The 115,343-nt window shown below is 34.0% G+C and carries 96 protein-coding genes and 5 pseudogenes (1 of these 101 running past the window's edge); 44 read left to right on the top strand and 57 right to left on the bottom strand.

Going from position 1 to position 115,343, the window contains the following annotated elements; translation table 11 throughout:
- From GMC_RS0114330 to GMC_RS20030, 4 genes and pseudogenes are all read right to left on the bottom strand, one after another.
- Window positions 1-221, bottom strand: partial view of a DUF4837 family protein gene (locus tag GMC_RS0114330; protein ID WP_138940647.1) — the 5' portion only. The gene continues 772 nt to the left of window position 1, outside the view; the window shows 221 of its 993 coding nt (coding positions 1-221); it begins with the start codon at window positions 219-221; its stop codon lies beyond the left edge, outside the window.
- The gene (locus GMC_RS0114325; RefSeq protein WP_010522799.1) at window positions 218-1,657 is read right to left on the bottom strand and encodes a lytic transglycosylase domain-containing protein; all 1,440 of its coding nucleotides are present in this window, start codon (window positions 1,655-1,657) and stop codon (window positions 218-220) included. The genes GMC_RS0114330 and GMC_RS0114325 overlap by 4 nt, the downstream gene beginning before the upstream one ends.
- A gap of 524 nt (window positions 1,658-2,181) precedes the next feature.
- On the bottom strand, window positions 2,182-3,063 hold the full coding sequence (locus GMC_RS0114315) for an SDR family oxidoreductase (RefSeq protein ID WP_010522797.1): 882 nt from the start codon (window positions 3,061-3,063) through the stop codon (window positions 2,182-2,184).
- Window positions 3,064-3,297: 234 nt separating this feature from the next.
- Window positions 3,298-4,480 (bottom strand): annotated as a pseudogene (locus GMC_RS20030) (phosphoglycerate kinase).
- A 244-nt stretch (window positions 4,481-4,724) separates the two neighbouring features.
- On the opposite strand from GMC_RS20030, the gene GMC_RS0114305 reads away from it, so the two are divergent.
- Together GMC_RS0114305 and GMC_RS22380 are read left to right on the top strand one after the other, a co-directional pair.
- The gene (locus tag GMC_RS0114305) at window positions 4,725-5,861 is read left to right on the top strand and encodes a DNA polymerase III subunit (RefSeq protein ID WP_010522796.1); all 1,137 of its coding nucleotides are present in this window, start codon (window positions 4,725-4,727) and stop codon (window positions 5,859-5,861) included.
- Between the two features lie 73 nt (window positions 5,862-5,934).
- Window positions 5,935-6,060: pseudogene (locus GMC_RS22380) on the top strand (transposase); the annotation flags it as partial.
- A gap of 167 nt (window positions 6,061-6,227) precedes the next feature.
- On the opposite strand, the gene GMC_RS0114300 reads toward GMC_RS22380, so the two are convergent.
- From GMC_RS0114300 to GMC_RS0114285, 5 genes and pseudogenes are all read right to left on the bottom strand, one after another.
- On the bottom strand, window positions 6,228-6,962 hold the full coding sequence (locus tag GMC_RS0114300) for an ion transporter (RefSeq protein ID WP_010522795.1): 735 nt from the start codon (window positions 6,960-6,962) through the stop codon (window positions 6,228-6,230).
- Window positions 6,963-7,122: 160 nt separating this feature from the next.
- A pseudogene (locus GMC_RS22580) lies at window positions 7,123-7,296 on the bottom strand (ATP-binding protein); the annotation flags it as partial.
- A gap of 66 nt (window positions 7,297-7,362) precedes the next feature.
- Window positions 7,363-8,326, bottom strand: a pseudogene (locus tag GMC_RS20025) (Fic family protein).
- Between the two features lie 320 nt (window positions 8,327-8,646).
- Window positions 8,647-9,861, bottom strand: coding sequence for a hypothetical protein (locus GMC_RS0114290; protein ID WP_010522794.1), 1,215 nt, complete (start codon window positions 9,859-9,861; stop codon window positions 8,647-8,649).
- Window positions 9,862-10,246: 385 nt separating this feature from the next.
- Window positions 10,247-11,224: an endonuclease/exonuclease/phosphatase family protein gene (locus GMC_RS0114285; RefSeq protein ID WP_010522793.1), complete on the bottom strand. Its 978-nt coding sequence runs from the start codon at window positions 11,222-11,224 to the stop codon at window positions 10,247-10,249.
- A gap of 137 nt (window positions 11,225-11,361) precedes the next feature.
- Here GMC_RS0114285 and hflX point away from each other — a divergent pair, with 137 nt between their 5' ends.
- A complete protein-coding gene (gene hflX, locus GMC_RS0114280) occupies window positions 11,362-12,591 on the top strand; it encodes a GTPase HflX (protein WP_010522792.1) in 1,230 nt (409 codons plus the stop codon).
- 141 nt (window positions 12,592-12,732) lie between these two features.
- A complete protein-coding gene (locus GMC_RS0114275; protein WP_010522791.1) occupies window positions 12,733-13,497 on the top strand; it encodes an exodeoxyribonuclease III in 765 nt (254 codons plus the stop codon).
- On the opposite strand, the gene GMC_RS0114270 is transcribed toward GMC_RS0114275, so the two are convergent.
- Together GMC_RS0114270 and GMC_RS0114265 are read right to left on the bottom strand one after the other, a co-directional pair.
- Complete coding sequence (locus tag GMC_RS0114270; protein ID WP_010522790.1) at window positions 13,486-14,028, bottom strand: DUF1697 domain-containing protein; 543 nt, start codon at window positions 14,026-14,028, stop codon at window positions 13,486-13,488. The two genes, GMC_RS0114275 and GMC_RS0114270, sit on opposite strands and share 12 nt — an antisense overlap.
- A gap of 86 nt (window positions 14,029-14,114) precedes the next feature.
- A complete protein-coding gene (locus GMC_RS0114265; RefSeq protein WP_010522789.1) occupies window positions 14,115-16,034 on the bottom strand; it encodes a mucoidy inhibitor MuiA family protein in 1,920 nt (639 codons plus the stop codon).
- A 169-nt stretch (window positions 16,035-16,203) separates the two neighbouring features.
- Between GMC_RS0114265 and GMC_RS0114260 the strand changes: the two genes are divergently transcribed.
- The 4 genes from GMC_RS0114260 (at window position 16,204) to GMC_RS0114245 (ending at window position 19,878) form a co-directional block, all read left to right on the top strand.
- Window positions 16,204-16,629, top strand: a complete 426-nt coding sequence (locus GMC_RS0114260) for a MarR family winged helix-turn-helix transcriptional regulator (RefSeq protein WP_010522788.1) — start codon at window positions 16,204-16,206, stop codon at window positions 16,627-16,629.
- A gap of 58 nt (window positions 16,630-16,687) precedes the next feature.
- Complete coding sequence (locus tag GMC_RS0114255; RefSeq protein WP_010522787.1) at window positions 16,688-17,119, top strand: nuclear transport factor 2 family protein; 432 nt, start codon at window positions 16,688-16,690, stop codon at window positions 17,117-17,119.
- Between the two features lie 914 nt (window positions 17,120-18,033).
- Window positions 18,034-18,687: a helix-hairpin-helix domain-containing protein gene (locus GMC_RS0114250; RefSeq protein ID WP_010522786.1), complete on the top strand. Its 654-nt coding sequence runs from the start codon at window positions 18,034-18,036 to the stop codon at window positions 18,685-18,687.
- A gap of 141 nt (window positions 18,688-18,828) precedes the next feature.
- Window positions 18,829-19,878, top strand: coding sequence for a succinylglutamate desuccinylase/aspartoacylase family protein (locus GMC_RS0114245; protein WP_010522785.1), 1,050 nt, complete (start codon window positions 18,829-18,831; stop codon window positions 19,876-19,878).
- 152 nt (window positions 19,879-20,030) lie between these two features.
- Here GMC_RS0114245 and pheS read toward each other — a convergent pair whose 3' ends face one another.
- Window positions 20,031-21,050, bottom strand: coding sequence for a phenylalanine--tRNA ligase subunit alpha (gene pheS / locus GMC_RS0114240; protein ID WP_010522784.1), 1,020 nt, complete (start codon window positions 21,048-21,050; stop codon window positions 20,031-20,033).
- Window positions 21,051-21,329: 279 nt separating this feature from the next.
- Between pheS and GMC_RS0114235 the strand changes: the two genes are divergently transcribed.
- The 3 genes from GMC_RS0114235 (at window position 21,330) to GMC_RS0114225 (ending at window position 23,305) form a co-directional block, all read left to right on the top strand.
- Entirely contained in the window at window positions 21,330-21,521 is a 192-nt protein-coding gene (locus GMC_RS0114235; RefSeq protein ID WP_010522783.1) for a Sec-independent protein translocase subunit TatA/TatB, read from the top strand.
- A gap of 158 nt (window positions 21,522-21,679) precedes the next feature.
- Window positions 21,680-22,657 carry a LuxE/PaaK family acyltransferase gene (locus GMC_RS0114230; RefSeq protein ID WP_010522782.1) on the top strand — a complete coding sequence of 326 codons (978 nt, stop codon included), beginning with the start codon at window positions 21,680-21,682 and terminating at the stop codon, window positions 22,655-22,657.
- 201 nt (window positions 22,658-22,858) lie between these two features.
- Complete coding sequence (locus tag GMC_RS0114225) at window positions 22,859-23,305, top strand: YHS domain-containing (seleno)protein (protein WP_010522781.1); 447 nt, start codon at window positions 22,859-22,861, stop codon at window positions 23,303-23,305.
- 144 nt (window positions 23,306-23,449) lie between these two features.
- Here GMC_RS0114225 and tyrS read toward each other — a convergent pair whose 3' ends face one another.
- The gene (tyrS, locus tag GMC_RS0114220) at window positions 23,450-24,742 is read right to left on the bottom strand and encodes a tyrosine--tRNA ligase (protein WP_010522780.1); all 1,293 of its coding nucleotides are present in this window, start codon (window positions 24,740-24,742) and stop codon (window positions 23,450-23,452) included.
- A 137-nt stretch (window positions 24,743-24,879) separates the two neighbouring features.
- On the opposite strand from tyrS, the gene GMC_RS20020 reads away from it, so the two are divergent.
- Both GMC_RS20020 and GMC_RS20850 read left to right on the top strand, forming a co-directional pair.
- Window positions 24,880-25,560, top strand: a complete 681-nt coding sequence (locus GMC_RS20020; protein ID WP_050813320.1) for an NAD-dependent epimerase/dehydratase family protein — start codon at window positions 24,880-24,882, stop codon at window positions 25,558-25,560.
- Between the two features lie 5 nt (window positions 25,561-25,565).
- Complete coding sequence (locus tag GMC_RS20850; RefSeq protein ID WP_138940645.1) at window positions 25,566-25,889, top strand: Rossmann-fold NAD(P)-binding domain-containing protein; 324 nt, start codon at window positions 25,566-25,568, stop codon at window positions 25,887-25,889.
- A gap of 25 nt (window positions 25,890-25,914) precedes the next feature.
- On the opposite strand, the gene GMC_RS20015 is transcribed toward GMC_RS20850, so the two are convergent.
- The 4 genes from GMC_RS20015 to GMC_RS0114190 all read right to left on the bottom strand — a co-directional run bounded on the left by GMC_RS20015 (window position 25,915) and on the right by GMC_RS0114190 (window position 28,979).
- Window positions 25,915-26,406 (bottom strand): hypothetical protein, encoded by a 492-nt coding sequence (locus GMC_RS20015; protein WP_010522779.1) that lies wholly within the window; start codon window positions 26,404-26,406, stop codon window positions 25,915-25,917.
- Window positions 26,407-26,488: 82 nt separating this feature from the next.
- Entirely contained in the window at window positions 26,489-26,914 is a 426-nt protein-coding gene (locus tag GMC_RS0114200; protein WP_010522778.1) for a DUF4296 domain-containing protein, read from the bottom strand.
- Window positions 26,914-28,257, bottom strand: coding sequence for a dihydroorotase (locus GMC_RS0114195; RefSeq protein WP_010522777.1), 1,344 nt, complete (start codon window positions 28,255-28,257; stop codon window positions 26,914-26,916). The genes GMC_RS0114200 and GMC_RS0114195 overlap by 1 nt, the downstream gene beginning before the upstream one ends.
- Window positions 28,254-28,979, bottom strand: coding sequence for a polyprenol monophosphomannose synthase (locus GMC_RS0114190; protein WP_010522776.1), 726 nt, complete (start codon window positions 28,977-28,979; stop codon window positions 28,254-28,256). The genes GMC_RS0114195 and GMC_RS0114190 overlap by 4 nt, the downstream gene beginning before the upstream one ends.
- 143 nt (window positions 28,980-29,122) lie before the next feature.
- On the opposite strand from GMC_RS0114190, the gene GMC_RS0114185 reads away from it, so the two are divergent.
- Both GMC_RS0114185 and GMC_RS0114180 read left to right on the top strand, forming a co-directional pair.
- A complete protein-coding gene (locus GMC_RS0114185) occupies window positions 29,123-29,779 on the top strand; it encodes a DUF4271 domain-containing protein (protein WP_040472561.1) in 657 nt (218 codons plus the stop codon).
- Between the two features lie 24 nt (window positions 29,780-29,803).
- Window positions 29,804-30,550: a uroporphyrinogen-III synthase gene (locus GMC_RS0114180; protein ID WP_010522774.1), complete on the top strand. Its 747-nt coding sequence runs from the start codon at window positions 29,804-29,806 to the stop codon at window positions 30,548-30,550.
- A gap of 81 nt (window positions 30,551-30,631) precedes the next feature.
- Here the strand turns inward: GMC_RS0114180 and GMC_RS0114175 are convergent, their stop codons facing one another.
- The 8 genes from GMC_RS0114175 to GMC_RS0114140 all read right to left on the bottom strand — a co-directional run bounded on the left by GMC_RS0114175 (window position 30,632) and on the right by GMC_RS0114140 (window position 39,034).
- On the bottom strand, window positions 30,632-31,033 hold the full coding sequence (locus tag GMC_RS0114175) for a DUF423 domain-containing protein (RefSeq protein ID WP_010522773.1): 402 nt from the start codon (window positions 31,031-31,033) through the stop codon (window positions 30,632-30,634).
- Between the two features lie 258 nt (window positions 31,034-31,291).
- Entirely contained in the window at window positions 31,292-31,990 is a 699-nt protein-coding gene (locus tag GMC_RS0114165) for a zinc metallopeptidase (RefSeq protein WP_010522771.1), read from the bottom strand.
- 64 nt (window positions 31,991-32,054) lie between these two features.
- Window positions 32,055-33,185 carry an alanine dehydrogenase gene (gene ald / locus GMC_RS0114160; protein ID WP_010522770.1) on the bottom strand — a complete coding sequence of 377 codons (1,131 nt, stop codon included), beginning with the start codon at window positions 33,183-33,185 and terminating at the stop codon, window positions 32,055-32,057.
- 390 nt (window positions 33,186-33,575) lie between these two features.
- Window positions 33,576-33,836: a SemiSWEET family sugar transporter gene (locus GMC_RS0114155; protein WP_010522769.1), complete on the bottom strand. Its 261-nt coding sequence runs from the start codon at window positions 33,834-33,836 to the stop codon at window positions 33,576-33,578.
- Between the two features lie 5 nt (window positions 33,837-33,841).
- Window positions 33,842-35,410 carry a class I tRNA ligase family protein gene (locus tag GMC_RS22370; protein ID WP_238528017.1) on the bottom strand — a complete coding sequence of 523 codons (1,569 nt, stop codon included), beginning with the start codon at window positions 35,408-35,410 and terminating at the stop codon, window positions 33,842-33,844.
- Window positions 35,302-36,795 (bottom strand): class I tRNA ligase family protein, encoded by a 1,494-nt coding sequence (locus GMC_RS22365; RefSeq protein WP_238528016.1) that lies wholly within the window; start codon window positions 36,793-36,795, stop codon window positions 35,302-35,304. Before GMC_RS22365 ends, GMC_RS22370 begins: the two co-directional genes overlap by 109 nt.
- A 379-nt stretch (window positions 36,796-37,174) precedes the next feature.
- On the bottom strand, window positions 37,175-38,623 hold the full coding sequence (locus GMC_RS0114145) for a PAS domain-containing sensor histidine kinase (RefSeq protein ID WP_010522768.1): 1,449 nt from the start codon (window positions 38,621-38,623) through the stop codon (window positions 37,175-37,177).
- A gap of 9 nt (window positions 38,624-38,632) precedes the next feature.
- Complete coding sequence (locus GMC_RS0114140) at window positions 38,633-39,034, bottom strand: DUF2721 domain-containing protein (RefSeq protein ID WP_010522767.1); 402 nt, start codon at window positions 39,032-39,034, stop codon at window positions 38,633-38,635.
- Window positions 39,035-39,338: 304 nt separating this feature from the next.
- Here GMC_RS0114140 and GMC_RS0114135 point away from each other — a divergent pair, with 304 nt between their 5' ends.
- The 5 genes from GMC_RS0114135 to GMC_RS23030 all read left to right on the top strand — a co-directional run bounded on the left by GMC_RS0114135 (window position 39,339) and on the right by GMC_RS23030 (window position 43,640).
- On the top strand, window positions 39,339-40,631 hold the full coding sequence (locus tag GMC_RS0114135; RefSeq protein WP_010522766.1) for an aminopeptidase P N-terminal domain-containing protein: 1,293 nt from the start codon (window positions 39,339-39,341) through the stop codon (window positions 40,629-40,631).
- Window positions 40,628-41,404, top strand: coding sequence for an alpha/beta fold hydrolase (locus GMC_RS0114130; protein WP_010522765.1), 777 nt, complete (start codon window positions 40,628-40,630; stop codon window positions 41,402-41,404). Before GMC_RS0114135 ends, GMC_RS0114130 begins: the two co-directional genes overlap by 4 nt.
- Before the next feature lie 39 nt (window positions 41,405-41,443).
- The gene (locus GMC_RS0114125) at window positions 41,444-42,286 is read left to right on the top strand and encodes an N-acetylmuramidase domain-containing protein (protein ID WP_010522764.1); all 843 of its coding nucleotides are present in this window, start codon (window positions 41,444-41,446) and stop codon (window positions 42,284-42,286) included.
- A gap of 529 nt (window positions 42,287-42,815) precedes the next feature.
- Complete coding sequence (locus GMC_RS0114120) at window positions 42,816-43,151, top strand: single-stranded DNA-binding protein (RefSeq protein WP_010522763.1); 336 nt, start codon at window positions 42,816-42,818, stop codon at window positions 43,149-43,151.
- A gap of 318 nt (window positions 43,152-43,469) precedes the next feature.
- The gene (locus GMC_RS23030; protein WP_010522762.1) at window positions 43,470-43,640 is read left to right on the top strand and encodes a DUF2158 domain-containing protein; all 171 of its coding nucleotides are present in this window, start codon (window positions 43,470-43,472) and stop codon (window positions 43,638-43,640) included.
- A gap of 142 nt (window positions 43,641-43,782) precedes the next feature.
- Here GMC_RS23030 and GMC_RS0114110 read toward each other — a convergent pair whose 3' ends face one another.
- A complete protein-coding gene (locus GMC_RS0114110) occupies window positions 43,783-44,742 on the bottom strand; it encodes a GSCFA domain-containing protein (protein ID WP_010522761.1) in 960 nt (319 codons plus the stop codon).
- Window positions 44,743-44,792: 50 nt separating this feature from the next.
- Window positions 44,793-47,423 (bottom strand): alanine--tRNA ligase, encoded by a 2,631-nt coding sequence (gene alaS, locus GMC_RS0114105; RefSeq protein WP_010522760.1) that lies wholly within the window; start codon window positions 47,421-47,423, stop codon window positions 44,793-44,795.
- Window positions 47,424-47,562: 139 nt separating this feature from the next.
- On the opposite strand from alaS, the gene GMC_RS0114100 reads away from it, so the two are divergent.
- The 5 genes from GMC_RS0114100 to GMC_RS0114080 are packed head-to-tail and all read left to right on the top strand — an operon-like array spanning window position 47,563 to window position 50,738.
- The gene (locus GMC_RS0114100; protein ID WP_010522759.1) at window positions 47,563-48,540 is read left to right on the top strand and encodes a M23 family metallopeptidase; all 978 of its coding nucleotides are present in this window, start codon (window positions 47,563-47,565) and stop codon (window positions 48,538-48,540) included.
- 1 nt (window position 48,541) lies between these two features.
- Complete coding sequence (locus GMC_RS0114095) at window positions 48,542-48,871, top strand: MerR family transcriptional regulator (RefSeq protein ID WP_010522758.1); 330 nt, start codon at window positions 48,542-48,544, stop codon at window positions 48,869-48,871.
- A gap of 24 nt (window positions 48,872-48,895) precedes the next feature.
- Window positions 48,896-49,483 (top strand): LemA family protein, encoded by a 588-nt coding sequence (locus GMC_RS0114090; RefSeq protein WP_010522757.1) that lies wholly within the window; start codon window positions 48,896-48,898, stop codon window positions 49,481-49,483.
- Window positions 49,483-49,923 (top strand): TPM domain-containing protein, encoded by a 441-nt coding sequence (locus tag GMC_RS0114085; protein ID WP_010522756.1) that lies wholly within the window; start codon window positions 49,483-49,485, stop codon window positions 49,921-49,923. The genes GMC_RS0114090 and GMC_RS0114085 overlap by 1 nt, the downstream gene beginning before the upstream one ends.
- On the top strand, window positions 49,923-50,738 hold the full coding sequence (locus tag GMC_RS0114080; protein ID WP_010522755.1) for a TPM domain-containing protein: 816 nt from the start codon (window positions 49,923-49,925) through the stop codon (window positions 50,736-50,738). Before GMC_RS0114085 ends, GMC_RS0114080 begins: the two co-directional genes overlap by 1 nt.
- A 502-nt stretch (window positions 50,739-51,240) precedes the next feature.
- On the opposite strand, the gene GMC_RS0114075 is transcribed toward GMC_RS0114080, so the two are convergent.
- From GMC_RS0114075 to GMC_RS0114065, 3 genes are all read right to left on the bottom strand, one after another.
- Entirely contained in the window at window positions 51,241-56,457 is a 5,217-nt protein-coding gene (locus GMC_RS0114075) for a T9SS type A sorting domain-containing protein (protein ID WP_010522754.1), read from the bottom strand.
- A gap of 234 nt (window positions 56,458-56,691) precedes the next feature.
- Entirely contained in the window at window positions 56,692-58,074 is a 1,383-nt protein-coding gene (locus GMC_RS0114070) for a DUF5689 domain-containing protein (RefSeq protein WP_010522753.1), read from the bottom strand.
- Between the two features lie 12 nt (window positions 58,075-58,086).
- A complete protein-coding gene (locus GMC_RS0114065; RefSeq protein ID WP_010522752.1) occupies window positions 58,087-60,879 on the bottom strand; it encodes a TonB-dependent receptor in 2,793 nt (930 codons plus the stop codon).
- Window positions 60,880-60,999: 120 nt separating this feature from the next.
- Here GMC_RS0114065 and GMC_RS0114060 point away from each other — a divergent pair, with 120 nt between their 5' ends.
- Entirely contained in the window at window positions 61,000-62,007 is a 1,008-nt protein-coding gene (locus GMC_RS0114060; protein ID WP_010522751.1) for an endonuclease/exonuclease/phosphatase family protein, read from the top strand.
- Between the two features lie 27 nt (window positions 62,008-62,034).
- Here the strand turns inward: GMC_RS0114060 and rsmI are convergent, their stop codons facing one another.
- Together rsmI and GMC_RS0114050 are read right to left on the bottom strand one after the other, a co-directional pair.
- Window positions 62,035-62,709, bottom strand: coding sequence for a 16S rRNA (cytidine(1402)-2'-O)-methyltransferase (gene rsmI / locus GMC_RS0114055; protein ID WP_010522750.1), 675 nt, complete (start codon window positions 62,707-62,709; stop codon window positions 62,035-62,037).
- 111 nt (window positions 62,710-62,820) lie between these two features.
- On the bottom strand, window positions 62,821-63,870 hold the full coding sequence (locus tag GMC_RS0114050; protein ID WP_010522749.1) for a DUF8457 domain-containing protein: 1,050 nt from the start codon (window positions 63,868-63,870) through the stop codon (window positions 62,821-62,823).
- A gap of 231 nt (window positions 63,871-64,101) precedes the next feature.
- Here GMC_RS0114050 and GMC_RS0114045 point away from each other — a divergent pair, with 231 nt between their 5' ends.
- The 4 genes from GMC_RS0114045 to GMC_RS0114025 all read left to right on the top strand — a co-directional run bounded on the left by GMC_RS0114045 (window position 64,102) and on the right by GMC_RS0114025 (window position 67,493).
- A complete protein-coding gene (locus tag GMC_RS0114045; protein ID WP_010522748.1) occupies window positions 64,102-64,680 on the top strand; it encodes a thymidine kinase in 579 nt (192 codons plus the stop codon).
- Between the two features lie 17 nt (window positions 64,681-64,697).
- Window positions 64,698-65,795 (top strand): alanine racemase, encoded by a 1,098-nt coding sequence (gene alr, locus GMC_RS0114040; protein ID WP_010522747.1) that lies wholly within the window; start codon window positions 64,698-64,700, stop codon window positions 65,793-65,795.
- 99 nt (window positions 65,796-65,894) lie between these two features.
- A complete protein-coding gene (mscL, locus tag GMC_RS0114030) occupies window positions 65,895-66,305 on the top strand; it encodes a large conductance mechanosensitive channel protein MscL (protein WP_010522746.1) in 411 nt (136 codons plus the stop codon).
- Between the two features lie 588 nt (window positions 66,306-66,893).
- Entirely contained in the window at window positions 66,894-67,493 is a 600-nt protein-coding gene (locus GMC_RS0114025; protein ID WP_010522745.1) for a thiamine phosphate synthase, read from the top strand.
- A gap of 1 nt (window position 67,494) precedes the next feature.
- On the opposite strand, the gene GMC_RS0114020 is transcribed toward GMC_RS0114025, so the two are convergent.
- The gene (locus GMC_RS0114020) at window positions 67,495-67,824 is read right to left on the bottom strand and encodes a hypothetical protein (protein WP_029489807.1); all 330 of its coding nucleotides are present in this window, start codon (window positions 67,822-67,824) and stop codon (window positions 67,495-67,497) included.
- Window positions 67,825-68,081: 257 nt separating this feature from the next.
- Between GMC_RS0114020 and greA the strand changes: the two genes are divergently transcribed.
- A complete protein-coding gene (gene greA, locus GMC_RS0114015; protein WP_010522743.1) occupies window positions 68,082-68,558 on the top strand; it encodes a transcription elongation factor GreA in 477 nt (158 codons plus the stop codon).
- 35 nt (window positions 68,559-68,593) lie between these two features.
- Window positions 68,594-68,983, top strand: coding sequence for an HIT family protein (locus GMC_RS0114010; RefSeq protein ID WP_010522742.1), 390 nt, complete (start codon window positions 68,594-68,596; stop codon window positions 68,981-68,983).
- Between the two features lie 36 nt (window positions 68,984-69,019).
- On the opposite strand, the gene GMC_RS0114005 is transcribed toward GMC_RS0114010, so the two are convergent.
- Window positions 69,020-70,168 carry a sensor histidine kinase gene (locus GMC_RS0114005; RefSeq protein ID WP_010522741.1) on the bottom strand — a complete coding sequence of 383 codons (1,149 nt, stop codon included), beginning with the start codon at window positions 70,166-70,168 and terminating at the stop codon, window positions 69,020-69,022.
- A gap of 142 nt (window positions 70,169-70,310) precedes the next feature.
- On the opposite strand from GMC_RS0114005, the gene GMC_RS0114000 reads away from it, so the two are divergent.
- The 3 genes from GMC_RS0114000 to GMC_RS0113990 all read left to right on the top strand — a co-directional run bounded on the left by GMC_RS0114000 (window position 70,311) and on the right by GMC_RS0113990 (window position 72,126).
- Window positions 70,311-70,694 (top strand): DUF3127 domain-containing protein, encoded by a 384-nt coding sequence (locus tag GMC_RS0114000; protein WP_010522740.1) that lies wholly within the window; start codon window positions 70,311-70,313, stop codon window positions 70,692-70,694.
- Window positions 70,695-70,766: 72 nt separating this feature from the next.
- Entirely contained in the window at window positions 70,767-71,411 is a 645-nt protein-coding gene (gene aat / locus GMC_RS0113995; RefSeq protein ID WP_010522739.1) for a leucyl/phenylalanyl-tRNA--protein transferase, read from the top strand.
- Window positions 71,412-71,511: 100 nt separating this feature from the next.
- On the top strand, window positions 71,512-72,126 hold the full coding sequence (locus tag GMC_RS0113990) for a thioredoxin family protein (RefSeq protein WP_010522738.1): 615 nt from the start codon (window positions 71,512-71,514) through the stop codon (window positions 72,124-72,126).
- A gap of 74 nt (window positions 72,127-72,200) precedes the next feature.
- Here GMC_RS0113990 and GMC_RS0113985 read toward each other — a convergent pair whose 3' ends face one another.
- From GMC_RS0113985 to GMC_RS0113900, 16 genes are all read right to left on the bottom strand, one after another.
- Window positions 72,201-73,100, bottom strand: a complete 900-nt coding sequence (locus tag GMC_RS0113985; protein ID WP_010522737.1) for a DUF3078 domain-containing protein — start codon at window positions 73,098-73,100, stop codon at window positions 72,201-72,203.
- Window positions 73,101-73,254: 154 nt separating this feature from the next.
- Window positions 73,255-74,196, bottom strand: coding sequence for a DUF3078 domain-containing protein (locus GMC_RS0113980; RefSeq protein ID WP_010522736.1), 942 nt, complete (start codon window positions 74,194-74,196; stop codon window positions 73,255-73,257).
- 222 nt (window positions 74,197-74,418) lie between these two features.
- Window positions 74,419-74,925: a DUF2480 family protein gene (locus GMC_RS0113975; protein ID WP_010522735.1), complete on the bottom strand. Its 507-nt coding sequence runs from the start codon at window positions 74,923-74,925 to the stop codon at window positions 74,419-74,421.
- A 128-nt stretch (window positions 74,926-75,053) separates the two neighbouring features.
- Window positions 75,054-75,377 (bottom strand): SUF system Fe-S cluster assembly protein, encoded by a 324-nt coding sequence (locus tag GMC_RS0113970; RefSeq protein ID WP_010177875.1) that lies wholly within the window; start codon window positions 75,375-75,377, stop codon window positions 75,054-75,056.
- Window positions 75,378-75,474: 97 nt separating this feature from the next.
- Window positions 75,475-75,897 (bottom strand): SufE family protein, encoded by a 423-nt coding sequence (locus tag GMC_RS0113965; RefSeq protein WP_010522734.1) that lies wholly within the window; start codon window positions 75,895-75,897, stop codon window positions 75,475-75,477.
- Window positions 75,898-75,987: 90 nt separating this feature from the next.
- A complete protein-coding gene (locus tag GMC_RS0113960) occupies window positions 75,988-77,202 on the bottom strand; it encodes an aminotransferase class V-fold PLP-dependent enzyme (RefSeq protein WP_010522733.1) in 1,215 nt (404 codons plus the stop codon).
- A 165-nt stretch (window positions 77,203-77,367) separates the two neighbouring features.
- Window positions 77,368-78,279, bottom strand: a complete 912-nt coding sequence (locus GMC_RS0113955) for a glutaminase (protein WP_010522732.1) — start codon at window positions 78,277-78,279, stop codon at window positions 77,368-77,370.
- A 73-nt stretch (window positions 78,280-78,352) separates the two neighbouring features.
- Complete coding sequence (gene sufD / locus GMC_RS0113950; protein ID WP_010522731.1) at window positions 78,353-79,666, bottom strand: Fe-S cluster assembly protein SufD; 1,314 nt, start codon at window positions 79,664-79,666, stop codon at window positions 78,353-78,355.
- A gap of 94 nt (window positions 79,667-79,760) precedes the next feature.
- On the bottom strand, window positions 79,761-80,513 hold the full coding sequence (gene sufC / locus GMC_RS0113945) for a Fe-S cluster assembly ATPase SufC (protein WP_010522730.1): 753 nt from the start codon (window positions 80,511-80,513) through the stop codon (window positions 79,761-79,763).
- Window positions 80,514-80,557: 44 nt separating this feature from the next.
- Window positions 80,558-80,953 carry a hypothetical protein gene (locus GMC_RS0113940; RefSeq protein ID WP_010522729.1) on the bottom strand — a complete coding sequence of 132 codons (396 nt, stop codon included), beginning with the start codon at window positions 80,951-80,953 and terminating at the stop codon, window positions 80,558-80,560.
- Between the two features lie 68 nt (window positions 80,954-81,021).
- A complete protein-coding gene (gene sufB / locus GMC_RS0113935) occupies window positions 81,022-82,470 on the bottom strand; it encodes a Fe-S cluster assembly protein SufB (RefSeq protein WP_010522728.1) in 1,449 nt (482 codons plus the stop codon).
- Between the two features lie 48 nt (window positions 82,471-82,518).
- Window positions 82,519-82,848, bottom strand: a complete 330-nt coding sequence (locus GMC_RS0113930) for a HesB/IscA family protein (protein ID WP_010522727.1) — start codon at window positions 82,846-82,848, stop codon at window positions 82,519-82,521.
- A gap of 466 nt (window positions 82,849-83,314) precedes the next feature.
- Window positions 83,315-85,291, bottom strand: coding sequence for a T9SS type A sorting domain-containing protein (locus GMC_RS0113915; RefSeq protein ID WP_238528014.1), 1,977 nt, complete (start codon window positions 85,289-85,291; stop codon window positions 83,315-83,317).
- Window positions 85,292-86,253: 962 nt separating this feature from the next.
- On the bottom strand, window positions 86,254-89,166 hold the full coding sequence (locus GMC_RS0113910; RefSeq protein ID WP_010522725.1) for a T9SS type A sorting domain-containing protein: 2,913 nt from the start codon (window positions 89,164-89,166) through the stop codon (window positions 86,254-86,256).
- A 308-nt stretch (window positions 89,167-89,474) separates the two neighbouring features.
- A complete protein-coding gene (locus GMC_RS0113905; RefSeq protein WP_010522724.1) occupies window positions 89,475-91,607 on the bottom strand; it encodes a family 16 glycosylhydrolase in 2,133 nt (710 codons plus the stop codon).
- A gap of 251 nt (window positions 91,608-91,858) precedes the next feature.
- A complete protein-coding gene (locus GMC_RS0113900; RefSeq protein ID WP_010522723.1) occupies window positions 91,859-92,638 on the bottom strand; it encodes an alpha/beta fold hydrolase in 780 nt (259 codons plus the stop codon).
- A gap of 340 nt (window positions 92,639-92,978) precedes the next feature.
- On the opposite strand from GMC_RS0113900, the gene recJ reads away from it, so the two are divergent.
- Window positions 92,979-94,676, top strand: coding sequence for a single-stranded-DNA-specific exonuclease RecJ (gene recJ, locus GMC_RS0113895; protein WP_010522722.1), 1,698 nt, complete (start codon window positions 92,979-92,981; stop codon window positions 94,674-94,676).
- A gap of 126 nt (window positions 94,677-94,802) precedes the next feature.
- A complete protein-coding gene (dcm, locus tag GMC_RS0113890; RefSeq protein WP_010522721.1) occupies window positions 94,803-96,074 on the top strand; it encodes a DNA (cytosine-5-)-methyltransferase in 1,272 nt (423 codons plus the stop codon).
- Here dcm and GMC_RS0113885 read toward each other — a convergent pair.
- Both GMC_RS0113885 and GMC_RS0113880 read right to left on the bottom strand, forming a co-directional pair.
- Window positions 96,020-96,730 carry a PmeII family type II restriction endonuclease gene (locus GMC_RS0113885; protein ID WP_010522720.1) on the bottom strand — a complete coding sequence of 237 codons (711 nt, stop codon included), beginning with the start codon at window positions 96,728-96,730 and terminating at the stop codon, window positions 96,020-96,022. The two genes, dcm and GMC_RS0113885, sit on opposite strands and share 55 nt — an antisense overlap.
- Before the next feature lie 98 nt (window positions 96,731-96,828).
- Window positions 96,829-98,694 carry a cation:proton antiporter gene (locus GMC_RS0113880; RefSeq protein WP_010522719.1) on the bottom strand — a complete coding sequence of 622 codons (1,866 nt, stop codon included), beginning with the start codon at window positions 98,692-98,694 and terminating at the stop codon, window positions 96,829-96,831.
- A 214-nt stretch (window positions 98,695-98,908) separates the two neighbouring features.
- Between GMC_RS0113880 and GMC_RS0113875 the strand changes: the two genes are divergently transcribed.
- The 5 genes and pseudogenes from GMC_RS0113875 (at window position 98,909) to GMC_RS0113855 (ending at window position 105,460) form a co-directional block, all read left to right on the top strand.
- Complete coding sequence (locus GMC_RS0113875; protein ID WP_010522718.1) at window positions 98,909-99,772, top strand: MBL fold metallo-hydrolase; 864 nt, start codon at window positions 98,909-98,911, stop codon at window positions 99,770-99,772.
- A gap of 3 nt (window positions 99,773-99,775) precedes the next feature.
- A complete protein-coding gene (locus GMC_RS0113870) occupies window positions 99,776-101,446 on the top strand; it encodes a S8 family peptidase (RefSeq protein WP_010522717.1) in 1,671 nt (556 codons plus the stop codon).
- Window positions 101,447-101,532: 86 nt separating this feature from the next.
- Window positions 101,533-103,361 (top strand): annotated as a pseudogene (locus tag GMC_RS20005) (M1 family metallopeptidase).
- An 87-nt stretch (window positions 103,362-103,448) separates the two neighbouring features.
- Window positions 103,449-103,829: a ribonuclease P protein component gene (gene rnpA, locus GMC_RS0113860; RefSeq protein WP_010522714.1), complete on the top strand. Its 381-nt coding sequence runs from the start codon at window positions 103,449-103,451 to the stop codon at window positions 103,827-103,829.
- A complete protein-coding gene (locus GMC_RS0113855; protein ID WP_010522713.1) occupies window positions 103,826-105,460 on the top strand; it encodes a S41 family peptidase in 1,635 nt (544 codons plus the stop codon). Before rnpA ends, GMC_RS0113855 begins: the two co-directional genes overlap by 4 nt.
- Window positions 105,461-105,545: 85 nt before the next feature.
- Here GMC_RS0113855 and GMC_RS21720 read toward each other — a convergent pair whose 3' ends face one another.
- Together GMC_RS21720 and GMC_RS0113845 are read right to left on the bottom strand one after the other, a co-directional pair.
- Complete coding sequence (locus tag GMC_RS21720) at window positions 105,546-105,692, bottom strand: hypothetical protein (RefSeq protein WP_157998171.1); 147 nt, start codon at window positions 105,690-105,692, stop codon at window positions 105,546-105,548.
- Between the two features lie 335 nt (window positions 105,693-106,027).
- Window positions 106,028-108,799, bottom strand: a complete 2,772-nt coding sequence (locus GMC_RS0113845; protein WP_010522712.1) for a carbohydrate-binding protein — start codon at window positions 108,797-108,799, stop codon at window positions 106,028-106,030.
- Window positions 108,800-109,237: 438 nt separating this feature from the next.
- Between GMC_RS0113845 and GMC_RS0113840 the strand changes: the two genes are divergently transcribed.
- Window positions 109,238-110,818, top strand: coding sequence for a sugar porter family MFS transporter (locus GMC_RS0113840; RefSeq protein ID WP_010522711.1), 1,581 nt, complete (start codon window positions 109,238-109,240; stop codon window positions 110,816-110,818).
- A 78-nt stretch (window positions 110,819-110,896) separates the two neighbouring features.
- Entirely contained in the window at window positions 110,897-111,616 is a 720-nt protein-coding gene (locus GMC_RS0113835) for an SDR family oxidoreductase (protein ID WP_010522710.1), read from the top strand.
- A 52-nt stretch (window positions 111,617-111,668) separates the two neighbouring features.
- On the opposite strand, the gene GMC_RS0113830 is transcribed toward GMC_RS0113835, so the two are convergent.
- The 3 genes from GMC_RS0113830 to GMC_RS0113820 all read right to left on the bottom strand — a co-directional run bounded on the left by GMC_RS0113830 (window position 111,669) and on the right by GMC_RS0113820 (window position 115,188).
- Window positions 111,669-112,097 (bottom strand): RpiB/LacA/LacB family sugar-phosphate isomerase, encoded by a 429-nt coding sequence (locus tag GMC_RS0113830; RefSeq protein WP_010522709.1) that lies wholly within the window; start codon window positions 112,095-112,097, stop codon window positions 111,669-111,671.
- A 224-nt stretch (window positions 112,098-112,321) separates the two neighbouring features.
- Window positions 112,322-113,815 carry a T9SS type A sorting domain-containing protein gene (locus GMC_RS0113825; RefSeq protein WP_238528013.1) on the bottom strand — a complete coding sequence of 498 codons (1,494 nt, stop codon included), beginning with the start codon at window positions 113,813-113,815 and terminating at the stop codon, window positions 112,322-112,324.
- A 1,130-nt stretch (window positions 113,816-114,945) separates the two neighbouring features.
- The gene (locus GMC_RS0113820) at window positions 114,946-115,188 is read right to left on the bottom strand and encodes a putative signal transducing protein (protein ID WP_010522707.1); all 243 of its coding nucleotides are present in this window, start codon (window positions 115,186-115,188) and stop codon (window positions 114,946-114,948) included.
- Between the last annotated feature and the right edge of the window lie 155 nt (window positions 115,189-115,343).

Below are 115,343 nucleotides of genomic sequence, written 5' to 3'. Positions count from 1 at the left end.
TGGGGCAATCCATGCACAGGAGCCGCTAGGTTTCTCCTTAACACCTCGCCAATGCTTCCCTCCCAAAATCTATTATCCATAACAATGGTTAAACCATTAGGGCGCCCTGCAGATTTGGCATAGGCTCCAGTATCTAGTTGGGGTTTTGGTGCTTCTTCACCTTGTTTACAAGCAACAATTGCTAATAAAGAAAAACAAATTACTAAAATTTTTTTCATCATTTTTTTAGTTTTAAACGCATCCCTGGCTTTAATCTATTGCCAGAAATATTGTTCCATCTTTTTAAATTTTCAACACTTACACCTGCAAATTTTTGCGAAATACTCCATAATGAATCCCCCGATTTTACTACGTATGTATTTGAAGAAACTTTGATTGCTTTTTTCTTTGTTGATGCATAAACAGTTGCCCGCCTTGGATAAATAGTCAAGTGCTTTCCTACTCTGATGTTATTGTTCCGCAATCCATTCCATTTTTTTATTTGCGAAACTCGTACTCCAAACTTTCTTGCAATTAAACCCAAATAATCACCACTCCGGATTCGATACCTGATTTTATTACTTACTTCAAATAATTGTGGTAAGGGCTTCTCTCTTTTATCAAAATCGGCTTTTGCTTTTGCATAAATTGCATTTTCATTAGCTACAAAGGCACCCACTTTGTCCCATGGCAGACGTAATTTGTAATCTTTTGATGCAACGTGTGGTATAATATCAAGTTTGTAGGATGGATTTAAAAACTGAAGTACTTCCATTTCAATATCCATAATTTCAGCCACTTGATCCAAACTGATTTGCTGTTTTACATGAACAGTATCTGTCTCAAAATAAGCAAATTCAGGTCTTTTAGGTTTAAAATCATGGAAATCTGCGTATTCAAAAATATACATCGTTGCTAAAAATGCTGGTAGGTATCCCGCTGTTTCCCTTGGCAAATAAGGCCTAATATTCCAATAGTTTGTATATCCACCACTTCGCCTAATTGCTTTAGTAACATTTCCAGGTCCCGAATTATACGAGGCTAAGGCTAAATCCCAATCGCCAAATATTTTATACAATTTTGCCAAATATTTAGCAGAAGCTTCGGTAGATTTTATAGGATCCATACGTTCATCCACGTATGAACTCACATTCAAATCATACTCCTTACCTGTTCCAAACATAAATTGCCATAATCCAGTGGCTCCCACTCTGGATTTTGCTCTGGGCTTTAACGCCGATTCTACAATAGCCAGATATTTAATTTCTAATGGCAGATCGTATTTGTCTAGTACTTGTTCAAATAACGGAAAATAATAATCACTTAAGGCCATTAATCGTTCAAGAGACTGATGCCTATTTTTAAGGTAGTTTTTAATGACACTTTCCAGAGAAGGATTATACTCCACGTTAAACGGTGTTTTTGCATTTAAATCCGCTAGTTGTTTTTTTAAAGTTTCGGTAGGAAGGTTAACTACGAACTCAACATTTGTATAATCCTGATTTATTATAGTTTCGTAAATTGAATCATACAAGCTTGAATTGAATAATTCCTGTTTCCAGCGGGCATCCAACGCCTCAATACTTGGATGATCTTTAAATCCTTCTTGAAAATTACTTATAACCGATACATCTGATAAATCAAGCCTTTTGTGTGCTTTTAATACCGGCTTATTCACTTGATCTAGTGTAAGCAGCGTGCTTTTTGCAATGCTATCCTGAATACCTTCTCCCTTTAAGGGGAAAGTAGTAGTAATTACTTGCTGATTTTTTGTTACAAATGCTCCTTTTATTAATTGATTCTTTGCATTAGATTTTTCATAAACCAGTGAATCAACTTGCTTTTTTGCTTTATTTTTTTTCTAAAAAACCCTTTAGATTGCTTTTTTTTTGATTTTTTTCCACTGTTGCCCAAAGGTACATCTTGTGCAATTAGAAATAATGGAGTCAGGAAAAGTATAAAAAATATACTGGAAAATTTTTTAATCATTTTAAAGGAACTTTGAGTACCATGCCACTAGCAGAAGTTGCAAATTCTTAGTGGCATGATTCAATAAAAAATCAAAATACTAAATTTATGTGATAAATTGCATCAAATGTTATACCGTTTTTTAACCCCTTTTACGGAAATTTTTGATGCGCACAATAAATAGTTAGTCATTATTTAAGGTATTTAGCCTTTGAAATTTTATTTTTCTCAAAATTAAACTTTCCAATCAATGGACTTTGCCCAATCCGATAAACTTTGATTGGTGTGCCCTAGTAATTGTTGCGTTTCTTTAAAATTCTTATTTACTATTTTGTTGCTATTTGTTTCAATATACCTATACAAGTTGGAGATTTCCTTACCTGCCAATTCGCCAAATGCAGGTGTTAATTCCTTTTGAAATGCATCAGGTGTGATGCTTACAAAACTAATTTGTTCGCCAAGTTGTTCAGAAATGGCATCTGCAATCTCTTGCCCAGATACTAAATTCCCTCCAATAGACAATGTTTTGCCTGCCAATTCAGGTTTGTTAATTGCCGATGCGGTAAAGTTTCCTAAATCCGAATGACTTATCCATGGTAATTTTTTACCTGACTCAACAGGATATGGAAAAATTTTATTTGTAACTATTACAGGTACTGACCAAGGTGCCGAAGCATTATCTAAATAAATATCAGGAACTAAATTGATTACTTTTAGTGCCGATTTTTTAAATAAATCACTAATTAATACCTTTATGTCAAGAGATATCAGGCCCGTTTCTTCCTCTGGCAAATCAAAACTTGAATTATAAACTACTAATTCAATATGATTCTCTTCAGCGGCTTTTATAAAATTTTCAACATACTTTTTAGCAAGCGCAAGATCAAACACTAATGGACATGTAAATACTGCCTTATTCGCATTTTTCATGGCTTTTGAAACATCTGCCTCATTTTCCAAACTTCCAGTAATTACATCAATTCCTTCAAACGTTTGATTTTTTGAATCTAATGAGCGCGATAATGTGATTACTTTGTCACCCGCATTTATCAAACTTTTGGCAATACTCATTCCCTGAAAACCTGTTGCTCCTGTAACAAAAACTTTATTATTCATTAATTTTTAGTTGTTTATTTACACGAATTTAGCTTTAAATAATTCAGTTTACAAATAGAAAATTTTGCACCCCCTACTTACCAAAAAGTTAGTTTTATTGCAAATCAAGGCTTTACAAGCATAAAAAATTTTAAAAAAATTTTTATGCGGCTTTAATCAACGCACAAAAAAAGGCCATCCAATACGGATAGCCTTTTTTTTACTATAATTATTTATTTGTGATAGGGCAACTATTTAAGAGATTGCCTTAATCCCTGGAAGTACTTTTCCTTCCATATATTCTAATAACGCACCTCCTCCAGTTGAAACATAGGAAACATCGTTTCCAAAACCTAAATTATTTATTGCTGCTGCAGAATCTCCACCTCCAATTAATGAAAAGGCACCTTTTTGCTGTTGCATTTTTAACTGCATGTGCAATGGCTATAGTTCCATGTGCAAAATTTTCCATTTCGGCAACTCCCATAGGCCCATTCCAAATAACGGTTTTAGAGTTTTCGATAATTTCAGAAAACTGTTCTCTGGTAGCAGGACCAATATCCAATCCTTCCCACTTTTCAGGAATCATTCCTCTTTTAACGGTTTGAATATTGGCGTCGTTTGAAAAATCATCTGCGATCACCGTATCTAAAGGCAAAATCATGTTTACATTGTTTTCCTTAGCTCTTTTTAGTAAATCTAATGCTAAATCCAATTTATCATCTTCACACAACGATATTCCAATATCACCACCCAAGGCTTTTACAAAAGTATATGACATTCCGCCTCCAATAATTATATTATCAGCTATGGAAAGTAATTTTTCTACAATTAATATTTTATCTGATATTTTAGAACCTCCCATAATTGCAGTTACTGGCGCCACTCCTGTTTCTAAAACTTTTTTTGCATTTACAATTTCTGCTTCAATTACATATCCTGCGCCTTTGTTTTCAAAAAACTCAGCAACTATTGCAGTTGAAGCGTGTGCCCTATGTGCTGTACCAAAAGCATCGTTAATGTAAATATCTCCTAATTTTGACAATTTTTCCGCAAAATCCTTGTCTCCCGCAGTTTCTTCTTTGTAATAGCGCAAGTTTTCCAACAATAAAATTTCACCTGGCTCAAGTGATGCTGCCATAGCTTCAACATCAGCTCCTATACAATCAGCAGCCATTTTAATTTGCACTCCAAGTACATCCTGAACTTTTTCAACAATATGTTTTAATGAAAACTCCTCTTGCTTTCCTTTTGGCCTACCTAAGTGCGACATCAAAATAGCGCTCCCACCATCTTCAAGTATTTTTATAATTGTAGGCTTTGCTGCCTCAATTCGTGTAGCATCAGTTACCTGAAAGTTGGCATCTAAAGGCACGTTAAAGTCCACACGTATCAATGCTTTTTTGTTCTCAAAATTAAAATCGTTGATTGTTTTCATATACTGTAAAAAAAGTTTAACATTTTTATGGAATTACACATAACTCCGCCAAAAAGCAAATATAATTTATTATTAATAAAACAATAGCACTAACACTATTCAATCCTTATTTTTTGAACATTAACTAGTAATTGCAACATAGTGCGACTATAATGTTTTAGTTCGCTTTTTTTTAAGTAATTTTTTAAATTCAGTATCATTAATAAATTACTAATCTAGCTAGCAAAAATTATATATTTGTCCTATGCAATTTCAGGATGTTTTAGGATTAGATCATATTAAAAACCATTTACAAACAAGTGCCGATCAAGGCAGAATTGCCCACGCTCAGTTATTTTGTGGCGCTAATGGTAGTGGCACTTTGCCCATGGCAATTGCTTATGCCAGGCATGTTTTATGCGCTACTGCTGCGGACAAAAGTAGTTGTCAGCAAAAGTTTGATTCACTTTCGCACCCAGACTTACATTTTGTATTCCCGGTTACTACGAATGACTCCGTAAAAAAACACCCCGTATCAGATTTATTTTTAACCGATTGGCGTACTTTTTTAGCAAAAAATCCTTACGCTAGTATTTTTGAGTGGTATCAACATATTGGTGTTGAAAATAAACAAGGAATCATTAATGTTGATGAAGCTGCGCAAATTGTAAAAAAACTTTCCTTAAAGAGTTACGAAGGCGGTTATAAAATTATGATCATTTGGATGGCAAATAAAATGAATACTGCTACTTCAAACAAATTATTAAAACTGATTGAAGAGCCTCCTGCACAAACTATTTTTATACTCATTACCGAAGATAAGGAGCAAATTATACAAACAATTTCCTCGCGCTGTCAAATTTTAGAATTTCCTCCGTTAGGAATTGGCGCCATTGCTGAAGGGCTGAAAAAAGCAACTACAATTTCTGAAATTGATGCTGAAAAGATAGCCAACAGAGCACAAGGCGATTATAATAAGGCATTACAACTACTACAAAACAATAGTAGCGAAATTCAATTCGAGACCTGGTTTATTACCTGGGTAAGAGCTGCTTTTAAAGCCAAAGGCAACAAAGCAGTAATTAACGAACTAATTAAATGGAGCGAGGGCATAGCCGCAAACGGCAGGGAAATACAAAAAAAATTTTTGAACTACTGCATCGATTTTTTTAGGCAAGCGTTACTTACAAATTACAAAAGTGAATCATTAGTTTTTCTTGAACCTCAAACCGCCAACTTTGACTTAGCAAAGTTTGCTCCATTTGTACACGGAAATAATATTGAAGCTATTTTTGAAGCGCTTGAAGAGGCATTATATCATATAGAAAGAAATGGAAATTCAAAAATAATCCTTACTGATCTTTCCATAAAACTAACCCGACTACTACATGCCAAGCCTTGAAATTGAGAAATGAGGAGGTGCAATAATAATATGATATAAGATCATTTGGTGATGTGCGATTGCTTCGGAATTATCAACGATAAGTCTTCCCATCAAGACGTTTCTTAATCGCTTTCAGTTGCATGTTTTACCCAAAGGTTTTACTAAAATCCGTCATTATGGATTGCTTTGTAGTATCACCAAACGCAGATATTTAAAGTAGCTGCAAGCGATATTAGCTAAATGTCCAACTAATGTCAAAGAAGAAAAGACCAAGGACAACCATCGTATTTGCCCTAAATGTTAAGAAGGCACTTCGCAAATCATCGCTTATTTTGGGTGCAAGGTTCACCAAAGCGCTGACTAGAAATCGACAAGATGAGTGCTCTATGTGTTGGCTGTAGTTTTTATTGTTTCATTCTCTTCCATTTCTCTAGCTTTTGAAAGTGCGGTTGCAACTAACCCTGCTGGAACAGTTACTATTCCAATTCCAATAATTAAGACGAAAAATGTAAAAACTTTCCCGCCAACTGTAATAGGATATGTGTCACCATAACCAACAGTTGTTAGAGTAACTATTGACCACCATAAACTATGGAATATTGATGAGAATGTTTCAGGTTGAGCTTTATTTTCAAAAAAGTAAATTCCTGCTGAACTAATAAATATTAATATTCCTGTTGTCAATAGAAATAAAACTATTTCTTCTTTTACAATTTTTCCAGCTAGCCTAAACCTGTGAAGTGCTTTGTTATACCTCACTAATTTCAAAGCTCTAAATATTCGAAATACTCTAAAAGCACGTAGAGACCTTAGGTCAATTGAAAGTCTTAAATAAAACGGAATAATAGCTAATAAGTCTACGATTCCATAAAAGCTAAAAATATAGCTTAAAGGTTTTTTTGATACATATACTCTTAATAAGTATTCAATAGAGAAAATTATTACACAAAATAATTCAATATTTTGAATAATAATTTTAGTTTGTTCAGAATTATTAGGAAGTGTTTCAATAGAAAATGTAATTAGCGAAATTAGAATTAGTATTTGGATAAAATAGTCAAATACTTTACCTTTCATATTAGTGTTTTCTTCAATAATTTTTCGAAGTTTTTCTTTCATTTCCTAATTAGGTACAACGATTAATGTATACGTCTGTGCGTGGTGAAGGTCAATGACCTTTCGTAAAGCACAAGGCGTTACATTTTTAGTATTTTTAAATTATGAGTTAAAATAGTGAAATTTGTGACGCCGACTCCTCAAATACACAACTAACTTTGGGTGTTAAAATGATATTTTCCTTTCGCTTGATGAAATCTAGTGTTGCTAACCTTTCCAACATATTCTTATCTAAATTACGTTGTGCAGCATAGTTGATATTAGTAATAGAAGCTTGTTGTTTAAAGGATGCTTGTTTTAAAAGCCTATCAATTTTTCGATTTTGCCAGTCTTCCCAATTTGTTTTTTTTGGTAAAGCTTTTTCAACAACGCATATCTATAGCCTATAGGCAATACAAATGCTTTAGGTGTTGTGACCAGTGATTTTATATGTAGTTTTATTTTTTTCTCCTTCTTTTCTAAAAAAATTTGATTCTATACCTTTCTTTAAATCCCTACTAGCTGTTGATGTAGATATATCTTTGAAAGTATCCATATATATTTTACGAGTAAACTCTTTTATATCTAAAGAAACGAAGTAATTAAGTCTTTGCTCGGTATTCCAATTTCTATTATTGAAGTTAAGTAATTCTGCTAGAGACTTATTTATGACATCAAGCATATACTCAATAAATAATGTGGACTTACCAGCCTTGTCGCAGTTCGCTAAAGCTTTATAATATTTGTCTTGATCTTTACTTATTAAAGTTTCGAAGGGAATATATTCGAAAACAGGATATTTAGTCATTAATATCAACGTTTGCCATAATCTCCCCATTCTCCCATTGCCATCAAGAAACGGATGTATAAACTCCATTTCATAATGAAATACACAGCTCTTTATTAATTCAATTTCATCACTTTTTAAGTATTCAAATAAGTCCTTCATCAAAAAAGGGATATTTTGATAAGGGGGAGCTAAGTGTTCAATTTTAGAACCTTTAACAATTCCAACACCTTGCTTTCTGTATTTACCTGAGTCAACTATTAAATTATCCATCAAATTTTTTATGAGCTTCAAGAAAAGAACTTTCTTTAGTTGAATCATAATTTTGAATTACTTCATAAGTATTTATAGCATTTAAAACTTCTTTAATATCCTTTTTTGGCCCTAGGACTCTTTTATTTTCTAATAGTGCTGTTATTTGTTCTTTGGACAAAGTATTACCTTCTATTTTTAAAGACGAATGAATAGTTCGAATCTTATTTTGTTTTTTAAGAGTTGGGGATGGTTTATCTAAGAAATTAGCATTTATCTCGCCTAATTTTTCTGAAATACTGCTTATCAATTTTAGAATTAGCGGAGTAATGTCATAAGGTGGCTTCATGACAATAGTATCATTTGATAGTATCAAAAATAACATCTTTGAGTTATAAAAGAAGGATAATTTGTTGTTTTTATTGGTCGTAATCTTAAATATATAGCAAGTTGGACAGAAATACACCTTTTGCTTTTTTTTAAGATTTTAAGATCAATGCCGTATTTTATTTCCATAGCTTGGGCTATGAAAATAAAACACAATGCAGCTATCGAAAAAATGAACAAGTATTTGCACCTATCATTTTATGATCTTTTTGGCATTGGTCAACATCGTATTTATCGTCTAGCCTATTGGCAAGACGAATGCTTTAGGTGTTATATATAGTGCTATCCTTTCAGTTTAGCTACCGCATTCAATAATTTCTCTATTGCTGGAATTGATAAACCCTCAGTATCTTTTAAGTCTAAAAAGTCATTATTTTTGTTATTTCCAAAATACTTTTCCACCAGTTTTTCTTTAATTATTTGTTTTTTATCGTCAGCAAGACCTTCAATAAATGGATTAATTGAAGCTAATTCCAATTCAGCATTTCGATTAATAGTTTCTAACTTTCTATGTTTTGAAGATTCACGAGCAGCGTATGTAGCTGGATATGATAACGCAGCAGCTGCAAATAATCTTATTAACGATTTTGTCCAATCAAAACCTTCTGCACTTAGGTCAATTATTGTCCAAACTAATAGCCCTGAAAACACAGACATAAATACGATTGCCATAAAACGCCAAAAATTTGCACTAGACTTATGACTGTTCGCTATGTTTTGATAATTTCCTGTTACTCCTACATTTCCAATTAGATTCACTAATTTTTTAGCCTCTGTATACTTAGTTTCTAGTTTAGTTACTAGATTTGAAGTATCAGTATTAATACTACTTTTTAATTGATCACTATCTTCGCGAAAAAGTTCTTTGATAGTATCAATTTCATTTCGGAAAGTTGTTTTGTCGTTCTGAAAGCTTTGGTTATGAGTAGTTTTTATATTATCAAAATCTGTCCTGAAAGTTGATGAAAGATTTTGAATTTCTATTTCTTTAGATTCAATTAATTTTAATAGTCTTTGAATTTCTGCTTCCTTATTTACTAAATCTTTCTCAAATTCGGAAATTGAATTTTCAAGTTTTTCTTTTTGCTTTTCTAGTGAGTTGTATTTGCTTGTAGCTGTTTTTTCAAACTCCGAAATCTTACGAGAAAAATTAAAATCAGCTTTTGCTACTGGTATTGGAAATCCTTTAATTCTGTTTATTGCTGTATTGAAATTATTAACTGCATTAGTTAAATGTCCGACATTGTTACTACCTGAAAAACTATTTATTTGTGTAATTCCTGCATTTAACTCATTACTTAGTGCATCCAATTCAGCTTGTTGGACTAAATCTGGAATTGTCAACTTGACCCGTTGATTGATGTATGAGAACACAGTCTGAAAAAAAGAAAGCTTTTCAAGGTCAATTTTATCTTTGACATCATCATTTCCCAAAATCTCTTTTAATGAATTTAATCTGTCAAATATATTATGATTTGTAAAACTTTCTGATGTCATTTAATTACTGTTTTTGTGCGTTTTCCGCATTATACACGACAACTAAATACGTACACCCAGTTACACATATCTTTTATATCTCAAAACTATCATAATTTCAATTACTACCCAACAATTTAAGTTTCTATTTCTAGTCAACTATCTATATTTCAATGATATAAATCCCTTAGATTTGGATTTGTAAGTAAATTTTAAAAAATATATAGTTGAGTTTGATAAAATTAGTCCTAGAATTAAAAAGCGAACTACTATTCTATCATAAAAAAATCAAATGCCCTGCTATAATCAAAAGCATCATTATTGACTATTTATAGTAAAAAAAGTTGTTTGTACTACCAAAATCAATTAATTAGTAACTAATGGCTTGCTAAGCTCATGAAAAAACTCAATCATTTAATTTCAATTGAATAAACACAGGAAAATGATCGCTATAACCTCCTTTGTAGCGTCGGCCTACATAGGTACGAAATGGCGTGCCTTTATAGCGTCCGCGGTAGATTTTTAAAAAGTCGTCGTCAAATATTTTAGCATTGGCAAAAGAGTGTGTTCCGGCTTCGTATTTATGAAAGCTGTTGCTAAAAATAATTTGATCAAATAAATTCCATGCGCCGCGGTAGGACAAACTTCCGCTTGAACGGGTCAATAATTTTTCCATAGGATTGTAAAAATCGGTTTGTACCAAATGCTTTTTCACACTAGTATCAATAGGATCATCATTAAAATCGCCCATGATAATAATTTTGGCTGCTTCGCCTTCTTCTCCTCTTATTTTGTCTACAATTTCACGGTTTCTTTCTGCGGCAGCAATGCGTTTATACTCGGTTAAATCGGCACCATCCCTGCGCGAGGGCCAATGGTTGACTAACACATGTATTTTTTCTCCGTTAAGGAAACCACTTACCCATAAAATATCCCGAGTGTGATCCACCTCGCCCTGGTAACCTTCCACGTAAAGTGATACAGCTTCCTGATGAGTTACCTTAAAATAGGCTTTTTGGTAAAGTAGCGCTACATCAATTCCGCGCTCATCGGGGGAATCAAAATGTACAATTCCGTAGCCTTTATTTTTTAAATGTCGGGATTGGGTTAAGTCTTGTACTACCTTTAAGTTTTCTACTTCGGCCAAACCAATTAAAACCGGAGCCTTCCCAGTTTGCTCAAAACCAATATTTGAAATTGCCGTACCAATTTTAAACACTTTTTTACTGTAGCGTTTTTCGTTCCACTGTTTTTCAGATTCTGGCAAAAAATCGTCATCTAGTGTATTTGGATCATTTGAGGTGTCAAATAAGTTTTCAATATTGTAAAAAGCTACCGTAAAAAAATCAGTAGTATGCTTGGTTTTATAGTTTTTGTATTTCATGAATGAAACGGTAATTTTTACTTGTGGATATCAATTTCAAACGATGTATGTACAGCTCGTTTATTATTTTATAACACGCAAAATACAAAAATACAAGACACTGCTTTGTTGTATCTTTGTACAATAATTAAAAGTGCATGTTAGAAAAAACGGAAATAGCTTACGAAAAAGCCATTTTAATAGGAATTGTTACTCAAAATCAAAACGAAGATAAGCTTACTGAGTTTTTGGACGAATTGGAGTTTTTAACCTTTACTGCTGGTGGCGAAGTGGTCAAACGCTTTACGCAGAAAATGCAAATGCCAAATTCCAAAACCTTTATTGGTTCGGGGAAAATGGAAGAGGTACAAGCCTACGTGGAGCAACATGATATTGGAACGGTAGTTTTTGATGATGAACTTACCCCCTCGCAACAAAAAAACATTGAAAAAATACTTAAAGCAAAAATTATTGACCGTACCAATTTGATTTTGGATATTTTTGCGCAGCGGGCACAAACCAGCTATGCCCGCACCCAAGTGGAACTGGCACAGTACCAATATTTACTACCCCGATTAGCGGGTATGTGGACGCACCTGGAGCGCCAAAAAGGAGGTATTGGTATGCGCGGACCTGGTGAAACGGAAATTGAAACGGATAGACGTATTGTGCGGGATCGGATTTCGTTGCTTAAAAACAAGCTAAAAACTATAGATCGCCAAATGGCTACGCAGCGCGGTAATCGTGGTAAATTGGTACGTGTGGCTTTGGTAGGTTATACCAATGTTGGGAAGTCCACCTTAATGAATGTGATTTCCAAAAGTAACGTATTTGCCGAAAATAAACTTTTTGCCACCCTGGATACTACGGTACGCAAAGTAGTTATTGGTAATTTGCCTTTTTTACTGAGTGATACCGTTGGATTTATTAGAAAATTACCCACGCAGCTGGTTGAAAGTTTTAAGAGTACGCTGGATGAGGTTAGAGAAGCAGATTTGTTACTCCACGTTGTTGATATTTCGCATCCGCAATTTGAAGATCATATCGAATCCGTAAACACTATTTTAAACGAAATTGACTGCAAAGACAAGCGTACCATCATGGTATTTAATAAAATAGACGCTTACACGCACGAAACCATTGAGGAAGATGATTTAACTACAGAACCCACTAAGGCACACTACACCCTTGATGATTGGCAACAGACTTGGATGAGTAAAATTGGGGATAAAGCTTTGTTTATTTCGGCGGTAGAAAAAGAGAATATGGAAAGTTTCCGCAAACGGGTATATCAGGAGGTTAGAGATATTCACGTCACTCGATTCCCTTACAATAACTTTTTGTACCCCGAGGAGTACGTGGTGTACTCAAATGGCGAAGAGAATTAGTTGTTTTGATGAGTTGTCTGTTTTGGAAGGTGAGATGTCTATTATTCGTTTAATTTTAAAAGGTGAAAGGCTTTATTTTTAAACTTAATAACCAAATTATCTTATACTTTTATTAAGTATAAATGAAATCAAAAAATAAAAATGAAAATCATATCATATAACGTAAACGGCATACGCGCGGCATTAAAAAAAGGATTTATTGAATGGCTTGTTAGTGCTGATCCAGATGTTATTTGCTTGCAAGAAATAAAAGCGCAGGAAGATCAGTTGGATTTGTCCCTTTTTCATGAAGCTGGTTACAAGTACTGCTATTGGTATAGCGCACAAAAAAAGGGGTATAGCGGAGTAGCTATTTTGTCTAAAACCGAACCCAATCACGTAGCTTACGGTACAGGTATTGAACATATGGATTTTGAAGGGCGCAATATTCGTGCGGATTTCAATGATTTTTCAGTAATGAGTATGTATTTGCCTAGTGGGACAAACGTAGCTCGGTTGGAACACAAATTTAAATACATGGATGATATTTTAGAATACTTATCGGAACTACGTAAAACGATTCCTAACCTACTAGTTTGTGGCGATTATAATATTTGTCATCAAGCTATTGACATTCATGATCCAGTGCGTAACAAAAAAGTATCTGGTTTTTTACCTGAGGAGCGCGAATGGTTGAGCAAATTTATTGACAGTGGTTTTATTGATTCTTTTAGGGAATTTAATACTGAACCTCATAATTATAGTTGGTGGAGCTACCGTGCCAATTCCCGTGCAAATAATAAAGGCTGGCGATTGGATTACGGAATGGTCACTGCACCCTTACGGGAGAAGTTAAGCAGGGCATTAATATTATCGGAAGCAAAACATAGCGATCATTGTCCTATTTTGGTTGAATTAACTACTTAGTTCGGCTAATTTTTGCGAGGTTTTCCAATTTCGGGTAGTGGCTGAAATTTTCAGTTTACTTTCAAAAAACTGATTACTCAACTTTGACTTATGATATTTACCCTGGCAATACAAATACACTACGTTGCCCAAAACCTTGAACTTATCTTCAGTTGAAACAGCTTCTGACATTTTTAAAAGCAACTCAAGATCTGGTGTTTCTTTTAAAAATGTCAGGTGCAATTGTTCCGTTAGTACCGTATCATCCGTTAAAAAAGGATTTTCCTGTACCGCATTTTTTAAAGCTTTGGCTGAAATAACAACTACAGGCACATCAAAACCATAGGTTTTGGAAATTGCAGCTTCAATCTTGTTAGCAACTTTAACGGTAGGCTCGCTTTTGGTAGCATTAAAAATTACATTTCCACTTTGGATATAAGTAGACACCTCAGCATATCCTATATTTTCAAAAAGTAACTTTAAATCCTGCATAAGTACTTTTCTTTTTCCTCCCACATTAATACCTCGGAGTAGGGCTATTGATTTTTTCATTAGCTGTTATTTTAAAAATGCAAAATATTCTAGAGTTTAGAATCCAAATTTAACTAATTAAAGATGAAACATGTATAAGACTACTGTTATAAATTAATACGATTTCCCTTGGGGAATTTTACTCGATAACTAAATTCTTTTTTAACAACTTGGTTGCTCGGAATGGCAAGCACCCATTTTAAAATACCCTTTTTGGAATCGTATTTAGCATCATTAATCACTACATCTTCAACTTTAATTTCTTTGTTGTCAGAAATGGGGATACGGTCTTCCAGAATTAAATTGATACTGGCAGATTTGTTATTCTTCACAGTAATCTCGAAACTTTTATCTACAATTCGATTAGTGCCAATAAAGGATTTACTCTTCAAATTTTGGGGTGATTTACGCGTTACACTAATTGTTGGATCCACTCCTAAAGAAAGCACAAGTTTTTCAGTAGTACCGTCCGGCTCAATAAGGGCTTTTCCGGCATAATTGCCTTCAAAATATACATTAGCTTCGCCAGTAAGCAAATTAAACTTTTCCCAATTGGATAACGTAGCCGTTAAAAATACACGCTCGTTTAGTTCTGGAGCTACGTAATGCGTGTATTTGGTGGGTAATTGAAATTTGTCAATTTCTATAGCCGTAGTTTCATTATTGGAATCGATACTGTATTGTTTTTTAATTATAAACGTAGTGTTTGTTACCCCTTCTTCTTTAGCTTCTACATTTTGATTATAGCTTTCTTGTGCTCTTTGATTAATAAACTGAGCACCTTTTACTTGAACTCCTGCAGCTCTACTTGCCAAGGCTTTACTAATTGTTGATTTCTTTTTTTCGCCGTAACCTATAATAACCACTTCTTCCAATGCGGCAACATCCTCCTGTAAATTGACATTAATGATAGATGAATGAATGGGAATGGTTTCGGAAGTAAAACCTACATAGTCAAATGTGATGATTTTAGAGTTTGAGGGAACGCTAATTGCATAATTTCCATTAAAATCAGTCACTGCGGAATTACTTGTGCCTGGAATAGTTACCGTAACGCCAGGCAAAGGGTAACCATTTCCAGTTACAGTACCTTTTATGTTTTTTACAGTAGGATTGTATTTGTAATTCAAATTCGTAGTCTGCTTTCGATTAGGTGATCTGCGACCGTATACAAAATTAAGCCGTTTACTTTCCAACAAAGGCTTGTTATTATTTAAGCTAGGGTCCCCAGTAGATAAACTTACATTAACATTGTTCCAAACAGTTCCAGTATTTTGATACACGTTTGCTTTATAGGTGATGTCCAAATCTGAATTGATATTTTTTGATTTTAAATCGTATTCAGGAAACCACCCTGCATTTTTTACGTTGTAATGGATCATTAAATTTAAAGAAGTAAGGGTATCGGTATCTAAGATTAAAAGGATTTCGCCGCGTTCCTCTTGGGTATTTCCTTCAAGCTTATTGATTTCATTATTTAATTGCCCTATTTTTTTATTCAATGCTTTAATTTTAATATTATTAGCATATTTACTGTTTAAAATGGCTGTAGTGCGATCACGATAATAGCTAGAAATTTGTTTAATTTTTTCAAGTGATAAATCAGTTTCATTACTATTCACTTGTTGGTTGGACTGTAACAAATTGAGCTCTTTTTCTAGCCCAGTTTGTAGATTATCCAACTGATCCTTTGTAAGTAGTAACTGTTCTTTTTCAAGAAATAACTCTTGCAATTTTGTTGAGACACTTTTCTTTTCCAAGTAGTTGATGCTGTAGTTTATTGAAAGGACATTTACATTTTCTAATCCAGTAACCTGGATGCTACTTTCATCAATATCAGTGGATAAATCAGGTAGTATCAATTTATTTTTGCCTTTTTTTAATTGAACAGTAGCGGTACGTTTTAAGCGTGCTCCGCTCAAGTACAGGGTAACATCTTTTATTGTTGATTTTATTTTGACACCATCATTTGCCAAAGCACTCATAGCAGTCAAAAATAATAATGTAATGATGTATAGTTTTCGCATAGATTTTAATTAATTTACGAGTTTTATGGCTATTTTCTTTAAAAATAAGGATTAAAAAACAATTTGGTTTACTCGTGCATTGTAAAATCATGTTACCTGCAAGCATAAAAAAACACCAATTAAATATAAATATAGTTGCTTAGCTAACTATATTTACTATATTTGCATTATGATTAATAATAATACTTACTTTCAAATAGAACTTACTGCCAGGAGAATAAGACAATATGGACAAAACGTACTTAAATCTCAAGGTATTGACATTACAATAGAACAATGGTTAGTAATGAATGTGATAAATGAAAATGAATCTATTAATCAAATAGATGTTGGAGAAAAACTTGTAAGAGATAAACCTACTATCTCAAGAATGGTAAATCATTTAGAAAAAAAAGGGTTTATTATAAAAACTTCTTCTTCTACAGATTCTAGAAAAGTTGAACTAACTATATCCAAAAAAGGGGAAACAATGATTAATAACCTTTATCCCATTATTGAAAAAATTCGTTTCACAGGTTTAAATGAGCTGTCCGAAAAAGAAAAAGAAATTATTGGAACTATTCTAATGAAAATTCGAAAAAATTTAGATAAATAATTTTTAACAAAAATAGTTGTCTAGCTAACTTTATTATTAACTTTTAAATACAAAAATTATGAAAACAAAAATTTTAACTTTTTTAGCAATCGCTATTTTATTCTCTTGTAAATCTAATGCGCAAGATGACTATGTAAGTGAAGTGAAATCATCATTGGAATCTTATCTAAATGCTGGAGATATTAACGACACAAAAAAATTAAAGCCATATCTTCACTCTGACTTTAGAGTAGTTCTATATGATGATAAAAAAGACGCTACTTCTATTCTCGATAAATCTACCTATATCTCTTTTATAAAAAATAAAAAGTTTGGTGGATATAAAAGACATATTAATTATAAGGACATTCAAACGATTGGCGAAAATATGGCTTCTATATACGTTATATTAACTAGTGATGGCAAACCTACATTAAAGAATTTTTATTCATTAGTAAGGATTAAAAATAAATGGTTAGTTCTTCAGGATTATGTGATTCTAATTCCATAAAAAATTAATCCTACTAAAAGTTAGTTTAAACCTTAATTAAAATTGAAAAAGCCACCTGGTAAGATGTATAAAAAAAATAGGGCGTTTGGTGTTTAATCAAACGTCTTTGTTTATTTACGAAGTCCGCTAAATACAAAATTTAGCATTTTAAACTCAAAATAAAAGCAAAACATTTATTTTTAGCTTAGCACCAATCCGAAACGTACCGCTGATCATCTGCCCTACGTTTCTTATACTAACCGATAGAGTTACCCACTTAGTTCTCAAATAATTGTTTATGGATATTTTACTTTGTGAACTATAAAAACCCTAGCGAAATAAAAATCCTAAAAGAGATTGGTAGTCAGTTATTTTAAAACAAAACCCGTACAAAAAAATACTATAGATTTCTAGTAAAAATCAATTGACCAGCAACTTACAACTACAAACGATGCCTCTATGAAAAATTTATTGCTAGTCCCACTAAAAACACAAGCAAATTATAATCAATGCAACTTAAATGGGTAAGTCTACAGGTAAATTAAAGTGGTGAAATAAGGAGCAACTAATTATAAATTAAATTTTTGTCAATTAAAATTAGTTTTTAAATCAATTTTGTAGTAAGATCTCCTAAAAATTGTTTTATTTCTAAAAATTTGTATCAACTTTAATTTTTAAAGCGCTTACCCAAAGTGAGTTCAAAAAAATAACTTAACTTTAAGAAATTGCCAGTTTAATTACTCGCATTAATTTTATAATCGGTGTTTATTTAAAAGCGGCACAAAAACACATTTAAAATCACATTTAAAATCACATTTAATTAACTCAAACTTTCAACTATAATTGATTAAACTATTAATTTTAATTTATACAGCTCAAAAGAAATCTTTTAATGCATTTAAGGTCAATGCTCCTAAATCCTTATAGAATTTTCTTTGTGCGCATATTTCAATTATCGAATAAAACATAAAATCAATACTCATGGCATTAGTAAAAAAACTACAACTAAAGGTTCCCAAACAGTAGTCACATTTAAAATTGAAGCTCATGAAGCTTCAAATTCATCAGAGGTTTTGTTATTGGGTGATTTCAATAATTGGCAACAAAACAACAGCTCCAATGAAATGGAAAAAGAAGGTAGCTTTTTTACTAAAAGTTTAAAATTAGAAAATGGCAAATGTTATGAATTTCGTTATTTAGGTAAGGAAACTGGATGGTTTAATGACGGTGCTGCCGACAGCTACTTCCCCTCACCCTACCAAGGTATTGATAATTGTGTAGTGGATTTAAGTGATATTCCTGCTGCAAAAAAAACAGTTAAAAAGACAAAGAAAGGCAAGAAGGATGATTTAAAAAAAATTGAGGGTATTGGTCCTAAAATAGCAGCAATTTTAACTGAAAAAGGCATTGAAACATTTGAAAAATTAAGTAAAGCTTCAGTTAGTATTCTTGAAGATATATTGAAAGAAGCTGGACCTCGTTATTCAATTCACAAACCTGGGTCATGGCCAAAACAAGCTAAGTTGGCATTTAAAGATAAATGGGAAGAGTTGAAAAAACTACAAAGTGAGCTGAATGGCGGTAAATAATTTTTACTTTTTAAATAGCAAAAGAAAATTATTTAGCTAATTTTTAAGTACAACATTCCATCAATGACCACGATTAATGACTACATTTATTTACTTTTAAAAGTTTGCTAAAATTATCAATTAGCATAAAATTAAAAAGAAATGAAGGCATTATATTTAGTGGTGTTGTTTTTATCGCAAGTAAGCATTGCGCAAAGCGAATTTCAAAAGGCGATTGCCAGTAATTTAAAACCTTCAAGAGTAAACTTGAATATTAAGTTTGCTGATAGTATGGGGAATACAAGCAACTTACCTATTGCCGTACTTAAAGGAAAAAGTGATGGCCCGATTTTTACTATTGTTGCTGGAATACACGGATTTGAATATCCGCCTATTGTTGCTACTCAGGCTCTTTTGAGCGAAATAAATATAGAACAGCTACATGGAACACTAATAGTTATACCTATTGCAAACACAGCATCTTTTTACAACAGGTCACCTTTTGTAAATCCGCAGGATGATAAAAATTTAAATAATGCTTTTCCGGGTAAAAAAAATGGCAGTATTACCGAGCAAATAGCACATTTTATAACCACTGAAATTATAGCTGCTACTGATGTTTTTCTTGATGTTCATGGTGGTGATGCTTGCGAGGATTTAATTCCGTTTGTATGTTACTATAACAATATTCAAAAAAAGGAGAAAACCGCGCTTGCCCGAAAGCTATCTGAAAAAAGTGGTTTTGAATTAATTGTCTCCTACCCTTATACTATTTCAAACACCGATCCTGCAAAGTATGCGTTTAAGCAAGCGGTACAACATGGTAAAACTGCCTTAAGCATTGAATGCGGAAAGCTGGGTAATGTGCAACAAGAAAATGTGGCACTTATAAAAAGTGGAGTGTACAACATGCTAGCCACTCTAAATATGTATGCTGAAGGCAACGGCCCTCACAAAAACATTATCCGAAGTAACAGCCAGTCCTACATTAAATCAAAAGCCAAGGGAATATTTTACAGTACACATAAGGCTGGGGACGCAGTTAAAAAGGATGAAATAGTTGGCTATACAACCGACGAATTTGGAAAAATTATTGAAGAATATAAAGCCCCTACAAACGGTCTAATATTGTACAAATTAGCCACACCACCAATAAATATTAGCGATACGGTAATGTGTATTGGTGCCTATGCGGATGCGGATGACGAATAAGATTGAAAAAAATCGCCCAAATAAATTACTGATTTAAACAAATACCGTTTCCAATATTGAATTTCCTAGTTAAATTGGAAATTTAAAATCAGAACCGGTATTACTTTTAAAAAATTATTGATCTATTTTGTATTTGAAGGCAATGATAAAATTTAAAAACTACTTTTAAATTGCTCTAAAAAGCGCATATCATTTTCGTAAAACATACGGATGTCCCCTATTTGATGCAACAACATTGCAATACGTTCTATCCCCATTCCAAATGCAAATCCGGAATATTCTTTAGGATTAATATTGCAGTTTGTCAATACATTAGGATCAACCATACCACAGCCACCAATTTCCAACCAGCCGGTACCTTTAGTTATTTTATAATCAGTTTCCGTTTTTAGCCCCCAATAGATGTCAATTTCGGCACTAGGTTCCGTAAATGGAAAATAGGAAGGACGCAAACGAATTTTACTTTTGCCAAACATTTCCTTTGTAAAGTAAAGTAAGGTTTGTTTCATGTCGGCAAAGGACACTTCTTTATCAATATATAAGCCTTCCACTTGGTGAAAAATACAGTGCGAGCGAGCGGAAATAGCTTCGTTACGAAAAACCCTACCTGGCGAAATAGTTCTAATAGGTGGTTTGTTTTCTTCCATGTAGCGCACTTGCACTGAGGATGTGTGCGTTCGTAATAATACATCTGGATTTGTTTGTACAAAAAAGGTATCCTGCATATCGCGAGCTGGATGATACTCTGGCAAATTTAAGGCTGTAAAATTATGCCAATCATCCTCTATTTCAGGGCCTTCGCTTACATTAAAGCCAATTCGCGAAAATACATCTACAATCTGATTTTTTACTAACGAAATAGGGTGGCGTGACCCTAATGCAATAGGAGCTGCTGGACGCGTTAAATCGCCCCATTCGTTTTTGTTAGTTTCCTGACTTTCTAAACTTTCTTTAAGTTCGGCAACTTTGTTTTCAGCAATATTTTTCCAAGCATTAATCGTTTGTCCAAACTCTTTCTTTAATTCATTTGGCACGCTTTTAAACTTGGCAAAATAATCTTTTAAAAGACCTTTGCTACCTAACACTTTTATTCGAAATTGCTCAACTTCTTCAAGTGTTTTAGCCTGAAAATCTTCAGCTTCAGCTATATATTTTTTTATTTCATCTATCATTAGCTAGTCCTTTTTGCGGTGCAAATTTAGAAAAATATTGCTGAACAATGTTTAGTTGCGCAATGAATCCTTATTTTTTGTTTCTACAGCTCTATTTACATGAAAATGAGCAGGTACGAGGCTTTTATTCTATTAAACGTTATTTAAAAATACTCAGAGTAATAGTATTTTGACCACATCAAATAAATTTACACTTGCCGTAATCCAATAATTATTTTTAAAAATAGCCATCAACTCTTTATTTCTTCATAAATTTGTAATGTATACAAACTAGGTCTAATGATAGTACAAAATATATTTTTAGGATTCATAGGGGCTCCTCAAGTTATTCTTATTGTAGTAGCTATTTTATTACTTTTTGGAGGGCGAAAAATCCCTGAACTTATGAGAGGACTTGGAAGTGGCATTAAAGAATTTAAAGACGCTTCTAAAGATGATGATGACAAGGATGAAAAACCTAAACTAGATTAATTTCAACTGGCAACAGTTATTACGTTTAGACCTTTTTATATTCTTTATAAAACAAGTTAAAAAATGCTATTCCCAGTAAGCATTCAACTTCTTTTCCTTAAAGTAACTTGTTCTTTATTTAAATTGTTGTTTATAATTTTGTACTGAAGTCCATCTAAATGAACACATCTGCTATTTTTTCAATAGAAAACAAAGCACAATTTGACACTTTGTGTTTACAGGTTTTTAGGCATCAATATGTAAATAATGAGGTGTATAGGCGATTTTGTAATTTACTGGGAATTTCTAAAAAATCAGTAACCAACGTTTCACTAATCCCGCACTTACCTATTGAATTTTTTAAAAAACACCCCGTAGTTTCTACTACAAAAAAGGCACAAATACAATTCACAAGTAGCGGCACTACAGGTCAACAAACCAGTAAGCACCATGTTTGGGATATTGATTTGTATCGGCAAAGCTACACAAAAGGGTTTGAATTTTTTTACAGCCCCATATCAGACTATTGTGTGTTAGCCCTTTTACCCGCTTATTTAGAAAGAGAAGGCTCCTCATTAGTATATATGGTGGATGACTTTATAAAAAAAAGCAATCATCCTCAAAGTGGATTTTATTTAAATAACTTATCATCCTTAGTGACTACGCTTAAAAACTTAGAATCTAAAAAGCAAAAAACTTTGCTCATAGGGGTTTCATTTGCGCTATTAGATTTGGCGGAACAGTTTCAACTTGAGCTAAAACATACTACGGTAATAGAAACTGGTGGTATGAAAGGGAGGAGAAAAGAAATGATTCGTCAGGAGTTGCATGAACAGTTAAAAAAAGGATTAGGAGTATCTAAAATTCATAGCGAGTACGGAATGACCGAACTACTTTCGCAAGCATACTCCACAGGTGATGGCATATTTAAATGCCCCCCATGGATGCAAATAACGACTCGGAATACTGAGGATGCACTACAATCAGTACCCGTAGGAAAAACAGGCGGAATAAATGTCATTGATCTGGCTAATTGGCACTCTTGTAGTTTTATTGCCACTCAGGATTTAGGAAAAGTTTTTGAAAATCGCAGTTTTGAAATTTTAGGAAGATTTGACCATAGTGATATTAGAGGCTGCAACCTTATGGTATTTTAATTTCTTAAAAAGCTTTACCATTAGTAGGCTAACCCAAAAAATTAAAAAGCATTGCTTAACTATATGTTTACAAACTTTTTATTAAGGAGGTTTATTAAATTAAGCATTTAACTATCTGAATATTACCATTAAAAATTCTTTTTTTATTTTTATTTTTTGTAAGAAAATAATTCATCAATCGACCCAATAAAAAAGCAATGTATGAAATCAATTTTAGCAATTTTAGCAATTTGTTTTAGTGTGGTAAGTACTGCACAAACTAAATATTTGACCAAAAAAGGGTTTGTGGCCGAAGGATACGATGTTACAGAATATTTTAATGGCACTGCCGTAGAAGGGAACCGAATGTATAATAGCACTTACGAAGGCGTAAAATTTGCATTTAAAACAGAAGCAAATAAGAAAAAATTTGAAGCCGAGCCAATGAAATACATTCCGCAATACGGTGGTTATTGTGCTTATGCATTAGGCGTTAAAGATGACCTGGTAACTGTTGACGCCGAAACTTTTGAAATTAGAGACGGAAAGCTTTACTTATTTTACAACTCCTGGGGAATAAACACATTACATAAATGGCAAAAAGAAAACCCTGAAGAGCTAAAAAAGAAAGCTGATAATAATTGGGGAAATAGATTAAATGAAAAATAATATTTTAATAAAATAATTGCTATATTTTTATTAAATTAGCAATATTAAGCTGAAATTTATAATTATTTAAGCCTTTTTTGCCCCAAAAAATCCTCATTCAGCATGCTAAATGAGGATTTTTCATTTAATAATTTTATTGAACAATTAGTTACATCGTAGAATAAAGTAGTTCTTTTTTCCACGTTGTAGTAAAATAAACTGATTATTGATTAAATCCTTTTCGCTAAGGATAAAGCTATCGGAAACCTTTTCTCTGTTAACAGAAATTGAATTTTCTTTTAAAGCACGCCTAGCTTCACCATTTGATTTCAAGAAACCTGTTTTTTCCGACAAGGCAGCAATAATACCCAGTTCAGATAATTCAGCAAGAGCAATTTCATGCTGGGGCACTCCGTCAAAAACATCTAAAAAAGTAGCTTCATCTAATTTTTTAAGGTCGTCCGCTGTTGATTTTCCAAATAAAATACTGGAAGCAGCTATGGCATTGTCCAAATCCTCTTTAGAGTGCACAATTAACGTAATTTCTCCGGCTAATCTTTTTTGTAAAACGCGTAAATGAGGTGCTTCTCGGTGCGTAACAATCAAACTTTCAATAGTTTGCTGCTCTAAAAAGGTAAATATTTTAATGTATTTTTCAGCATCTTCATCGCTACTATTTAACCAGTATTGGTAAAATTTGTATGGCGAAGTACGGTTTTTGTCCAACCATACATTTCCACCTTCGGATTTACCAAATTTAGAACCATCGGATTTTGTAATTAATGGACAGGTAATTGCATACCCTTTTCCACCTCCAATGCGTCGGATCAATTCAGTACCTGTAGTAATATTACCCCATTGGTCGCTACCTCCCATTTGTATGGAACAAGAATTATTTTGGTATAAATGTAGAAAATCATACCCTTGTACTAATTGATATGTAAATTCCGTAAAGGACATGCCATCTACAGATTCACCACTAAGCCTGTTTTTAACCGAATCCTTGGCCATCATGTAATTTACGGTAATGTGCTTTCCTACATCCCTGATAAATTCTAAAAACGAAAAGTTTTTCATCCAATCGTAATTGTTTACCAAAGCAGCGGCATTGTCGGTATTTGATTCAAAATCTAAAAAACGAGCTAGTTGATTTTTTATAGCCTCTTGATTATGACGTAGTGTAGCTTCGTCCAATAAATTACGCTCCGAGGATTTTCCTGAAGGATCACCAATCATTCCCGTTGCGCCTCCAACCAAAGCAACAGGTTTATGCCCACAACGCTGATAATGACTAAGTAGCATGATTGGAACTAAGTTTCCAATATGTAACGAGTCTGCAGTTGGATCAAATCCAACATAGGCAGCGCGCATTTTTTCTAATAAATGCGCTTCGGTACCAGGCATGGCATCGTGCAACATTCCTCTCCACGTTATTTCCTCTATAAAATTTTTAGGCATCATTTGTTTTTTTCTGAACCAGCGCAAAGATAAAAAATGAAAGTAAAAGCTCCCGTTAAATTCGCAGGTATTAAGCTGGATAACTTCATAAGATATTCCTTATTTTTACAATGTAGTTATACAGCAATAGCCAAAACATGATATTAGTAACGGGAGGTACAGGATTGGTAGGTATTCACCTGCTTATGGAATTATCAAAAAACAACAACCTTCCTATTCGGGCTATTTACCGAACTCTATTTAAAAAATCTCAGGCAGAACAAGTATTTAAAACTTGTAATCCAAATGCAGATTTTTTAACACATTGGAAAAGGATTGAGTGGGTAAAAGCCGATATTACAGAAATTCCATCCTTACAAAAGGCATTTGAAGGAATAACTGAGGTGTATCACTGTGCAGGATTTATTTCTTGGAATGTTTCTGATTTTGAGAAACTAAAAAAAGTAAATATTGAGGGTACAGCCAACATGGTTAATTTTTCGTTAACCGAAAAAGTAGAAAAATTTTGTCATGTAAGCAGTATTGCTACTTTAAATTTAAATCCAGGCGAATCGGTGTTTACCGAAGCTTCTAATTGGAATGCAGAAACAGATAATTCAGTATATGCTTTAAGTAAGTTTGGTGCTGAAATGGAAGTGCAACGCGGTATTCAGGAAGGGCTAACAGCGGTAATAGTTAATCCAGGAGTGATTATTGGCCCTAGTTTTTTTGAATCAGGGAGTGGTGAATTATTTAAAAAAGTAAAAAAGGAATACCCTTTTATACGCCTGGGAAAAGTGGTTATGTGGGGGTTTGGGATACAGCAAAACTCATGGTAACTTTAATGAGTAAAAATAAATTTAATAATCGTTTTATCATTGTATCCGAAAATTTAACCGGCAAATTGGTTTTAGAAACCATTGCAACGCTTATCAAAGTTAAACCACCCACAAAAGGCATTTCTAAAAACTGGGTCCGCATTTATGCTTATTTCGAACTCTTATTAAGTAAAATCTTTGGACGAAAACCTACCATTCCTTTAGAGCTTGTCAACAGTTTGTATTCAGAATCGGTATATGATAATAGTAAGGTGATTAAAGCCTTAAATTGGGATTTTGAACCAATGGATATAGTTTTCAAAAAAACTGCAAAGTATTTTGTGGATTAATTCCACTACCAAAACAACCTTATTTTCAAAGCTCATTATTTCTATTTATATCACCGCATATGCGTTGAATACAATCCAATTCGGTATATAATTCATGGTATTTGTTTTTGAAAATTGTAGGAGTCATGCAGTGTTGTTTAAACCATTCAAAGGCAGGGACATAATTGTCCAAACTACCATAATATAAACGGGTATTGCAACTTGGTTTTTTGCTTTCATGCCTGAGTCTAGTAGCAGATATAGCGTATAAATTTTTAATTTTTAATCCTTGTAAACACGCTTTCCAGGCGATTGTACCTCCTACACTGAACGCTAGAACGTCAACTTCTTCTTTTTCTAATTGGGTTAAATTTTTTACAGCAACATCTATCCCTCCGTTTGTAAATTGGCAGTGTAAGTCACTTTTAGTGCTTATTGGCCTTTCAATTCCGCCAAGAGTTCGGCAATCATAAAGCCTAAGGTCGAATGCGCTTTCTAGCAGTTGCTCATACGCATAGACCCATTCGGATTTATTCAACCCCCATAAATCGGAAAGTATAATGAGTTTTGTTTTCAGCTTTTAGGACTTTATTAAGGGTATCAACTAAAATTTAAACATTTCAATCCTCCAAAAGATTATTAATTGAATCACTAATCTTACTGTATTTTAATGAATCTTCTTTCGCAAAAAGCTGTTCTCTTTTTTTAACAATGGCATCAATTTTCTGAGTGCGAATTTCAAGGGAATCAGCTACACGCTGAAAGAGTTTTTCGTAATTTTTTAAGTCGTTAGAGTAATATTTGGTGTTTTCCTTAAAAACATCTGAATTGATATCGTATTTGGCACACATGAATTCTTTAGGGTAAATGCCAGATTCCTCCAGTTCTTTCCTGGATACGGATTTCATGGCATTTAAAAGCGTCATATCCACTAGCATAGTAACCATTAAATCCTCGGAAAGAAGTTTTTCAGGTACAGGAAATTGTTCCACACTTTGGCAACTTACCAACGTCCAAATGGCAACTATGCTAATCAGTTTTTTCATTAACGGTTAAATGTTAGGCGTTTTCCTTGTTTAGGTTTATCTAAAATTTTAAAATTATGATAGACTAATTCACCATTTACAAACGTATGTGTAATGCGCGAAGTAAAAGTAGTATCCTCAAAAGGAGACCAACCACATTTGTATAAAATATTGTCTTTGGAAACACGCCACGGGGCGTTTAAATCTACTAAAACAGCATCGGCATAATAACCTTCTTTAATGTATCCACGTTTTTCAACTTCAAATAAAATAGCTGGATTATGGCAGGCTTTTTCAACAATTTTTTCTAACGTAAGTTCGCCTTTGTGGTAAAATTCCAGCAATGCGGTTAATGCATGTTGCACTAATGGTCCGCCCGATGGTGCTTTGGTGTACACATTGCTCTTTTCCTTTAAGGTGTGTGGCGCATGATCCGTAGCAATCACATCAATTTTATTATCCAACAACCCCTTTAACAAGCCTTTTCGGTCTTTTTCAGTTTTTACAGCCGGATTCCATTTAATATGTGTGCCTTTAATATCGTAATCATCGCTATTAAACCATAAGTGATGCACACAAACTTCAGCAGTAATCTTTTTTTCTTCTAGCGGAAGCTTACCATTAAAAAGCGCTAATTCCTTAGCAGTTGATAAATGAAATACATGCAGTCTGGCTCCAGTTTCCTTCGCTAAGGCTATGGCTTGCGATGAGGATAAATAGCAAGCCTCTTCACTACGAATAACAGGGTGTAAATGAATTGGAATATCATCACCATATTTTTCAATGTGCTTAGCCAAATTTTTACGGATTGTACCCTCGTCCTCACAATGTACTGCAATTAATAGTGGCGTTGAAGCAAATATCTTTTTCAAAACATCAGGGTCGTCCACTAACATATTTCCGGTGGATGAGCCTAAAAATAATTTTAAAGCAGCCACTTTTTTAGGATCAACCTTTAATATTTCTTCTAAATTATCGTTAGTTCCCCCAAACATGAAGGAGTAATTGGCATAACTAGATTGACTAGCAATGTCAAATTTATCTTCTAAAAGTTCAATTGTAGTGGCTTGCGGTACGGTATTCGGCATTTCAATAAATGAGGTAATCCCTCCGGCGATAGCAGCCCTAGATTCAGATTCAATATCTGCCTTGTGGGTTAACCCAGGCTCTCTAAAATGCACCTGATCGTCAATCATGCCTGGCAATAAATGTTTTCCTTCGGCATCAATTACCTGAATTTCGCCGTTTTTGACGCTGATACTTTCGTTGATTTCTACAAAAACACCATTTTCAATATACACATCATATTCATTTATACGACCTTCGTTAACAACTTTGGCGTTTTTTATAAGAATTTTACTCATCTTCTATTAAAAATACTATTTAGTTTCATTTGTATTACACCAAAAATAGCTTCGGAAATAATTCCCTTTGACATTTTTGAATTTCCTCTGGTTCTGTCGGTAAAAATCACAGGAATTTCCTTGTAAGCGCAATTTTTTATGTACGCTTTAAATTTCATTTCTATTTGAAAAGCATATCCCACAAATTTAATATTATTTAAGTTGATTTGCTCCAAAAGCTTACGCGAATAACAAACAAATCCTGCGGTAGTATCCTTTATGGGCATTCCTGTAATAAATTGCACGTATTTTGATGCCCCGTAAGACAATAACACACGACTCATTGGCCAATTAACTACGTTTACCCCCTTTACATACCTGGATCCAATAACCATATCCATTTGCTGATTTACAGCCACATCATAAAGTTTTACCAAATCCTTTGGGTTGTGAGAAAAATCAGCATCCATTTCAAAAACATAATCATAATTACGCTGCAAAGCCCATTTAAATCCATGAATATAGGCAGTTCCTAAACCTAATTTTCCTTTTCGATTTTCTAAAAACAGCCTGTCTGGGTATTGCGGCATGAGGTTATCAACTATTGTTGCTGTGCCATCGGGCGAATTGTCATCAACAATAAGTAAATCAAACATAACAGGAAGCTCAAACACAGCTTTGACGAGAAGTTCAATATTTTCAATTTCGTTGTACGTGGGTACAATTACAAGTGGTTTGAGCATTTATACTAAATTTGCATCAAAGATAATTATAGCAATTAAAACTAAAACTAGATTTTTGTACTAGAATTAGCATTAACTTATAATTTGGATTTACATTTGTATAACTAACCCGCTTTGAAGGTTAAAATTACAAATCTTTATTTTTGGAAGTTTCACTTAGGCATATTTCATCGCACGATTGGATTACGATAATTTGTTTTGTTGCATTTAGTCTCTTAGTAATTGCAAAAAAAATAAATGGGTATCATTTTAAAAACTTTATGCTACTTTTAGTTACCGATAAGTATGTAAAAATCCATAATTCAGATAGCTCGAGAAAAAGCATACTTACAGTGCTAACACTGTTTCAAGTGCTCATTATTCCATTAGTTATTCAAGTAATTTTATATCATTTAAAAAAATTTGATGCACTGATTTTTTCCTGTTATTTAAAGATTTTGATTGCATACCTCGTCTTTTTCGGGAGCAAATTTTTATTGCAAAAAACGATCATCCTTGCATTTAAACTTGGAGACCAATTAACATACTATATGTTTGAAAAACAGACGTATGCGAATTATTATAGCATTTTATGCTTTCCTGTATTATTAGTACTTGTATTTAATACTAATAATGTATTGCTCCTCAGTTATGCCGTGATTATAACAAGTGTATTATTATTCTTACTTGCTATTACGCTTATAATTAGCCACAATAGAAGTTTATTTTATGCGGCTCCATATTATTTTATTTTGTACCTTTGCACCTTTGAAATAGCCCCCTACGTTCTAGCTTGTTATTGGGTTAGAATAAGTTGTTAATTTATGACGAAAACATTAGAGTCTATGAAAGTGAAAACGATTTTGGTTTCTCAACCAGAACCTAAAGTGGAGAATTCACCATATTTTGAATTAGAGCAGAGACAACGTGTTAAAATAGATTTTGTTCCATTTATTCATGTTGAAGGGGTTGAATCTAAAGAGGTTAGAAATCAAAAAATAGATTTGAGCCAATTTACTGCCATTATATTAACAAGCAGAAATGCGGTTGACCATTTTTTTAGAATAGCTGAAGAAATGCGTTTTAAAGTTCCTGATAGCTTAAAATATTTTTGTCAAAGCGAAGCGGTTGCTTATTACTTACAAAAATATGTAGTGTACCGTAAACGTAAAATTTACGTTGGTAAGCGAACTTTTGATGATTTATCCCCACTTATTAAAAAATATAAAAACGAAAAGTTTTTATTACCTTCATCTGACCAATTAAAGCCAGCAGTGCCAAAAATGTTAGATGATTTAAAAGTAAATTGGAAACAAGCTGTTTTTTACAAAACGGTAGTTAGCGATCTGTCTGAACTACGTGATGTATTTTACGATGTGTTAGTATTCTTTAGTCCTTCGGGAATAAAATCATTGTTTGAAAACTTTCCTGACTTTCAGCAAAACAAAACGCGTATTGCTGTCTTTGGAAACTCAACAATAAAAGCCGCTGAAGCCCATGGCTTAGTGTGTAACATACAAGCACCAACGCCTGAAACACCTTCCATGACAATGGCGTTAAAAAAGTATATTAATGAAGTAAATAAGAAATAAACCTTTTACTCACATTAATAAAATATTATTTGAATAATAAAGCTCATCATTTTTGGTGAGCTTTTATTGTTTTAGAGGCAGTTATTCGGAACTAATTTTAAGCAAACTCATTAGCATATAAGACCAGGCAGCTATTAGAAACACCCCACCGATAGGCGTAGCAAATACAATAGCTTTTACGTTTGTGCCAATAATATATTCATCAAGATTAAGTATGTAAATTGAACCTGAAAAAAGCACCACCCCCGTTAATGTGAGCATCCAGATGATCTGTAGTTGCTTTGCTGATAAAAAATCAGCAACTCCTACAAAAAGCAATAAAAAGGCGTGGTAAAATTGATATCGCACACCCGTTTGAAATGACTCCAATTGTGCTTCGGTAAGTATTGTTCTAAGTCCATGAGCAGCAAAAGCACCAAGCACTACGCCAAGTATACCAAAAATAGCAGCTGTTACTAAAATGATTTTCGATGATTTATTCATGTTTAATTTTCTGCTTTAGCGAATTTCCTTTCTTTATACCATTTCCAACCTTAAATTTCCCATTCAAAATGGTTCTTTTTCGTTTGGACAAGAAATAAAACACCACCATAACTAAGGCTACACCTATGTTTTCTTTCTTGTCCAAACAAAAAAATCAAATTTTTATTTGAGTGATTTTAAATAAGAACCAGTATTACTTAACAATATAAGAGCGTATATAAACATAGCAACTTAATTGCAAGGCGTATGTTTTAAATTCTAGTCTCTGGAATTACCCATGTAGCGCAACACAAAATACATTAAAGTGGCTAATGACCCTAAGGCGGCTACCAAGTAGGTACGTGCAGCCCATTTTAAAGCATCTTTTGCCGCTGCATGCTCTTCCCTATTTAACATTCCTGGCGAGTTTTCCAACCATGCCAAAGCTCGGTTACTAGCATCATACTCCACGGGTAGTGTTATAAATGTAAATGCAGTAGTAACCGCAAATAATAATATACCGACTAAAAAAATGGTATTTCCTAAAGCGTTCCCGGTGGCACTCATTCCAACACCAACCATTAATATAATATTAGAAAATTTGCTGGCTATACCTACTACAGGCACAATTTTAGAGCGCATTTGCAACCATTGGTACGCCTGAGCGTGTTGTACAGCATGACCAACTTCATGAGCTGAAACCGCAGCCGCAGCTGCATTGCGTTGATGGTACACGCCTTCGCTTAAATTAACCGTTTTATTTTGCGGGTTGTAATGATCCGTCAACATTCCAGGAGTTGAAATTACTTTAACATCACGTATGCCGTTGTCACGAAGCATTTTTTCGGCAATTTCAGCACCGCTCATTCCATTTTGCAAGGAGAGTTCGGAGTATTTTTTAAATTTACTTTTAAGTTTGTTACTTACAAATGAACTTACTAAAAAAATAAGTCCAGCAATTACATAATATCCAATCATGATAAAATCTTTTGTATACTAAATGTACAAAAGATTTTATCATTATCAGAAAAAAAGCTACAGTTTACGCCACAATTGGAGCTTGTAACATAGGAGCTACTTCGTCATACGCAAACCCAAAAGCATTAGCTATTGCTGGGTATACAATTTTACCATCGACTATGTTAACTCCTTTTTTTAGCGCACTGTTTTCTGCGCAAGCTTTTTGCCAGCCTTTATTAGCAATTTGCACTGCATATTTGATAGTTACATTAGTAAGTGCTAATGTTGAAGTATAAGGTACAGCACCCGGAATATTTGCAACCGAATAGTGTACAATATCATCAATTATATATGTTGGGTGCTCATGCGTGGTAGGTTTTGTTGTTTCAAAACAGCCTCCTTGATCCACTGCCACATCAACAAGTACAGTTCCAGCACTCATTTTTGCCAACATCTCTTTGGTTACTAATTTAGGCGCTTTAGCTCCAGGAATCAAAATACTACCAATGACCAAATCGGCAGTCTTTATATTACTTTCTATAGTGTATGCACTGGAAAATTCAGTAGTTACATTTGCTGGCATTACATCATCTAAATAGCGCAAACGTTTCATATCAATATCTAAAATAGTGACCGAAGCACCCATACCCGCAGCCATTTTTGCTGCTTGTGTACCAACTACACCACCACCTATAATAACCACTTTTGCAGGGGGTACCCCTGGAACGCCTCCAAGTAAAATACCTTTTCCTTGTAATGGCTTTTCTAAAAATTTAGCCCCTTGTTGGATGGACATCCTTCCGGCAACTTCGCTCATAGGAACAAGCAATGGCAAAGAACGGTCTGATTCCTCCACAGTTTCGTAAGCAATACATGTAGCGCCCGAATTTATCATGGCTTTAGTTAACGTTTCATTGGAGGCGAAATGGAAATAAGTAAATACAATTTGATCCTTTTTGATCAGTCCATATTCTTTTTCAATAGGCTCTTTTACTTTAATAATCATTTCAGCCGTACTGTACACCTCAGCAATAGTCGAGAGTATTTTAGCACCAGCATCAATGTAAAGTTGATCTTCAAAACCACTTGCTTTTCCTGCATTTTGTTGCACAAAAACTTCATGATTGTTTTTAATTAGCTCAAGTACGCCACTTGGTGTAAGACCAACTCTGTTTTCGTTGTTCTTAATTTCTTTAGGAACTCCAATTATCATAGAAATAAATTTTACTGTAACCTAAAATTAAAGATTTACAAAAAATTTAACTGGCTTTTTAACATTATTAATTAATCATTGATTTGAATATTAACAATTTGAAAAAAATGTCGTTTCATAATTACCAATGCCTCTATTTATTTTATCAATAATTATTTTTTTCTGAAATATCAGGGGGAAAAATTGAGACTGTTTTTAAGAAAATTTGCTTTTATTTATAAGATTTAATGCTTTTTTAATACAGAAAGCTTTTTAGAGATTCAAATTTGTACTTTACAACCGCTTTTAATACATTTTTATTTATGTTAGTTTGTGCAAGGCCATGAAGCGGTTCTCGATACTTTTTTACTACGCTATCGCTGCATAAAAATACTCGAACTGATAAACGTATTATTTGTATTTTAATTTGAAATATAAAAGAATACCTGAACACAGTGCAGTGATACTATTCGCAATTAAAAGCGGCATACTATCAATACGAAAAGCGTAATATACCCACAAACACACCCCAGTAAAAAACATGGAAAACATTGGCAAGGACAAGCTTTCGGTTGACTTTGTTTTCCATGTTTGGTATACTTGTGGCAAAAATGAACCTGTGGTTAAAATGGCTGCAATACTACCAATCCACTCAATAAGGTTTGTTTCCATAGCTATTAACCTACAATATTTATTATTTTACCAGGAACTATAATTACCTTTTTAGGTGTACGACCTGCTAATTGCTTAGCAGTTTTTTCATGTGCCATGACTATTTTTTCGATCTCATCTTTACTCATATCTAGCGGCAACTCCAGTTTAAAACGCATTTTACCGTTAAACGAAACTGGGTATTCCTTAACACTTTCCACTAAATGAGAAGCTTCAAAAACCGGGAATGTCGCTATAGCAATCGATTCATTATTACCGAGTAAGCTCCACAGTTCCTCTGCTATATGCGGTGCGTACGGCGAAATGAGTATGGCTAATGATTGTAAAACTTTTTTACTGGTACATTTTTGAGCGCTTAATTCGTTTACAGCAATCATAAAAGTACTCACCGAGGTATTGAAAGAAAAGTTTTCAATATCCTCCACCACTTTTTTGATGGTTTTATGAAGCGTTTTTAAATTTTCCTTGGTAGGAGCTGCATCGGTAAATTTCACCCCATTTTCGCCCACATATAATTTCCACATTTTTTTAAGGAAATTATGCACCCCAGTAATACCAGCGGTCTTCCAGGGTTTAGCTTGCTCTAAGGGACCTAAAAACATTTCATATAAACGCAAGGTATCGGCACCATACTGCGTACAAATATCATCGGGATTAACTACATTAAATTTTGATTTTGACATTTTTTCAACCTCACGACCTACAATGTATTTTTCATCATTTAAAATAAATTGAGCTTCCTTAAAATCCGCCCTCCAATTTTTAAAAGCAGTTATATCCAATTCATCAGAAGCATTCACAAAAGAAACATCTACATGAATAGCACTTTTAGCAATAACTAGGACATCAACATCTAGGCTGCTTATAACTTTATTGTCTAACAAATAGTCTATTACTACTTTTTCAAACTCATCATCAGATCTAAAAGCGCTTTTTGATACAAAAATTGAAGGAATCTTTTTGGTGATATCCTCAGAAGTACCATCATCAAGACTGCATCCTTTTTTTACAAAAGGTGTTGCTTTGTACACAAATGCAGAAGTTCCTAAAATCATTCCTTGATTGATCATTTTTTGGAAAGGCTCTTCTACCGAAAGGTATCCTTTATCAGCTAAAAACTTTGTCCAAAAACGACTGTACAATAAGTGTCCCGTACCATGTTCGCTTCCTCCTACGTATAAATCTACATTTTTCCAATACTGTAACGCTGCTGCTGAAGCGAATTCTGTGGTATTATTAGCATCCATATATCGGAACAAATACCAAGAACTCCCCGCCCAACCTGGCATGGTGTTTAACTCTAAAGGAAATACCGTTTTATGGTTAATATTGTTGTTGGAAACTACCTTGTTGGCTTCCGTGTCCCAAGCCCAAGTGGTTGCTCTACCTAAAGGCGGTTCGCCTTCTTCGGTAGGTAAGTATTTTTCAACTTCGGGCAAATTTATAGGTAGATGCGTTGTAGCTATCAACTGCGGCATTCCATCCACATAATAAATAGGGAATGGTTCGCCCCAATAACGTTGACGACTAAATACAGCATCACGCAAACGGTAATTGGTTTTCCTTTTCCGCAACCTAAAGATTCTAATGTTTTTACTATAATTTTAGTGGCCTCTTTAGGGGATAAGCCATCTAAAAAATCAGAATTTGCAATAATTGCATTGACTTTATCGGTGTAAGCGGCTTCGGACACATCCACATCCTTAAAGATATTGATGATTGGTATGTCAAAATTTTTCGCAAAATCATGGTCGCGTTGATCTCCGCAGGGTACTGCCATAACCGCTCCCGTACCGTAACTGGCCAATACATAATCGCCAATCCAAATAGGAATGCGTTTTTTACTGATAGGGTGCTCCGCATAACTTCCAGTAAATACACCCGATATTGTTTTAACATCAGCCATACGCTCACGCTCGCTACGTTTTGCGGTAGCTTCTACATAAGCCGTAACTGCGACTTTATTTTTACTGGTAGTAATTTCAGCAACTAACGGATGTTCTGGGGCAATAGTCATAAAACTGACTCCAAAAATAGTATCAGGTCGGGTGGTAAAAACTTCTATTTTTTTGTCAGAATTCTGAACTTCAAACACTACCGAAGCACCTACCGATTTCCCAATCCAATTACGCTGTGTTTCTTTAATACTTTCGGTCCAATCCAATCCATTTAAACCTTGAAGCATACGTTCCGCATACGCAGAAATACGCATACTCCACTGGGTCATTTTTTTACGCACCACAGGGTGACTACCTCGTTCGGAAAGACCATTTATGATTTCGTCGTTAGCCAAAACCGTCCCCAAAGCTGGACACCAGTTCACTTCCGTTTCAGCCAAATATGCCAAACGGTATTGTAGTAAAACTTCTTGCTGTTTTTTTATTGGAAAAACTTTCCACTCTATTTCGGAAAACACCTCAATATCTTCATCACATACGGCATTTACTTTTAAGTTTCCACTGATTTCAAACTTCGCGATAAGCGTATCAATGGCTTCCGCTTTATCAGTTTCAATATTGTACCATGAGTTGAACAACTCACCAAAAATCCATTGTGTCCACTTATAATATTCCGGACTACTTGTTTGTACCTCGCGAATCCAATCAAACGAAAACCCTATTTTATCCAACTGTTCGCGGTAACGCTTAATGTTGGTTTCTGTTGTAATGGCTGGGTGCTGTCCTGTTTGAATGGCATATTGCTCAGCAGGCAATCCAAAAGAATCATATCCTTGCGGGTGCAAAACATTAAAACCCTGATGGCGCTTGTAACGCGCATAAATATCACTGGCAATATAACCTAGTGGATGGCCTACATGCAAACCTGCTCCAGAGGGATAAGGAAACATGTCCAAAGCATAGTATTTTGGTTTTTTGCTAGTATTGCTTGCTTTAAAAGTTTGGTTTTGCTCCCAATATTTTTGCCACTTACTTTCAATGGCATTAAAATCGTAGTTCATGGATTGAATTTTGAATGTGGCAAATTTACAATTTTTAGGTAGTCTTAAAACTTTATATGAGATAAATGGTTTTGTTAAAATCTTTATGTTAATTTTTGTGACTATTTCTGGATAAAAAGAAACTATTGCAACAGAAAAAAAACCATTGTATTTACAATAATTTTCACCGATTTAGGTGAATAGTAAAAATTTTAGTGAACTTATTGTGGGAATTTGTATGTTCAAAAAACTAAATCTACAATTTAAATAGCTGAGTTTTCAAACAAAAAATTAACCAAAGGAAGATTAAAACTTAAAAATTTCCTTGTGGACTTTGGGATTAAAAACAATACGATATTAAGGTTTAAGGTCACACCTTATATATTATTTATTAAAGAAATTAAAAGGATATGGTAAACGTTGTTCCAACCCCAACTTCGCTTTGCACCGTTATGCTGCCATTTAAAGATTCAATTTGGTTTTTTGTAATAAATAAGCCAATGCCTACAGCGTCGGTATTGTTGTGAAATGTTTTGTACATTCCAAAAAGTTGATCACCAAATGTGGCTAAGTCAATACCAATACCGTTATCAGTTATTTTAAGGTAACCCCCTTTGTTCACCTCATCTTTACCAGTTTTTAAATGTATTTTAGTGTCTCGCTCTGGATGCTTGTATTTAATTGCGTTAGTAATCAGGTTAAGGATAATACTTTCTAAATAGGCAGCAATATAACGTACTTGCGGAAATTCAGTAAAATCAGAAGTAATGGAAGCATTTCCGCTGCTAATTATATTTCGAATAGAATTTGTTACTAATAACAAAGTGTCTTTAAAATAAATATCCTTTCGCTTTTGCTTTTTATTGGTATGTATGGTTACAATTTCATTAAGGTGTTCAATGGTTGTATTTAAATTTTCGCCAATATTTTTAACCTCTCCAATGAGTTCGCCTCGTTCGGTTGGATCCTCAACGCTTTCAATAAGTTGTACAAGTAAGCTTAAATTACTTGAATGCGAACGCAGGTTATGCGATACAATATGCGCAAAATTAAATAGCCTATTATTTTGAGAAGCAATGATATTTATTGATTTTTGAAGTGTTAACTCTCTCTTTTTAGCCTCATTTATATTTTGAAAAACACCTTTTATACCAATTATTTTATGATTGGTGTCATGTATTGGTTTTCCAATTGAGCGTACCCAAATTTCTTCCCCCTCATTGGTGAGCATTTTAATTTCAGTATCAAAAGGTTTTCCAGTAGTAGAGCAGGATAAAAATAAATTTGCGGCTTGCTGTCGGCAATCTTTAGTATAATATAAATGAGACTTGCTTAAGGAGGGTTCATAATCTTCAGGATAACCAAGAATTTTTTTTGCTTCGGGATCCCAATAGCTCTTTTTGTTTTTAAAATCGACAAACCAACTCCCTGTGGATGACATTACAGCGGTTTCCTGATAATGAAAAGGATTGCTAGATTCGTTAAACTCGGTTATTTTTTGAAAAAATAATAGTTTAGTGTCCGATTTAATGTTTACCGGAGCTTCATCAGCCGTATAACATATAAATTCCTGATAGGTATCAAAGGAATCTTTAAGTCGGATCTTTTGTCTGAAATTTAAATTATTGATACGGTAATTATTGTAGTTTTTATCAAAAAAATCATAGTCCTCGGGGTGAATTATTTCATTTTTAAAAAAAGTAATCGAAGGCTTAACAGTGTCAATATCTAATTTGAGATTATTGTAAAACTCCTTGGACCATTTATCGTCAGGTAAAAGCTTTCCTAGTTCCCAGTAACCTATATCAAATTTTTTCAACGTATTTTCAAATAGTTTGTTTGCGAGCATAATAGGGGCTTAATAAGTTTTGTTTTCCTCTAAAGAGTTTAATTGAACTGACAAAGCTTTTGTGGATAGTTGGACTTCGATCAACGAAATAGTAAGCGATATTACTAAAGCAATCAGACTTAAACCAAACACAAAATTTGCTGCATTATTCATTTCAGCATATAAAAAGCTCATAGTAATTACAGCTCCTAAAAAGCTTAATATTGCTGTTGCTTGCATATTCCTAATTAAGTATAAACGTTTCCTTAGTTGATTAATTTGTATTCCAATACTTTTAGAATTACTACTAATAAATTCTTTATGTAATTTTCTTATCAATGCAGCTATAGCCAAATAACGTGCATTGTAAGCAAGCATTGTCAAAGAAATAGCAGGAAATAGTAAAGCAGGTATGCTCATTTCTAAAATCATAGAAAAAGGTTGTTATAATTTTGGTCTCTTAAACAAAAAATTATTTTGCAAAAATACATTATTTAATAGTTAAAAGGCAAATAAATAGGATAAAATGCATAATTATGATTTTTTTAATATTTAATTTGTAAGATTTAACTTTTATTTTTTGTCTTAAAATAAATTAACTGTTTTTAATTCAAAGATTGTTATTAAAACGTTAATCCTAGCAATTTCGTCTTCAAAATTGAAATAAGTCACCATTAATTATTAATTTAAAGTTACTAGATTAACGTAAATTTACAAATCACTTATAATCAATTAAATGAAATATAATCCTGCAACAGCTTCACTATTTATAAAAAATAGAAAAAAGTTTATTGCCCAAATGAAAAGCAATAGTTTGGCTATTTTTAATAGTAACGATATTTATCCCGTTAGTGCAGATAGTACCTTGCCATTTCAACAGCACAGAGATATTTATTATTTAAGTGGTTTAGACCAGGAAGAAAGTATCGTATTATTATTTCCTGATGCTAAAAATGAAAAACATAAAGAAATTGCTTTTGTTAAGGAAACAAGTGCGCATATTGCTATTTGGGAAGGTAAAAAGCTTACCAAAGCTGAGGTTACCGAGCGGTCTGGTATTGAAACAGTGTATTGGTTGGACGATTTTTATAAGATCCTTGCCTTACTTCTTGCGGAAGCATCCACCATATATTTTAATACAAATGAACACGCCCGAGCTAATGTAGAAACACAAACACGTGAGGATCGTTTTATTGAATGGTGTAAAAAGAAATATCCTGCGCATAGTGTAGCAAAAAGTAATCCTATTTTACACCAGTTGCGTGCTGTTAAAGAACCTGAGGAAATTGAAAAAATTCAACAAGCATGTGATATTACCGAAATTGGTTTCAGAAAAGTTTTAGGCATGATTCGCCCTGGTGTTTGGGAATATGAAATTGAAGCTGAACTTATTTATGAATTCACTAAAAATAGAGCCGATGGGTTTGCATACACACCAATAGTTGCAAGCGGAACAAATGCCAATGTGTTGCATTATATTGAAAATAACAAACAGTGCAAAGCCGGCGAAGTGATATTAATGGACACTGCTGCTGCATACGCCAAATATTCAAGCGACCTTACAAGAGTTGTTCCTGTATCAGGAAAATTTACCAACAGGCAAAAAGAAGTGTACAACGCTTTACTGAATGTAAAAAAGGAATGTACAAATTTGCTAACCCCAGGCTTAATATGGGAAGAGTACAACGCTGAAATTACAAAACTAATCACTTCGGCTTTAATAGATTTAAAATTACTTGATAAAACTGATATTAAAAATGCACCAAAAGAGGCGCCGGCTTACCGAAAATATTTTATGCATGGGACGTCTCACTTTTTGGGACTGGATACGCATGATTATGGGTTACAATCCGAACCGATGCAAGCAAATATGGTATTAACGGTTGAACCAGGTATTTATATTCCTGAAGAAAAAATGGGATTTCGTTTGGAAGATAATGTAGTCATACAAAAAGAAGGTGCGCCACTGAATTTGATGAAAAACATACCTATTGAAGCGGAGGAAATTGAAGCATTAATGAATTCATGAAAATAGCGTATAAAAATATTGAAATTGGATATACCCTTTCTGGAAAAGGTCCTACTGTTGTGTGGTTACACGGTTTTTTAGAAAATAGAAACGTCTGGGATACCCAAATTCCTTTTTTTGATAATCATTTTACCAACATTTGTATTGATTTATTAGGTCATGGAGAAACTGGAAACTTGTGTTTTCTGCATTCTATGGAAATGCAAGCTGAAGCAGTCAAAGCAGTACTACATCATCTAAAAATAAATGAATTTGCGGTGATAGGTCATTCTATGGGAGGATATGTAGCGTTATCACTTATACAAATATGCAGTACTATGGCAACACATATGGTATTACTCAACTCCACAAGTAATGCAGATTCTTTAGAAAGAAAAGCCAACAGAGATAGGGCTATAGCCGTTATTGATAAACAAAAAGATGTTTACATACGAATGGGGATTGTAAACTTATTTGCGGAATCATTTAAAAAACTGCATAGTCAAAAAGTTGATAAATTAATTGCTGAAGCCCAAAAAATTTCTTCCGAAGGGATAAAAGCTGCATTGATGGGTATGAGGGATAGGTTAAGCAAAACTAAGGTATTAAGTTATTTTAAAGGTAAAAAATTAATAATTGCTGGAAAAAATGACCCTATTTTGTCGAGCAAAAAGTTATTTGCCGAAGCTGAGTTAACAGGCTCCAAGTTTGTAGCAATTAATGGCGGGCATATGACTCACATGGAGGCTACGGCAGAATTAAATGAAAAATTACTGGATTTTTTACAAAAATAGGATGTTACATACATTAAAATTGGGTTCAACACTACATTTATGAAAACATTACGCTATCGTTCTCGCGGAGAAGCAGTTTATTTTTTGGAAGAAATTTTAGTGAAAATAGGCTACAACGTTTATATATCCAATTATTTTGGAAAAGATACCCATGCAGCCATTATTGATTTTCAACAAAAAAATCACTTAGTGGCCGATGGAATTGTGGGGGTTAAAACCTGGTCAAAACTAATAGAAAAAGAACAAGACTTAGTTGCTTTTAATGATAAATTACTTGCAGAAGGTGACATTATTCGTTTTGCAAAAAGCTATAATTTGGAAGTCGCTATTGTTAAGGCAGTAAATGAAATAGAAAGTAGCGGAAAAGGATTTCTGGTAAACGGCAAACCAAGGATATTGTTTGAGGGTCATGTGTTTTGGAGACAGTTGAAGACTAAAGGAGTTGATCCATTGCTGTTTTCCGATGAGCAAACTAAAGATATCCTTTACGCTAAATGGACCAAAAAATATTACAAAGGGGGAGCAGGAGAATACATCCGATTGGAAAAGGCAGCTGGGTTGTCCAACATTCCTGCAGTACATGAAGCCGCTTTTGCTTCGGCTTCGTGGGGAGCATTTCAAATTATGGGATACCACTATGAAAGTTTGGGGTATGAAAGTGTGGATCATTTTGTATCTGAAATGTACACGCATGAAAGAGCACACTTAAAAGCTTTCGGCAAGTTTTTAGAGGTTACAAAATTTAAAGGAAACACACTATTGGAGTGGGCAAGAACAAAAAATTGGACAAAGTTTGCCGAAGGATACAACGGAAGTGGATTTCGGGCTAATAAATACGATATCAAGCTTGATAAAGCTTATAAAAAGTATGTAGCATTCTAATTACATTTTTATAATTTGATTGTTGATGTAGTTGCAAAATACAGTTGAAGTTTTTTAGCTTTCAGAAAGTAATTTTCCATTACTTTCGTTCGACGAATTGAAAAGTTTAAAAGCATAAAATTTTCATCAATTCCATAACCATATTTATTTTCCTGGTAAAGACGACTTTAATAATATGAAATAACCTTAATTCTTAGTTCAAATTATTAAAATAGAAATTTCTTATTTGGACAAAAAGAAAAAATTTCTGGCTTTAGCTTCGGCGTGAAGTATCAAGCTTTAAAGAATCTTCAAATTAAAAATTACTGTCGTAAACGGTATAAGCAAGTTTCATATCCTCTGATCTTTGAATTATAGGTGTTCTGAGTATTGCGATATAAATCTATTAAGGCAAATAGCTAAAGTGAATTATTCGACAACAAACGACTACAAACGGAAGTAAACTTTTACCAACCACTTATTTTTTGATGCTCATGCTATGTTTGCATTGTTGGTAATCATAAGGTTATCGTAATTTAAAAATAAAATCATGAGTTCATTAAGAAACAGAGTACAGTTGATTGGTAATTTAGGTCAAGCGCCAGAAATAATAAATTTAGATAGTGGAAAAAAACTAGCAAAATTTAGTATGGCTACAAACGAAAAATATAAAAATACACACGGTGAAGTGATCACGGAAACGCAATGGCACAACGTGGTTGCTTGGGGAAAAACGGCGGAAGTTATTGAAAAGTACCTTGAAAAAGGAAAGGAAGTTGCCGTAGAGGGGAAACTAACCAACAGAACTTACGAAACCAAAGAGGGTGAAAAAAGATACATTACAGAAATAGTAGTCAATGAACTTCAGCTTTTGGGTACAAAATAGCATTAAAAATACATAGTAAAGAGTAGTCAATTTTGTATTAGCTTGCTTTATGTATTAGAACTTAGTTATGGGGTTGTGAAATACAATAAATACTAGTGTTCTCTTAATTTTAGTTTAGCATCACTATAGTCAAATTAAAAAACCCAGTTTACGTTAGTGTTTGAAATAGGCGTTTACTTCTCTAGAAACTGAAGCATTAATTGGGTTTAGTTCATTAAACAAAAATTACATTTGCTTTAATGCTAAAAAATAAAATAATATTTGCAGCATAAATTTAAATTACTGATATTTAGTGTTTTATGAAATATTGTATTTATTATGGAAAATTTTAGAATAGGAGATATCGTAAAATTAAATTCTGGCAGTCCACAAATGACCGTAAGTAGGGTTGAAGAACCTATAATTACATGTAGGTGGTATAATTCAGATGGTAATTCAATTGATACTGTCAAAATTAATAAAGGTGCTTTGAGGAAAATTAATGTTTAGTCAAAAAAACAACAGTATTGATAAAAAATAGGTTAGTAAAATTACACCAAATACATTAAGTAGAACTATACTGATCAAGATAAATTCTGAAAGTATTTAAAGATAATCCAGACTGTGATTTGAATTATATAACGATTAGATTTTATGGAATTTGATAAAACTTCATAAAAGGAAAATCACGAGTTATTCTAGTGATTTTAGCATGTAGCGAAGCCATAAATTTTTTATGCGCTTCGCTTTTTGGGTTAAAAGCTTTGTGTTGTAATCCACGTTGAATTTCTATAACTTGTTTAATTGTTTTTTTTGTGTCATCATCATGCATGTAAGTTGCCGTAAAATGTTCCCATATAAAATCAATAGCCGTTTCATTAGGGTGTAGTAAATCAGGGGTATAAAAACGATAATCACGTAAACAATCCACAACCAGTTCATAAGCGGGATAGTAATGGGTATCTGCATTTTTGTTAATTACTGAATGAATAGCACTAAGTAAATGTGCCTTACTCTGATTGTTTGCTACAATACCATCTTTTAAATGACGTACCGGAGAAACCGTAAAAAGAACAGCGGCAGTCGGATTTAATTTTTTTAGCAAATTTACAGATTCCGTGATATCATTTTCTAATTGGTCTATTGGAGTGATTGTTTTAGTAAACTCCTTTTGAGGAATTTTATGGCAGTTAGCAACAATTGTATGATTTCTTGTATACCCCCAGGCAGTACCATAAGTAAGTACAATGTGGCTTGCAGTAGTGATCCAATTATAAGTGTCTATAATCTGTTTATTAAGCAAGGAAACAAACTCACTTTTATCGGGATTACTTAGTTTTGAATGCACTTCAAAACAATGCCATTGTTCGTTTTGATAAATAATATCCTTTTCAGTAAATAACCTTTGCTCAATAACACGCTTGATTAAATTGTTTAAAGCCACAGGATGAAAAATAATTCCGAAAGGATTTACTTTCGTTTGAAATTTGTGGTATTCTAAGCGTTGACCGATATTTTCCACAAAACAAGACCCCATCAATAACACTTTTGAAGCATAGTTGATATCAGGTGTTTGTTTTTTTGGTGGTAACGTGGTAAAAAACTGATTCATTTGGGATAAATAAGAAGTCCCTAGAAATTTCCAAGGACTTTTAAAATGCGCTACAAATAATTTTTAGCTTCTTCTAAAGCTTTAGCGATACCATCAGGATTTTTACCCCCAGCGGTGGCAAAAAATGGTTGTCCACCACCACCACCTTGGATGTGTTTTCCTAGCTCGCGAACAATTTGTCCGGCATTTAGTTTTTTGTTAGTCACTAAGTCTTTAGAAATATAACAACTTAGTAAGGCTTTTCCGTTTTGAGCACTTCCAAAAATGATAAAGGCGTTGTTGCGATCATTACCCAAATCATAACATAAATCTTTAATACCTTGCGCATCCAAGTCTACTTCTTTAGCTAAAAATTGTACTTCGTTGATTTCAGTAAACTGTGTGGCTAATTCGTTTTTTAAATTTCCTGCTTTTTCTTTTAATAATTGCTCAATTTGTTTTTTGAGACTGTTATTTTCATCTTGCAAGCTGGTAATTGCTTTTACTGGATCTTTTGCATTTTTTAATACCGCTTTTACCTCGCTAAAAGCTTTTGCTTGCGTAGCAAAATAGTCTTTGGCAGCATCGCTGGTAATGGCTTCAATTCTTCTGACACCTGATGCCACGGCACTTTCGGCAGTAATTTTAAAATGCCAAATATCGGCAGTGTTTGGTACGTGAATTCCGCCACATAATTCCATTGATTTACCAAAGCGGATGGAACGTACGGTGTCGCCATATTTTTCACCAAACAGAGCTATGGCACCTTGAGCAATGGCATTGTCATAGGTATTATTTCTATTTTCTTCTAACGGAAGTTTTTCCCTTATGCGTGCATTGACAAAATTTTCAATTTCTTGTAATTCGTTAGTACTTACTTTTGAAAAATGAGAAAAGTCAAAACGTAAATTTCCACTGTGTACCATGGATCCTTTTTGTTCCACATGTGTTCCTAAGACACTACGTAAAGCTTGGTGTAATAAATGCGTAGCCGAATGGTTGGATGCGGTACGAGTACGCTGTTTGGAATCAACAACAGCAGTAAATGTTCCGTTGATATTTTTAGGAAGGTTTTTAGCAATGTGGATGATGAGGTTGTTCTCTTTTTTGGTATCAATAATGTATACCACATCGCCATTAGCGGCTTCCAGATAACCTTTATCACCTACCTGACCTCCACCTTCGGGATAAAATGGCGTTTGATTAAATACCAATTGAAATAATTCGCCATCTTTTTTACTAATTACCTTTCGGTAACGCGTTAGGTTTACTTCAGCGGTAAGCTGGTCATAACCAATAAAGGCTTCATTATTTTCTATGCCTATTACTTCCCAGTCACCAGCTGATATTTTTGCTGCGGCGCGGGAGCGGTCTTTTTGTTTTTGCAATTCGGCCTTAAAGCCAGCTTCGTCCAATTGTAATCCTTTTTCACTTAAAATAAGTGCAGTTAAATCAATAGGGAAACCGAAGGTGTCATATAATTCGAAAGCTTTTTCACCAGAAATGGTATTGCCTTTAGTTTGTTCAATAATTTGATCTAATAATAGTAAGCCTTGGTCTAATGTTTTCAGAAATGAATTTTCTTCTTCCTTAATCACATTTACAATAAGGTTTTTTTGTGTTTTTAACTCAGGAAATGCTTTACTTAATTGACTACTTAACGTATCAACCAATTTGTAAATAAAAGGTTCTTTAGTATCTAAAAATGTAAATCCGTAACGAATGGCCCTACGTAAAATACGACGAATTACATAACCTGCTCCATTGTTACTAGGTAATTGCCCATCGGCAATTGAAAAAGCTACGGCACGGACATGATCGGCAATTACACGTATGGCAACGCTTACCTTTCCATTTTCATTAGTCGGTAAAGAGTTTTTGTCGTAAACGGAATTCGTTATGGTTTCAATTTCGCGAATAAGCGGTGTAAACACATCGGTATCGTAATTGGATTTTACATTTTGCAACACCATACACAAACGTTCAAATCCCATTCCGGTATCTACGTGTTGTGCGGGCAATTTTTCCAGTGAGCCGTCTGCTTTTCGGTTAAATTGCATAAAAACTAAATTCCAAATTTCAACCACTTGCGGATGATCCATATTGACTAAATCACGACCCGAAACCTTAGCTTTTTCTTCGGCAGAACGAATATCTACATGGATTTCAGAACAAGGACCACAGGGGCCTTGATCACCCATTTCCCAAAAGTTATCCTTTTTATTTCCCATTATAATTCGATCCTCAGGAACAATCGCTTTCCATAAATCAAAGGCTTCCTGATCCAAACCTAATCCATCATCATCGGCACCTTCAAACACTGAAACGTAAAGAATGTCTTTGTCAATACCGTATACTTCAGTGAGCAGTTCCCAGGCCCATTGTATAGCTTCTTTTTTAAAATAATCTCCAAAAGACCAATTCCCCAACATTTCAAACATGGTGTGGTGGTAGGTATCCATTCCCACTTCTTCCAAGTCATTATGTTTTCCGCTTACGCGAAGGCATTTTTGAGTATCAGTAATTCGATTATTTTTAGGGGTTCCGTTGCCTAAAAAGAATTCTTTAAACTGATTCATTCCGGCATTAGTAAACATCAGCGTTGGATCATTTTTAATTACCATTGGGGCTGAGGGCACTATGCTGTGTTTTTTTGATTCAAAAAATTCCAGAAACTGTTTACGGATCTCTTGTGATTTCATGTAAAAAGGGTGTTGTTTTTAGCAATTTTCATTGAATTTATAATGAAATTAATGCTTCATTACAAATTTAGTATCTTTGAAAATTAAACTCTAAATAATTAGCCATCTAGGCAAGTGCAAAAATAGTATAATTTAAATTATGTCAAAGGTTAAATACTACTACGACAGCGAAACATTATCGTACCGAAAAATTGAACCTAAAAAAGGACGCAAATTGGGAATTGCGTTACTTAGTCTTATTGGTTTGTTTTTGGCCTCATTTGTATTATTAATTACCTATTATAGTATTCCTAAAATTGAAACACCTAAGGAGAAAAAATACCGAAGGGAGCTGGAAAACATGAAGTTGCAGTATAAAATGCTGAACAACAAAATGGATCGACAGGAAAAAGTACTTAATGAAATAGCGGATCGTGATAATACCATTTACCGATTGTATTTTGAAGCAGAACCAATTACCGAAGAGCAGCGTAAAGCTGGTTTTGGAGGGGTGAACAGGTATAATAAATTTGATGGTTTTGAAAATTCAGAATTGATTAAAGAAACCAATCAACGGGTAGACCAAATTGCAAAACAAATTGCTATCCAATCGAAATCGTTGGATGAGGTGGCTGTGTTAGCTAAAGAAAAGGAAAAATTACTGGCAGCCATACCAGCCATACAACCCATACAAAATAAAGATTTAAAGCGTATGGCTTCGGGTTACGGAATGCGAAGTGACCCCTTTACCAAAGTGCGAAAAATGCATCGTGGTATGGATTTTAGTTCGCCAAGGGGAACCCCAATTTTTGCTACAGGCGATGGTGTGGTTACCAGAGCGGATAGTCGATCATCGGGATACGGAAATCATATTCGTATTGAACATGGTTATGGTTACAAAACATTATATGCACACCTTTATAAGTATAATGTTAAAAAAGGACAAAAAGTAAAACGAGGTGATGTTATTGGCTTTGTAGGCAGCACAGGAAGATCACAAGCACCACACTTACATTACGAAGTTTTTAAAGATGGCAAGCGAATCAATCCAATAAACTTCTATTACGGCAACCTTTCTGCACAGGAGTTTGCTACCTTGCTACAGAAATCGCGTGAAGTAAACCAATCTTTAGATTAATATGCACATTAACCTACCCGAAAAATTGTATTACAGTATTGGTGAGGTTGCAAAAGCGTTTAATGTAAATGCTTCCCTAATTCGTTTTTGGGAAAAGGAATTTTCTGTAATTAAACCCAAAAAGAATACTAACGGAGTTCGTTACTTTACTAAGGAGGATATCCAAAAAATAGAATTAATCTATCATTTAGTTAAAGAACGTGGTTACAAATTAGAAGGGGCAAAAACGTATTTAAAGTCTCATCAAAACGAAACGCTGGAAAATTTTGATATAATTCGTAAATTGAATGCTATTAAGGCATCGTTATTGGAATTAAAAGCGAGTCTGTAAACAAAAACACTTAACTACACTATCATGAAATTACTATTACGTATTACTGGGCTTATTTTAATAGCACTAACCTTAAATTCCTGTGATTATAATACTTTTGTATCACTCAATGAAGACACGGCAGAAGCCTGGGGGAATGTACAAACAGCCTATCAGCGAAGAAATGATCTTATAGGAAATTTGGTAAAAACAGTACAAGGGGCTGCTGATTATGAAAAAGGTGCTTTAGTGGAGGTAATAAATGCCCGAGCAAAAGCAACTTCGGTAAACATTGACCCTTCCAACATTACACCCGAGCAATTGGCCGAATTCAATAAGGTTCAAGGGGGATTAAGTGGGGCTTTAAAAAGTTTACTTGTCACCGTGGAACGTTATCCCGACCTAAAAGCCAATCAGAACTTTTTGAAATTGCAGGATGAAATAGCAAGTACTGAAAATCAAATTTTAACTGTTCGTACGCGTTTTAATGCGGCAATAAAACCTTACAACAATAAAGTGAAAAGTTTCCCGGGTTTAATAACTGCAAAAATCTTTGGTTTTGATGCCAAACCTTATTTTGATGCCGAAGCAGGAGCGGAAAAACCAGTGGACGTTAATTTCGATTTCAAATAATGGCAAGTAGTGTTGCAACCTTTTTAACTTCAACACAAGAACAACAAGTTGTTGACGCAATCCGCAAGGCTGAAAAGCAGACTTCTGGCGAAATACGTGTGCATTTGGAAGACTATGATCATGCTGAGGTGTACCAACGGGCGCAGCAGGTATTTCATATGCTAAAAATGGATAATACCAAGTTAGAAAACGGTGTGATCCTTTATGTGGCTGTAAATCAAAAACAATTTGTAGTGTATGGCGATAATGGGATTAACAAAAAGGTAGGTCCCGATTTTTGGAACAGTACGCGCGATGTTATTCAAGATCAGTTTAAAAAACAACATTTTGCCAAAGGGTTAATTTTAGGGGTTACCCAAATAGGAGAAGCTTTAAAAAAATACTTTCCGTGGGATGCTGATGACACCAATGAACTTACCGATGAAATATCAAAGTTATAATGGGTAAACTAAAAATAGTACTGGCATTACTTTTCGTATTTGTTATAAAAATAAATACAATACATGCGCAGTTTGATATACCGCCAAAACCTGCAAAAGCCACTGAACAAGTTGCTGTGTATGATTATGCCAATATTTTAAGTCCAGCCGAAAGGCGCGCATTAGAAATTAAATTAATCAAGTATTCCGATACCACAAGTACACAAATTGTTATCGCTACCATTAATAGCTTAAAAGGCGAAGCTATAGGAATTTTAACACCTAAATGGGCTCATAAATGGGGCATAGGACAAGCAGATAAGGATAATGGGGTTTTTATCTTGCTATCTAAAAATGATCGAAAAATTCATATATCTCCAGGATATGGTGTAGAGCAATATTTAACTGCTGGGCAAGTAGGAACGCTTACGCGAGAAATTATATTACCAGAGTTTAGAGCAGGTAGTTACTACCAAGGGTTGGATAAAGGAACTTCGGCAATTATACAAATGTTGAATGGGACTTATAAAGGTACTCGGATTCGTAATCGAATTAAAGGGGAGGGTGAAGGTATTCCGTTTATGTTTATCGTTTTCTTCTTAATTTTCCTCTTAATCATATGGTCATCCAAAAAGAATAAAGGGGGTGATGACGACGATCGTAATAGTGGAAATAGCCGAAAAGCACGCAGTTTGCTTGATGTGATCATTTTAAGTAACATGGGCCGCGGTGGCTACAGTGGCGGAAGTTTTGGACGCTCATCAGGTGGCGGAGGCTTTGGAGGTGGTTTCGGAGGCGGAGGATTTAGCGGTGGAGGTGCCGGCGGGAGCTGGTAGTTTATTTACAGTTTATAAGTTACACCAAATACAATATACCCTTCCAAGGTTTCAGTAATACTACTTTCAAAATAGTTTACGTCATTTCTGTTTTGAGAAATGGTTACATTGGATCAAGCGTAAATGTTGTGGAATTATTATTTCTAGCTATATATTTTTGATAGTATATACAAGAAAAATGGTACAGATTTCACTCCTCTAAATTGCGTATCAAAAGCTTTTATTTTAGTATTTAAGGATTAGCTGAAGCATATATTTGTACTTCGGTTATCAAAAAAGTTTGAGGTATTACGGTAGTCCAATATTAAAAAGACACAAAATATTTAAGACATTTAATAACCGAAATGAAAATATATCCTCACCTTCTTTAATAATTTTTCAGCTGTATTTTGACTGATAACCATACAAAAAAAGCTAAATGATGTCACCATCATTTAGCTTTTTGTTTAGAATTCGATTCCTATATAATTACTAATGATTAATAGGAACTACACATTAAATTTTAATGCTTTACTACAATTTTAAGTGTTCTTTCAATAGCGTCTTCTCCAAATAATTTGATGATGTAAATACCATCGCTTAATTGGCTTACATTAAAACTATCTGATTCAGTAAGATTGATTGAACTTATTACAGCGCCATTTAAGCCAATTAAAGTAGCTGTTTTAAATGCAGTTGCATTGCTTATTATTACAGCCTCATGAGCTGGATTTGGATACAAACTCACTTCAGAATCATTCGAATCTAAGGTTTTAGCTCCAAAATAACTACTAAAATTGTTGTAATAGTAATTAAACCCTAAGAATCCAATAGTTGATCTAGTTGTTGCTACTCGTTTAGATTCTTTAGTTCTTACTAATAGTATCAATCTAAGTCTATGTCCTCTAGGTAGTCTGCGTAAATTAGGTATTAATCTACCGTCATTAAACTGTGTTGGCAATGTATAAGCTACTGATCTAGTGTCTATATTTGGTGCTCCTTCAGTTAAAATCCTTGCGGTTCTAGTACGTCTAATTATTTTACCTTTTCTATTTACTTGAACAATTCTTGCCCTTACGGATTCTAGTTCTTCTTCAATTCCGTCAACAATTGGTGTTGAATAACTCAAATTTAAATTAACCGTTTCTCCAAAGAAAAATACAGGAAAGTTTCTTCTTCCTGATACAAACTCATCTCTGTTGTTCCAAGTAATGAAAGCTTCTCTATCTTCAATAAAACGTTCAATACTAATTTCTTCCTGAACCTCACTAAATGCGGTATCATTATCTACGCCCAATTTAGCTGCTAAAACAAGACTGTGACCATCAGGCAATGCTTCGGATACTAACACAGGGTCTCCGTTATTGTAAATAGTTGGTAATGTAAAATCTACAGTAACGGTGTTTTCATTTGGCGCAGTAGTCACGTCAACAATAAGGTTTCCACCTACATTTACGGTATTAACTACACCATTTTCTTGATCCACCTGACGCAATTCAATACTTAAACTTGATACATCTTCAATTCTATTAGGGTATTCAGCTGTATTGTAAGTGATTGAAACTGAAAATTCATCTCCTTCAACAAATGTTGGCACTATGCCTCCTTCCGGAATAAACGCATCTAAACTACCAATAGTTACTGTTCTTTCTCGATCTGCTTCTGGTTCGTTGATAAAAATTTCTCCATCTGCATTAGCAAAACCAGCACCTCCATCAACTTGCATAAATATCAATAACTCTAATTTATGTCCATCAGGTAAGTTTTCAGAGTCTAAAACTGGGTCGCCACTTTCGTAACTAACAGGTAGTGTATAATCAAAGGTTACTGTATCCTTATTTTCTGCATCAGCAGTAACTACAGCTTCAAAAGCACTTATATTTACCACGCCTCCTGCTTGATCTATCTGGCGCAATTGCATAGCTACATAGTCTAAATCTTCAATAGTCTCGTTATCAAAAATACCTGTAGTATAACTTAAAGTAGTTGAAAATGTTTGTCCAAAATCAAATGTTGGCAAACTAGTTTCTTCAGAAACATAATCGGCAACGTTATCAAACGTTACTGTTCTTTCTCTGTTGGCTAAAATGATTTCAATTTCAGTATTTGCATCTGCAAAACCTGTATCCCCATCAACTGACATAAATATCAGTAAAAATAACTTATGTCCTTCTGGTAGTTCTGATGACAATGGAATCACCGTATCATCATCAAACGTAGTTGGTAACGTGTAATCAAAGTCTACTGTTCCCGTATTGGGATCATCACCACTTACTACCGCCTCAAAAGTACTTGTATTTACTACAGCAAAGTTTTCATTAAACTGACGAACTTGCATTGCTATATAAGTCAAATCCTCTTCAGTTTCATCATCGTTTAAACCTGTACTATACGTCAAAGTTGTAGGTATAGTTTGTCCTTGCTCAAAGGTAGGTAAACTAGTAACCGATGGCATGTAATCCGATTTGTTATCAAAAGTAACTGCTCTTCGGCGCTGCGGCTCAATAATAGTAATTTGAGTGTTAGCATCCGCAAAACCTGCATCGCCATCAACCGACATAAAGGTTAATAAAAACAAGCTATGCCCTGTTGGTAAATCTGCCGAAAGCGGAATAGCTTCGCCGTCGTCAAAAGTAGTTGGCAATGTATAATCAAAAGAAACTGTATCGCTATTTACTGCATCATCACCTACTACTGCTTGAAAAGTACTTGTATTAACGATATTAAAATTTTCGTCAAGCTGACGTACTTGCATAGCTACGTAGCTCAAATCTTCTTCAACTCCTGCGTTTACACCTGTAGTATACGTTAAAGTAGTAGGGATAATTTGACCTTGTTCAAATACAGGAATGCTTGACCCTGAAGGAATGTATTCACTTAGGTTATCAAATGTAATTTCTCTTGTTCTATCTGCGGCCGCGTTTAATACAATTGATGTATTTGCATTGGCAAAAAGAGTGTTATTTTCAGTAGACATAAAAATTAACAATACTAATTGATGTCCTTCTGGCAACTCTGCTGTTGTAGGTATCGGACCTACAGCTGGTGTTTCAAATTCAGTTGGGATCGTGTACGTAAAATTAACCGTACCTGAATTTGGAGCATCATCAGGTAAAATTGTAGTGAATGTACTATCACCAATAATATTACCATCTGCATCAATTTGTCTTACTTGAGTTGCAATGTAAAATAAATCTTCTTCAACCCTGTCGGTCAATCCTGTTGCGTAGGTTAATTGTAATGTCACTTCTTGTCCGTACCCCACTGTGGGTAATGTTCCTCCTGCGGGTATAAAATCAGCAATGTTATCAAAAGTTAATGAACGTTCGCGATCAGGAACTTCGTTAATAACAATTTCAGTATTTGCGTTGGCAAAATTGGTATCACCATCCACAGACATGAATAACAAAAGGAATAATTTGTGTCCCTCAGGTAAGTTTTCCGTAGTAGGAATTAAATCAGTATTTGGTGTTGCAAAATTTGTTGGAATTTTATAGGTAAAATTTTCAGCTACACCTGCATTATCAGCTTCGCCAGGAGCTAAAGTTATAAATTCACTAGTTGCTACGGCATTTCCTAATTCATCTACCTGACGGATTTGCGCAGCAATGTATGTTAAATCTTCTTCCACGCCATCAGTCAACCCTGTTGTATAAGATAGGCTTAAGTTTATATTTTGACTAATTGTAAACGCAGGGATAGCTTCTCCAGCAGGAGTAAAATCAGCTATATTATCAAAAGTTAATGAACGCTCTCTATCACCTATTGGTGTTCTGGTTACCTCACGAGAAAAATCAAATGTTTGTAAAGCAACACTACTTATAAATCCTCCATCATCATTAAAACTAACGGTAACCTCATTATTGCCAGAAACCAAATTTTCAAAAGGTACTGGAATTTCCAAAATACCAAAAAACGAATCTCTTTGGGTTTGAACATCACCTCGGTAATCTGTAGGAACTGAAATTGGAGTTCCATTTACTGTTACTACAGGCACTCTACTTGCATCAATGGTTCTACCCACACCTAATCTTAATAAGGCTTCTCCATCAGTACCTAAAGTAATGTTTGGTATAGTAAATGAAATAGCCTGATCCGCGACAATTGCTTGCTTGTAGGTAGTTGCATAGGTTTTACTTTCTGTAGAAGTTTCTGAAATAGCAACTGCGTTATCAAAAGTATACTCTATAATAAGTGTTCCCTCCTCATTAACCACAACTGATTCAGGTGCTGTATTACTTTCGGTAATATCTAATACTGGTACATTGTTTGCTCCAAGAAAAAGGTGTTTGATTTTTACGCCAGTAACATTACTTGTTCCTAAACCAAACTCGTTTAAGTTTACACTCAGGTTAGTTTCTGCTAAACTATTTAAAATTAAATATGCCTTATTTTCAGGGGTGTCCACGTAAGCGTCAACTAAAATATCTAGATCCGTGGATTTTGTATCTACACGTGTACCATTTACATCACTCCATAATTGGTAAAATTTAACCACATCAGTAAATACATATTCATCGCTATTGCGAGAAGCTGGTTCGTCTTTTTTACGCATCATACGCCAAGGGTAAGCAAACCCTTCAGCCTGTTCACCAAACAAAAATTCTGCCTTACCTAGAGCAAATGGTACTGTTTTTTCAATAACATCAGGCCTTTCCATAAACTGCATCATCATTGAAGAAAATGATTTAAGGATTAACCAATCTCTTGCTGGTGACCATGGTTGCGCATAAAAGTCATTTAGTTGCCCACCGTACTCTGATATAACCCAAGGCTTCACTTCGCCATACTGTAACGTATTGTAATGCTCAATCATATCCATGGTAGCTTCCATATTACTACCTTTTCTTAACTGCTCTTTTCCTCCAATACTATGAAAGTCATATAAATGAATTGAATAAAAATCCATTTGTGGACCAACCTCGTCAATGAAACGTCTCCAACGCTCTTCCCACTGACCAAAAGGCACTTTATTTTGTGCTTCAAAACCTTCGGCTTCTAAATCAGGAAATGCATTTGTAAATCCTCCTATTTTACTTTCAGGCGAATATTTCCTAACCGAATCTGCTACGGTTTTATGCATTTCAAAAATATCAGTAGCGCTTGACTCCTCCCCAGCGGAAGCAAAATCAATTAATGGAAAAAATGGCTCGTTAATCACCTCAACATATTCAGGTCTTGGAGCACCAGTTGTTCCTCCCTCGCCATAAAGTTCTTGCATGAATAATCCCATAAACTGACCTGTGGCTGATGCAAAAGGCTCTTCAGCAGAATTTGTTTCAGAAAAAAACCAACCTTGTCCAGTTGCATGACGTCCATTTGGGAAAAATGGCGCATCTTGAGCTGCTGTTATTGTAGTTCCTTTTTCAAAAGGATGTTTTGACGTTCTGTCAGCATAAGAGTTATTTAAAATAGTACCCCATTCAGCAATACTTGCTGGATCAGCAAAGCCTGGTCTGTTGGCGTTTTCTCTTACTTGATCCACTGTAAAACGCATACGCCCAGTCTCACGACCATAGTAAGCATCGTACAAATTGATTAAGGAATCAAGCTTACCTAGCTCGTCATTGTAATCGTTTTCAGTAGCATCTGCGTGCAAAACAATGTACTTATTCCTATCAAAAGTTTCTTTTCCTCCAACTGTATGTTTCATATCGAAGTTTATATCAACTTCGACCTGAGAGAACACAGAAGTGCTAAGGCCAATGGCCGTTACTAACGAAAATAATTTTGAATTCATGGATTAATTTTTAAATTTAATAGATTAAAGGGCACTTTATTTATTCGATAAATATATACAAAAAACGGACAAGATTATTAATCATCTTAAGCACGGATAGATATAATCTATTGAATTGATTTTTTGCATAAGCCTTACCACAAATATATGCGCTGTAAATCAGTTAATTATAACATGTAAGAATAATCTTATTTAAAAATTACGTAATAAAAAAAGTTTGAAAAATTATTTTATTTAAGGAAATTTAATATTACCGTAAAACTTAACATCGTCAATTTGGTATGTAGCTGTAGCTGTGGGGTCAAAACCTTTGTACTGAAAAGCAATTCTGACCTTCCCTGGCAGGCATGAAATAGGCTGTTTTAAGGTATTGTAATTTGACGACGCAACTGGTATTTGAACAGGAAGCAGTTCCCATTCCGTTGTTTTTACCTCCCCAGAAAAGTTATTGGTAATCCAAACATGCAATATTTTTCCATTGTTAAACTGCGTACGCACCCTAAATTGAACAAAGGCATCCTCTACATTAGTGAGATCAACTTCGGGTGTGACAAGCCATGCTTCCAAAGGGCGCAAATTACTATTAAAAGCTGAAATTGTAAGTACTCGATTAGCTACGTTAGTTATTTTTTTGTCAGTCCAACGCTCTTCATCGCCTGTTACATTTATATTTAACCAACCTAGGGGTTCGAGTAAATTTTCATTGGTAATGGTTTCAAAGTCCTCCGAAAATAAAAGATCTGTGGCATCAATACTTGTATTGGTACACTCAAAAAATGTGGGGTCACATCGGGTATTTTCATTAAAACTTAAATCACTGGCTGTATTCATTTTCAAAACAAAAAAATCATCTCTAAAATCCCTACTCAATACTCCCATAACATCGCCTGACCCACTTGCCAACGTTAGCGTTTTAAAACTTGCAAACGTACTTGTACATAAGGCGACTTCTATCCCTTCATCGCAATTTTTCATGAGCCGTAAACCATCAAAATTATCAGTAGACTCAGCAGCAAGCGTTTTGGGCGTATCGCCCAAAAGTTCTGGATTAAATTGCATGTTTGATAACCTCACTAACAGTGATTCCTTTTCTCGCGTAAGCGTTTGCAATGTTACATTTAAAGGTTGGATTGTTGCAATTTCGTTTGTTCTAAACACATGTTGATCAATTTCAAATGCTGTTAAGGCTACAATTTCATTTTCTAATAACTTTCCTAATTTTACTACGCCATTGCCAAAACCAACACTTAAACCGTTCAACTGTACAAATAGTTTACTTCCAAAAGGAAAACGATTATGCAAAGCGCGCTCGTCTATCAAAAAATGAATACCAGCAGTTGGATTTTCGGGTTTATCCTGTAAAATCAACTCTTTAAAAAAGTTCCCTCCCTTGTCAGATGACACTACATAAGCTTCTAAAAACTGGTCGGAGGTAAAGGTGATGCTATTGTTTTCGGCACGATCTAACCCTGCTTTTGCAGCACTTATGCTTACCATAGTACCATTGGGAATTTCAATATTTTGAGGTTTAGGCACTTCAATATTATCATCGCATGACATAGCGGTGAGTATGATAAACAAAATACTTATAATTGGCTTTACTAATTGTTTTCTCATGCTAGTTATTTTTTAAAATCTATAATAGGTATTTACGTAAAATGTAGTGCCTGAACCATACCAGTATTTAGAGCCAAATAAGGGATTTGACCTATTGCTATCAGCACTTAAAGTGCTAAAATTTGAATTGCGAGATTGCTCAAAACCACCTGTTTTGAATACCTGATTTAGTAAGTTTTGAACCCCTAAAACAAAACCGAGGTAATGTTTTTTTATTTTCCAGGACTTTCCGCCTATAGCGTTCCACAAAAAATATGCAGGAAACTGTTCTTGTTGTAGTAGCTCTTTTGCTTTTGCTTCATTAAAATTTGCAAAAGCGCGACCATCAACATCAGTTACAAAATTTTGAGTACGTGTAAACGGACTTATATTACTAAAGGAATTTGAAAAGCAATTAAGCTGTGTGCTAAACCACCAATACGTAGGATCGCGGTAACTAAATCCTACTCCATAAGCTTGTTGGGGTCCCGTTGCTAAATGATAATTTTTTAAAAATGTTTGACCAATAAGTAACGGTTCTACAATGGTATTTGATGTTACATACAAATTTGGATTATTACTATACCTGTGTTTGCCGTAAGCTGCTGCCAAATTTAACGTAAGCGTACTTGTCATTGCAATTTCTGCTCCAAATTCTAATCCTATGTTTTGTTTGTCAATATCAGTCATAATTTCCTGAAAAAAACCTGCATTATCAATACGACCCAACCCAGCTAAATTGTCAGTAAAAAAGAACGAACGATTGGTACCGCTTTTTTGTTGAATCCAATACGCTGAAAATCGAGTCTTAATACTCCCATATTGATACACCACACTTATATCGCTTGACATCAATTGTTCGTTTTTTAAATCCAATACGGTGTCGTTATTTTGCCTAGGATTGGTAAACGAATGTTGCAATAACGGGGGCTGGCTATTTACCAACACCGAAGCTTTAGTATACCATTTAGGATTTATTTGTCGCTGCAAACCTAATTTAAAACCATAGCCTAAAAACGTAAGTTTTTTACTTTTTCCCAACGATAAACTGCCCGGATAAAATCCGTTTTCAAATTTACCAATGCGTTGATACTGCTGTGCCTTTGCTGCAATGGCTGAAGTTACATCCCATTTGTTTTTACTGTAACTAACTTGTATAAAACCATTTGCAACATTGTTTGTTAGTACGTAATTATATTTGTAAATATCTCCTACACCTACTACTCTATTTGGGTTTTGTAAATCATTTTGCGCCTGATCACCTTCAGAAAAACCATCGATATCCAAGTAACCGCTCCCTCCAAGTAAATCAGTTAATTCTGCAAAATTGTTGCTTTTTAATCTTCTGAAAGCTGCTTTGGCCTGTAGGTTTATATTTTCGGAATAGTGATAATCTACTATTGTATTAGCTGCTATAAAGGTATCGTCGTTTCGATCCTCATATAAGGCAAACGTGGCATTTTCGTTAGTATTTTGATTTGAATTATATAGGAATTGCCAATTCAGTTGCCCATTTGCTCTAAAATTTCGATCAGCTAAAAATGCTGCTTCAAAATTTTCGTTGCCCTTATTTCTTAAAAAATAGCTTGGTAGTATTTGATAATAGGACGGATCAGGATTTCGTCCTCCTCCTTCAAAAAAAGTTTGCTCATTGACCTCTCTTACCACCTTGCCTGTATAATCTAACCTGCTATTACCAACTTGCCCACTTTGAAAAAGTAACGTGCTTTGTATATTCCATTTTGAGGTTGGTTTCCAATAATGAGACATGGTCACAATAGGCTCCTGCACTCTTCTGATTCTTGAGTTTCGAATATTTCCATTTTGAATTCCCCAATATGAATTATACCGTGTACCCTTAAGTTCAGTTACCTCATTGGTGTTTGGTGAGGCTTTCCCACGTTCAATAGGCGTATATAGTGCTGTTAAACTCAAACTATGTTTTTGGTTAAATTGCTTTTCAGCACTAGCGAATACACTAAATGATTGTAAACTTGTGCCGTCAATATAGCCTTGTTTTGCCCTTCTGGCGGAAGCAGAAAAACTATAAGACCATCCATTTTTTTGTACACCACTGTGGTATGTTGCCATTAACCGGCCTTGAAATGATCTGTTTGTACTAGCTACAGCTACCTTTTTACCTGTTGCAAAACTTGAAGCATTTAATTTTAAATTTGTTACACCTAAAGCCGATCCAAAACTTAATGGGCTTAAGCTGTTGTAAAAGGTGTTTTCCTGAGACCTTAGTATGTCATTCAGTCCTGTCCAATTATTCCAATTGGGGCGATTATTATAAAGGCTGTTCATTTCCACACCGTTAATCAACATTTTGTTATGCTCATTCCCCAATCCTCTTATCCTAAAAAAAGTAGCGCTCCAGTTAAAAGCTACGCTATTTAGAAAAGCATCACGAGAGGCTTGCAACAAAGTTTGATTTTGCTCATTGTTTTGATCCGTTTCCAGTTGATCATTTGTTAAATCAATAGTGGCAAATGTTTGGTGGGCATTCACTAAATCAACTTGTAATGTCAACTGAGGTAACTGTAGTACTTTATCCAACTCTATTACAATGGGTAGTTGCATTACTAAAAAACCATTTTTTTGAATTTTAAGCACTTGTTCTCCCAACGGAAATGTTCCAGATAAACTAAATATTCCCTCGTGGTTTGTAGTGGCATTAAAATTAGTATGCAATAAGCTTACGCTTGCGTTTTCTACCGGGTTTTGGGTAAGCTCATTAATGATTTTACCTACTATTTTTTGCTGTTGAGAATACCCTGAAATACTCAGAAAAAGAAATAAAATGCAATAAGAAAATCTAAACATTAAAAATATGATTAATAGACAAAACTAATTGTTTTAAAGTAGACGAAACTACAATATTTTTTTTAATTTGCTTAAATACAATATTTTATAATCTTGAAAACGCTACTTACGCTACTATTTATGGGCTTTAACTGTCATTTGATTTTTGGACAGAAAGCCCTCTATTCCGTTACGACTATCGCTTTTTACAATTTAGAGAACCTATTTGATTGCATTAATGACCCACTTACTTTTGATGAGGATTATACACCTGAAGGAAAGCATCAATGGACTGAAGACAAATTGCAGATTAAGCTTGATCACTTGGCTGAAGTTATTAGTGCAATTGGAGCCAAAAGCAGTAAAAAACCTCCTGCTTTATTAGGTGTTGCAGAAGTTGAAAATAGAGAAGTACTTGAAAAACTAATTGTGCAACCTCCTTTAAAAGCGTACGATTATGATATAGTGCACTACCAATCCCCTGACCGAAGAGGTATTGATGTAGGATTACTTTACGATCGGTCTGTTTTTACACTAAAAAATGCGCAAAAGCACCGATTATTTTTAAAAGATGAATTTAACAATCCTATTTACTCCAGGGATCAATTATGTGTCTCTGGTTATTTAGGCAATGAACTTATGTATGTAATTATTAATCATTGGCCTTCACGAAGGGGAGGTCAAAAACGAAGTCAACCACGACGTATTGAAGCAGCTAAATTATGTAGTAAAATTGTTGATTCCATTCAAACAATTACCCCTAAAGCTAACGTAATTATTATGGGTGATTTTAATGACGACCCCGCTGATAAAAGCTTTAAAAAAATACTACAAACAAAAGCTGTTACTAAGCCATATGCTAAATATCATTTGTATAATACTATGGAAATATTACACAAAAAAGGCTTAGGCAGCCTGGCTTATCGAGATAAATGGAATTTATTTGACCAAATTATTATTTCCAATACATTGTTGGATAGCATTGGTTTTAGGTTGTACAAATCATATGTATTCAATCCTAAGTTTTTGGTACACTCTAAGGGGAATTATAAAGGGTACCCTAAACGCACCTTTAGCAGGGGAAAGTATACCGCAGGTTACAGCGACCATTTTCCAGTTTATATGTATCTGATTCGACCACAAAATTAGTTCATGGACATGACTGATTTTAAAAACTCATTTTCCTTTGCCAGCTACAACAATCACAAGTTCACCTTTCGGCGGTTTATTTTTGTAATGTGTAGCAACTTCGGTGGCAGTGCCTCTTAAGGTTTCTTCGTGGAGTTTAGTAAGTTCTCGGCTAACTGAAACCTGTCGGTCTTCGCCAAAATAGGTGGCAAAATCAGTGAGTGTTTTAACTAATTTGTGCGGCGATTCGTAAAAAATAAGCGTGCGTACCTCTATTGCTAAAGCTAGTAAACGCGTTTGTCTTCCTTTTTTTACGGGTAAAAACCCTTCAAACACAAATCGATCGTTAGGCAAACCACTATTGACTAGGGCAGGTACAAATGCCGTAGCACCAGGCAAACATTCTACCGTAATATTCTTATTTACCGCAGCACGAGTCAGTAAAAATCCTGGATCCGAAATGGCCGGCGTTCCGGCATCACTAATTAAAGCAATTTGTTGTCCAGCTTCCAACTTTTTTAGAATGCTATCTACCGTTTTATGCTCGTTATGCATGTGATGACTTTGCATATGCGTACTTATTTCGAAATGCTTTAAAAGCTTACCGCTGGTTCGGGTATCTTCAGCCAAAATTAAATCCACATGTTTAAGCACTTCAATTGCCCTAAATGTCATGTCATTCAGGTTGCCAATGGGTGTAGGAACAAGATATAATTTACTCACAGTATTTTTTAGTCCATGTTATAAGTCAACATTCAATTTGCAACTTCTTGATAAAAAATCAAATTTGTTTAAAACAATTCAAAAAAATCGTTGTTTAAATCGGATGCTAATTTAAAGGTCAAATTTACGAAAAACCACTTCTAAAAAACGTGTTTCAAACGCTTCTTTATTTTCCCAATTATTGTATTCAGGTTTTACCATATGATTGATAAAATTTGAAGCTTCGGTATGAGTTTCTAAAGTATTTAATTGCGAAAGTACTCGAGTATAATCATCCTGATTGCCATCAAACAAATGTTTTACAAATCCAATACGATCATTCAACCCAATTTGAATGGTTTTTTTTAGGCTATCATTTAAAGAAGACCTTTGTTGCAATCCACCAACTTCATTTACTTTGGTAGGTGTTGGATCAGCTATAGGAGCAGTAGCGTTTGAAAACACATCTGCTTCAGTTGGCGTCGCTGGAACTGTTGTTTCAATAGTTGACGTGGGTGGTGGTACTGGATCAAACTCAGGCAAATCAAACCCTGCCGTTAACGCTTCTAATTCATGTAAAAGCTGTGGCGCATCAGTTGGTGGCGTAGGTATTTCGTTGACAATAACTTCGGGAGTTTCTTTTATAGGAAATTGCTCCAGTTTTTGTTCTGTAGCTTCAAAAGATTTTTGAGCCTCTTCGGGATGCTGCTCAGCCGCTAATGTTGATTCTAAAATTTGCTCTGATGTTTCAGAAACATTTTCAACGGTTTTTTTAAATTCAAAAAGTGTTTCTTCGGCAACAGCTTCTGGCAGTACATCAGGTATAATTTCCGAAATTGATTTGGTTTCTGAACTAGACACCACTGGCTCAGGCAGCGTTGGCGTTTCGGTAACAGCTGCCTCCATATTTTCAGTAGTCACTGTTGTATCTTCTCCCGTAAGGGAAGTACCAAAATCAGTCCCCTCATTTTTGCGGTCAAATTCTTTTTCGGATGCCGTTTCCACAGCTGCAACTATTGGCACAACAGGCTGTTCAGTTTCCTGCTTTTCGGCATAGGCAAGTACACACAATCGGTCATAAATATCAGCTACTTTTTGCTTTAAATCCTCCGTATTTTGGTGCTGTAGGCTTAATAAATCAATGGCTAAATCCTTAAGTTCTTTTTCAAGTTGCGCTTTCATAAAGTAATTTTGTTCCACCATGTGGTGTTAAATGAGTTTGAAACAGCTATCGAAATTTCAAATATGTACCAAACATTTGGCTTTTGCAGTTGCACTGCAGCTAATGACTAGTCAATGAAAAATGAGTATGAATCAGTCTTTATTGCATACATTTGTATAACAACAAACAGGTTTTATTCCTTTAAGTCGCTTTGCGCGAAAAAAAGAATTTAACCGGCTGAAAAATACGAAATGTTTCTTGAAAATACAGTAAATCCTGAAGCGCAATTTGGATGGATAGAAGTTATAAGTGGGTCCATGTTTTCAGGAAAAACGGAAGAACTGATAAGGCGTTTAAAACGAGCGCAATTTGCAAAGCAAAAAGTGGAAATTTTTAAACCTATGGTGGATACTCGCTATAGCGAAGAAAATGTAGTATCGCATGATAATAATGAAATAGCGTCCACTCCCGTACCTGCCGCGGCAAATATTCGTATTTTGGCGGATACTTGCGATGTAGTAGGTATTGACGAAGCACAATTTTTTGACGAAGGCATTGTGCGCGTTTGCAACGACCTTGCCAACAAAGGCATTCGGGTAATTGTAGCAGGGCTGGATATGGATTTTAAAGGAAATCCTTTTGGTCCTATGCCGGCACTTATGGCAACTGCGGAGTATGTAACTAAGGTGCATGCCGTTTGTGCAAAAACTGGAAATTTGGCACATTACAGTCATAGGAAATCTACGGATGAAAACTTGGTCATGCTTGGCGAATCCGATGCATATGAGCCATTAAGTAGGGCAGCATTTTACAAAGAAAACCATAAATAGACTAAAAAAACACTCGGATGAGCGGAACCGTTTTAACCATAAATCTAAATAATTTAACCCATAACTATGAATACCTGCGCAGTAAAATTAATGCAAAGGTAAAGTTATTGGCGGTGGTTAAAGCAGTGGCCTATGGCAGCGATGCTGTACAAATTGCACGTCATTTGGAAACTTTAGGGGTAGATTATTTTGGTGTTGCTTACGCAGAAGAAGGAGCAGCATTGCGCCAAAGCGGAATTAAAACTCCTATTTTAGTACTGCATCCACAGCCTCATAATTTTAAATTGCTACTCAAATATAAATTAGAACCTGGTATATACAGCAAGCGCGTATTAACCACTTTTGCGCAATTTTGTATGGACAATCAACAGGAAAATTTTCCAGTACACATCAAATACAATTCGGGGCTCAATCGCTTAGGATTTTCGGATGCAGATATTCCTATAATTTTAGATCAGGTGGAGGAGGCAAATTTGTCAATTAAGTCCTTATTTTCGCACCTGGCAGCAAGCGAAGATAAAAATGAAAGGCCTTTTACAATGCAACAAATCAAACGATTTAAGCAATTTTCGGGAGCCTTACAATCGCAGATGATGAATGATCCAATGGTGCATCAATCCAACACATCGGGTATTTTAAATTATCCTGAAGCACATTTTAGCATGGTGCGCACGGGAATTGGTTTGTACGGTTTTGGAAATGATGCTAAGTATGATCAAAACTTGAAACCAGTAGCTAGTTTAACTTCGGTAATTTCGCAAATTCATGAAATACCTGCCGGTGGCTCCTTAGGATATAATCGCGGATTTATAGCTGAAACTACCATAAAATCCGCAACCATTACACTCGGTCATGCCGATGGGATTACCCGAATCTACGGTCATAAAAAAGGATTTGTATTTATCAACGGACAAAAAGCCCCCATTTTAGGTAATGTCTGTATGGATATGATTATGGTTGATGTTACAGCTATTAATTGTAATGAAGGAGATACAGTGATAATTTTTGATAGCGAACACACGGCTGCTGCTTTGGCAGAAGCTGCGGGTACAATTTCATACGAATTGATCACAGATATTGGCCCTAGAGTAAAACGAATTATAACGAAAAAATAGGGCGTTGATCGTATAAATTTCACTGTTATTTTAACAAAAGTTTAATTTCATTTGTTTTTTTAAGTACATTAGTAGTACTAACAATTAAAATATAATCAAATGGCATTTTTCAGTGACTTTAAAAAATTCCTTTTAAAAGGAGACATTGTAGCCCTAGCAACAGCAGTTGTAATTGGAGGCGCATTCAGTAAAATAGTAAATTCAGCGGTAGCTGATATTATAATGCCTGTTGTAGGTTTAATTACCGGGGGTACTGATTTTACCCAAAAGTTTATTGCTTTAAATGGAGAAAATTACGAAAGTTTAAAAGCAGCAAAAGAAGCCGGAGCTGCTGTAATGACTTATGGTAACTTAATCCAAGCAATTATTAATTTTATCATTGTAGGTTTGTTTATTTATATTGTACTTAAAGCTTACGAAAAAACAAAAGAGCCAGAAGCACCAAAAGCACCAGCTGGACCGACAGAAAAAGATATTCTTATTGAAATTAGAGATGCTTTAAAAAAATAATGAATACAAAACGTAGCTAACCGCTACACTACTTATTTTATAAATGTAAACCCCAAGATAGTGATCTGCTAACTTGGGGTATTTTTTGATTAATTTTTGAGTAATAAAATCGTCACAAATGGCGTAGTATTGGCGCAGATTTTAAATTAGTCATAAAAACTAACCCTTTTTTAATAGTACATTCATTGGTATTACTAATAACTAAAAATGAACCACTATGGACTAAAAGTACCATAGTTTTGGTTATGACTAAAAGTCATTACTTTTTTAAACATCCGTTTTTGCAATTAACTACTAGCCTTTGGCTATTAGCAATATTTTAAAACCAACAGCTAATTACTAATTGCCAATAGCTCTTGTAATATTTTTAGAAGCTAAAAGCGAAATGCATTAAAAATGCAAAGTTTTAACTAAACCTGAGACCAATAAAGTCTTAAAATTTCGAAACTTAACATGAATTATAAAAAAAGCTCTAAATTCATCATCATATTAAAACTAAACTGCCGCTATCTCTTTTTTTAATACGGTAGCTCAACACCCTGATTGAAAAGGTTAGTTTTAAAACTAAATATTATCATACGCACTATTATGCTTATACTTATAACCCCTGAAAAAGATATTGCTAACGAAATTGAACTACTAAATTCATTTTTTGAAGCTGGGCTGCAAATTCTTCATTTACGAAAGCCACATAAAAGTTACGCACAACATATGGCTTACTTAAGCGCTATTGATGAACAATATCACAGTCGTATTGTATTACACTATCAACATGATTTGGCAGAGGATTTTATGCTTAAAGGAGTGCATATACAAGAACAACCTCGCATTGATATGGGCGAAGATTTCGGGTTTTATGTGGCTAGATTCACCACACAGGGTTATGATGTAAGTACGTCATTTCACAATCCTTCGGAAATTATGCTGTATGCACAAATTCCGTTAATTTACAACCTACTGAGTCCTGTTTTTAACGCCATTTCACAACCAGATATGAAAGGAAAAACCTTTGATGTACGTCCTATTAAAGTTCCTGTAATTGGCATGGGAGGCATACATGCCAACAATATTGAACAAGTAAAAAGTTTAGGCTACGTTGGTGTAGGCGTACTTGGAGGTGTTTGGAATGCTTGTGATCCACTTAATGCCATGAAGGAACTTATTCAGGCAATCAACACCACCTATTAAATTAACGAGTAACACTTAAAACACTCCCTGATAGCCTAGCCCTATACATTCGTAAAGGAAATGCATTTGTTCCTTCAGCTCCATGTTTTGCACCATCGACAAAATTGTATTGGGAAGTGGTTTCTCCACAAGTATATTGTAAAAAAACACCTGTTACCTTATCAGGTATAGTACATGTTCCAATAGGGTTATTTGGTTCTGCTAAATCAAAAACTACAAATCGGTCATTTCCTTGATTTCTGATATACACCCCGCCTACGGAACCTAAAGCGATTGATGGTGGAAGGAAAATTTCTCCTCCAGTAAACTGTAAATCAGCATTAGTTGCCAAAGTTAAGTTCAACGTAAAATTAGGAGCGCTTTGTCCTAAAAAAAGGATTATTATCGCGGGACACCAAATCGTCACTACTGCATGAAAACAACGTTGTCAAAGCACAAAAAAAAGAAAAAATCGTAACATCATACCCAAAAAATTTACTGTTGTAAAATTAATCAAATAATACGAATACGTAATTTTTTTGTATATTTGATTTTAGCAGAATATCCCATTTAAGTGGGATATTTTGTGTTTATATAACGTTTATAATTATGAGTAAAGTATCTTATTATACCGCTGAAGGACTTAAAAAATTACGTGATGAATTGAATCATCTAAAAGATGTGATGCGACCAAAAGCATCTCAAGACATTGCCGAAGCTCGTGATAAAGGTGATTTGAGTGAAAATGCTGAATACGATGCCGCCAAAGAAGCTCAGGGAATGCTTGAAATGGAAATTTCCAAATTAGAAGAAGTACTTGCTGGAGCTCGTTTAATTGACGAATCTCAATTAGATACTACAAAAGCATTAATACACTCCACCGTAACCATTAAAAATCAAACCAACGGTATGGAAATGAAATACAAGTTGGTTGCCCAAAGCGAGGCTAATTTAAAAACTGGTAAAATTTCAGTAGACTCCCCCATTGGCAAAGGTTTACTTGGTAAAAGCGTTGGAGATGTTGCTGAAATTCAAGTGCCTAATGGCATCATGAAATTTGACGTAATAGCACTATCTCGCGATTAATTCTATATAAACCATTTATTTAAAACTTACTGAGCATGGCTTCAATTTTCACAAAAATCATTAATGGTGAAATTCCTTCATATAAAATTACTGAAGATGAAAATTTTTATGCCTTTCTAGATATTAATCCTAATACCAAAGGTCATACGCTTTGTATTCCAAAAAAAGAAGTTGATCAGCTTTTTGATTTGGATGAAGCCACTTACAAAGGTTTGTTTGATTTTTCGCGTAAAGTTGCCAAAGCTTTAGAAAAAACTGTTACTTGTAAACGTGTCGGACTAAGTGTTATTGGATTAGAAGTACCCCATGTACATGTACATTTAATTCCTTTAAATGAAATGAAAGATGCTACATTTTCTCACAAAACAAGTGTAACAGATTCTGAAATGCAAAAATTAGCAAACGATATTGCGTCTCATTTGTAGATTTTTTCATATAGTTTTATATGACATGTTAATGTTTTACAATTTTTTAAGTGAAACTTCAAAAACAGTACCTTTTCCTATTTCTGATGCCTTCACTTTAATTTTTCCTTCATGGTAATCTTCAATAATTCGGCGAGCTAAAGACAAACCAAGTCCCCATCCTATTGTTTTGGATGTGTATCCTGGTGTAAAAACAGTATTAAATTTATGCTTAGGAATACCAATTCCGTTATCGTGAACTTCTAATTTAACATGCCTGTCATCTTCCGCCAATTGCACATGTAATTTACCCCTACCTTTTACGGCGTCCACTGCATTTTTAACTAAATTTTCAAAAGTCCAACCGTATAACTGACGGTTTAAAGCAACTTTGATCTCTTTATCAGGAACATCAATGGAAAATTCAATTAAATTAGAAGTTCTGGCTTTTAAGTATTCATAAGCCTCCCTAGTTTCATGAACGATATCTCTCTCTTTTAAATTTGGTATGGAGCCTATTTTAGAAAAACGTTCCGTAATTGTTTGTAATCGGGTAATGTCCTTTTCCATTTCCACAAGGTGACTTGGGTCAATATTTTCCAATTTTAAATATTCCACCCAACCAACTAATGAGGATAAAGGAGTTCCTATTTGATGCGCTGTTTCCTTTGCCATTCCAGCCCATAACTTATTTTGTTCACTTATTTTAGAAGTATTAAAAAAGAAATACACTACTCCAATTAATAAAAATACTACCAAAACAATAGCAATTGGGTAATACTTTAATTTAATTAAAATTGGTGAATTTCCGTAATACAAATATTGCGTACCACCACCTAAAATATTGATCTTTATAGGTTCATTTTGAGTTCTAATCTCTTTGATATAGGCTTTAAATCTTTCAGGATCATCGGTAATTTTTTCCGAAATATTCGCTTTTAAATTTACCTCGCCATTTTGATCAACTACAACAATGGGAATGTTATTATTACTTCGGCTAATTAGTAAATTGAGTTCTAAATAATCATTTTGATCCTCGGTACTAAATGATTTTTGCGATTGCGCCCAAATTTCCATTTTATCCCGTTCTACATTTTTCAAACGTTCAAAAAACAAACTGGTATTCCATAAAATTAGTGCTATAATGCTTAGCGCCGCAACAATAATAAATACTTGCGAAAAATTTTTTCGAGCTACAAAATTCATGCGCTCAAATTACAATTTTAATTTGAAATTAAAACTTGCTCAAAAGTATCTTAAAATTGTTAATACTTAAACAAACAGAAGCCCATGTAACCATTGTAAAAATTGTATTTTTGTTCTTTAGAATTTTAATAGCTATTACCAAATGGAAGTTCAGGGAAAAATTAAATTAGTTGGAAATACAGAAACTGTTGGAAACAATGGATTCAGAAAAAGAGATATCGTAGTTACTACTGAAGAGCAATATCCACAACACATTTCAATTCAATTTGTACAAGATAAATGTGATCTACTAAACGCTTACCAACCTGGACAGGATGTAAAAATAAGCATTAATTTACGTGGTAGAGAGTGGGTTAGCCCACAGGGAGAAACTAAATATTTCAACTCCATCCAAGGCTGGAGAATTGAAGCTTTACAACCCGCAGCAGCACAAGGAAGTGTTCCTCCACCAGTACCCCCAGCAGATGCTTTTGAGCCTGCTACCAACTTTTCAGACGATCAAAAAGAAGATGATTTACCGTTTTAAATCATACTATAATTTTATAAAAAGCTATTTACAATGACTTCATTTGTGAATAGCTTTTTTTATTTTTAAGCCATGTACCTGTTAGACGAGCTTATATATTTCCCTCCCGTAATACAAGCTGATGACCATGGTTTACTTGCTATTGGTGGCGACTTAAGTTCCGAACGCCTTTTACTAGCCTACAAAAGTGGTATTTTCCCTTGGTTTGAAGCTGATCAACCTATTTTATGGTACAGCCCAAATCCCCGAATGGTATTGTTATTTCCCAACCTTAAAATAAGCAAGTCCATGCGGCAATTGCTTAAAAAAAAACCTTTTACAGTAACTATTAATCAAAATTTTGAAGCAGTAATTACGCGCTGCGCTAATCAAACCCGTAAAAATCAAACGGGCACTTGGATTACCAAAACCATGATTAATGCTTACACCAAATTACATCAACTTGGTATTGCCCTTTCGGTAGAAGTTTGGCAGGAAACCAAGCTTGTTGGTGGCTTGTACGGAGTAAATCTAAAAGATCAAAAGATTTTTTGTGGCGAAAGTATGTTTACTGAGGTAAGCAACGCATCAAAAGTAGCCTTTATATACATGTGCCAATATTTTCAGCAAAAACAGTACAAATTTATAGATTGTCAAATGCACAATGACCATTTGGAAAGTTTAGGAGCCATTGAAATTTCCCGAACTGATTTTATGAAAGCACTACAAAGCAAATAGAAATAACTTTATCAAAAATGGATTTTTTTATCGCCTGTATAACGTAAATGTAAGACTTTTGAAGAATTACGACTATAAAAACATAATAGAAGATATAATTATGGAAACAACTACATCAGCAACCGTAGAAATTTTAAATAACAGTTTAGCAAACAGTTTAAGCTATCCTGAATATCGCGAAAAGGTAAGCAGTCTTATTGAACAACATAAATCCACAGGAAACGATCCAGATAATGAAGCTTTATTGGAATATAGTAAGTTGAACGATCGTCGTATGAAACGCCTAGATAAAACAATAAAAATTGATGCTTCAATTAGCGAAAAAATAAGAAATGTAGCTTCGCCAATAAAATGGGTAGTACTCACTGAAAGTTGGTGTGGTGATGCCGCTCAGTCACTTCCTGTAATTAATAAATTGGCGGAATTAAATGAAAATATCGATTTTAGAGTAGTATTAAGGGATGAAAATGATGATTTAATGAATCAATTTTTAACTAATGGCGGAAAATCTATTCCTAAATTGATAGCGTTTGATGCCAAAAAGAATGAAATTATAAACTCTTGGGGACCTAGACCTACTAAAGCTACCCAAATGGTTAATGATTATAAAAAAGCCCACGGAAAATTGACGCCTGAGTTTAAACAGGACCTTCAAATTTGGTACAATAAGGATAAAGGTGCCAATATAGCTGAAGATTTATCCAAATTGGTATAATATACGTCTACTGATAAGAATTGCAGACTAAATTTAAGGCTTGCTGTATTTTCAGCAAGCTTTTTTATGCCATACTATAATGCATAATTAACACCTAAAGCTATCATTTGACGCACTTGGAAACTTCCTGTAGTATCATCATCATATATGGTTTGAAAGCTAAAATTAGCGGTCATGTGCTTATTAATAGTTGATACCATATTTAGCGTATAGTTTATATCCACATTAGAAACTTTTTCCAAGTAATTAGAATACAATTTTAATATATTTTCCAGCGTTACGTTTTTAAATAGTTCAAATTTATGTGCACCTGCTATGGAAGCTCCAAATTCAATATTACTGGTTTCCCCTTGGTCCACACCAAAAGCTTCCTTTTCTCTAGTAAAAAACTTATCTACCAATATTAAACGTGTAGTTGCTGGTGCTAAATTTATTTGGAAGTTTTCGTTTTTCTTCCATAAAAGACCTGGACCAAGTTGAAAATACGCTGGCGAAAAACCCCTACTGACTAAAGTTCGTGAATCATTCTTGTCAAAGTTATACCCTTTGGCAAACTGTGTTTTAAAATTAAAATAGCCCGAATAGCTCCAATAACCGCTACCTGTATTTTTACCGACTACTGAGCTAATTTCTATCAAATCATCCGTTTTACGTACACGATCTTTCTCTTTTAGCTTAGTAATTCCGTACGCCATATTTATACGGTTATCCCAGGTCCATTGTGCCTTTTTATAATTCATTTCATACTCCAACCTACTATTTACGGCTAAATTGGAAATCCCTCCACCAACCCAGTCATCGTTGAATGAGGTTTGATTTCCTAATACGGAAAATGATCCCTTCCCCTGCCAAGGTGATGTACTTACTGCTTGGGGATGAACTGTTACTGTGTCAGTTACCTTAATTGTATTTTCCTCTTCTTGGCTATAGCCAAAAAATGAAAGTATTAAAAATACGTAAAGTAGCTTTTTCATAAGTATTTATGTCGTTCAAAGATAAAAATATCCTTTTTAACGACAAAAGCTTGTTGAAATTTACCTCAACAAGCTTTATCAACTATTACTACTATTATGAATCTTTATGTAATTTATACACTACAAAATAATCCTATTGTATTATTACCATTTATTAAAAAGCATAGCTCAGTCCTAAATTCCAAAAAGATTGCAACTTATTATCTGCATTTTCTAATTTAAAAGTTTCAGGATCAGCTACTGTTAACAGCTGTGCATTAAATGCCTCTTGCTTATTACTCCTTAAACCAAAGTCAAAACCTACACCAATTTTTTTCCATAAAGTGTAACTTAAACTATTTGTCCACTGCCAGTTAGAAAAATCAGAATCTTCATAACTTAAAAATGCTGATAAATTAGTTTTAAAACTTACACTTCCTATTTTACGAGTATAATCTGCTACTACTTTAGCTCCTAATGAAGATTCATACATAGATTCTCCATCACTGAACACAAAATTATAGTTTAATGGGTGAATAACAACTACTAAGTCTTTTATTGGAGTCCAAGTTCCCCCAACTCCTATATCAAGATATCCAGGATCATTAAATGCACCTTCAAGTACAGCTGTTCTGTATTCACTTAACACAGAAACAGCAAAAGTTTTACTCAATTTATAGCCATATAAAGAACTTATATTGAATATATCAGTAGATGTTTGAAATGAATCATCATCAGTGCTATCATCTTTATCATCGAATTTTACCCATCCTAAATTTATATTCAAAGAATTTCTCCAAAAATATTTTTCTTTATTTAAATTGGCAAATGCGTTAATTGATAGTCCAATAGTACCTGTAGAGTTGTTTGGTGATGCTTGTGTAAACCAGTTATCAAATCCACCTATACTACCTCCTATTGTACCAAAGACTCCTTTTTTCCATCCTGGTAAAGCGTCAATTTTTGCTTGTATAGCTGCCGCCTCTCCTTCTAAAGCTGAAATAGAAGCTTTTTTAGCACCTAATTCTTTTTTTAATTCATCTTCGCTTTTAGATTCTTGTGCAAAAGCTGAAACACTTATAGCAATAATGCTTATTGATAAAATAATTTTTTTCATGATAATGATATGTAATTTTTATATGACAAATATAAGCTATGATTGAAAAGAGCATTTCCAATCAAAAAAAATGTTCAAAAAATTTAGGTTAAATACATATAAATCAGTTTAAATGCGATTTTGATTTAAAATTTGTTCAAATCATATTCAAATATAATATAAAATTTAATTAATAATAAAATAAATTATTGATAATCAAATATTTACGTATAAACTAAAAATTTAGGCTTTTGATTTATACAACGGCACTGAAGAGCATGCCTCACCATACATTATACTTTTAACCACAGGCTGTAATTTTTGTACTAGGCTTATATATGCATTTTCGGGTACAGGTTTATTGGAGCAGCCTTTAATTATTACGGGTTTGTCTTTATATTGAGCTATTGAAATAGCGGCTATTTGAGTTTCATATAATTGTGTTTCTAGTAGCGTTAAATCCCCTATGACCACTTTTTTTGCGTAAGGGGCAATTGCAGTAGTAATTAACATAAATGCCCACCCAGGAATAATAGCATCGGTGGAGCACGTTAGCGCTACAAAATGATCCTGATATTGCGACCAGTCATGCGCTTTTACTTTCTGTCTAAAATCTTTTTCACGTAGCAGGAGCCCTTCAAAAAGCCAATCTTTAATATCAAAAACGGTACGCACTCCTTCAACGTACCAATCCTCTAAATCGATTGTAACTAATTTACTATTGGCTACTCTGTTTACTATTTCGTCCATAAAAAGGTTGAAGCTTTAGGGTTGAAAGTTGAAAAAATTTTATATACTCTCTAAATATTCAATTCTCTTAAGTCCTACGTCTTACTTCTAGTTTCTGTACTCTATTCTCTATATTCTAAACAATCAACTTAAAGCATTCCCAGCTCTAATTTTGCTTCTTCGCTCATTAGATCCTGACTCCACGGTGGATCAAAAGTAATTTCTACTTCACAATCATTTACAGCATCAATCGATTTTATCTTCTCTTCCACTTCTACCGGAAGAGTTTCCGCTACCGGACAATTAGGAGTTGTTAATGTCATTAATACTTTTACGTCATAATCTTCGTTCACAAAAACATCGTAAATTAAGCCTAATTCATAAATATCAACAGGAATTTCAGGATCAAAAATGGTTTTTAGTACTGCTACTACTTTTTCACCTAATTGGTTTGTATCTATATCTGTACTCATTTTTTTAACTATTGGCCGTTAGCTAAGCTACCAGCGCTATTTTTAACTAAGTTACTTATTAATTTTTAAGCTTAATCGTTGCTACAAGCAAATAGCTTTAATTTAGTTGCGTTTGGTACGCCACAGCATACATTTTAAGCTGTTTGATCATACTTACCAAGCCATTGGCTCGTGTTGGCGACAAGTGTTCCTTTAATCCAATTTTATCAATAAAGTCGGTGTCCGCCTCAATGATTGCCGCAGGGTGTTGTCCTGAAAATGAACGAATCAGTATGGCAATGATTCCTTTGGTAATGATAGCATCACTATCGGCAGTAAAATTTAATTTTTCGCCATCCAAATCAGCATGCACCCACACTTTGCTTTGGCAACCTTTAATAATATTTTTATCGGTCTTATACTTTTCATCGATTAGTGGTAAATCTTTACCTAAATCAATCATATACTCATATCGCTGCATCCAATCGTCAAACATTTCAAATTCCGATACGATTTCGTCTTGTATTTCTTTTATGCTCATATTTTTAAGCTGTTTGCCTTTAGCATATTGCTACTGGATTTAACTATAATTTTCTATTTTTGTGTAGTAGCTTTAATACCATAAAAACCACTAGCTCAACATCATTACTGCTTTTTTAACCGCGGTAACAAAAACATCAATCTCTTCTTTAGTATTGTAAAATGCAAAAGAAGCTCTAATTGTTCCAGGGATTTTATAAAAATTCATGATGGGTTGCGCGCAATGATGACCTGTGCGTACCGCTATCCCTAATTTGTCAATAATTGTACCAATATCATATGGGTGAATCGCTCCCACATTAAAGGAGATAACGGCTGTCTTTTCGTCAGCCTCTCCGTAAATCTGCAAACCTTCAATTGCTTTTAATTCATTAGTCGCATAGTCCAGTAATTCTTTCTCATAAGCAGCAATATGATCAAAACCAACACTATTCATATAATCCAGCGCCACTCCAAAGGCAATACCGCCACAAATATTTGGTGTACCAGCTTCAAACTTGAAAGGCAAACCTGCATAGGTGGTTTTTTCAAAGGTAACTTGGTCAATCATATCACCGCCGCCTTGGTAGGGAGGAAGCTTGTTTAACCAAGTTTCTTTTCCGTATAATAATCCAACGCCAGTGGGTCCACAAAGTTTGTGAGCTGATGCTACGTAAAAATCCACATCAAGCGCTTGTACATCAGGTTTCATATGTGGAGTTGCTTGTGCACCATCGATTAAAACTGCAGCACCAACAGCATGGGCTTTTTCAATAATAAATTCAATAGGATTTACAGTTCCTAATGCATTAGACACATGGTTTACAAAGACTAGTTTTGTTTTATCGCTTAGTAATTGCTCGTAAACGTCCATCAACAATGAACCCTCTTGGCTCATGGGAATCACTTTTAAAGTGGCTCCTGTACGCTCACAAAGCATTTGCCAAGGCACAATATTGGAGTGATGCTCCAGAGCAGAAACAATAACCTCATCACCTTCACCCAAAAACTGAGTAAATCCTGTAGCCACAATATTAATTGCATGGGTAGTTCCTGCGGTTAAAATAATTTCGTGATCGTGTTTTGCATTAAAATGCGCTTGCACTTTTTTTCGTGCTACCTCATACGCATCCGTAGCTTCTTGCGAAAGCGTATGCACGCCACGATGAATATTTGAGTTGTAATTACTGTAATAATCCGCTATCGCATCAATAACTACCTGTGGTGTTTGCGAGGTTGCCGCATTGTCAAAATACACCAATGGCTTTCCATTAACTTTTCGTTTTAAAATTGGAAAATCAGCTCTTATTTTTTGAATATCCAGCATAGTATTTTTAATTAAAAGTGCCAGTTAATTACCAGCATTATTTGTAGGCTAGTTTTAGATTTCATTACCAAACCTAAAGCTTTAAAATACCTACATAAATTAGTTAACAAAGTTAAGATTTGTGCAGTAAATACATTAAAAACAGCTATTAAAAAAACACAAAATCTAAAAGATTGAATAATCAATTTTAGTGGTAAACTTTTCCAAAAATTTAGTGCCCAAAAACGAGTTCCCTTTAGCGTTTAATTTTGGACTCCACACGGCCATACTAAACTCATGCGGACGCACTACTACAATACCTCCACCAACACCACTTTTGCCAGGTAAGCCCACTTTAAATGAAAACTCTCCAGCTTCATCGTAAAATCCGCAAAGCTGCATTATGGAATTTATTCTTTTTGACTTGCTATGGTCAATAATTTCTTGCTCCGATAATGGACAAACACCGTCATTTGCCAAAAAAAGGAATGTTTGCGAAAGTTCCTGGCACGTCATTTCAATTGAACATAAATTGAAGTATAAATCCATAACCTGATCAATATCATTTTTAATATTGCCAAAAGATTTCATTAAGTTAATTAATGCTGTATTTACATAAGCACATGATTTTTCAGAAGCTGCTACTTGTTTGGAATACGAAACTTGAGTATGACATAATTGATTTACAAAAGCTAAAAAATCATCGTTAGGGTTTTTTAATTCTGAAACTAATACATCAGCTACCACTAATGCTCCCGCGTTAATGAATGGATTACGCGGTATGCCTTTTTCGTATTCCAGCTGCACTAATGAATTGAAAGCCGTGCCTGAAGGTTCCACCCCTACACGTTCCCACAACTTTTCACCGCAAATTTTATAGGCTAGCGTAAGTGATAACACTTTTGCAATACTTTGTATGGAAAATTTTTCCTGAGCATCGCCAAAATGAAAATTTTCAGCATTTAGCTTTACTAAACTTACTCCAAATTTATTGGGATCTACTAGTGCCAACTCAGGAATATACTGTGCTACTTCACCTGAGTTTGGTGTTTTTTTTATACTGTGATAAAGTTCCGAGAATAGGGTACTAAAAACCATGAAAATTTATAATTATACAAAAAAAGCTGCAAGTTAAATACCCGCAGCTTTTTGTTTAAGTTTAAAAATAGTATTACAAATCAAAACCAAGATTAACACCTAGTTTTTTTGCTATTATTTTATTAATTCTTGTTTTTAACTGAGGTACTTTTACTGTTTCCAATACATTATTTGCAAATGCATACATCAATAACGCTTTGGCTTCCTTAGGAGCAATGCCTCGTGATCGCATATAAAACAGCGCACTTTCATCTAACTGACCAATAGTACATCCGTGCGAGCATTTTACGTCATCGGCAAAAATTTCAAGCTGGGGTTTTGAATTTACAGTAGCTTTGTCACTCAATAAAATGTTGTTATTTGACTGAAACGCATTTGTTTTTTGCGCTTCCTGATCTACAATAATTTTACCATTAAAAACCCCTGTGGATTTTTCATCAAAAATACCTTTATAATCCTGATGACTCTCGCAATTTGGTTGCTGATGTTCTACTAATGTATTGTGATCTACATGAGCTTTCCCTTCCAGAATAGTCACTCCGTTTAATATGGAATCAATTCCTTGTCCTTTTTGAAAGAAGTTTAAATTGTTACGTGTAATTTCCCCTCCAAAAGCAAAAGTATGTACTGAACACAAACTATTAGAGTGTTGCTCAGCAAAAGTATTATCGATTAAAGTTGCAGTATCGGTATCATTCTGAATTTTGTAGTAATCAACATGTGCGTTTTTACCTGTATATATTTCAGTAACCGAATTAGTAAACACCTTTTTGTCCGATAGATTTTGGTGACGCTCAATAATAGTTACCTCGGTATTATCTTCCGCAACTATTAAATTACGTGGTTGTAACATGCTTGCTTGTTCCAAACCTGTAGCAAAATGTATGATTTGTATTGGCTTATCTGCTGCCGTATTTTTAGGGATGTATATATATGCGCCTTCCCTTGCGTACGCTGTATTTAAAGAAACCAACCCATCTTCTTTGGCAATTTTGTTGTAGTATACGTCGATTACAGCTTTAAAACGATCTTGCGTTAAAGCGGATGACATTAGGCATACATCAATTTTATCATGGGTAGTACCTGATAAATGTGAAGAATACACGCCGTCAATAAACACAATTTTATAAGAATCTAAATCGCTTATAAAATATTGCTTAACATCTTTAAATTCAATGACAGCTTCCTTTTTTGGAAACAATGAAAAATCATTTTTTAGTACACTATTTAGTGAAGTATACTTCCAGGCTTCAAGCTTTTTGGTAGGAAACCCGTATTTTTCAAAGCTTTTTATGGCTTCCGTACGGATATCATGTATGTCATTAGTAGTGTCAACTTCTGCTTCAAAAGCTAAAAATGAAGAGACTAATTTTTCTTTTAATTCCATTCCAATTTGGTTTTCAGTTATTTGTTATCGGTTTATAGTTTTTTTGATTATTTGACAACAACCAAAAACTGAAAACTATGCACCGAAAACCAATTTATGCTTTTTGCTCTTCCTTAATCCAGTCGTATCCTTTTTCCTCAAGTTCTAAAGCAAGATCTTTAGTTCCTGATTTTACAATTTTACCATCGTATAATACGTGTACAAAATCAGGCACAATATAGTCTAACAGACGTTGATAGTGTGTAATTACAATTACCGCATTATCCTTACCTTTAAGTTTGTTTACTCCGTTAGCTACAATGCGCAATGCATCAATATCTAAACCTGAATCAGTTTCGTCCAAAATAGCCACTTTAGGCTCAAGCATTGCCATTTGAAAAATTTCGTTTCGCTTTTTTTCACCACCCGAAAAACCTTCGTTTAATGAACGCGATAAAAACTTGCTGTCAATTTCAAGCAACTCCGACTTTTCTTTAATTTTTTTCAGCATATCACGCGCAGGCATTTCTTCCAGCCCACGAGCTTTACGCGTTTCATTAATTGCCGTTTTCATAAAGTTTGTTACTGAAACTCCAGGAATTTCAACAGGATATTGAAATGATAAAAAGATTCCTTTATGCGCTCTTTCTTCCGCAGCAAGTTCTTCAATATCTTCACCATCAAGTAAAATAGTACCTGAAGTAACTTCGTATTCTTCCTTCCCGGAAACAACTGAAGCTAAAGTACTTTTTCCTGCTCCGTTAGGTCCCATGATTGCATGCACCTCACCAGCATTCACTTTAAGGTTTAATCCTTTTAAAATTTCTTTGTCTTCTACACTAGCGTGTAAATCCTTGATCTCTAACATTGACTTATATTTTGACACTCATTCCTTTTACAGGAAGGTATCCATTATTCATTTTCATTTTTTGGACTTGCCGCTTTAGGCAATACCGCAACAATATCCTTAATTTCCACTACTTGCTCCCAACCTTCTGGTGCAGGATTTGGTTTTATTAACCCTTTTACAACCACACCTACCATGTCGTATTCATCCTTTTTTAAGGGAGCTACTTTTTTAGATAATTCTTGTGCTTTTTCGTCTAAAACCACGCCGTAAATAAAATCTTTACCTTTAAGAACAGCTGCATCAGCGACATGAATAAATTCTGCATTTAATGTAATTTCTGCCTCAGCGTTTGTAGCTGTTGTTTCTGTTTCGGTTGCATCAGGTGCTGTTGTTTTCGGATCGTTTTTACATGATAACATCGTTAAAAGGCAACCTGCAAGAATGACTAGTTTTTTCATAATTGGTAATCGTGTTTGAATAGTTAGTTAATTTGAGTGCTTACATATTCCTTATATTCTACAAAGATTTATCCAACAGAGCCTTCTAAACTAATTTCAAGTAGTTTTTGTGCTTCTACTGCAAATTCCATTGGTAGTTTATTCAATACTTCTTTACTAAAGCCATTTACAATAAGTGCAATTGCTTTTTCAGTATCAATACCACGCTGGTTACAGTAAAATATTTGATCTTCTCCAATTTTACTTGTCGTAGCTTCGTGTTCTATTATTGCCGATTTATTCTTGGCTTCAATATAAGGAAATGTGTGTGCACCACATTCATTTCCCATTAATAACGAATCACATTGAGAAAAATTTCGTGCATTTTCAGCTCTTGGACTTATTTGAACCAAACCACGATAAGAATTTTGTGATTTTCCAGCAGATATTCCCTTTGAAATGATGGTACTTTTTGAATTTTTACCCAAATGTACCATTTTTGTTCCCGTATCTGCTTGCTGATAATTATTGGTTACTGCAATGGAATAAAATTCGCCAACTGAATTGGCTCCTTTTAGAATACACGATGGATATTTCCAGGTTACTGCTGAACCAGTTTCCACTTGTGTCCATGAGATTTTTGCATTTGTTTCGCATAAACCACGTTTTGTCACAAAGTTAAACACGCCTCCTTTACCCTCTTTATCGCCTGGAAACCAGTTTTGAACGGTAGAGTATTTAATTTCTGCATCATCCATAGCTATAAGTTCAACTACAGCGGCGTGCAGTTGGTTTTCATCGCGACTAGGTGCAGTACACCCTTCCAGATAACTCACGTAACTTCCTTTATCCGCCACTAGAAGTGTGCGCTCAAACTGACCTGTACCTCCTTGATTGATTCGGAAATAAGTGGAAAGTTCCATAGGGCATTTTACTCCTTTGGGGATGTAACAAAAAGATCCATCAGTAAATACTGCTGAATTTAATGCTGCATAAAAATTATCTGTTTTTGGAACAATACTTCCAATATATTTTTTAACTAATTCAGGGTGTTCTTGTATCGCTTCCGAAATGGAACAAAAAATAATTCCCTTTTCGTTCAATGTCTTTTTAAAAGTAGTAGCTACAGAAACAGAATCTACTACTACATCGACAGCTACTCCGGACAATTTCTTTTGCTCATCCAAAGAAATACCTAATTTTTCAAATGTTGCCAATAATTCAGGATCAACATCATCCAGTGTTTTATTAGGATCTGCTTTTTTTGGTGCAGAATAGTAACTTATGGCTTGAAAATCGGGTTTAGAATACTTTACATTTGCCCATTCTGGCTCCTCCATTTCACTCCAAATACGAAAGGCATCCACGCGCCAATCTGTCATCCATTGTGGCTCATTTTTCTTTTTAGAAATAGCAACAACAACTTCCTCACTCAAACCAATAGGAAAAGTATCCGATTCTATATCTGTATAGAATCCGTACTCATACTCTTTAGTTTCGAGTTCTTTTTTTAAATCGTCTTCTGTGAACTTACTCATATTTCAATTTGCTAGGTAAACCCAGGGTGCTACCCTCTTTATTATTAGTTATAATGAAAAACTTTCGCCACAACCACAAGTTCTACTTGCATTGGGGTTATTAAACACAAAGCCAGTACCATTTAGTCCACCTGAATATTCCAGAGTGGTTCCCACTAAATATAAAAAGCTTTTTTTGTCAACAATTATTCGTACTCCATTATCTTCAAAAACCTTATCCTCATCTGCCGCAGCATTGTCAAATTTCAAATCATAAGACAAACCAGAGCAACCGCCACTTTTAACACCAACACGTACAAAATCAGTTTGGGCATTAAAACCTTCATCTTCCATTAAGGATATTACTTTCTTTCTTGCTATATCTGAAACTTTAATCATAAGCACTCCTATGTTACGCAATTATTTTGCAAATATACGATATAAGTAGTTTTTACATTCAAATACTTACATATTATAATTTATATGTGTATTAATAATATTTATTATTAATAACTACAATTAGTTATGTAGTCAACTCAAATTTTATTCATGTATTAGCTTTACAGTTAATATGATGAATGTTGCTTCATCCAATTATTTGTTACTTTTTAACCCTTTTTTGTTATTAAATTACAGCAAACTAACTTATCACCTAAAATCCGTGAGGAATTTTTTTTTAAATTTTCGTTTGGTTAAGCTTTTGTTTAAAAACTCAGCTGTTCGATTATAGATTTAGTTTTTGAAAGTAGGATTTTTAATTAGTAAATAGTATGCATGGCACACCATGAAAAAAGGCAACAATTTTTCAATTGTTGCCTTTTTATTTGAATTTGAATTTGAACAATATTGCATAAGCAATTCAAACTTATTTTTTAACAAACTTAAATGTTTTTGACTTATTATTATCTAAACTAATATAGTATAAACCAGCTGATAAATTTGTTACATCAATTGGTGCTGTTGTTCCTTCGTTTACGGTAGCTCCCGATAAGGTAACTATTTTCCAGGATTTGAAAGCTCCTGAAATAACTAGTTCTTTTTCAGTTGGATTTGGATAAAGACTTATAGCATTAGCTTCGTCACTAAACTCTGGATTAGATAATCTTGAATCGTCTTCAATAATAATTGTGCCGTTTGCATTAGTGAAAAGTAAGTTATTGGTCGGCATACCATTATCAGATTGCATAAACATTAAAAGTAATAGTCTATGTCCTTCAGGCAAGTCAGCAGTTGCTGGAATTGCCTCGGTAAATGGTAGCAGTGAACCTGGCATATCGGGATCTGGTCTGGTTGCAAAGTTTGATGGTATTTCGTAATTGTAGGTAACTGAACCACTATTTGGTTCATTTTCAAATACCGCTTGCGTAAACGCACTAGTGGCTACCGTACTAAAAGTTTCGTCAACTTGTCTTATTTGAACTGCTACATAATCCATGTCGTCTTCTACTCCACCTACTTTATTAGTAGCATAAGTGATGTCCAATGCCACCTCATCACCAAAGCTTACCGTTGGCTCTGTTCCTCCGTCAGGTATAAATGAGGCTCTGTTATCAAATGTTACTGACCTTTCTCTATCAGCTAGCCCTGATCCGTCATCTACTGGTTTGTACACGCGTATCCAATCCACCAACATAGTTTGGTCAGGAGTTTGCATTTCTGAAATTTCATTATTATTTGGTGAACGACTAGGAGTGGCATTAGCTTGAAAGGTTTGATCTTCTGTATTGATAATTATATCCAGCTCTTTGGAAAATCGACGTCCGTTGTTCAAATAATCGAAAGGGTCTATTACACTAATGTTTGAAGCTGATTGAGCAGCGTCTAAACAAGATTCGTCAAATGTAGAAAATTGCCCACAGGTTACTTGTGTCATATCTTGGAATCCGGGTCGTAATGTTTCAAATAATAATTTACCATCATTTCCTAAATTAGTTTCAACAATTTCACCAGCAGCATTTACAAGACCTGTAGGACGAGTATATTCCCATGATCCACCAATAACTTCTGATGCACTAGCATTGTTATCTAAAACCCGTACTAATTGACCATCAATATAATATTCAACTCTGGTAGGTGATACCCAATACACTCCGATATCTATTGTTCTACCACCCCATGACGCGATACCATTTCTTCTCCAAAAACTGTTAAAATCCCTTGGTTGGTAATCTTGAAAAGGATCACGAATAAATACATGGTGGCTTAAATGAATACGCTCAGCAAAAAACTGATTACGTCCTGCTTCAGTTTCTTCAGTTTCTCCGGGTACTGTTCCTGCTATACCAGCACCACCGTAAGCTTCAATGATATCAATTTCCTGAGTATCGTCAGGACTCAATAGCCATACATCAGACGCTGCTGTTGAGTTAGCAACAGTTACCCTAGCCTCAACAAATACTGGATACAGCACTTTTGTTAATCCTGTTATACATCCTCCTCTGGTTGCGTATGGATATTCATTTCCAAATTGATCCTTTTCTTCTCCAGCGATACGAGTATTGAATACTTGTAATTGATCCCCGTCTACGTATAAGTTTTCAGGCCTCCAAATAGTTGGGCCAGGACCTTGAAAAATGTTTGGCTGTCCGCTAGCTAAATCATGGTATGTATTATACCATTTATTTTCACCATCAGGTCCAAAATTTACACGCGTAGTGCTAGGATCAAAAATATAATTAAAATCATCCGAAGGTGCCTCTTGTAATTCCCATACCCTGCCCACTCCTGCATCAGGAGCAATTGGAATAGCATCAAATTCAAACTGGGCATGCATAACTGATCCAGTACTAAAAAGTACTGCCATCATTGATACATTTAAAAAGTGTGTAATTCTTTTTTTCATCATTAATAAATTTGGTTAAGTTCTGCAAGTCTCAATATCCTAAGATAATAAGTAAAAATCTTACATTTGTAAATATAACCAGCAATATTAATTACTTATACAAAAGAAGGAAAAATCTTATAAAATATACAAGGACAACATTATATTTAACATATTTTTTTAGATTCAAATTGTAAATAAGCTTCTGATTTAAAGAATATTTAAAATTAATTTAAAACATTAGTTTTTGAATTACCCTAAAATTTACCTATATTATCAACAACGATAGATTATCAACTTATCCATAAAAAGTGTATTTCATCTATTTTTTATATAGCAAAAAGGTTGTAGTTTCAGCATAAACAAACTATTTATTAGATCAAGCTAAGTTTGTATAGAACACCTTTGTATAGCTCTACTTTTAGTATATAAATTTTCCATAAAAATGGTTTTCTTACTTGGTATCTTAAATTTGGACAACGCTATTATTGGAATATAGCTGATGTTTTCTTTCTAGTCAGAACAAAAAATTCTTAATTCTCATTGCGGACAATTCGAAGGATGTGGTGCAACCCTTTTTTATACAACTTATTGAAAAACTTAGCGTATATGTTGATATGTGATTTGTGATTTGTGATTAAAACTTAAAAAAAATTGATAATCAGATATTTGAAATGTATGGAAAAGAGCAGATCAGTTGTAATTTTTAACGCAAGCTTGATAGGAAGTAAGATGAGCTATTCTTGTTATTATACATACTATTGATACCCTTTACAGTATTAAATTGCTCATTTACAATGACTCTTTTCGCTTGCTGTTTTGTTTATTAACCAAACGGAAATGCTAATTTTATTGGAGTAATTAAAAATCAGATTTAATAGAATTCCTTAATCATATTTTAGCAAACATTAAAAAGCTTGAAAAAAAATTTTTTTTCAAGGCTTTTTAATGTGATTTTAAACACAAAATATAATTTGATAATTTTACTTTTTTATGAACTTGTATAAAATTGTTTTTTCCTTGTCAAGAAGTAAATAATACAATCCTGATGAAAGATTTGACACATTTATTTCAGAAGTATCTCCTGCATTTATTTCATTACCCAATAAGTTAAGTATTTTCCAGCTTTTGTAATTACCTTCAATTTTTAGTAAGTCTTGTACTGGATTCGGATAAACAGTAACAGGAGCTTCATTAGCTTTAAAATCAGAAGTGGTTAACGTTTTACTCTTTTCGTCATAAACAAAAATTTCAGTATTCGCATCGGCAAAACCAGTCAAGCTTTCATCCACCTGCATAAATATTAATAGTAATAATTTGTGTCCAGTTGGTAATTCATCTGTTGTTGGTATTTTTTCTGTAAAAATTACACCGTTGTTAGCCCCAGTAGTAAAATTTGTAGGCACGGGGTAATTTATTGTTACAGTATCATTATTTTTAGCTGTATCAGGCACTATAATTTCAAATGCAGTAGTAGCTACAGTATCTCCAGTTTCATCAATTTGCCTTAGTTGTAAGGCTACATAATTTAAATCTTCTTCTACACCATCAGTTATGGCAGTAGCGTAGTTGATCTCTAATGATATTGCTTTGCCTGTCATTAATTCGGGTAATGTTCCTGTTGGAGGTATAAATGTAGCTTTGTTTGAAAACTCAATTTTTCTCTCTCGATCAAGCACTCCGCTTTTGGCAATAATTATTTCACTTTCTGTACTCTGAAAATCTGCATCATTATTGACTGAAATAAATGTGACAAGTACTAATTCATGCCCTGCGGGTAAATCAATGGTTGATGGTATAGGACTACCATCCTTAAAATTTTCTGGTATCTGAAATTTAATCCCAATACTACTAGCATTAGGATTATCATCAAGCAACACCGCATTAAATTCTGTAGCGTTTACTGTTTCTCCGCTTTCATTTTTTTGTCTAATTTCAATAGCTACATAAGTCAATTCTTCTTCTACCCCTTCAGCTACTCCAGTGGCATATGAAATTCCTAAATCTAAAACTTCTTTTAAATCAACAACGGGTATTGACTTTCCTTCAGGGATGAAGTCACTTAAATTATCAACAGAAAGCGATCTATTTCTATTTCCAACTGGTTTTGGCACTACAATTTCGCCATCTACCCTATTAAAGGTCCACTTGGCATTTTTACCTAATGCTTTAACACTCCTTGTCCCGTCGGGATTTCCTACTTTTCCAAACAATAATTTTACCTCATCAGCATTTGTTGCAAGTGCTGATTGTCTTTCATTTCCACCTGCAAAAATATTAAAAGTACTCCCTTTCTTAAAAATAGTCCAGTACGGTAAATTTTCTTCGTCGGCAGAATAGCTGAACATATTTGGAAATAAATTTTCTTCGGTTTTATTAAATATATTGAACTCCGTATAAGGAACTGCTGTTTCCATATATTCGGAATTCCCCACATTTTGTATGATATATGTATAAGGCGTATTTGATGTAATTTTCCATTTTAAATGATCACCATCACCACTTTTTGTGGTTAAAGAATTTCCTGTGGCTGGACATAGTTTTTTGTTATTTTCAGTATTAATGATCTCATAGATTCCGTTTGGAAGCAATGGCTGTCCTTCGCTTAATCTTCTAATGTTTCTTTCAGCAGGCAAATAATCGTTTATTACCGATTCAGTATCCGTGTCTAATAAATCTACTTTTAGGTTTTTGTTTTGTGGTAATTCTAACCCTTTATTCTCTGAAATTTCAATGGTGTGGGATAAAATTTCAAAAGGTATAGGCTCAATGCCTCTATTTTCATAAAAAGTAAAATCAATAGAATTTTGATTTCCTGAATTTGCCTTGCTCAAGTCATTAGCTGTTATTGAAACCCTATTTGCTGCGTAAGCACTTATAAAAAACCCGTAGCTTCCGGTGATGGTGTTGCCTGAAATTTTAATATCACTTACAATTTGCAACTCACGGTCCAGTACCACTAATTTAGTCCTAGCATTATCACAATTAAAAATATTGTTACTAAGCGTAAAGTTGCTCGAAAATTCTTCGACATGTGCCATATCAACTTTCCCTTTAGTATCATTAAAAGTTGATTGTGTGACTATCATATTTTTACACCTTGAAATTGCAATACCAGCATCAGTAAATTTACAATTTTTGACTGTTGTTCCTTCCAAATCCCAAACTACAGGATATTCCGTGTTACCTGCATCTAAAGAAATTGCTCGGTCATCAAATCCTATAATCGCCTCTGGCTCAAAAACGCATTTATCAAATGTAATTTTTTTTGAAGTATCCAAGCGTCCTTTTCTATCCGTCCAAAATCCAATTCTTCTATAATTATCAATGGTTACATTTGTAAAGGTTGCACCGATTCCGTTACCTGCGTGAAACGGATAAGCCGTACCATTAAAACTTACGTTTGTAAACTCCAAACCAGTGTATTGAATTTGTGTTTCATTGTGAGGCTCTTTCACCAAATAAGAAGGGTGTCTAGCGTCAATCAAAACGTCAAAAACATCTTCCCCCATATTCTCTCTTTTAAATTCAATGTTTTTAAACTTTATGTTATTTGACCGTATTGTAATATTTGATTTGGTAGTAATGGTGGTCTTTATACCGCTGGCACCTCTTTCTCCACTTTTAAAATCATTGCCTGGGTTTAAACCTTCAAATGTAAGTGCTTTGTTTAATGCCAATAATTTTCCATTATTTATAGTATAGTTAGCACTTTTAAATAAAATTGTAGCTCCTACGGGAGCATCTTCTATGGCTTTTTGAATTTTTGAATAGATATCACCATCATTGGTGTATACCGCATCAAAGTCGATAATTTGTGCATTTCCAACACAAAAAATAAAAAAACTAAGCAGTGTAACTACAAACTTATTAAAGGGTTTTAATTTAATTTCCATATGCAATTCATATTTATGTTGTTCTATAAGCTGCCAAATATAATTTCATAAATCACTTAATTAACACCACCTCTATAATTCATACACCTATTTTAGTACCATAGCTTTATTTAATGACTAAAACCTATATTTAGGCAAGCCATTTTATTCAATTCTTTTTTTTAATTGATGACTAAGCTATCTTTTGAATTCAATTCATTGAAAATTAATTTTTTACAACAAAAAGTCCAACAAACAATTAAGTTATTGGACTTTTTGCATCACTATGACCGTGTTAAAATTTACTTACAGTACTTGCCTGTTTTACGCTAGTTTTTTATCAATTTGTAAGAATTTGTAGTGTTATTATCAAAAATAACGTAATACAAACCTGGTATAAAATCGGCAACATTTACTTCTGGGTCAGTTCCTTTTGCTATTTCAATTCCTAGTAAATTGTAAATTTTCCAAGTGGTAAACGCTCCTTCAATAGTCAATTTTTTGTATGCTGGGTTGGGATACACTGCTACAGCAGTATTATTTGTATTAAAATCACCCACTGTTAATGTATTATCACCCTGCTCCTTTAAAACTATATCCGTATTTGCTTGAGCAAAACCCGTATCACTTTCATCAACTAACATAAATACTAATAGTAATACCCTGTGCCCTGCGGGTAACTGCGCCGTAGTAGGTACTTTTTCAGTAAAAATGATACTATTATCTGCCCCTGTTGTAAAATTGGATGGTATGGTGTAATCAACAGTTACCGTATCATTATTTACAGCGGTTTCGGGTACAACAGTTTCAAAAGCTGTAGTTGCTACCGTAGCACCAGAACCATCAACCTGACGCACTTGTACTGCTACGTAATTTAAATCTTCCTCTACCCCACCTGCTAATGCAGTTGCATAGGTAATATTTAATGCGGCTGATTCACCAATAACAAATTCAGGAAATACTCCTCCTGGTGCTATAAATGAATCTTTATTGTTAAAACTAATTGATCTGGTTCTACCCGCTTTAATAACAATAGTATCATCGGCATTTGCAAAACCAGCATCACCATCAACAGACATAAACATTAGTAATATTAATTCATGGCCAGCTGGCAGCTCCTCAGTAGTTGGTATTTTTGTCCCATTTTCAAATTCAGTAGGCACAGAATAATTTATAGTTGTATTTGCTCGGTTTGGACCTTCGTTTGGAATAACTGCCTCAAATTCACTAGTGGCTACCGCATCCCCGTTTTCATCCAATTGCCTGATTTGTATAGCCACATAATTTAAATCTTCTTCTACCCCACCTGTACTTGCCGTTGCATATTCAATATCTAATGGTACTACAGCACCTAAACTAAACGCTGGTTCAGCTTCTCCAGCAGGAATAAAAGTATCTCTATTTTTAAAGGTAATTGATCTTGTTCTATCACTAGCACCTGAACCATCATCTACTGGTTTGTATGTACGTACCCAATCCACTTCCATTAAATTCTTAAGGCTATCTTCAAGATCAGCTCTAGGCGAAATTGGACGGGCATGATGACTTTCAATATCCATAATCATAAACACCTCTCTAAATACTTGATTTTTTAGCAACCCTTTATCAATTGGCAAATTACCATCATTTGGTATGGGACTTTGCAAAATTGCCGACTCGTATGTACCGTCCAAAAGGCTGGCATTTCGGCCTTCCACAAAATGATTTCCATTTTGAGTTGGCTGACCATCTATATAAAATGTTACCTCGTTTGGGCTTTTCCAATATACCCCAAATTGATGAAAATCATCCCTCCAAAATCCCGTATTATCTGTTTGGTAATTTGGAATATCCCTGTTTGTTTGGAAAAAAGTTTGATAGGTATTATCTACATTAATAGCGCCATTAGGTCCTTGACGATCAAATATGTGAAAATTGGTAGACATCTGTTGGCTAAAAAAAGGATCTGGTGAGCCCCCGTATACTTCTAAAACATCAATTTCGTTAAATCCACCACTGTCAAGCATCCAAAAGTTAGATGAATTTTCAACATTGGCTACTTTAATACTCGCTTCCATATAAATTGGGTAGCGCACCTTAGTTTTTGAAGAAACCACTCCGCAAAAAACACTATTCACATTTCCATCGCCGTCCAATGTGTGTGGAGTTGCTCTGATTTCCAATCGATTAGTTATATTATTAATTGCCGAATTGGCCGTAGTCCAAAAAGTAGCTCCTGGTCCTTTAAAGGCGGGGTCTGGATTGTAACTATCGTCCCACTTTGAAGTAAATAAAGGACTTTGTTTTCCCATTCCATCTGGATAATTAAAGTCATCTGAAAAGTCATCTTGTAATTCCCATTCAAATCCGTCATCAGGTGCAACCGGAATGGCAATATTTTCAAATTCGTAAGTTCGTTGAGCATTCACTGTAAATGCTGTAAAAGATGTAAATAAAGCTAATTGAAATATTCTTTTCTGCATAAATAATAATCATTTTCTGCAGCTCCGATTTTTAGGTATACGCAATACAAATTATGATTAATTAGTACAACTATTGCCTACAAAACCTAGCTACAACCTATTGCTTTTTAAAATAAATAACTGTTTGTAACCCTTGTGTTTACTGGAGTTTAATATTAAAAACAAAAAATGACACTATATTTTGTGATAGAAGTTTTCCTACATAAAAAATAAATAAAGCATAAGTTTTGGTTAAAATGACCAATTTTAATTTAATGCTCTTTTATGAACCCTATAGCATTTTGGTTAAAAACTTCGTGACGCTCAACGTTTACTACATGTCCACAGTTAGGAATAATAAATAAACGAGCTTGTTTATGAATATTTACTATTTTACGAATAATCGGTAAAAAAAGATAATCTTCCTCTCCCATGATATAAAGTGTAGGAATATTAACATCCTTAGCTCTAAAAAAACGTAACAATGGATTAATTTCTGCCGTAAGTTTAAACCATTTAATAAATTCTTTTTGGTATAATTTTTTTGCTTCCCTAACAAACAATAATCGTGACTGTTTGTGGTTTTTACGTGGCATAATGATAAAAGCAAATAGCTGATATAGATATATATAAGGTACTACCGATTTAAACCAAACACCTAATCGCATAAGTACTTGCGACCTGAAATTCATTTTCATTATTGCGCCTCCCATAATCATACTTTTCACTTTTTCGGGAGATTTTTCTGCTAAATTTCTTATCAGAATAGTACCCAACGAAATACCGATAAAATGCGAGTTTTTAATTTTAAGGTAATCTATAACCTCAAAAATATCATCCGTAATCGCATCAAAAGTATACGTTGAGGCATCAGCAGTTAACGTTTTGGATTTACTATCGCCATGTCCGCGCAAATCCAATACCAATACATTGAAATGTTTCGTAAAAGAGCGTAGCTGCTTAAACCAAATATTTGAACTGCCTCCTGCTCCATGTACAAAAGTTACCCATTCGGTATTGCTTGGATGTAAATATGTATTGTGGTGTAACAATGGCTCTTTTTTAGCAAATATAACTTACTCTTTTAAATTTTTAGCTTTGTTTAGCAAATGAGTAAATAATTTATAACAAACTTAGTTTTTCAAAAAATAATGCATTCCAAATGCCTTTAAATAAAACTTATCAACTACAAATCCAGCGCTTATTTGTCCTAAATAACTATCCCCATGCTCAAAACAGTTTCACATCAAAGCATAAAAAATAAAATTTATACATAATTAAAACTTAGTAATGTATACAAACGACTAATAGCCTAACTTTGTATGCTGTTTATTTTTGACGCTTATTATTTGAATTTGACATTAAATATAAGTCAAAAAACTAATTTATTTTATGCGCTGGTCTTTAAAACCAAAACCAAATTCTGAAAACGTAACCCATTTACAACAAGTCCTTACTGTAAGTAAAAGTATTGCGCAATTACTAGTGCAACGCAATATTAACAATTATGAAGAGGCCAAACATTTCTTTAGGCCAAATTTAAACCAATTGCATGATCCTTATTTAATGAAGGATATGAATTTGGCTGTAGCCAGAATTATAACAGCTATTGAAACGCACCAAAATATAATGGTTTACGGGGATTACGACGTTGATGGCACTACCAGCGTTGCTTTAATGTCATCCTATTTAAAATCGTTGTATCCAAATGTTACTACTTACATTCCTGATCGCTATGCGGAAGGCTATGGAGTATCTTTTAAAGGTATTGATTTTGCACATGACAATGATATCCACCTGATCATTGCCTTAGATTGTGGTATAAAAGCCATCGATAAAGTAGCCTATGCAAAAGAAAAGGGTATTGATTTTATTATTTGCGATCACCACAGGCCTGGGCATGAAATTCCAAAAGCAGTTGCTGTACTGGATCCAAAACGAACAGATTGTGAGTACCCTTACAAAGAGCTTTGCGGTTGTGGCGTTGGTTTTAAATTAATACAGGCCATACACCAACATTTAAAGCTTAATTTTAATACTATTATACCCTATTTGGATTTGGTAGCTACTGCTATTGGTGCGGATATTGTTCCCATTACTGGAGAAAATAGAACGTTAGCTTTTTACGGACTACAAATAATAAATCAACAACCAAGACCTGGTTTTAAGGCGCTTATTGCGCAAACAAAAAAACAAAACCTCAGTATCACCGATGTTGTTTTTATGATTGCCCCACGTATAAACGCAGCAGGAAGAATGAAACACGGATTACACGCCGTGGACTTACTTTCCGAAACAGATTACCCTACCGCAGTGAACTACGCAAAAGCCATTGAACTGTATAACACCAACCGTAAAGATGCCGATAAAAAAATTACTCAGGAAGCCCTGTTGCAAATAGAAGAAAACAAGGAAACTGAACAGTTTTCTACAGTAGTATACCAACCACATTGGCATAAAGGTGTTATAGGAATAGTAGCATCGCGCCTAACCGAAACTTATTACAGACCCACACTTGTTTTTACAAAAAGTGGTAACAAATTAGCAGCATCAGCGCGCTCCGTTATTGGGTACGATGTATACAATGCCTTAGAAGCAAGCTCCCAATTTATTGAACAATTTGGAGGGCATAAATATGCTGCTGGGCTAACGTTAACCGAAGAAAACTATCCTAAATTTAAAGCCAAATTTGAGGAAGTGGTAAAAAAACAAATTGATCCCAAATTACTATCGCCAGTGATTGAAATAGATCAAATATTGTGTTTTGACCAAATTGATGCCAGGTTTTACCGTATTTTAAAACAATTTGCCCCTTTTGGACCATTAAACAGAGCGCCAATTTTTATGACAAAAAATGTTGTTGACACTGGTTACGCCAAAACTGTTGGTGCTGACAATAAACACTTAAAATGTCATTTTAAATGCTTGCAAAAAGGTATCCAATTTGCGGGCATTGGTTTTAATTTAGGGCAAAAATTAGACTTGCTTAAAAATCAAACACCAGTTCATATTGCATATACCTTAGATGAAAATGAATGGAACGGCACGGTAAGCTTGCAACTCAGAATTAAAGATATTAAGGTTGGTTGATGTTTGTTTGTTACACGTTCTAGCTGGTTTTTGCCTAAATGAATACATTTAAATATAAAAGTTATAAATCTTTCCTATTATCATTTTTTATTTTAAATTTGTAACCAATGTGTAAGGTTGTATAATATGGTTATGAAAAATTATTATTCGCTAGCTGATGCGGCAAAAAAGTTAGGAAAAAGTAAAGAAACTTTGCGTAGATGGGATAGAGATGGAAAATTAGATGCTGTTCGCGAGCCAGTTAGCAATTATAGAGTTTATCGGAAAGAAGATATTAATTCTTTGATTGATCCTCTACTTTCCGAAATAGATAATAATATTGTCAATACTGAAATTCCAATTAAAGACTATAGTGTTCTTGAATTATTTGCTGGAGCTGGTGGTTTAGCAATTGGCTTAGAAAAATCTGGAATAAAATGTAAAGCTTTAAATGAAATAGATAAATGGGCTTGCAAAACTTTAAGAAAAAATAGACCTCATTGGAATGTTTTGGAAGGTGACATAAAAGATTTTAGTTTTACTAAATACAGAGATAAAGTTGAAATTGTAACTGGAGGATTTCCTTGTCAAGCTTTTAGCTATGCAGGAAAAAAATTAGGTTTTGATGATGCTCGAGGAACTTTGTTTTATGAATTTGCTAGAGTTGTAAAAGAGGTTGACCCATTGATTTGTGTTGGTGAAAATGTAAAAGGATTACTTTCTCACGATAAAGGAAAGACCTTACTAGGAATGATTTCTATTTTAAATGAAATTGGATATAATGTTGTTCCAGTTCAAGTATTAAAAGCCATCAATTACAATGTGCCACAAAAAAGAGAACGATTAATTTTAGTCGGTATTAGAAAGGATATTGATATTGTATACCAATACCCTAAAGCTTATAATGTAATTTATAATCTATCTGATGCTCTTAAAAAAGGAGAACTTTATAACACAGATGTTCCTAAATCAGTAGGTTCTAAATATCCAGAAAATAAAAAGCGGATTTTAGACTTAGTGCCTCCAAAAGGTTATTGGAGAGATTTACCATTTGAAATCCAAAAAGAATATATGGGTAAAAGTTTTTATCTAGGTGGAGGAAAAACTGGTATAGCAAGAAGAATAGGTTGGGATGAACCTAGTTTAACTTTAACTTGTAGTCCTGCACAAAAGCAAACGGAAAGGTGCCATCCAGATGAAACAAGACCTTTTACTGTCAGAGAATATGCTAGAATTCAAACATTCCCAGACGAATGGAAATTTGAAGGTTCAATTTCTCAACAGTATAAACAAATTGGAAATGCTGTGCCTTGTAATTTAGGAAAAGAACTTGGTTTTTCCATTATTAAATTTCTTAATAGTGTTTACTCAAAATCAAATAAATCTGAGTCTTCTATTTCTTTAGCTAAAGTCATGTAGCCTTTTTTAAAAAAATCTTCTGTATCAAGACTTAAAATCATTTGGTCAAGATTAGTAACCAATTTATCATAGAAATCCTTAAAACCTGTGAGTCTGTGCCAAAACTCTTTACCAATTATTACTGGGAACTGTTTATCAATTTTTTGATAGTGTGGACTCAATTGATCTTCTTCTCCATAAAGAACACCTAAAATCAAATCTGAATTGTTAAGACTCATTGAGTTTGTTCTTGCTAAATTGGTGACCGTTGTAAATTTTTTTAAGAGTGGATTCACATCCTCTGAATTAATAGTGTTAGGTCCCGACTTAAGTTGACACCATTTTTTTCTCTTATCAACTTTATCTATGAATTCAATATCCATTCCTTTTATTAATGAACCTTGAGCGAGTTTCAATTCAACAAACATATTTTGAATTCTTGTTCCAAATGATGTGTTAATCGAAGTTCCTAGAATTCTAGGATAATAAAGAGCTTTTGCGATTCCAATAGGAGTAAAATCATTATCTAATATTTTTGATAAATACTTAACAATAATTGGATTGATTTTATAAGATTTAAGTTTTGAATGAGTCTTTATCGAACTTATTTTATGATTTTCAAAAATTTTATCTTTAAAATATTCTGTAATTATATTTAGTAGTTCATTTTCGGTCATTTTTTAAAGATAAAATTTTATTCCAAATGAAAATAAAATTGCACAATTATATTCTAATTATCATAATATCAAAACTTCACAAAACTAATGCTTTCCAATTAAGATGTAACTGGTGCTGCAATACCATTTGTTTTTGATTCTTCCAAATCAATTGGTCTTCCTAAATAAGCTAAAATACTTCCGTCAATGTAATTTTCAATGATTGCTCCAATTGAAGAAATAATCTGTATTTCGCCATCAGGCAAGCGGATAAATAACGGCACAATATATTCATCCTTTTCGGTAATTTCCATAATGCTACGCAAATGTTCTTTATTTACCAGTGGCACTTCGGAAATAGCTGGGTACATACTCGCCACTTCAGATAGTTTATTAAAATCGTGGGTACTTGAAAATAAGCCCAATTCAGGAGTAGCTACTTCCTTATTCATTTCTTGCTCAGTAAGCATGCGGTAAGTACCATTTTCGCCAAACTGCTCTTTAAATTTGGAAATTGCTTTTTCATTAATGGCATCATTTCCGGTCAGGGCCATTAAAAAACCTACGTTACTTAATTCAATATTATCAATCAAATAGTCATTAAAAATATTCGCTTCAATGGCGTCCAATCCTAAATCTTTAGCCGTTTCAATATTATCTTGATTACTATCAACTAACACTAAATAACGTCCATTTTGTTGTAAATAGGAAGCAATTAAACGTGATACTTTGGAAGCACCAACAATTAAAATACCTTCAGATTTGCGTTGGAACACTCCAACTAATTTTGCAAACATGCGTGCTGTTGTAGCATTTAATAATACGGTTCCCAATACAATCATAAAAACCAAAGGCGTAATATATTCGGCTCCAGGTTCGCCTGCCAAACTCAATCGTGTTCCAAATAACGAAGCAATACCTGCGGCTACAATACCACGCGGTCCCATCCAACTTATAAATAGTTTTTCGTTTAAACGAAGTCCAGAATTTATTGAGCTTATAAAAACACCTACTGGCCTTACTAAAAAAACTACTACCACAAATAAAATTACGGTTTGCCAATTAGCAATAAGCAGTAAATCATCAATATTGATATTTGCCCCCAAAAGAATAAATAAAATGGATATTAATAATACACTCAAAGATTCTTTAAAATAAAGCAGCTCTTTTAAATTTGGAATATTTGTATTTCCTAACACCAACCCCATAACTACTACGGCGAGTAAACCAGACTCATGTGCAAACGTATCCGACAATACAAATACACCTAACACTGCGGCAAGTGTAAATACATTCAATAAATAATGCGGAATCACTTTTTTCTTAATCGCAAAACCAAGTCCATGTGCAAATGTAAATCCAAATGTACCTCCAAAAAGTAAAATTTTACCAAATTCTAACAGTGCAGTTTGGGTAAAACCTGATTGATTTTCAACACTTATAAACTCAAACACCAAAACGGCTACTAAGGCTCCAATGGGATCTATAAGAATACCTTCCCACTTTAAAATAGCTGAAAGGTCCTTTTTTAAGGGAATATTTCGTAAAATAGGTGTAATTACGGTGGGTCCCGTTACAATAATTAATGCTGAAAATAAGAATGATATTTCCCAGCTTAAGCCAATAATATAATGTGCAGCAAAACCTGCTCCAAAAAAGGTAATGACCACAGCTAGGGTAATTAATTTTAAAATTACGGGACCAACATTTAGTATTTCGTCACGTTTTAAGGTCAATCCCCCTTCAAACAGAATAATACTTATGGCCAAAGACACAAAATAAAACAAACCATCACCAGGAAATAATCCATTTTTTCCGTTCCAAATAGGCTCTAATAATTTACTGTGATCTACCGTGTAAAGTGTTGAAATTGGACCAAATAAAAGTCCTATCAAAATTAATGGAAGTATTGCGGGTAATTTCAATTTCCAACCCACCCATTGCGCCAAAATGCCCAAAATTACAATACCAGCTAGTTCTAACATTCATTTTTGTGTTAAGCATTAAAAATACAAAACCTGCTCGAAATTTCAATGTTTAATTATACAATTGTAGTTTTTATAATATTTATCTGTACATTTAATATGAATTTGTTGGTCTAGGTCATTTAAGTTTAAATGACCTTTTTATTCGTTTTAAGAAACCTAAAATTTCTGACTAAATCTAAACCACTTCAATACGAGTTCAAAGTATTTATTTATGAAAATTTACCCTGTGGAAGCCGGTTATTTTAAGCTAGATGGTGGTGCTATGTTTGGAGTAGTTCCAAAAACTTTATGGCAAAAAACTAATCCCGCTGATGCAAATAATCTTATCGATATTGCTTCCAGATGTTTACTCATAGAAAGTAAGAACAAACTCATTTTGGTGGATGCCGGAATGGGATCCAAACAATCGGAAAAATTTTACAGCTACTATAAACGTTGGGGAGACTTTTCCTTAAAAAAATCCATTGAGCAATTAGGTTTTAGCACTACTGATATTACTGATGTTTTTTTAACACACCTGCATTTTGATCATGTGGGTGGTGCTACTCAAAGAAATTTATCCAAAAATAGTATTGAACCAACTTTTAAAAATGCAACCTATTGGAGTAATAAATTACATTGGCAATGGGCAACGGCACCCAATGCCCGAGAAAAAGCATCTTTTTTAACTGAAAATCTACTCCCTTTACAACAAAGCGGACAATTGGATTTTTTAGATGTTACTCCAAAAAACTATAGTGCTAGTCAACAACTCCCCTTTTCCATTTGTTTTGTCAACGGACATACCGAAAAACAAATGCTTCCAATTTTGCAATATCAAGGCAAAACTATCGTATTTATGGCTGATTTGTTACCAACAGCTGGGCATATCCCTTTAGCATATATCATGGGATATGATACCCGCCCTTTGCTTACTTTAAATGAAAAATCTGAATTTTTAGACAAAGCGGCAGCCCACGAATGGTATTTATTTTTAGAACATGATGTCGATAATGAAATTATAACTGTTGAACATACCGAAAAAGGAATTCGACTAAAAAACACCTATACTTTTAACGAACTATTTAATGCTTAGTTTATGAAACGAATATTTAAAATAGCACCTGTTACATTTAGTGCCTCGCTACTTTTAACCAGTTGTTTTTCAACAAACCCAACAATAATTAACACTCCTGCTGAAAAAGTAGATAACTTACCTTTAAAAACAACTGCAATTACCCAGGAGCAGTTAAAAAACTGGAATCAAAGCGATTTACTTTTGGACACCATTCCAGGTATGAGTGTTGATCGGGCTTACAGCGATTTGTTAGCTAAACGAAAAGGCAAAACAGTAATTGTAGCAGTAATTGACAGTGGAATTGATATCAATCACGAAGACTTAAAGGGGAAAATTTGGGTCAATAAAAAGGAGCGTCCTAATAACGGAAAGGACGATGACAAAAATGGATACGTTGATGATGTAAATGGCTGGAATTTTTTAGGTGATGTGGTTGCCGAAAATATGGAGTTTACACGCATTATTCGCGATTATAAGGATAAGTTTGAAGGTAAAACTTTGGCCTCCATTTCTGAAAAGGACAAGGAAATGTTTCAAACCTACGAAGCTGCCAAAACTGAATATGCGCAAAAAGTAGATCAAAACAATCAGCGTATGGCACAGTACGAACCCTTGGCTAAAAACTTAAAAAGTGCGCATACGTATGCTACAAAAAAATTTGCTACCGACAAGTATACCCAAAAAGATTTATTTGCTTGGAAACCTACTGCCGATGAAGCCATACAGCACAGACAACTATTGGTTGGAATGTACCCTAATGTAGAAGAAGGCAAATTTTTTGGCGATTTTGTAACCGATATTGAAGAATATGTGGAATATTTTAAAGAACGTCAGCAAACTCATTTCAACCTGAACTTATATCCACGTAAAATACTAAATAACGATCCTGATAATTTTGAAACTCGTATTTACGGAAATAATAAAGTAGGTGGACCAGATCCTAAGTTAGAGGATGCCGAACACGGTACGCATGTGGCAGGAATTATTGCGGCAAACCGTAAAAATACTATTGGAATGAAAGGAATTGCCGAAAATGTAAAAATTATGCCCGTTAGGGCTGTTCCCGACGGTGATGAATATGATAAAGATATTGCCATGGCAATACGCTATGCCGTAGATAATGGAGCAAAAGTGATTAATACCAGTTTTGGTAAGTACTTTTCAACCCACCCTGATTGGGTGCGCGATGCCATCCGATATGCCGCTAAAAAGGATGTACTGATAGTAAATGCAGCCGGAAATGAGTCTAAAGACTTGGATGTAACCACCGTGTACCCTAACGATCAAACCTTAACTGGTGCTGAAATTTCCGATAACTTTATCACCATTGGTGCTTTAAATTATGATTACGGAACACGCCTGGTGGCTGATTTTTCAAATTACGGAAAACAAAATGTAGATGTATTTGCCCCTGGTGTAAAAATTTATTCTACGGTACCCAATAGCAAATATGAATTTTTACAAGGAACCTCTATGGCGGCACCAGCTGTTTCAGGAGCCGCGGCGGTTTTACGCTCGTATTTTCCTAATTTGACAGCTAAACAAGTAAAAACAATTCTTATGGAAAGTGGAAACGCCTCCAAAACCAATGTTGTAGTTGGTTCAGGAATAGGAAAATCATTTCAGGAAACCTCAAAATCAGGTAAAATGGTCAACCTGTACAACGCCATTTTGCTTGCCCAGCGCTACTAATCATTAAATTAACCAAACTGATCTAAATTAGGCAGTAGTTTGGATCAGTATATATTACCTTACGGGAGAAGAAACCCCTTTTTATTATGTCTAAAAACTACCTTTTAGTATTCGCCCTGCTCAGTTCACTTATCGGACTGGCGCAACCAAATCCAAGTTACTGGCAGCAACAAGCTGACTATAAAATGGATATTGACGTTAATGTCAAAAAATTCACCTTTAAAGGCAAACAAACACTTACTTACACTAACAATTCGCCTGATACAATACAACAGGTATTTTATCATTTGTACTTTAATGCCTTTCAGCCTGATTCTGAAATGGATATCCGAAACCAAAATTTAAAGGACTCGGACAAACGTGTTAAAGGACGTATTGAAAAATTAAAACCCAATCAAATAGGCTTTTTAAAAGTGAATTCGCTTTCACAAAATGATCAAAATGTGACTTACAAAGTAGCAGGAACTATTTTACAAGTGGCATTAAAAAACCCTATTTTACCTGGACAAACGAGTGTTTTTAAAATGGATTTTGACGGTCAGGTACCTATTCAAATCCGAAGATCGGGTCGTAACAATGCGGAGGATGTTGCATTTTCCATGACGCAATGGTACCCTAAATTAGCGGAATATGATGTGGAGGGCTGGCATGCCGACCCTTATATTGGAAGAGAGTTTCATGGGGTTTGGGGAAACTATGATGTACACATAAAAATTAATGGAAATTATACGGTAGCGAGTTCAGGAGTGCTACAAAACCCTGAGGAAATTGGACACGGTTATAGCACTTCTGCGAAAGCGAAAAGTGACAAAAATTTGAATTGGCATTTTGTGGCTAATAATGTGCATGATTTTGCCTGGGCCGCTGATCCGGAATATATTCACGATGTCCTAGCGGTTGATGGGGGTAAAAAGCTTCATTTTTTCTATAAAAATAATCCTGATATCATTGATAACTGGAAAAGGTTACAGCCAAAAACTAAAGAATTATTGGAGTATTATGAAACACATATTGGTCCTTACCCTTACCCGCAATATTCCGTTATACAAGGGGGCGATGGGGGTATGGAATATGCCATGTGTACTTTAATTACTGGACACCGTAAATTTGGGAGCTTAGTTGGCGTTACTGCGCATGAAATGGCTCACGCTTGGTTTCAGCATATTTTAGCTACAAATGAGTCCAAAAACGAGTGGATGGATGAAGGTTTTACTACCTACATATCCAACTTGGCAGAAAATGAGGTGATGCAAAACGGCCAACGTTTTCCTAATGAAGGAAGTTATAAATCCTACCAAAAATTAGTAGAATCAGGTTTGGAACAACCACAAACAACACACGCTGATAGGTACCGATTAAATTTTTCGTACGGTATTTCGGCTTACAGTAAAGGTGCAATTTTTATGGAACAATTGGGCTACATTATTGGACAGCAAAATTTGGAAAAAACAATTAAAGAATATTACAAACACTGGAAATTTAAGCACCCAAATCCAAATGATTTTAAGCGTATTACCGAAAAAGTATCAGGGATTCAGTTGGATTGGTATTTGACTGATTGGACTAAAACAACCAATACCATTGACTACGCGATTGCTAATGTTGAAAAAAAGAAAAAACAACGGAAGTTACCTTACAACGTATTGGGCTAATGCCAATGCCAATTGAGGTGTTAGTCACTTTTCAGGACAATTCAACGCAGTTGTACTACATCCCTTTACGCATGATGCGCGGGCAAAAACCAGTAGCTGCGGATACCAAAGTACTTGCCGATTGGGCCTGGGCGTATCCAACCTATAATTTTACAGTGGGTAAAGAAATGAAGCGTATTAAAACCATACAACTAAATCCAACTAAAAAAATGGCGGATGTTTATAAAGCAAACGACACCTTTACAGTAATTGATAAATTGTAAATTAAAACTACAATTCGTAAGTACAAAGTGATGAAGTTTTAGGAGTACGTGACCACTAATTTAAAATGCCATAACTTTGTACTTACTATGAATGAAAGATTGCCTAAGCCTAATAAATTAAAAAGTAAAAAACTTATTGGGTCTTTATTTGAAAGTGGTAGCTCCGTAAAAGCGTACCCGTTGCTTTTAGTGTATAAAAAGGAGGCAGCTATTGATGTTGATTTTAAGGTTGGTTTTTCTGTAAGCAAGCGAAATTTTAAACATGCTGTTGACCGAAATCGTATAAAACGCTTATTACGAGAATATTTCAGAAAAAATAAGTATATTATTGCCCAGGAATCAAGTCCGTTTTTATTCATGTTTATTTTTACTGGTAAAAACTTACCAAACTACGACGATGTTAGTAAAGCCATGGAAAAGATAGCTCGGAAATTTGAACAACAGATACAACAAAATCAGAAGTCATGAAAAAATCATTTATTGTTATATTAAGCACCCTATTTTTAGGTCTTGGTTTTTTAAGCTTTAATAGGGATAGCGATGGTTTTGAGTTAAGTAAACAGGTTGAAATTTTTGTTACTTTTTACAAAAAATTAAACCAAAACTATGTGGATAAAACCAATCCTGCCGAATTGATGAATATTGCTATTAAAGCAATTACGGACGAAATGGATCCGTACACCAAATTTTGGACAGAACAGGATGTGATTGCCTCTAAAATTAGGAGCAGCGGTCAATATACAGGTATAGGCGCCGGTGTTTTTGAAAAAGACAAACGTTTATTTGTTTCTGAACCTTTTAAGAACTTTCCTGCCGATAAAAGTGGACTGAAAGCAGGTGACGAAATTATTAAAATTGATGATATTGTTGTGAGCGAGTTTGAAGGTGAGGCTAAAGAACTTTTAAAAGGAGAAGCAGGCTCAAAAGTTGTGCTCACTTATAAAAGGCAAGGAAAAACGCAAATAACTTCGGTAAACCGTAGTTTGGTGGACGTAGCAGCTGTGCCGTACTATAAGTTATTGAGTGATAATACGGCATACATTGTACTGCAAAAATTTAATAAAAAAGCTTCCGCAGAAACTATTGCAGCGCTTAAAGAACTTAAAGCACGTGGTGCGGATAAAGTAATTTTAGATTTGCGTGGTAACCCTGGTGGACTTTTGGTTGAAGCGGTAAATGTGTGTAATATTTTTATTCCTAAAAATAAACTGGTAGTATACACCGAATCCGTAATAAAATCAAGCAACAAAGTTTATAAAACCAAAAAAGAACCTATTGATACTGAAATTCCTTTAGTTGTTTTGGTCAATGGACGTAGTGCTTCAGCCAGCGAAATTGTAAGCGGCGTAATGCAGGATATGGATCGTGGCGTGGTTATTGGCGCACGTAGTTTTGGTAAAGGACTGGTACAAACCTACCGTCCGTTGGTATATAACACTAAATTAAAAGTAACCTCGTCGCGTTACTACATTCCTTCAAAACGCTGTATACAAGCCTTAGATTACTGGCATAAAGACAAAAATGGAAAACCAAAAAGAATTAAAAATTCTGATTATAAAGCTTTTAAAACCTTAAACTCCAAGCGTACGGTTTATGACGGTGGTGGTGTATCTCCTGATGTTGAGGTTGAAGCTACCAAACGCAGTGGTTTGGCTACTGCACTAATTAAAGAAAAAGCCATTTTTGATTTTGCTACGGACTATTACCACAAAAATTCATACAAAAGTTTAAGCGAGTTTAAATTTAAAGACAGCGATTTTCAGGATTTTAAAAACTATTTGAAAAGTATCAATTTTGAATACGAAACTAAGACCGAAAAGTCGTTGGACGAAGCCATGACTTATGCAATTAAAGAAAAGATGGATAAAAGCATTAATAGCGAATACCAATCGCTACTTAAGCGTATTGATGCCTTTAAACAATCTTCCTTAAAAACACAGGAAAAGGAAATTAAAGGGTTACTAATTGACGAAATTTTAAAGCGTTATTTTTACAGAGAAGGTATGTATGAGTATAATACCCTAAAAAGCGACGAAATTATAACTGCACAAGCTGTTTTAAAAGATGAAGCGCGCTACAATAAAATTTTGGGTAAGTAGTAATTATTAACTCATTATTCTATTTTACTATAAATCTGAGTTATTAAGGTATTTTATATTTATGCTAATTCTTAAATAAGCAATACTATAAATTATACGATACCGAGGTAACTGTTATCTTGGAACTAAACTTTTCCTGATTTTTTTGCACAAAAATTTGAGCTACAATTGCTAGTAAAATTGACACCAGCAGCACTCCTATTTTCCAGCTTGATTTTGGATTATTTTTCATGTTGAGTGTTTTATTTAATCCCATTTTCTGTTTGTATTTACCTTAAAGAAAAATGATGGTTTTAGGAATTATACAAATCAGAAAAAATAAGCATAACATGTGTTACGGTTTTTTTATGTTGACTTAGAATTTCTAAAGGTGCATTTTAATTCGGTAAATTCATACAGATAATGGTATAAGATAGAGGTTGAGTATTTATATAACGCACCAACCCCTTTTTACCCTACCAATTTTCTGATAATTATTCATAAAAAAAGCAAGAACATAGCTAAAATGCTCTCGCTTTTGATTTTAGCATTACTGCTATTTTAACCTCTTTTACACTTTTCCTAAAATTATTCTTTAAAAAACTTTTTGGTGTAAGTGGTATTTGAATTGTCAGTTAACTGAATAAAATACATTCCTGCTGATAAATTTTCTACAAAAACCTCATCAGTAGCAGTTACATTCCCTTTACTAATCACTGATCCATTAAAATCATAAATTTTGTATTCCATTGTTTCATTAGGGTGAATCCCATACACTGAAATGTAATTTACTGCTGGATTTGGTGAAATTACTACAGACAGCTTATTGGTGTTTTCAATTAACTTTGCTCCAGTTGTTTCAATTTTTATTAAACTAATTTTATCCAAGTTCCATTGCCATATATTAGTACTTGTAGCATTTACCCTTAAGTTTTTTAAACCTGTTGTTAAATTTAACGTTGTAGTTGAGGTTAAAGGTGTAAAATTGTCCCAACTTCCATTGTTTATTACTGCATCTGTAGCAACTATTGCTCCATCTAATTCTAATTGAATTTCAGCGTTATCCGATGGGGTAGTAATAGAATATTCAATTTTGTAACTTCCGGCTTCAGTTACATTTACAATATAACTAGCCCAGTCTCCAGCATTTACAAAGTTTATATTTTTAGCAGTCCTGTTTACGCCCGTACCTGAACCTCCAAAAGGAGCATCATCAAAATCACCACCAGTCAATGCAAAATCTTCAGCTTCAATTTTTAATGAAACTAAAGGGGTGTCTACTGGAGTGCTTGGTGTTAGTATACTTTCTATCGCTGCCAATGTTTCTTTCTCCAGCGCCACTAATTCATCTTCAACAACTTGATTGATTGATTCGCCATTAGGCAAAGGAATAAATCCAAGACTGTATGCAATAGTAGTGTCAATTAAATTTAAACCTGCAACATTTGCCTCGGCAGTGGCGGCTCTAAATGAAGGATCGTAGATGTCGTTTATAAAATCAATATCCTGCGTGTTCTGGTCACCAAATTCAGCAGTTCTACTACGACCAAGGCCTACCATGGTAGGTACATTAAAGCCAAAATCCATTAACGAAAATACGTTGTTTGAAGAAACGGTATGAAAACACCCTAAAAAATGACCAATTTCATGACTTGCAAAATTACCAACTCCAATAGCAATTAAATCTTCTTTAGAGGCTCCAGGGGCTAAAGCTATATTATTTAAACTATTGCTTTCGTTAGGGTTTGTATCACTTAATAATCCTAAGTGAATCACTGCAACATCATCTAATATAAAATTTCCTGGATCTACTGATGAAGCTTCGCCCTCAAAACCAATATTATTAAATTCAGTTGTTGTTCCACCTATGATGATTCTACTATATTTTACATTTTCATTTTCAAGCATTTCAGGTATGCGTTCCCCTAAACTTTTTATCCCATAATCACTTACAAAAAGCACCTCAAAATTAGGGTTGATGTTATTGGCTCTAAAATCAGTTTCAAAATTTTCCTTAATTACATTTACAATTTTGGTTGTAAGTGTCAATTTATTTTCTTCAGTATTTTCTAAACCCCAATTTTCAATAAATGTTTCAAAAGCAGATAAATCCCTCAAACGCTCTAGTGGTTCTCTAAAATTAGCATCAAAAACTGGATCTCCTGTAGGCGTTGGAAAACCTTGGATACTTCCTTTGGAAATTGACTCCCCCGTAAAATCAATATAAATTATTTGCTTTTGACCTTTGTTAATCTCAAAACTTGGTCTGGTTACTATAACTTCCGTTTCATAGTTTTCGGTTGTTCCTTCGGCACTGATAAAATAGGTTCCAGATTCAGGCGCTAAGTAGGATAAACTGATATTTCCTGATTGCAAAGGACTTAATTCAAAACCTCTTAAGGTTGCATTGTTGCCAAAGGACGAAGTTCCTATTTGATTATCGGGAGTAAAAAATTGCAACTTTTCCACAGTATTTGTAGTGGTACTTAACCCAACTACATCACCTTTTATTAAATCTATTGCGTAGTAGTCAATATCGGCTTGCTCAGGCTCGGATAAGGTAATTTGTATGGAATATGGTCCTTCATTACCCACACTACGATTTCTTTTTACTCGATTTATAAAGCGTCGGTTACCTCTACCTGAAAAAGTAGCAAAATCAGCTATTTGAAATACAAGCTCAGTTGCTTCATCAATTGCTTCAAATGTATACTCAACAGAATTTTCAGTTTCAGTAGTAATTGTAGCAATTGTTCTTACTCCCTGAATTATGCTAATTCCTGGATTAATAAGGTTATCAGTATCCGTTGCCGAAACAACAATACTTAATGTTGTATTGGCTGGTAACATTACCCTGTAATTATCTACATCGCCAATAATAGAATTGCCCGTATCAATATCCTTATCACCATCTCCAATAAATCCTGTAAAAGTAGATTGAGTGTTTACAGCTGCTAGCATAATTTCAGTTTCAGATCCTAAATCATCATTTGAACTGCTACCATTTTCTGAAAAATCCACTACATCAGGTAACGCAATAATGGTACTTTGAGCAGGTGTAAATGCTCCGCTTATAGTAAATTTATTTGCTAAACTACCGGGCGATTTAAAATTTGAAATTTTTTCAGCAGTTATAAGCGTATTGTTTGTTTGTGTTGCATCTATTTCTAATTCATCATAAGTTAAAGTACTCAGTAAGTTTTTGGCGCTTGATTGAATACTCCTGAACGAATTCGAATTGATTGTGGCTGATCCACATAAATGATCTCCTTTTTTTTGCTCAGTTTGACCAATTGCTGTTAAATAACTTGACAGCATAACAAAACCAAGGCAGAAATTTGTATAACCTCTCCTTTTCATAGTATAATTTTTTTACACAAAATTAAGAAACATTAGTATTTGTCCTACTTATGAAGCATAATAGTACAATTAAATTACTCCTATTTTTTTTTGTATGAGCTTATCCCCATTATCATACTTTTTTAGAAAATCAAAAAATAACTATCTCAAAATCAATACTAAAAAAATTAGCAATCTATAAAAATGTATGATTTTTCTTTCTTCAATAGTGTCTATTTTATAAAAATCTTAATAAAATTAAAATTTCATACTTTTTAAGGAAGTGTATTAAAAAACGTTGTAGCCAATAGTTTACCCGCTTTTTTTTTGGTATGTTTGCCTTTTTTAGCACAATTTTTAAAATATTACTAAATCAGGAAGATATCACAAAAATACTTTCTCATTAAAAGATTAAAAAGCTAAACATATAAACTTTTTTTATTTAATTATCACAATTTTATGAATTCGTACAAGAGAAATGCATTTACCTATGCTACCATTGTTGCGCTAGGTGGTTTTGTTTTTGGGTTAGATGCTGCTGTTATTTCAGGAACTACCAAATTTATAACTCAGGAATTTAATTTAACAGCCTTGCAAATTGGAACAGCGGTGTCTGCTCCAGGTTTTGGTGTACTATTTGCGCTACCATTAGCTGGTATTTTTAGTAATAAATTTGGTCGTAAAAAAGTACTGATCGGTATTGCTGCTATCTATTTAATGTCAGCCGTTCTCTCTGCACTAGCTACAAATTTTTATGGATTAGTTGCTGCTCGTTTTTTAGGAGGATTAGCTTTTAGTTCGCTATCCTTAGCCTCCATGTATATAGGTGAAATTGCACCACCTGAATGGAGAGGAAAACTAGTTTCCATGAATCAAATTAACATAGTGGTTGGTTTATCAACGGCCTATTTTGTAAACTACCTTATTTTACAACTAGCAGGCTCTGGTGCTGGCTGGGTTCAAAGTATAGGACTTGATGTGAATACGTGGCGATTTATGTTAGGTTCGGAAATTTTGCCTGCTTTATTGTGGTTGATTTTATTATTTTTCATTCCGGAAAGTCCATCGTGGTTAGTGTATAAAGGTAGAAATACTGAAGCCGCAGTAGTTTTAGAAAAAATTTATGACAAAGCTGAAATTCCTGCTCAAATTGAAGAAATGAAAGAGAGTATTGCCTCTTCAATATCCAGTGAAGATAAACAATCTATTGGCTCACAATTGAAAGAAATGTTTTCTTCGCGCTACAGTAAAATTGTAATTATTGGTGCAACTATAGCTATAGCCCAACAAGTATCAGGAATTAATGCTATTTTATTTTATGCCCCTACAGTTTTTGAGCAACTAGGAGGAGGAACTGATACTGCGTTTATGCAGTCAATTTATACTGGATTAGTTGGTATCTTTTTTACCGTTTTAGGCTTATTATTGATTGATAAAATTGGACGTAGACCTATTACTATATGGGGGTTGGCATGGACTGCTTTAAGTCTTTTTATTTGCGCATACGGATTTAGCCAAGCTCGTTACACACTAACTCCTGAACATATTACCGAAATAAAACAAGAAAATCTTATTGATACCTCAAAATTACAAAGTTTAGTCGGTGTAGAATTTGATAGTGATACGGCATTTAAAGCTGCCCTAGTAAAAACTATTGGTGAAAAAGATACACGTGATTACTCAAGTGCACTTATTCAAAAAGCGGGGGTTATAAGCGCTGGTTTAATTTTATTTGGTATTTTGAGTTTTATTGCTGCATTCCACTTTTCAATAGGACCTGTAATGTGGGTATTATTTTCGGAAATATTCCCAATTTCATTACGTGGTATTGCCATTCCTACATTTGCTTTTGTTACCAGTATTTCCAGCTTATTGGTACAATTCTTTTTTCCTTGGCAGTTAGAAAATATGGGAGCCACCACCGTTTTTGCTAGTTATGCAATTATGGTATTGATAGGTTTTATTATCCTTTATTTCTATTTAATAGAAACAAAAAATATGTCAATTGAAGAAATACAACAAAAATTAATTAAAGAGTAATACTCATTGAGTGCTTTATTATTCGTTATTTTAAACTTATAATAGTATTTTCATAACATAAAGTATTAAATTATGTCAATGAAAATATCTAATCGAAATCCCAAATCACAAAAGGTTCTTATAACAGGAGCTAATCGTGGTTTGGGATTTGGTTTTTTAATGCATTATTTAACCCAAGGGGAAACCGTTATTGCTACTTGCAGAAATGATGATACTTTAATTTTTGATAAGCTAAAAAAAGATTTTCCAAATCAATTGTACATTGAAAATTTAGAGCTTACCAACGAACAATCAATAATTGATTTTGCTCATAAAATAAAAGAAAATAAAGTCAGGTTTGATTTGGTTATTAATAATGCGGGAGTTTCTATTGAAGAAAACTTTGGAAATTGGACTTTGGCTACCTTTGAAACTAATTTTAAAGTAAATACTATTGGACCAGCGCTTTTAATACAGGCTATTAATCCTTATTTAAACCAAAATGCTAAATTGATTCAGTTATCATCAGGTTTGGGCTCTGTAGCACTAAATATTAATCCTGAAGGTCCTTACGATGCCTATGCAGCAAGTAAAGCAGCATTAAATATACTTACTAAAAAATTGGCTAGTAAATTATATACCCGAGGTATCATTGTAACTGCTATTAATCCAGGTTGGGTACAAACGGATATGGGAGGGCCTGATGCTACCTCAACTATTGATGAAGCCATTGAACAAATGACATCTACTATTAATACATTGACTATTAAAGATACGGGTACATTTATTTCCCTTACTGGAGAAATTTTACCCTGGTAATAAAATTTCAATTAGCCATAGTTACTAACGACAAATTAACATGTAGAAATTGCTAGCACATCATTTTATCAATTCTTCTTTTGTGTCTTCCTCCTTCAAATTCAGTAGCTAAAAAAGTATCCACCATTTCAATTACCTGATTTTCGGCAGTAAAACGTGCTGGAATGCCTAAAATATTGGCATTATTATGCAAACGAACAATAGCGGCAATTTCTTTGTTCCAACATAAACCTGCACGTACTTTTGGATATTTATTGGCAGTCATTATTACACCATTTCCACTTCCGCAAAGCAAAATACCTAAATCAACCTCAGCATCATTTACTTGTTTAGCAACTAAATGAGCAAAATCAGGATAATCTACACTGCTATCACCATCAGTTCCATGATTAATTACTTGATGGCCCAAGGTTTCCAAATGAGTAATTAAAGCCTTTTTATAACTAGTACCAGCGTGATCGTTTCCTATTGCTATTTTCATAAGTAATTACGTTTAAAAACTTGTAAAACAAAGTTAGGAAAAACTTTGTGTACAGCTACTAAAACCAGAAAACTTGTAAAAAATTTACAAGTTTTCTAGTATAAAAAAAAGGGATTGAAACTTAAAAGACTAACCTAGTATTATTTATAATATTATATTTCTTATTTCAGATGATTCTTTTTTACTTAATACTTTGAAATCAGAACCAATATATAAAGGTAAAATTATTCTTTAACAAACAATTTAGTAATATCTCCTTTATCCGTTACAATACTTACCAAATAAGTACCACTTGCTAAATTTGATACTGGTAATGAAACACTATCCGTATCTAATGAATTTTCTTTTAATAGGGGAGTACCTTGTAAATTACGCACAACAACTTCGTTAATTTGTACACCGTTAGTATTAATTAATACTGATTCTGAAGTTGGATTGGGATATACAATTAAATCCGAAGAAATATCTTTGACATCATTAATGCTCAAAACAGCTTGGTTGTTAGTAAAAATAGCTACTTGCCCTATATTTAATGTACTATTATTATCAAAATTTGGAGTTCCTATAGCTAAAATATCACCAGCTGCATTTAAGCTTACAGATCTACCTAACTCGTCATCCTCGGATACTCCTTCGATATCATTTTCAACTTGCATCCATACATCGCCAATATTTTCAAAAACACGCACTATACCAGCATCGTTATTGCCGTTGGAAGGATTTCCAGGATCACCAATGGCTACAATAGTTCCTTCGGCATTTAAACTTACTGAACTTCCTAACAAACCATTACCTGGAGCTGGAATAGCACTTCCTACTAATGTCCAATTGGTAGTATCATTTTTATAAATTTTTGTTTCGCTAGTAAAACCACTAATAGCAATAACGTTACCAGCATCATTCAAATTTATAGAAGACCCTATACCTGAAAAATTATTTGTTTCAAATGAATCGCCAATTAAATTCCAAGCATCACTTTCATTTTTGTAAATACTTACTTTTCCTCCAGTAAAAGCATTTTCTCCGTTTCTAGGTTCACCTACAGCTACAATAGATCCATCTTGATTTAAACTTACTGAAATACCAAAAAGATTTCCTGTAGCAGCACCAGAAAGGGTACTTCCAATTTGGGTCCAAATGTCACCTTCGTTTCTGAATATTCGCAATTCACCTGCGGTATCGTTATTCCCATTAATAGGATCAATTTCACCAGGGGCGCCAACGGCAAGTATATTTCCATCATTACTTAAACTAACAGATGATCCAAAAAAATACTTGGCAAATTCTCCTTGTATGGTATTACCTAACTGAGTCCAGATACCACTATTGTTTTCAAAAACTTGTACTTTACCATTATCTAATTTACCGCTATCATCACTAAAAGGCGCACCAATAGCTAAAATAGTTCCATCAGCATTTAAACTTACAGCACTTCCTAATCTTCCGTCAATAGCTTCTCCCTTAATAGTATTTCCAATTAAAGACCAATTTCCGCTGCTATTTTCATAAATATTAACTTCGCCAACATTATCATTACCTGTTAAATCTGCTAATGGAGAACCGACAGCTATAATTGAACCCTGAGCATTTAAACTTACAGCAAAACCCGATTGATCAAAAGTCTTTTCTCCAATAATTTCATTATTTACCAGTTCCCAACTTTGAGCCTGAATTAAACCAGTGCTTATTAATGCACTAAATACAATTTTTTTTAGCATAATATTCTTGAATTTAAATTTTTTAGTTTGGTTAACATTTACTACAACACCATAATCAACCTTTACCCTACTTTTTGATGCAAAATTTAACAATTCAATATTTAACTCATGTTTAATTATGAAAAGTTAAAAGGTAAAATAAAACAGATGAAATTATAACAGACCAATTTGAGTTTGTTTTAAATTGAATAGTAATGTTTCGTCAAACTCAAAAACATTCTTGCCAAAAGAGCTATAAAGTAATTCGTACAACTGTATTCTTAAAAAAAGAAACAAATTGCTGTTTATAACCACCAAATACTGTTTATAACGATTGTTACTAAATTGTGAATAACTTGAAAAAGTATTTTTGGAGAATCAAATTAAAAATTCCATACAGTACATGTTACCTAAAAACCAAATTTTTGTTTGATTTTAAATCTTCCATTTATGAAATGTAACTGTAAGTTTTTTCACAGTAAAAATTTATAAAACTTTTAAAAAATAACTTATGAATATAGGTTATTAACAGCTGTTGATAATACTTTATTTTTCCTTTATTTACAATAAATTAACATGGGTATAAGCTGTTGATAGCCTATCAAAAAAAGGCGAAAACAATTAAAACAACAAAAAAATAGAAAAGTTATACCGTTATTAACATCCTATAATAAACATCATTTTTATTTTAAATTTTAAAAAAGAAAAAAAGTATATTATTAATAATGTGAATAAGTCAATTTTTTGGATAGCTTAAAATAGCTAATTCTAAAAAAAGGGAAGTTTTTTAGTTTTAATTGAAGAAATTGAAATTAGTTTTTAATACTACTCACTCTGAGCTAAAATTACGCTTATGCTTTATTGGTCTCAGGTTAAGTTAAGACTATGCATTTTTAATGCATTTCGCTTTTAGCTTCTAAAAATATTACAAGAGCTATTGGCAATTAGTAATTAGCTGTTGGCTTTAAAATACTGCTAATAGCTAATTGCAAAAAAACGGATGTTTAAAAAGCAATGACTTTTAGTCATAACCAAAACTATAGTACTTTTAGTCAATAGTATCTAAGTCGCTTAGGCGACATTGCTATGATTTAAAATAGAGTAGTAATTGCAGTAGCATTCATAAATTAAATTTCAAAAGAATAAAGCTTTCATACAATGCGCAAATTGGCTTGTTTGTCATTTAAGTTTTTTAAAATTTGTAAGGCTTCTTCTTTATCGTTTTTATGTACTAATAAAATAATTCCTCCTAAAGCATTGGAATAAAAGGGTACCATGCCTACCATAGTTTCATTTTTAAAAAAATATTCAATTGATGCCTGCTCAAGTAGGTGTTTTAAAATTGAATATTCATGTTCATAAGTAAATTTAGCGATAGGTGTAAAATCCTTCATTAGTCATTTTTAAATTATGGAAACAAGTTACTGATTTTATCATTGACTTTATTTGAAACCATGCTCAGTATCAAAGGAAACACCTCAAAATTAATCATTGAATATATTTTATACTAAATGAAAATTAAAATAATAAATGTTGTTTTAAAGAATAA

It is taken from the genome of Aquimarina agarivorans (assembly GCF_000218485.1).
Classification (GTDB): domain Bacteria; phylum Bacteroidota; class Bacteroidia; order Flavobacteriales; family Flavobacteriaceae; genus Aquimarina; species Aquimarina agarivorans.
This window is presented reverse-complemented; position numbering and strand designations above follow the sequence as displayed.

Excerpts from the sequence above, each read along its gene's own strand:
- GMC_RS0114315 (WP_010522797.1), bottom strand. The coding sequence starts at position 3,063 with ATGAATAATAAAGTTTTTGTTACAGGAGCAACAGGTTTTCAGGGAATG.
- GMC_RS0114305 (WP_010522796.1), top strand. The coding sequence starts at position 4,725 with ATGCAATTTCAGGATGTTTTAGGATTAGATCATATTAAAAACCATTTA.
- GMC_RS0114300 (WP_010522795.1), bottom strand. The coding sequence starts at position 6,962 with ATGAAAGAAAAACTTCGAAAAATTATTGAAGAAAACACTAATATGAAA.
- GMC_RS0114290 (WP_010522794.1), bottom strand. The coding sequence starts at position 9,861 with ATGACATCAGAAAGTTTTACAAATCATAATATATTTGACAGATTAAAT.
- GMC_RS0114285 (WP_010522793.1), bottom strand. The coding sequence starts at position 11,224 with ATGAAATACAAAAACTATAAAACCAAGCATACTACTGATTTTTTTACG.
- hflX (WP_010522792.1), top strand. The coding sequence starts at position 11,362 with ATGTTAGAAAAAACGGAAATAGCTTACGAAAAAGCCATTTTAATAGGA.
- GMC_RS0114275 (WP_010522791.1), top strand. The coding sequence starts at position 12,733 with ATGAAAATCATATCATATAACGTAAACGGCATACGCGCGGCATTAAAA.
- GMC_RS0114270 (WP_010522790.1), bottom strand. The coding sequence starts at position 14,028 with ATGAAAAAATCAATAGCCCTACTCCGAGGTATTAATGTGGGAGGAAAA.
- GMC_RS0114265 (WP_010522789.1), bottom strand. The coding sequence starts at position 16,034 with ATGCGAAAACTATACATCATTACATTATTATTTTTGACTGCTATGAGT.
- GMC_RS0114260 (WP_010522788.1), top strand. The coding sequence starts at position 16,204 with ATGATTAATAATAATACTTACTTTCAAATAGAACTTACTGCCAGGAGA.
- GMC_RS0114255 (WP_010522787.1), top strand. The coding sequence starts at position 16,688 with ATGAAAACAAAAATTTTAACTTTTTTAGCAATCGCTATTTTATTCTCT.
- GMC_RS0114245 (WP_010522785.1), top strand. The coding sequence starts at position 18,829 with ATGAAGGCATTATATTTAGTGGTGTTGTTTTTATCGCAAGTAAGCATT.
- pheS (WP_010522784.1), bottom strand. The coding sequence starts at position 21,050 with ATGATAGATGAAATAAAAAAATATATAGCTGAAGCTGAAGATTTTCAG.
- GMC_RS0114235 (WP_010522783.1), top strand. The coding sequence starts at position 21,330 with ATGATAGTACAAAATATATTTTTAGGATTCATAGGGGCTCCTCAAGTT.
- GMC_RS0114230 (WP_010522782.1), top strand. The coding sequence starts at position 21,680 with ATGAACACATCTGCTATTTTTTCAATAGAAAACAAAGCACAATTTGAC.
- GMC_RS0114225 (WP_010522781.1), top strand. The coding sequence starts at position 22,859 with ATGAAATCAATTTTAGCAATTTTAGCAATTTGTTTTAGTGTGGTAAGT.
- tyrS (WP_010522780.1), bottom strand. The coding sequence starts at position 24,742 with ATGCCTAAAAATTTTATAGAGGAAATAACGTGGAGAGGAATGTTGCAC.
- GMC_RS20020 (WP_050813320.1), top strand. The coding sequence starts at position 24,880 with ATGATATTAGTAACGGGAGGTACAGGATTGGTAGGTATTCACCTGCTT.
- GMC_RS20850 (WP_138940645.1), top strand. The coding sequence starts at position 25,566 with ATGAGTAAAAATAAATTTAATAATCGTTTTATCATTGTATCCGAAAAT.
- GMC_RS0114200 (WP_010522778.1), bottom strand. The coding sequence starts at position 26,914 with ATGAAAAAACTGATTAGCATAGTTGCCATTTGGACGTTGGTAAGTTGC.
- GMC_RS0114195 (WP_010522777.1), bottom strand. The coding sequence starts at position 28,257 with ATGAGTAAAATTCTTATAAAAAACGCCAAAGTTGTTAACGAAGGTCGT.
- GMC_RS0114190 (WP_010522776.1), bottom strand. The coding sequence starts at position 28,979 with ATGCTCAAACCACTTGTAATTGTACCCACGTACAACGAAATTGAAAAT.
- GMC_RS0114180 (WP_010522774.1), top strand. The coding sequence starts at position 29,804 with ATGAAAGTGAAAACGATTTTGGTTTCTCAACCAGAACCTAAAGTGGAG.
- GMC_RS0114175 (WP_010522773.1), bottom strand. The coding sequence starts at position 31,033 with ATGAATAAATCATCGAAAATCATTTTAGTAACAGCTGCTATTTTTGGT.
- GMC_RS0114165 (WP_010522771.1), bottom strand. The coding sequence starts at position 31,990 with ATGATTGGATATTATGTAATTGCTGGACTTATTTTTTTAGTAAGTTCA.
- ald (WP_010522770.1), bottom strand. The coding sequence starts at position 33,185 with ATGATAATTGGAGTTCCTAAAGAAATTAAGAACAACGAAAACAGAGTT.
- GMC_RS0114155 (WP_010522769.1), bottom strand. The coding sequence starts at position 33,836 with ATGGAAACAAACCTTATTGAGTGGATTGGTAGTATTGCAGCCATTTTA.
- GMC_RS22365 (WP_238528016.1), bottom strand. The coding sequence starts at position 36,795 with ATGAACTACGATTTTAATGCCATTGAAAGTAAGTGGCAAAAATATTGG.
- GMC_RS0114145 (WP_010522768.1), bottom strand. The coding sequence starts at position 38,623 with ATGCTCGCAAACAAACTATTTGAAAATACGTTGAAAAAATTTGATATA.
- GMC_RS0114140 (WP_010522767.1), bottom strand. The coding sequence starts at position 39,034 with ATGATTTTAGAAATGAGCATACCTGCTTTACTATTTCCTGCTATTTCT.
- GMC_RS0114135 (WP_010522766.1), top strand. The coding sequence starts at position 39,339 with ATGAAATATAATCCTGCAACAGCTTCACTATTTATAAAAAATAGAAAA.
- GMC_RS0114130 (WP_010522765.1), top strand. The coding sequence starts at position 40,628 with ATGAAAATAGCGTATAAAAATATTGAAATTGGATATACCCTTTCTGGA.
- GMC_RS0114125 (WP_010522764.1), top strand. The coding sequence starts at position 41,444 with ATGAAAACATTACGCTATCGTTCTCGCGGAGAAGCAGTTTATTTTTTG.
- GMC_RS0114120 (WP_010522763.1), top strand. The coding sequence starts at position 42,816 with ATGAGTTCATTAAGAAACAGAGTACAGTTGATTGGTAATTTAGGTCAA.
- GMC_RS23030 (WP_010522762.1), top strand. The coding sequence starts at position 43,470 with ATGGAAAATTTTAGAATAGGAGATATCGTAAAATTAAATTCTGGCAGT.
- GMC_RS0114110 (WP_010522761.1), bottom strand. The coding sequence starts at position 44,742 with ATGAATCAGTTTTTTACCACGTTACCACCAAAAAAACAAACACCTGAT.
- alaS (WP_010522760.1), bottom strand. The coding sequence starts at position 47,423 with ATGAAATCACAAGAGATCCGTAAACAGTTTCTGGAATTTTTTGAATCA.
- GMC_RS0114100 (WP_010522759.1), top strand. The coding sequence starts at position 47,563 with ATGTCAAAGGTTAAATACTACTACGACAGCGAAACATTATCGTACCGA.
- GMC_RS0114095 (WP_010522758.1), top strand. The coding sequence starts at position 48,542 with ATGCACATTAACCTACCCGAAAAATTGTATTACAGTATTGGTGAGGTT.
- GMC_RS0114090 (WP_010522757.1), top strand. The coding sequence starts at position 48,896 with ATGAAATTACTATTACGTATTACTGGGCTTATTTTAATAGCACTAACC.
- GMC_RS0114085 (WP_010522756.1), top strand. The coding sequence starts at position 49,483 with ATGGCAAGTAGTGTTGCAACCTTTTTAACTTCAACACAAGAACAACAA.
- GMC_RS0114080 (WP_010522755.1), top strand. The coding sequence starts at position 49,923 with ATGGGTAAACTAAAAATAGTACTGGCATTACTTTTCGTATTTGTTATA.
- GMC_RS0114075 (WP_010522754.1), bottom strand. The coding sequence starts at position 56,457 with ATGAATTCAAAATTATTTTCGTTAGTAACGGCCATTGGCCTTAGCACT.
- GMC_RS0114070 (WP_010522753.1), bottom strand. The coding sequence starts at position 58,074 with ATGAGAAAACAATTAGTAAAGCCAATTATAAGTATTTTGTTTATCATA.
- GMC_RS0114065 (WP_010522752.1), bottom strand. The coding sequence starts at position 60,879 with ATGTTTAGATTTTCTTATTGCATTTTATTTCTTTTTCTGAGTATTTCA.
- GMC_RS0114060 (WP_010522751.1), top strand. The coding sequence starts at position 61,000 with ATGGGCTTTAACTGTCATTTGATTTTTGGACAGAAAGCCCTCTATTCC.
- GMC_RS0114050 (WP_010522749.1), bottom strand. The coding sequence starts at position 63,870 with ATGAAAGCGCAACTTGAAAAAGAACTTAAGGATTTAGCCATTGATTTA.
- GMC_RS0114045 (WP_010522748.1), top strand. The coding sequence starts at position 64,102 with ATGTTTCTTGAAAATACAGTAAATCCTGAAGCGCAATTTGGATGGATA.
- alr (WP_010522747.1), top strand. The coding sequence starts at position 64,698 with ATGAGCGGAACCGTTTTAACCATAAATCTAAATAATTTAACCCATAAC.
- mscL (WP_010522746.1), top strand. The coding sequence starts at position 65,895 with ATGGCATTTTTCAGTGACTTTAAAAAATTCCTTTTAAAAGGAGACATT.
- GMC_RS0114025 (WP_010522745.1), top strand. The coding sequence starts at position 66,894 with ATGCTTATACTTATAACCCCTGAAAAAGATATTGCTAACGAAATTGAA.
- greA (WP_010522743.1), top strand. The coding sequence starts at position 68,082 with ATGAGTAAAGTATCTTATTATACCGCTGAAGGACTTAAAAAATTACGT.
- GMC_RS0114010 (WP_010522742.1), top strand. The coding sequence starts at position 68,594 with ATGGCTTCAATTTTCACAAAAATCATTAATGGTGAAATTCCTTCATAT.
- GMC_RS0114005 (WP_010522741.1), bottom strand. The coding sequence starts at position 70,168 with ATGAATTTTGTAGCTCGAAAAAATTTTTCGCAAGTATTTATTATTGTT.
- GMC_RS0114000 (WP_010522740.1), top strand. The coding sequence starts at position 70,311 with ATGGAAGTTCAGGGAAAAATTAAATTAGTTGGAAATACAGAAACTGTT.
- aat (WP_010522739.1), top strand. The coding sequence starts at position 70,767 with ATGTACCTGTTAGACGAGCTTATATATTTCCCTCCCGTAATACAAGCT.
- GMC_RS0113990 (WP_010522738.1), top strand. The coding sequence starts at position 71,512 with ATGGAAACAACTACATCAGCAACCGTAGAAATTTTAAATAACAGTTTA.
- GMC_RS0113985 (WP_010522737.1), bottom strand. The coding sequence starts at position 73,100 with ATGAAAAAGCTACTTTACGTATTTTTAATACTTTCATTTTTTGGCTAT.
- GMC_RS0113980 (WP_010522736.1), bottom strand. The coding sequence starts at position 74,196 with ATGAAAAAAATTATTTTATCAATAAGCATTATTGCTATAAGTGTTTCA.
- GMC_RS0113975 (WP_010522735.1), bottom strand. The coding sequence starts at position 74,925 with ATGGACGAAATAGTAAACAGAGTAGCCAATAGTAAATTAGTTACAATC.
- GMC_RS0113970 (WP_010177875.1), bottom strand. The coding sequence starts at position 75,377 with ATGAGTACAGATATAGATACAAACCAATTAGGTGAAAAAGTAGTAGCA.
- GMC_RS0113965 (WP_010522734.1), bottom strand. The coding sequence starts at position 75,897 with ATGAGCATAAAAGAAATACAAGACGAAATCGTATCGGAATTTGAAATG.
- GMC_RS0113960 (WP_010522733.1), bottom strand. The coding sequence starts at position 77,202 with ATGCTGGATATTCAAAAAATAAGAGCTGATTTTCCAATTTTAAAACGA.
- GMC_RS0113955 (WP_010522732.1), bottom strand. The coding sequence starts at position 78,279 with ATGGTTTTTAGTACCCTATTCTCGGAACTTTATCACAGTATAAAAAAA.
- sufD (WP_010522731.1), bottom strand. The coding sequence starts at position 79,666 with ATGGAATTAAAAGAAAAATTAGTCTCTTCATTTTTAGCTTTTGAAGCA.
- sufC (WP_010522730.1), bottom strand. The coding sequence starts at position 80,513 with ATGTTAGAGATCAAGGATTTACACGCTAGTGTAGAAGACAAAGAAATT.
- GMC_RS0113940 (WP_010522729.1), bottom strand. The coding sequence starts at position 80,953 with ATGAAAAAACTAGTCATTCTTGCAGGTTGCCTTTTAACGATGTTATCA.
- sufB (WP_010522728.1), bottom strand. The coding sequence starts at position 82,470 with ATGAGTAAGTTCACAGAAGACGATTTAAAAAAAGAACTCGAAACTAAA.
- GMC_RS0113930 (WP_010522727.1), bottom strand. The coding sequence starts at position 82,848 with ATGATTAAAGTTTCAGATATAGCAAGAAAGAAAGTAATATCCTTAATG.
- GMC_RS0113915 (WP_238528014.1), bottom strand. The coding sequence starts at position 85,291 with ATGAAAAAAAGAATTACACACTTTTTAAATGTATCAATGATGGCAGTA.
- GMC_RS0113910 (WP_010522725.1), bottom strand. The coding sequence starts at position 89,166 with ATGGAAATTAAATTAAAACCCTTTAATAAGTTTGTAGTTACACTGCTT.
- GMC_RS0113905 (WP_010522724.1), bottom strand. The coding sequence starts at position 91,607 with ATGCAGAAAAGAATATTTCAATTAGCTTTATTTACATCTTTTACAGCA.
- recJ (WP_010522722.1), top strand. The coding sequence starts at position 92,979 with ATGCGCTGGTCTTTAAAACCAAAACCAAATTCTGAAAACGTAACCCAT.
- dcm (WP_010522721.1), top strand. The coding sequence starts at position 94,803 with ATGGTTATGAAAAATTATTATTCGCTAGCTGATGCGGCAAAAAAGTTA.
- GMC_RS0113885 (WP_010522720.1), bottom strand. The coding sequence starts at position 96,730 with ATGACCGAAAATGAACTACTAAATATAATTACAGAATATTTTAAAGAT.
- GMC_RS0113880 (WP_010522719.1), bottom strand. The coding sequence starts at position 98,694 with ATGTTAGAACTAGCTGGTATTGTAATTTTGGGCATTTTGGCGCAATGG.
- GMC_RS0113875 (WP_010522718.1), top strand. The coding sequence starts at position 98,909 with ATGAAAATTTACCCTGTGGAAGCCGGTTATTTTAAGCTAGATGGTGGT.
- GMC_RS0113870 (WP_010522717.1), top strand. The coding sequence starts at position 99,776 with ATGAAACGAATATTTAAAATAGCACCTGTTACATTTAGTGCCTCGCTA.
- rnpA (WP_010522714.1), top strand. The coding sequence starts at position 103,449 with ATGAATGAAAGATTGCCTAAGCCTAATAAATTAAAAAGTAAAAAACTT.
- GMC_RS0113855 (WP_010522713.1), top strand. The coding sequence starts at position 103,826 with ATGAAAAAATCATTTATTGTTATATTAAGCACCCTATTTTTAGGTCTT.
- GMC_RS21720 (WP_157998171.1), bottom strand. The coding sequence starts at position 105,692 with ATGAAAAATAATCCAAAATCAAGCTGGAAAATAGGAGTGCTGCTGGTG.
- GMC_RS0113845 (WP_010522712.1), bottom strand. The coding sequence starts at position 108,799 with ATGAAAAGGAGAGGTTATACAAATTTCTGCCTTGGTTTTGTTATGCTG.
- GMC_RS0113840 (WP_010522711.1), top strand. The coding sequence starts at position 109,238 with ATGAATTCGTACAAGAGAAATGCATTTACCTATGCTACCATTGTTGCG.
- GMC_RS0113835 (WP_010522710.1), top strand. The coding sequence starts at position 110,897 with ATGAAAATATCTAATCGAAATCCCAAATCACAAAAGGTTCTTATAACA.
- GMC_RS0113830 (WP_010522709.1), bottom strand. The coding sequence starts at position 112,097 with ATGAAAATAGCAATAGGAAACGATCACGCTGGTACTAGTTATAAAAAG.
- GMC_RS0113825 (WP_238528013.1), bottom strand. The coding sequence starts at position 113,815 with ATGCTAAAAAAAATTGTATTTAGTGCATTAATAAGCACTGGTTTAATT.
- GMC_RS0113820 (WP_010522707.1), bottom strand. The coding sequence starts at position 115,188 with ATGAAGGATTTTACACCTATCGCTAAATTTACTTATGAACATGAATAT.